The sequence below is a fragment of the Arthrobacter sp. NPDC055138 genome, assembly GCF_053607305.1.
This window is the reverse complement of record NZ_JBSGTH010000001.1, coordinates 877880-990430: the sequence shown is the minus strand read 5'-3', so window position 1 is coordinate 990430 and position 112551 is coordinate 877880. Positions and strand designations below refer to the sequence as shown.

Genomic DNA, 112551 nt, shown 5'->3' with positions numbered 1-112551 from the left:
CTGGTCCCGCGCGGCCACGTCGATGCCGCGCAGCGAGGCGAGCATCAGGCCGACGGCGAGCTCGGCGGTGGAGGCGGCGTGCACTCCGGCGGCGCTGGCAATCGCGACATCCGGACCGACGGCGGCGACGACGCCGTCGACGCCGGTGGTCTGGGTCTGCACCAGCTTCAGGTTTCTCAGCTTGGCCAGCTGCGGCAGGGCTCCGGCTGTGTCCGGATACGGCAGCACCACGGTGTCGATCTGATCCAACGGCGCCCCCTCGGGTTCGCTGTCGAAATCCCAGAGGACGGCCCTGATTCCGGCAGGCAGCGGGCCCAAGGCCGCCAGCAGATCCCGGTTCGGGACGGCAACGGTCCAGTCAGCCGCCATTGCGGCGGTCGGTTTGGTGCTCATGGAGCCATCCTGCCAGAGCCTGCGGGTCAGGCAGGAGTCGGACCGTCAGCCCTTGAAGACCGGCTTGCGCTTCTCCTGGAAAGCCTTGAAACCCTCGGCGTAGTCGTCGCTCTTGCAGAGCCGGCCCTGGGCGGCATTCTCCTCTTCGGTGGCCAGCCACAGCCCCAGCCGCTGGTCGCGGATGTTGGCCACCAGGTCCTTGGACGCACGGAACGCTCCGGTGGCACCTTGGGCGACCTTGCCGACAATGCCGCGGGTGGTCTCCAACAGTTCGTCCGCCGGCATGGCGCGGCTGAACAGTCCGGCCTTTACCGCCTCCTCGCCGCTCATCAGCTCGGCGGTGTAGATCAGGTCCAGGGTGCGGTGCGCGCCGAGCCTCTCGGTGAACAGCCAGTGCCCGCCCGAGTCCAAGGTGGCCCCGAGATTGGCGAACGGGGAACCGATCTTCGCCGAATCGGCAACGTACACGACGTCCGTGGCGATCAGCAGGCCAAGCCCGACGCCGAGCGCGGCGCCCTGCGCGGCGGCGAAGGTGGGGGCAGGGAATTCGGCCATCTTCCGCAGCACCGGGGTAACGACGCCGGAGAGGTAGCCGTAGGCATCGTCGGTGGAGGGATCCACCTGCGAGATGTCGCGGCCGGCGCAGAACCCGCGGCCCTCGCCGCGAAGCAGCAGCGCACGGACGCCGGCGGCAGCGGCGTCGTCGTACGCCTTGCCCAGATCCTTCACCGCCTGCTCATCCAGGGCGTTCATCTTGCCCGGCGCGTTCAGCACCACTTCGGCAACGTTGTCCTCGATGGAAAGTTCGATCATGCTCATGCGTGGTTCCTCTCGGGTCCGCTGGCGTGGTCTCCACGCGCTCGCTGGCGCTCGCTTGGTCGACCAACGGTATCGTCAGCTCGCTTGGTCGACCAACGGTATCGTCCGCTGGCGTGGTCTCCACGCGCTCGCTGGCGCTCGCTTGTTCGACCACCGGTTGCTAGGCGTCGTAGTCGACGGTGATTTCTTCGCTGGTCGGGTGGGTCTGGCAGGTGAGCACATAACCGCGCTCGATCTCGTCCGGCTCCAGCGCGTAGTTCTCCTCCATGGTGAACGTTCCGGAGACCACCTTGGCGCGGCAGGTGCCGCAGACGCCGCCGGCGCAGGCGAACGGGACGTCCTGGCGGACGCGCAGCGCGGCGTTGAGCACCGACTCGCGGGCGTGCTTGGGCGAAGCGACCTTGCCGGTGAGTCCGTCGAGGGTGAAGGTGATGTCGTAGTTGTCCGCGCTGGGATCCACCTGCACCGGGCGGCCGATGTTGCCCTGCGGCTTGGTCGGCTCGCCTGTGGAGAACAGCTCGTAGCGGATTTTGTCGGCCGGCACGCCGCGTTCGGCCAAGGTGTCGCGGCACAGCTGCACCAGCTCGTACGGGCCGCAGAGGAACCATTCGTCCACGTCGTCGGTCCGCAGCACGTTGTCGAACAGGCTGGTGAGCTTTTCGGCGTCGATCCGGCCGGAGAGCAGCGGCGAGATGCGCTGTTCGCGGGACAGCACATGGTGCAGCGCGAACCGGGTGGGGTACTTGTCCTTCAGATCCGCTAGTTCCTCCACGAACATCACGTCCATGGCGGCCTTGTTCGCGTACACCAGGTCGAACCGGACGTTGGTGTTGGCGGCCAGCACGGTCCGCGCAATCGAGATCACCGGGGTGATTCCGGAGCCGGCCGCGAACGCCACGAAGGTGGCCTCGACGTCGGTGTTGATCTGTTCCGGGTGGTTGATTTCCGTCATCTGGTGCTTGGAAATGAACGCGCCCGCGGGGCTCATCACGTCCAGCACGTCTCCGGCCGCGAGGTTGTCGTTGGCCCAGTTGGAGAACAGGCCGCCGATGTCCCGCTTGATCGCCACGCGGATCTCGCCCGGCTTCGGTTCGGCACAGATGGAGTAGCTGCGGCGGATTTCCTGCTCCTCCAGCGTGGTCCGCAGCGCCACGTACTGCCCGGGCACGTAGTCGAACTGCCCCTGCAGCTCCTCCGGCACGGCGAACGTGACCTCCACGGCCTCGTCCGTGAGCTTGCGGACCTCGGCGACGGACAGCGGGTGGAACGTGCCGCGGCGCTTGGCTGCCGGGGCCTCCGTGGTGGAAGTAGTCATCTAGAGCACCTTGAAGTAGTCGAAGGGTTCGTGGCAGTCATTGCACTGGTACAGCGCTTTGCAGGACGTGGAGCCGTAGCGGGAGAGCTCGCGGGTGTTCAGCGAATCACAGAGCGGGCACTTCACGCTCAGTCCCAGCTTGACCGGTCCGGTGCGGATCGGCGCGGAGCCCGACGGCGGCGCGATGCCGTATTCGTTCAGCTTCGCCTTGCCCTCGGCCGTCATCCAGTCCGTGGTCCAGGCCGGGGCCAGCACCAGCTTCACGCGGACGTCGGCGTAGCCGTGGGTTGCCAGTGCGCTGGCGACGTCTTCGCTGATGGCATCCATCGCGGGGCAGCCGGAATAGGTCGGGGTGATGGTCACCTCGACAGCCGGCCGGCCGCCGTCGTCGGTTTCATCCAGCACTGACACGGACCGGAGGATTCCGAGGTCCTCGATGGTCAGCACCGGGATCTCTGGATCGCAGACGGTTGCCGCGACATCCCAGGCGCGGGCTGCCTCGGTTTCGGCGGGCCGCTGCGCGGTGTTAGTGGACATGAATTGCTCCGTTGTTCCGAAAAGGACTGTTCCGAAAGGACCGGCCGCTGTTACCAGCTGGCGCCGGGATGTTCGCGGGCCAGCACCTGCATCTCGGCCAGCAGGTAGCCCAGATGCTCGCTGTGCTTGACGCGGGTCTTGTCCGTCATCGCGGGCTGGACGTCTGGAACCTCCAGTGTGGCCTCCGCCAAGACAGCGGCGATGTAGGCATCGAAGCTTGCACGTAGTTCCGAGGGCCGCACGGCGATCCCGCTCAGGCGGTCGAACAGGTCGTCGTCCTCGAACAGTTGCTGCACGTACGGCCAGACGGACATGAACCCGGCGGCGATCCGGCGGTGCGACTCTTCGGTGCCGTCGCCCAGGCGCACGGTCCACTGCTCGGCGTGGTCGCGGTGGTAGTCCACTTCCTTGACAGCCTTCGCCGCGATGGCCGCCAGGGTTTCGTCCTGCGAATCGACCAGCCGTGAGTAGAGTTCGTGCTGGTAGGCGGCGATGACCAACTGGCGGGCGATGGTCCTGCCGAAGTCGCCGTTGGGCTGTTCCACCAGGTAGCTGGAGCGGAACTCGCTCTCGCCGCGCCAGTAGGCCAGGTCGTCTTCGGACTTGCCCCAGGCGGAGCCGGCGTAGGTCAGGAAGGACCGGGCATGGCCGATCTGGTCCAGGGCAATGTTGCCCAGTGCCACATCCTCTTCCAGCTCCGGCGCGCGGGAAATCCACCAGCCCAGGCGCTGGGCCAGGATCAGGGCGTCATCGCCCAGGCGCAGGGCGTATTCGGCGATGTCCTCGCTGGCCTTGCTGCCTTCGGTGACCTGCTGCGCGATGTCTTCGGGCCGCAGGGCATTGCCCGGCGTAATCCGGGTAGCGCTCTCGCCGCTCACAGGTGCTTCACCCCTTCACTCTTGGTGTAGTACGTGGCGTGGCGGTAGTCCTTGCCCTTGGGCGACTCGAAGAACTCGCCCTTGGCGTCCGGATCGCTGGCCACAATGGCCGACGCCGGCACCACCCAAAGCGAGACGCCTTCGTTGCGCCGGGTGTACAGGTCCCGGGCGTTGCGGACGGCCATCTCGGCGTCCGGCGCGTGCAGCGAACCTGCGTGCACGTGGGAGAGCCCGCGCGAGGAGCGGACGAAAACTTCCCACAGCGGCCAAGGCTGCTTGTCCGACAATTCCGAGGTCTCCTCGGGCGCCGGCTTGACGGGCCGGGCCATTGCGGTCTGGTCTCCTGTTGCCACTTAGGCCACCTGTGCTTTCTGTGCCTTCTTGGCCGCGTAGGCCGCTGCTGCTTCGCGCACCCAGGCGCCGTTCTCATGTGCCTCGCGGCGCCGTTCCATCCGCTGCGCGTTGCAGGGGCCGCGGCCGGCGAGGACTTCGTAGAATTCGTCCCAGTTGAGTTCGCCGTGCTCCCACAGGCCGGTTTCCTCGTTGTAGCGGATCTGGTCATCCGGCAGGGTCAGGCCCAGGACCTTGACCTGCTCCTGGATCATGCCAACAAACCGCGAGCGCAGCTCGTCGTTGGAGAATCGCTTGATGTTCCAGGCCATCGACTGCTGCGAGTTCGGCGAATCGGTATCGGTGGGGCCGAACATCATCAGCGCCGGGGCGTAGAAGCGGTTGACCGCGTCCTGGGCCATCTGCTTCTGCGCCGGGGTGCCGTTGGCCAGTTCCAGCAGAATCTCGAAACCCTGGCGCTGGTGGAAGGACTCTTCCTTGCAGATGCGGACCATCGCGCGGCCGTACGGGCCGTAGGAAGCGCGGCAGAGCGGCACCTGGTTGGCGATAGCGGCGCCGTCGACCAGCCAGCCGATGGCGCCCATGTCCGCCCAGCTGTTCGCCGGGTAGTTGAAGATGGAGGAGTACTTGGCCTTGCCCGACATCAGCTGCTCGTTGAGCACGTGGCGCGGGGTGCCCAGCGTCTCGGTCGCCGAGTAGAGGTAGAGCCCGTGTCCGGCCTCGTCCTGCACCTTGGCCATCAGGATGGCCTTGCGCTTCAGGCTGGGAGCGCGTGTGATCCAGTTGGCCTCCGGCTGCATGCCGATGATCTCGGAGTGCGCGTGCTGCGACATCTGCCGGGTCAGCGTCTTGCGGTACTTCTCCGGCATCCAGTCGGCCGGCTCGATGCGGGAATCCTCGGCAATGATTTTGTCAAAGTAGGCCTGTCCGGCCTCGTCCTCAGCGGACGGCACGGCGTGCAACTTCTGGTCGCCGGCGTCGGTCTGCGTTGCCACGATGGTCACCTCACTGTACGTAGTCCGGCCGCGAAATAATTACCGACCGTTCGTTCAGAATATATGGGCCTCCCGGGAGCGTCAAGGCTGAGGACAGATCAGGCCGTCACACGCACAGGCCGTAGTTACAGCCCGCTCAGAGGAGAATCCTTGCCGCAACACGATGAAGCCTCTACCGTCCAGCGGTAGAGGCTTCATCGTCAAAGACTTAAAGAGAGACGGGCTTAGATGGCCGAAGCGATCCATATGATCAAGGCAATCGCTGCCAAGACGCCCACAATTGTCCAAATGAGGTTGCTTCCACGCATTTGTTTACTCCCTTCTGTCCAGTTATCCCCAATACACACGAGAAATGAACACGGGGCAAGAGGGACAACCGCCTGATGGCTCCCTGTGCCGCCCTCTCCGACCGGCCCCGACAGGTGCAATCGCGCGGAAAACGAAGCTCGCAGCCTCACGAATTCGTCCGTCAAAATTGGTCGCCGATTTCCGGGGCTTCGTTGTCCACTGTGAGCCAAACCGGAGCCGCTGCCGGTCAGCCCGTCTATATATTGGTGCCATGACGCACACCCCTGCCGAAACCGTCCACGCTTCCTCCACGGCACCTTCTCCGGCAAACCGCCCCGAACCGCCGGTGACCCGCAAGGCTGCCATCGAGCGCTCCCACCACGGCGACACCTTCGTAGACCACTACGAATGGCTGCGGGACAAGGAGAACCCGGACGTCGTGGCCCACCTGCAGGCGGAAAACGCCTACACGGAAGCTGTGACGGGACACCAGCAGCCGCTGCGTGAAGCGATCTTCCAGGAGATCAAGAACCGCACCCAGGAAACGGACCTGTCCGTGCCGGTACGTAAGGACGGCTGGTGGTACTACGGCCGCATGGAAGAGGGCAAGCAGTACGGCATCCAGTGCCGTGTCCAGGCCTCGGACACCGGCGATCCGGCCGCCGATTGGACTCCCCCGCAGGTTGAAGCCGGCCGGCCGGTACCCGGCGAGCAGATCCTGCTCGACGGCAACGCGGAGGCTGAGGGCAAGCCGTTCTTCTCCCTGGGCGGCTCGGCCGTCACCAAGGACGGCAGGCTGTACGCCTACGCCGCGGACTACGCCGGCGACGAGCGGTTCACCCTGCGGATCAAGGATCTGGACACCGGCCAACTGCTGGACGACGTGGTGGAGAACGTCTTCTACTCCCTCGCCTTCGACCCCGACGGCAGCCGCGTGTTCTACACGGTGGTGGACGAGTCCTGGCGCCCGTACCAGATCAAGGCGCACGCCATCGGCACATCGGTGGACTCCGACGTCGTGATTTATCAGGAAGACGATCCGGCCATGTGGATGGGCTTCGACCTCTCCGCCGACCGCCGCCACCTGGTCATCGGCATCGGCTGCTCCGAATACTCCGAGACGCGGCTGCTGGACTTCGCCCATCCGGACGCCGGGCTGCAGACGCTGATTCCGCGCACCGAGCGGGTGCTCTACGACGCCGAGCCCTTCCTGCTGGACGGTGCGCGGAAGGTGCTGCTCACGCACAACAGGGACGCCGTCAACTCGATGGTCTCGCTGGCGGACGTCTCGGAGTTCTCCCGGCCGCTGGAAGCTCAGCACTGGGACACCGTTGTGGCGCACGACGACGAGGTACGGGTCAACGGCGCGGGCGTCACCTCCACGCATGTGGTGCTGTCCATCCGCAAGGACACCATCGAACGAGTGCAGGTGCTGCCGCTGGCCGGTCTGGGAACCACAGCGCAGGCAGCCCCGGTGGAGCCGGGCTTCGACGAGGAGCTGTTCACCGCAGGCGTGGGCGGTTCCGACTACGAGGCGCCGGTGATCCGCCTGGCCTACACCTCGTTCCTGACCCCACCCCGGATCTACGACTACGAGCTGGCCACCGGCACGCTGCACCTGCGCAAGGAAACGCCGGTGCTCGGCGGCTACGCCCCGGCCGACTACGTGGCCGAACGGGAATGGGCCACGGCGGCCGACGGCACCAGAATCCCGCTCTCGGTGGTCCGCAAGGCCACGGTGCAGCGCGACGGCGGCAACCCCGCGCTGGTTTACGCGTACGGCAGCTACGAAGTGAGCATGGACCCGGCCTTCAGTACCGCGCGGCTGTCACTGCTGGACCGCGGAGTGGTCTACGTGGTGGCCCATGTGCGCGGCGGCGGCGAGATGGGCCGGCACTGGTACGACGACGGCAAGAAACTGCACAAGAAGAACACCTTCACCGACTTCGTGGACGCCACCGACTGGCTGGCGGCCTCCGGCTGGGCGGACCCGGCGCGGATCGCAGCGATGGGCGGCTCGGCGGGCGGCCTCCTGATGGGCGCCATCGCCAACCTGGCACCGGAGAGGTACGCCGCGATCGTGGCGCAGGTGCCGTTCGTGGACCCCCTGACCTCCATCCTTGATCCGGACCTGCCGCTCTCGGCACTGGAGTGGGAGGAATGGGGCAACCCGATTACCGACCCCGAAGTCTATGCCTACATGAAGTCCTACTCCCCGTACGAGAATGTGCGGCCGGCGGCCTACCCGAAGATCGCTGCGGTGACCAGCTTCAACGACACGCGGGTGCTCTACGTCGAGCCGGCCAAATGGGTGGCGGCCCTGCGGGAGATCGGAACTGGCTCTGATCCGATCGTGCTCAAGACCGAAATGGACGCCGGCCACGGCGGCGCGTCCGGCCGGTACGAGGCTTGGAAGGACCGGGCCTGGGATTACGCTTTCGCCCTCGATGCGATCGGCGCCGCCGAGCCGGCTTAACGACGGCGCGACGGCACCGTCCGCACCCCGAGGGCACCGGTCTAAGCCACCGGTCCGCGCTGCCGGCCCCCGCGGGCCCGTCTTGACTTGGATCACAATTCAGGATTACCTAATGAACATTCGGTATTAAAAGCAAGGGGCCTCCATGACGGACATCGACGTCGACACTTCCCGCGACAACCCGGCGGACAGCAACGACCTGCAGCCGGGAGAGCGACCCATGCATCCCGCCTTTATCGATGACCAAGCCGCCCGATGGATGGGCGTGGAAGTCCTGAAGGCGGAGTTCGGCGACGTCGTCATACAAATGCGGCTGCGCGAGGAAATGCTCAATGGCTTCGGCATGGCGCAGGGCGGCATGGTGTTCGCCTTTGCCGACGTGGCCTTCGCGCTGGCGTGCAACGACCCGGACGGCGACGGCAGCACCATCACGGTGGCCTCCGGCGTCGACGTGAATTTCCTCAACCCCGGATTCGCCGGCCGGCTGCTGACCGCCAACGCCCGGCTGGTCAACCAGACCGGCCGCAGCGGGCTGTACGACATCACCGTCACACAGGAGAATCCGAAAGGCGCCGCCGACGTGCTCCTCGAGTTCCGGGGCCGTTCCCGCACCGTGCCCAACCCTGCCCGCAAGCCCTCCGCCCACTGACCCAGCCGCCCCCAGCCACCCGCCGAGCAGCACAGCCCGACCCGCATCGAAGGACCGTTCCATGACCGCCATCATCGGCACCAAAGCCCGCAAGACCACTCCCGCCGCCGAGGATACCCTCGACCCCGAGGAGTTGATGAGCCGGGACGAACTGGAAGCCCTGCAACTGCAGCGCCTGCAGCACACCGTCGCCTACGCCTACGAGCGGGTGGCGATGTACAAGAAGAAGTTCGACGACGCCGGTGTGCGGCCCGAGGACCTCAAGGAACTGTCCGATCTGGCCAAGTTCCCGTACACGGACAAGGAAGACCTGCGCCAGGCCTACCCGTTCGGCATGTTCGCGGTGCCGCAGCAGGAAGTGGCGCGCATCCACGCCTCCTCCGGCACCACCGGCCGCGCCACCGTGGTCGGCTACACCCGCAAGGACATCCAGAACTGGGAGACGCTGTTCGCCCGCTCCATCCGGGCTTCCGGCGTGAAGAAAGGCTGGAAGGTCCACAACGCCTACGGCTACGGCCTGTTCACCGGCGGACTCGGCGCGCACTACGGTGCGGAGAAGCTCGGCTGCACGGTGATCCCGATGTCCGGCGGCCAGACCGAGAAGCAGATCCAACTGATCCAGGACTTCGAACCGGACGCCATCCTCTGCACCCCCACGTACCTGCTGACCATCGTGGACGCGATGGAGCGTGCCGGGCTCGACCCGACCAAGACGTCCCTGAAGGTCGCCGTGCTCGGCGCCGAACCGTGGACCGACGAGATGCGCCACGAACTGGAGAACAAGCTGGACATCGACGCCTGCGACATCTACGGGCTCTCCGAGGTCATGGGCCCCGGCGTAGCCGGTGAATGCGTGGATTTCAAGGACGGCTCCACCATCTGGGAGGACCACTTCCGCCCGGAGATCATCGACCCGCTGACCGACGCGGTGCTGGACGACGGCCAGGCCGGTGAGCTGGTGTTCACCTCGCTGACCAAAGAAGCAATGCCGGTGATCCGCTACCGCACGCACGACCTCACCCGGCTGCTGCCCGGCACCGGCCGCCCGAACATGCGCCGCATCGGCCGGATCACCGGCCGCTCCGACGACATGATCATCCTGCGCGGCGTGAACCTCTTCCCCACCCAGATCGAGGAGATCGCCCTCCGGATCCCCGGCCTGAGCCCGCACTTCCAGCTGGAGATCACGCGGCCGCACCGGATGGACGAACTGACGGTCAAGATCGAGCGCCGCGATGACTGCACCGCTGCGATGGCAGTCGAAGCGTCCCGCGAGCTGCAACGGCAAATCAAGATCCACGTTGGTTCCAGCTGCAAGATCGTGATCGCCGACCCCGGCACCCTGGCCCGCTCCAGCGGGAAGCTGCGCCGGGTCTATGACCTGCGCGACAACGGCTGACGGACCCAAGCAACATCCACGAACGACGGCGGGTGCCCGGCTTGGCCAGGCACCCGCCGGCCGCATTACCGACCTAACGGTCGTGGGAGAATAGAACAATGGTGAAGACAAAGGACCAGGAGACAGTCCGCCGCGGTCGCCCCGGTTATGACCAGCAGTCGGTGCTGAACGTCGCCGTCGGCGTCTTCAACAAGCACGGCTACGAGGCCACGTCGATGGGCATCCTCGCCGAGAACCTGGGGATCTCCAAGAGCGCCATCTACCACCACGTTCCGTCCAAGGGCGACCTGCTGCGGTTGGCCCTCGAAGAAGCTCTGGGCAGCTTGGAGGCCGTCCTGGAAAACCCGTCCGCTTCGATTGGCCGGGCCGATGCACGGTTGGAGTTCGTGCTGCGTGGAACGGTCCAGGTCCTGTGCGACAAACTCCCGTATGTCACCCTGCTGCTGCGGCTGCGGGGCAACACCGAGATCGAGCGTGACGCGCTGGAGCGCCGCCGCACGTTCGACCATACGGTCGCCGAGTTGGTCGACGCCGCCCGCGCGGAAGGGTCCCTCCGCGGAGACATCGACCCGCGGACCACGGCGCGGCTGCTCTTCGGCACCATCAACTCCATCGTCGAGTGGTACAAACCGGGCGGTCCGCTGACGCCGCAGAAGCTTGCCGACGACCTGATCGCCATGATGTTCGACGGCCTCCACCTGCCCGCCGCCGCCCGGGTCATCGCCTGAGAAGAGCCGCCCTGCTCCCTCGCGGCAGCTGGCCCGGCGGGTCCGCTGCGGGCACTTCCACTGGGCCCTAAGTTCCTGCTGAATTCCCGGTCCCAGCCTGCTAGGCTGGCGTCAACCAGTCGGCGTTATGGGGACGTGATCGATGTGGATGGGGTGTCCTGGTGGGTGTCGGCGCTTTATATGGCGCTCACCATTGCGGCCATTGTTTTGTTCGCCTACCGCGCGCCCTGGGCCTGGCTGCTGCCGGTGACCGCCACGGCCGTCCTGCTGGCCACCGGTGTCCCGAACGGGCGCTTGAACACCAGCACGGTCTTCGTGCTGGCGGCCGCGCTCTACGGCCTGTGGAAGTGGACCCGGTACCGGCGCGAAGGCATCCACGTACCGCTCCGCTCGGCGCACGGCCGTGAGTGGGGAATCGGTGCCGGCCTGCTGCTGCTGTTGTACCTGCTCAACGCATTCGCCGGTGTGACGCCGGTAGCGGAGATCGGGCCGCTGTATCTGTTCAACGCGCTGTTGGCCGCGCTTCCGGCGGTGATGTACTTGGGCTTCGCGCACGGGATCACGCAGTCTTGGTGGCTGGGCGTGGCGCTCTCGCTGGCCACTATGTTCCTCTCCACCATCCAGAACGCACCGGTGTGGTTCTCCCTGTATGGCGCGATCGCGGCAGGACTTCAGGTTTTCGGTTACCTGACGTGGCAGCACGCGATGCGGCGGCCGGTGCGGAGCAAACATCGGCTGGCTCCAGCGCATCCCGGCCGTCCCGCCACGCCCGGCACCGGCGCATCGGGCCGGACCGTGTAGACCGCGGCGCGGAGGTCGGCAGCATGGACTGGATCATGGCGTTGAAGGTCCCGGACGGTTCTGCCGGCGCGCTGGTTTCCGTGGGTCATCTGCAGGCACTGATCGGGCTGCTCGCGGTCTTCCTGTTCGGGCTCCGCACACGCTGGGCCTGGCCCGTGCTGCTGGTCCAGCAGGCGATGGTCTTCCTGCTGCTGGTCATCCCGACTTTCGACGGCGGAGCAGCCTTCTTCGTCAACGCCTCCATAGCCGTGGCGCTCCTGCTGCCCTGCTACGGCGCCTGGCGCTGGCGCGCCGCGGCCCTCCCCGTCGCCCCGGACGACCCCGGCGCCGCACTGGCCGCGGTGCAGGTCCGCCGAGCAAGCGGCCGGCACTGGGGTGTGGCCCTGCTGGTGCTGGCGGTCGGAACTTTGTTGTTCATGGCCAGCGACGTCCAAGCAGGCTTTCCCCTGGAAGGCGGCCTGGTGACCGTCCTGGTGCTGCAGGCGTTCTACGCGGCCGTGGTCGTGGTGGTGTATCTGGGCCTGGCCCACCGCATCTACGAGGCGTGGTGGCTGTGGCTGGCTTTCGCCGTGGTGCAACTGGCCACCTCGCTGGTGTTTCCCAGTCCGCCGACCTCGCAACTGCTGAACGGCGCCACGGTGCTGCTGGTGCTGTTCGCGTTCTGGCGCTGGCACACAGTGGTCTACTACCCGCCCGTCCCCGGGGCCGAAGCCGCCGGGGACGCGGCAGATGGAGCTCCCGCTACTTCTCCACCAGCGTGAGCACGTCGTAGGTCGCCACGATCTCATCGTTCTGGTTGGTCAGCACGGCGTCCCAGGCGACCTCTCCGTACTCGTCCGTCTCCCGCGGCGTGATGCGCTTGGCGGTGAGCGTGACACGGATCGAGTCTCCAGCGGCCACCGGCGTGATGAAGCGCAGGTTCTCCAGGCCATAGTTCGCCAGCACCGGTCCCGGCGCGGGTTCCACGAACAGCCCGGCGCCCCAGGCGAGCAGCAAGTAGCCATGCGCCACGATGCCGGGGAAGAACGGGTTGGCGGCCGCGGCTTCTTGGTTGGTATGTGCGTAGAAGGTGTCGCCGGTTTCGTTGGCGAATGCCGTGATGTCCTCCAGCGTGACCTGGCGCAGTTCGGAGCGCAGCGCATCGCCGATCTTCAGTTCGGCCAGGTTCTTGCGGAACGGGTGGACGTCGTCGAAATGCTGGTCGGCGCCGGTATGCCACACACCGGTCACTGCGGTGAGCATGTTCGGGGAGCCCTGGAGTGCGGTGCGCTGCATGTGGTGCAGCACGGAGCGGATGCCGCCCAATTCCTCGCCGCCGCCGGCGCGGCCCGGGCCGCCGTGCACCAGATGCGGCACCGGCGAACCGTGTCCGGTGGACGTCTTGGCGTCCTCGCGGTTGAGGACCAGCACGCGGCCGTGGTGGGCGGCGATTCCGGTCACCAGCACGCGCGCGGCTTCCGGGTCGTTCGTTGCCACGGTCGCTACCAGCGAGCCCGCGCCCATGGCGGCCAACCGCACGGCGTCGTCCAGATCCTCGTAGCCGATCACGGAGGAGACCGGTCCGAAGGCTTCGAGCGAATGCACGGCCTCGGCTTCCGCGTCCGCCCAGGTCAGCAGCACCGGAGACATGAACGCCCCTTCGGAGTCGCCCACGGTCCCGTCGGCGCGGGTGACCTGCGGGGCGTCGAGCGTGCCGTAGGCGAGTTCGCCGCCGGCGTCGACCATGGCCTGGACCGCGGCGCGGACGTCGTTGAGCTGCTCCAGCGAGGCGAGCGCGCCCATGGTGACGCCCTCGGCCCGCGGATCTCCAACCACGATGCGCTGGTCAATCCGGGCGCGGACTGCATCGGCTACATCCTGGATGCGGTCCTTGGGGACGATGGCACGGCGGATGGAGGTGCACTTCTGGCCGGCCTTGGCGGTCATTTCGGTGACCAGCGACTTGATGTACGCGTCGAACTCCGGGGTGCCGGGCACCGCATCGGGGCCGAGGATCGCCGCGTTGAGCGAATCCGCCTCGGCGGTGAAGCGGATGCCACCCTGGGCCACGTTCCGATGGGACTTCAGCAGGTTCGCGGTGGAGGCGGACCCGGTGAAAGCCACGGCGTCGCGGTAGTCCAGATGGTCCAGCAGGTCACGGGCAGAGCCGGAGATCAGCTGGAGCGAACCGGCCGGCAGGATGTTGGACTCGATGATGATTTTCACCGCGGCGGCGGCAACGTAGCCGGTGGGAGTGGCCGGCTTGACGATGGTCGGCACACCGGCGATGAAGGCCGGGGCAAACTTTTCCAGCATGCCCCACACCGGGAAGTTGAAGGCGTTGATCTGCACTGCCACGCCCGGAATCCGGGTGTAGATGTGCTGCCCCATGAACGAGCCGTCCCTGGCCAGCACCTCGGCCGGGCCGTCCACCACGATCTGGGAATTCGGCAGTTCACGCCGGCCCTTGGAACCGAAAGTGAACAGGACGCCGATGCCGCCATCGATGTCGATCATGTTGTCGATCTTGGTGGCGCCCGTGCGGTGCGAGACTTCATACAGCGCGTCGCGCCGCGCGTTCAGGTACTGCGCCAGCTCCTTGAGCTTGAGCGCGCGCTGGTGGAACGTGAGCTTGCCCAGCGAGGCCTGGCCGACCGTGCGGCCGTGCTCGACGGCGGCGGCCAGGTCCAGCCCGTCGGTGCTGACCCGGGCCAGCAGATCGCCGGTGCTGGCATCGCGGACCTCGGTGCCGGAAACATCACCGGCGGGTGTCCACCAGGCATCCTGGATGTAGCTGGGAACAATCTCGACATCAACGGCGGTAGAGGTCATCGTTGACAGCCCTTTCTCTTCCCGGGCCGGACGCTGAGGAGCGGATGCCGGCGGGAACTTAAAATACTGAACGGTCGGTCGGTAACGTACCTAGCCTACATGACCGTGCTGCCGCGCACAGCCCCCGGGCCGGCGGAGCCTCAGGCCAAGGCAGCCCCTGCAAAGCAGCCGGACACGGACCAACGGCGGACCCCGCCCGGCTGGATGTTCTGCCGGGCGGGGTCCAATGGCCGCCGGATGCCGAGTGCTCGTCAGCAGCGGGCGGCCGTCACTTTAATGACTCGTGCGGGTTGTTATTCGTGCGGGTTCCCGATCTGTTCGCCCCGCTCCCGGAGGTTTTCGACCGGCTCCAGGCTGGCGGTCTCCCACGAACCATCGGCAACAGCCCCCAGCACCGCCTTGCCGGCCACCTCAGCGGTTTTGGCAATGTATCCATTGGACTTGGCATCGATCCCGCCGCGCATTTCAAACAGCACGGAGGCCGAGCCTAGCAATCCGTAGGCGTTGCGGGCGATGCCCGGCGTGCTGGTGCTCGGATAACGAGTGATGTTGGCGTAGCCGTACTGGTCCAGTTCGCCGAGCATCACCGACACGGCCCGCTGCGACCGCTCGATGGTCGCGGCGAACTCGTCGGCGATGCCGAGCGCCTCGGCCTCCTCAACCGCATTCGGCCACATCGTCGATCCGGTGATCATCCGGCCGTCGTCATCCACGTACGTACCCTGGTGGTGGAAGTCCAGTACCAGATCCGGCCGGCGTTCCTCCCAGAGCAGGCGCATGGCGATTGCCTCGGGAACCGGGTTCAGGTTGTCATCGCCTGCCAGGTAGGGATGGTCGTAGGCATTCTCGCTGTAGGAGTGATAGCGGTTCATGTCATAGCCGCGGCCCACCGCGTAGAACGGATCGCACGGCGCCGCGGTGCAGCTCGGGTCGTAGTTCTGCCGCCACGGGGTGGTGTTTCCGGCCAGGTCCGTGACATCGGCGTCGAACCCGTCCACATTGACGCGGGGCACGATCGTCACGGTCAGCGCCTGACGAATGGCGCGGGCGTCGGGGTTGTTGCCGGAGATGCTCCGGACGAGGTTGATCATCGCCTCGGAGACCACGTATTCGTCGCCATGCTGGTTGGCGATATACATAACATCCGTCGGCCCGTCGCCAATGGTGACCACCGGGATTTCCCGGCCGGTGTTGCTTGTCAGCGGCGCCGCCGAGAGGTCGAACGCCCCCTTGGCCCGGCCCTCAATGGTCTCCAGCGTGGACCACAGTTCTTCGTAACTGTGAATGGCGGCCAGACTGGAAGGGTTTTCGCCCGGCCAAGGACCGTTAGGTTTGCTCTGCGGTTCAGCCACCGCACTCGCTGCGAACCCCAGGGGCAGCACCGCGCCCAGTGCAACCGCAGTTATTACACGTTTTAGCCTCACATCAACCTCCGGATAACCGTTTAAGACTTGCTTGGCTCCATGAGTGTCGGACAGCGGGTTCGGCAAGGCAAGAGGTCAATGCTCCCGGCGGGAGCGGACCGGCAAATCAGCAGTCAGCAGTCCATCCTGACGCGCAGCGCCTCGACATCGGTTCGGGCCAGGCCGTGGCGCAGCAGGAACGGCGCCACCTCCAGTTGGGACAACACCTGCAACAGCGATCCGCGCATGTCCGCCACCCGCGCTTCCAGTTCGTGGCCGCTGATGTAGCTCTCCACCGGATGCCGGTAGGGGCTGATCCGATGCCAGTCGTTGATCCCGCGGATGCCCAGCTCATGGGCGTCCGCGATTTGCTCGGCGGGAACTCCGGCCAGCTGCAACAGCATCATGGAGACCATACCGGTGCGGTCCCGGCCTGCGGAGCAATGGACGACGACGGCGCCCTCCGCGTGCGCCAGCGTGCGGAATACCTCGGCGATCAGGTGCGGGAAGATCTGAACGTTGTCCAGGTAGAAGCGCGGGTGGTTCATGTACGGCGCATCGGCCGCGAGTTGCGGGTGGCCGGGCTCTTCGGTGGGCCGGTTCAGCACCGTGAATCGCTCCAGCGCCGCCGGCGGAACCACCGGATCCGTCGGACGGCGCGAACGTTCACCCGGGTTGCGAAGATCCACAATGGTGCGCACCCCGTCGTCGTACGCCTGCTGCCAGCCGGCGGCCGTCAGCCATTCCGCGCGACCCATTCGGAAAATATCCCCCGCCACGCGGCGGGCGTTGACCGCACCTTCCCAGGCGACGGCGCCGGAACCGGGCGTGCCCCACGTCGGTGTGGGTGCGGCGTCGCCTGCCTGCGGCGGGCCGGAGCCGGCGGGGTTGGCGTCCATGGCCCGGCCGCTCACGGCGTCCGCTCCTTGTCCACCCGTCTCAGCAGCCGGGCCTTGACGTCCGGCCACTCGGAGTCCAGGACGGAGTAGACCACGGTGTCGCGGATCCGCCCGTCAGGCATCTTGGTATGTCGGCGCAGCATGCCGTCCTGCCGGGCGCCCAGCCGTTCGATGGCGTCACGGGACTGGCTGTTCAGCCGGTCCGTGCGGAACTCCACCGCACAGCAGCCGAGAGTTTCGAAGGCGTGGTCCATCAGCTGCAGCTTGCTGTCCGGGTTGGTGCCCGTCCCCTGCGTGCTGGAGCGGTTCCAGGTGTAGCCGATCTCCACCCGCGGCGCGGCCTCGTCGATATGGCAGAAGCTGGTCATGCCCAGCACCTTGTCATCGGAGAGCCGGCGAACGGTGAAGGGGAGCATCTGGCCTTGGTCCTGGAGTTCCAGCCGCCGCCGGATCTCCAGTTCCATGGTGTGTGGTGACGGGATCCGGGTATACCAGAGCTTCCACAGTTCACCGTCGCGCACCGCATCCTGAAGCTCAGGCAAGTGCCGCACGCGCAGGGGCTGCAGCTTCACCAGGCTGCCGGTCAGCGTCAGCGGTTCGAAGAGGGCCATTCCAGCAGCCTACAACCGAGCCCCGCTGAGGTGCTGCCCGGGTTAAACGGGTGCAGCCCGGCCGGTGGCCGGGCTGCACCCGATGATCCCGGTGATCCCGGTGTGGGCTCCGGTTACTTTTCCCAGTCGAAGAATCCCTTGCCGGACTTGCGGCCGAGTTCCCCGCGGGCCACCTTGTCCCGCAGGATCTGCGGCGGAGCAAACCGGTCGCCGAGGGTCGAGTGCAGGTACTCGGCGATGCCCAGGCGGACGTCCAGCCCCACGATGTCGGTGGTCTTGAGCGGGCCCACCGGGTGCTTGTAGCCCAGCACCATGGCGGCGTCGATGTCCTCCGCCGATGCCACGCCTTCTTCCACCATCCGCATGGCTTCCAGCGCAATGGCCACGCCCAGCCGCGAGGAGGCGAAGCCCGGCGCGTCATTCACGACGACGGCGGTTTTCTTCAGCGCCTCGACCCAGCTTCGGGAGGCGGCGGCGAGCTCGTCCGAAGTCTTCGGAGCCAGCACTACTTCCACCAGCTGCGACGCCGGCACCGGATTGAAGAAGTGCAGGCCGCAGAAGTTGGCCGGCCGCTGCAGTTGGTCGGCGAGCTTGGTGATGGACAGCGAGGACGTGTTCGTCGCCAGCCACGCCGTCGGGGAAAGCTGGGCTTCCACGGCCTTCAGCGCGGTGGACTTGAGGTCGAAGTCCTCCGGCACGGCCTCCACTACCAGGCCGCAGGTGGCGAACGATCCGTAGTCGACGGACACGGACAGCCGTGACGTCAGTGCTTCCAGCGACTCGTCGGTGGTGCCGCGCTCCACGCTCTTGGCCAGCGCGCCGGCCACCCGCTCGTGGGCAGCCTGGGCCGCAGCGTCGTCGCGCTCCACCACCACGACGTCGGCTCCGGCGGTCAGGAACGCGTGGGCAATGCCGGCGCCCATGCGGCCGCCGCCGAGGACACCTACGTTGTTGGGAATACTCTGCACAGGGTTCATCTCGCTCACTTGGATTCGTTCTGCTTGGCTGCACTGCGGGCGGCGCTCTTGGCAGCGCTTTTGTCGAGAAAGGACTGCATACGGTCGAATTTGGCCTGGGATTCGAACAGAATGCCCTGGGCGACAGTGTCGATCACCGGGTGCGCTTCGCGCGGGGTGTGGAACACGGTCTTGGTGAGACGGACGGCCAGCGGGTCCTGCTTGCCGATCCGGTCCGCCAGCGCATGCGCGGCGGCGATCAGTTCGGCTGGCTCGTGGACTTCGGTGACCAGCCGCGCGGCCAGCGCTTCGTCGGCGTCCAGGATGCGGCCAGCCAGCAAGATCTCCTTGGCCAGCGGCTCCCCCACCAGTTCCTTCAGCCGCCAGGTGGCTCCGGCCGCGGCCATGATGCCCAGGCCTGTTTCCGGCTGGCCGATCTTCACCGACGGCGTGGCGATGCGGAAATCGGCGGCGTACGCCAGTTCCGCTCCCCCGCCGAGGGCGAAACCGTCCAGGGCGGCGATAACCGGCAGCGGCAGTCGGGCAATGCGGTGGAAAACGGTGGAGTTGATGCCCGCCAGCGCGTCGTCGCGGCGCCGTTCACGCAGCTGGGAGATATCCGCGCCGGAGGCGAAGATCCCCTTGCCGTTGACCTCGGTGCCGGACAGAATCAGGATCCGCGGCTCGCGCTCCAGCACGGCGCACACGGAGTGCAGTTCGTCCACCATGGCCTGGTCGATGGCGTTGCGGACTTCCGGCCTGTTCAATGTCACGTGGACGCGGTCATCCCGCTCATCCACGCGCAGCGTACTGAAGGAGTAGTCGGCGAAGAGCATCAGACCCGCTCGACGATCATCGACGTGCCCTGGCCGACGCCCACGCACATGGTGGCCAGGCCGCGCTGTGCGCCCTCGCGCTCCATCCGGCCCAGCAGGGTCACCACCAGACGGGAGCCGCTGGAACCGAGCGGGTGCCCCAAAGCGATGGCACCGCCGTCGTTGTTCACAATGCCCTGGTCCAGCTTCAGGTCACGCAGCACCGCGAGCGACTGGGTGGCGAACGCTTCGTTGAGCTCCACCGCGCCCAGGTCATCGATGCTCCAGCCCGCGCGGTCCAGCACCTTGCGCGTGGCGGGCACCGGGCCGATGCCCATGATTTCCGGCGCGACGCCGGCCGATGCGCCGTCCACAATGCGGGCACGGGGCGTGAGGCCTAACTTGTTGACGGCGGCCTCGGACGCAATCACGATCGCCGAGGCACCGTCATTGAGCGAACTGGAGTTACCCGCGGTGACCACGCCGTCCGGCTTGATGATGGGCCGGAGTCCGGCCAGGACCTCGAGCGTGGTTCCGGGGCGCGGGCCCTCATCGGTGTCGACGACGGTGTCGCCCTTCCTGCCCTTGACCGTCACCGGGACGATTTCCTCCTTGAGCCGGCCCGCCTCGATGGCTGCGATGGCACGCTCGTGCGACTGGACGGCGAACGCGTCCGCGTCCTCGCGGGAAATGCCGTACACCTCGGCCACTTCCTCCGCGGTCTGCGGCATGGAGTAGGTCATCTTGCCGCCGCGGCTGAGGTCGCCCTTGGCGAAACGCTGGTTGACGAAGCGCCAGCCGATGGAGGTATCGAAGATTTCGCCCGGCTTGGCGAACGCCTTGGCCGGCTTCTCCTGGACCCACGGGGCCCGGCTCATCGATTCCACGCCGCCGGCGATGACGATGTCCGCCGCGCCGGCCTTGATCATGTGCGAGGCCTGGATGATGGCGCTGAGGCCGGAGGCGCACAGGCGGTTGACCGTGATGCCGGGGACGTGGTCGGCGTAGCCGGCCAGCAGCCAGGCCATGCGGGCCACGTTGCGGTTTTCCTCGCCCGCGCCGTTGGCGTTGCCGAGGATGACTTCTTCGACCGCATCCGGATCGATGCCGGCCCGGGTGACGGCTTCCTTGACGACCAGCGCCGCCAGATCGTCGGGACGGACTGCGGACAGTGCGCCTCCGTAGCGGCCAACCGGGGTCCGTGCCCCGCCAATCAGGAATGCCTCAGCCATAGAAATAATCCCTCGCTTGATCGATCAACGATGACAGTGAGCGGTCGCTCCGGCTGCCTGACAGCAGGGAAATTACCGACCGACCGTTCTATAAAGAATCCCACGCCGCTCTGGGCCGGTCAACTGGTGTGACGGCCAGGGGCGGAGTTGCAGCAGCTCGCCGGCAGACCCCGGGCTACCCCAGCCGACCATACTCTTCCACCAGTTCTTCGGTGGACCGGCCGGGCGCCAGACCGGCGGGCTTACCGTCCAGCAACGATCCCAACTGCTCAAGGCACTGGTGCCAGCCGGCTGCCACCCTCGCCGCCCACGCAGGATCCTGCAGCGAATTCGCCAGGGACAGCGTGCTGTGGCCCGGTTCCGCCGGCTCCACCGTCCACCGCAGGACCTCCTGGTCCCAGCTAAACGCCAGGGTCCGCCCCGGTGTCACCTCCAGCACCTGGCCGGCGTCCGGGTCTTCGCCGGGGAACAGGAACTGGATGGTTCCGCCGACGCTGAGGTCCAGCCTGACACCGCAGGGGAACCAGGCCGAGAGCTCGTCGTCGTCAGTGAGCGCGCGCCACAGCCGGCCGGCGTCGTGGCCGAATTGTTGGCGGATCAGCAGTACCGGCTGCCCGGGTCCGCCGTGGTCCACGCTGACCTGAGGGTCAATGCCTGCGGTCATGGTCTCCTCCCGATCCGGCATCACGCGGCGGCTTGGTCCCGGCCCTCGGCCTTGGCCGCGATCTCCTCCAGGTCCCTGGCCATCTGCTTGCGCGTGATGCCCATTGCGAGCTTCCCGAAAACCGCCAGCATCACTTTCGCAAGAGCCCCGGGGCTCTCCATCTCGGCGCCGAAGAACATGGTGAGCCGGGTGCCGCCGTCTGCGGGCGCGAGCGTGAACCGGGTGGTGTAGTCGGCGCCGTTCGACTTCGCCTTGACCGTGGTGGAGGTCGGCGCATCCACCTCCGCCACCCACATCTCCTCGGTGGCTTCCTTGCCCATCATCTTCCGGGTCTCACGCCACCGGTAGCCCTCGGCGTAGTCGCCGGGCGTCATGATCTCTATGCGGGATATGGAGCTCAGGGTCCGGGCGGAACCTGGGATGTCGGTGAGGACGCGCCAGACGGCTTCGGCCGGCGCGTTGACGTGCTGGACTAGTTCAAGGTGGTGGCCCACAGTGGCTCTTTCGGCAGGAGTCGTTGGTCTGCCAACAGCCTAATGGAGAGCCTGTGGGTCTTCGAGGACCTAACGCCCGCTCGAGGGCAGTCGCCTGCCCAGTCAGCCCGTCAACCCTGATCCCGCTCGTTGCGGCGTAGAGAACGGTAAACCTGCCAGGCGGACAGCAAGTCCCGGCGATTGCCGCCAGCGTGATCGCGGTGCCAGCGGCGAGTAAACCGGTTGAACTCGAACTGGCCGGAGATCTCCCGCGGTGCGTCGTCCCGTGACGAATGCCAGCGAGCCAACGCGTCAGCCAACGTGGTTGTGACGTCCGCGGCGGTGAAGAATTCCCGCATCGGTTCATCGAACCGGAATCCGGGACCAAGCTCTCTGCGGAGGCGCCGGCTCACCGCCAAGGACGGCGGCTATACGCGCAGTGATGCTCTCTTTATCCCCGGTGGCGCTGATGCCGAGAGCGCGGGCGAACTGCTGCAACTCCGTTTTCAGCCAGTACCACCGCAGGAACTCCTGCGCGCTCAGGGAAGCGGTTGGCTCTGGCCGTGAAAACGTGGCGTGGTCAGTCATGGTGCTTTCGAGTTAACCACTCCGCCGGGGAGATCCTTCCGCTATCGGGGACAGATACCGTCCGCGTCCCTCTACCGCAGGCGGGCCGGAGCCCCTACGCTCTACGCCATGACGTACAACATCCAGATGGCGGTTGACTGCAAGGACGCGCATGCCCAAGCCGATTGGTGGGCCGAAACGCTGGGCTGGGCGGTGGAACCCACCAATCAGGACTTCATCACCAGCATGATCGAGCAAGGCTACGCCACCGACGCCGACACGATCGTCCACAACAACGTTCGAGTATGGAAGGACGGGGCGGCGATCTGCCCGCCTGATCAGGTGGAGAGCAAAGCCCGGCAGCGGATCCTGTTCCAGCCTGTCCCGGAGTCCAAGTCGGTCAAGAACCGGGTCCATTGGGACGTCCGCCTGGCTGGGGAAGACAAGGACGAGGTCCGGGCACGCTTGGAAGCCCGGGGTGCCACCTTCCTGTACTCGGAAACACAGGGTCCGCAGGGCTGGCACACCATGGCCGACCCGGAAGGCAACGAGTTCTGCATTGCCTAGGGTTCTGCCTTTCCCAGGACCGCGGGCCTGCGGGAGGCCCCGGGATAAATTCCCCGGGGCCTTCCGCAGAGACCAACACCTAGCGATCAGTGGCGATTGCGGCCCCTGACATCATCATCGGCCTCAACTTCTTCCTTGCGCACGTCCGTGGAAACGGTCTCCTGGTCGGTGACCGTATCTTTATCGAGCCGGACCCGTTCAACCGGGACGGTTTCCTTGTCCACCACCGGCTTTTCCGCGTGCAGAGTCACTTCGTGCTCAGCCTCGCTGATCTCTGGGCCGGCGAGCGCCTCGCCACGGTTGGCGTCAGTAATCGGTTCACGCTCGAGGCGCACCTCTTCATGCTGAACGGGGACCGTGCGGGTGACGTTCTCGGTGACCACGTACTTGCGCAGCCTGGCCTTCCCGACTTCCTGGGACTCGGTACCCACCCGCACCCGCTCTTCCGAACGGGTCATAGCGTCGTCGGCCCCTGCGCGGGAGGTGTCATAGTCCGTTCCGCGCCGGCCGGCGGTTTCGTCAACTCCGTGTGTGCCGGCGGTTTCGCGGGAGGTGTCCCTGTCCCTCAGGCCGGTTGTCCCGGCTGTGCCAGTGGTCCCGGCGGTTCCGGTGCGGGCCTGGCCGGCGTTTCCGCCGTAGGCTGCGTTGCCTGCGTTGCCTGTATGTCCAGCGTTGCCTGCGGACAGGCCGTAGTGGCTGTAGAGACGGTCCTCTTCGGCCACGTCCAGATGTCCCTCGGGATCCACCCGCGGGGCGTCCTTGATTTGGTCCTTGGTATAGGGCACGCGGAGGTCGCCGCCCTCGGTGGTGGCGTTGTCCAGCGGGACGAAGCTCTCGGACAGGCCGAACAGGCCGGTCTTGACCGTGGCCCAACTCGGCTCATTCGTCCGGTCGTCGAGGTAGAGTTCCCCGAGCGATCCGATCTTGCTACCTTCGGAATCGATCACATTGGCGTTGCTGCCGACCAGACGGTCGACTTTATCCTTGGCGATCATTTCATCTCCTTATTTGTTTCCACCTGCCACGGTTTGACCGCGGCGAGTACGCTCCGGAGGCACGGCACCGGGCATGATGATGGCTTTGATGGTTCTGCCGCACCGCGAGGCGGTCGGGCCAGCGAGGCTGCCGGCCGTGGTTCCCAATCCTCAGCGGGCTGCGGCCCCAATCTGATGGGAGGCCGTGAAGGGTTCACCGTGGTTCTGGTGACCTCTTCGGGAAGGTTGCTTACGTTGTAAGCAAAGCATGCTTAGCATTCACCTGCAACCCCCACGGCCGAAAAATTTTGGTGCAGCCTGCTCGCGCCGGCGGCCTCCGCGGGCAATCCGGTCACGCCGCGCGGGATGCCGCGGCGAGCAGCCTTTGAGGTGGCGCGGGGCCGGCATGGCCGGAGTGGACCGGAGCCGGCGTCCCGGCCGGAGTCGCAGCCGGGGTCCCGGCCGGATCCCGGGCAGAAGACCCGGGCAGAAAGTCCGGCAGAAGACTCGACAAAAGGTCTCCGCAACCGCAACGATAAACTCGAGGGGTGACTTCCGAGACCCCCACCCCAGCCCGCACCACCTCCGCCAGCAGCACCGGCCAGGCGCAGCCTGACCTGCCGGAGAAGGTTTCCGACCTCTTCGACCCGCAGCGCTGGCGGGTAGTGGAAGGCTTCGACTTCCAGGACATGACCTACCACCGCCAGGTGGAGCGCGACGCCGACGGCGCCGTGGTCCGCGATCTGCCCGCCGTGCGCATCGCGTTCAACCGTCCAGAGGTGCGCAACGCCTTCCGCCCCGGCACAGTGGACGAGCTCTACCGGGCGATGGATCATGCTCGGATGACGCCGGACGTCGCCACGGTACTGCTGACCGGCAACGGCCCCTCCGCCAAGGACGGCGGCCACTCCTTCTGCTCCGGCGGCGACCAGCGCATCCGCGGCCGCGACGGCTACCGGTATGCCGATGGCGAGACGAAGGAGACCATCGACCCGGCCCGCGCCGGCCGGCTGCACATTCTGGAAGTCCAGCGGCTGATGCGCACCATGCCCAAGGTGGTCATCGCCGTCGTCAACGGCTGGGCAGCCGGCGGCGGGCACTCGCTGCACGTGGTCTCCGACCTGACCATCGCCTCCAGGCAGCACGGCAAGTTCAAGCAGACCGATGCCACCGTGGGCAGTTTCGACGCGGGCTACGGCTCGGCCCTGCTGGCCCGGCAGATCGGCCAGAAGGCGGCGCGGGAGATTTTCTTCCTGGCCCGCGAATACTCCGCCGAGGACATGGTCCGCATGGGCGCGGTGAACGAGGCGGTCGACCACGAGCGTCTCGAAGAGGTGGCGCTGGAGTACGCCGCGGACATCGCGCGGCAATCGCCGCAGGCCATCCGGATGCTCAAGTTCGCCTTCAACCTGGCCGACGACGGGTTGGCCGGCCAGCAGGTCTTCGCCGGTGAAGCCACTCGGCTGGCGTATATGACGGACGAAGCCGTCGAAGGCAAGGAAGCGTTCCTGGCCAAACGCGACCCGGACTGGTCTTCGTTCCCCTACTACTTCTAAGGCTGCCGGAATGGACATCGAGCCGGCCCTGTCCGCGCTGACGGCGGCGCTGGGCGGCGAGGGCCCCGCCGTCGAAATCGCAGCCGACGGGACGCCGCTGCCGGTGGCTTCGCCCGGGCTGGCTCCGGAAACCGCCGCGATTGTCCGGACCTCGGGTTCCACTGGCACACCCAAGGCCACCATGCTGGGGATCGACGCGCTGGCTGCGTCGTCGATGGGCACTGCGCTGCGGCTGGGCGGCGAGGGTCAGTGGCTGCTGACGCTGGCACCGAACTACGTCGCCGGCCTGCAGGTGCTGGTCCGCTCGCTCTACGCCGGCACCCGGCCGTGGGCCATGGACCTGTCCAATGGCTTTACCGCGCAGGCGTTCACCGACGCCGCCGCCGCACTGACCGACCGGTTCCGCATCACCTCGCTGGTACCGACCCAACTGCACCGGTTGCTCACTTCCTCGGCGCCGGAAACGGTGAAGGCGCTGCGCCGCTTCGACGCGATCCTGCTGGGCGGGGCCCGGATGCCGGCGGCGCTGCGGACGGAGGCGGCCAAACATTCACTGAAGATCGTGCGCACCTACGGCATGAGTGAGACCTGCGGCGGCTGCGTGTACGACGGCGTGCCGCTTCAGGGCGTTACGCTGCAGCTCCAAGAGGGCCGGGTGCTGATCGGCGGCGACGTGGTGGCCGGCGGCTACCTGGAGAATCCGGAGCTGACCGCGGCGCACTTCAGCGAGTCAGGCGGCACCCGGTGGTTCCGCACCGAAGACCTGGGCGAGGTCGACGACGACGGTGCGCTCACCGTGACCGGGCGCGCTGACGACGTGCTGATCACCGGCGGCGTCAAGGTATCAGCGGCTGCCGTCGCCGAGGCCATCGAAGGGCTCCCGGAGGTGCGGGCGGCCCTGGTGGCCGGAATCGCGGATCCGGAGTGGGGCACCAAGGTGTGCGCCGCCGTCGTTGGTTCCGCCACCGTGGATCAGATCCGCGCGCGCGTCCGCGCTGCCTTGGGAAGTCCGGCCGTCCCGCGCCACATTGTGCACTTGGATGCCCTGCCGCTGCTGTCCAATGGCAAACCGGACCGTCTGGCCGTGGCGGACGTCCTGCGCCGGTCGGCGGCGGAGTCCGCGCCGCACGGCAACGGGCAGCCCGGCGCGGAACCGCCGCAACCGTGACATCCGGCACTCCTGCTCCGCCAACTGCACGGCCCACCGGCCCCCATGGGCGAGAATAGAACCTTGCTGCGGATGCCCGCAGCCCATGATGTACCAGTCCCCCACAGGTAAGGATCTTCCACAGTGGCTACAGCCGGGCAATGGCTCGAAGGGGCACGGCCCCGCACGCTTCCGATGTCGATCGCGCCGGTGATCATCGGCAGCGCGGCCGCCTACCAACTGGGTTCCTTCCGGCCGCTGCTTGCCGTGCTGGCCGCGCTGGTCGCGATCCTGTTCCAGGTGGGGGTGAACTACGCGAACGACTATTCGGACGGCGTCCGCGGCACCGACGACGTGCGCGTCGGCCCGCTGCGGCTGACCGGCTCCGGGCTGGCCACGCCGCAAGCGGTCAAGGCCGCGGCGTTCGGCAGCTTCGGGCTGGCCATGGTCGCCGGGCTTGCACTGATCATCCTGTCCCAGACCTGGCCGCTGCTGTTGGTGGGCGTCGGCTGCGTGATCGCGGCCTGGGGATATACCGGCGGCAACAACCCGTACGGCTACCGCGGGCTGGGCGAGGTCTACGTGTTCCTGTTCTTCGGCATCGTCGCCACCATGGGAACCACCTACACCCAGGCCCTGCAGGTCAGCTGGCAGTCCTTCATCGGCGCGGTCGGTACCGGCTTGATCGCCACCGCCTTGCTGATGGCCAACAACGTGCGAGATATCCCCACTGACCGTGAGGTGGGGAAAATGACGCTGGCGGTCCGTCTGGGCGACGAGGTTGCGCGCATCAGCTACGTCATGATGCTGGCGGTGGCCATCCTGCTGCCGCTGCTGCTGGTCTACGACTACCCGTGGATCCTCTTGGTCCTGCTGCTGGTGCCGGCGTGCCTCACCCCGAGCTGGCTGATGCTCAAGGGCAAAAAGCGCGAGAGCCTGATTCCGGTGCTGAAGCAGACCGGGCTGATCAACCTGGGGTTCGCCGTGGCCTTCGGCCTGGGCCTGGTGCTCAGCGAGATCATGTAGGCAGCTGCCGCGGCAACCGGGCCGGTTGCCGGAACGGGTCAGCGCTGCTGGTCCTCGGACCGCGGTTCGTTAGGTTGCTGCGGTGCCGGCTGCTGCTGGGCAGGCTTGGGCTTGCGGTCCGAATCCACCCGAAGTTCGCCGTGCTGCTCGACGGCGGAGTCCTCGGCCAACGCATCGGAGATCTCCGTGGAGGTCCGCGGCGCCGCCACTCCCTTGTTGAAACGGCTGGCTAGCGCCCTGCCGGCTTCGTCCCTCATCTTGCGGAAGAACAGGTAGGTAATGCACCAGCCCATGACCGCGGCCGCTAAGGCAGAGTAGACGATGCCCAGCCTCAGGAACAGGCAAATAACAAAGATGGCGGCCATGATGCCGAGCCGCAGGGCACTGAATTTCCAAAAAGCCACGCCTCAAGTTTACGCTGCCCGCGAGATCACCCGGACAGTCCAAGGTTTCCGCAGTCCCCAGGGCAGCGCTCACCTACAATTAAGTCATGGTCCGTCTCTATATCCTGCTCGCGGTACTGGCTCTATCGGTGGTGATCTATGCCCTGATCGAGTGCATCCGGTCCGGGTCCCACGAGGTGCGCAGTATCTCCAAACCGGGATGGATCGTCACCATCATCTTTGTCCCGCTGATCGGGGCCCTCATGTGGTTCATGTGGGGCCGCCCCCGCGCCGCCGGCCGGCAACCCCAGCAGGCACCCCGCCCGGCGGCTCCCGACGATGACATCGCCTTCCTGCGCACGCTCGATGCAAAGCGCCGCGCCAAACAGCGCGAAGAGGAATTGCACCGGCGTGAGCAAGAGCTGAAGAAGACCGAAGACCCGCAGCACGGGAACAAAGACAAACCCGCCACCCATGACGGCCGGCAGTTGAGCGAAGACGACCCGGACAACGGCCCGCACTAATTCAAGCCAGCCGAGACCCTCTTTCGAAGAAGGCCCGCAGCCCTGAGTGATGCCAGAGCTGCGGGCCTTCTCTCGTGACGGAGGCGGGGAACGATGCCTGTCGGCGAGCCCCCGCCCTTTGAGTCCTAGACTCCGGCGTAGCTGTGCAGGCCGGCGAAGAAGACGTTGACGATCGTGAAGTTGAAGACCACGCAAAGGTAGCCCACGATCGACAGCCAGGCGGCGCGGGTGCCGGTCCAGCCACGGGTGGCGCGGGCGTGCAGGTAGCCGGCGTAGACCACCCAGATCACGAAGGTCCAGACTTCCTTGGTGTCCCAGCCCCAGTAGCGGCCCCAGGCCTCCTCGGCCCAGATGGCGCCGAGCACCAGGGTGAAGGTCCACAAGACAAACGAGACCGCATTGATCCGGTAAGCGGCGTTCTCCAGCGACAGTGCGGAGGGGACCAACCGCATGAAGCCCAGCTTGTCCGCCTTGCCGGCCCGGCCGCGGGCTTCGCGGTTTCCCTGGATCAGCTGCAGCACGGACATGGCGAAGGTCAGCGTGAACAGTGCGGACGCCAGCACCGCCACCGAGACGTGGATGATTATCCAGTAGCTCTGCAGGGCGGGAATCAGGTGGGCCACCGGCGTCGGGAATCCAATGGTGGCAGCGATCAGCATGATCACCACGAGCCCAATGACGAACGAGCCGAGGAACCGCAGGTCCTTTCGGGTCAGGGCAATCAGGTAGACCACCGCTACCATCAGCGCACCGGTGGTGCAGAATTCGTACATGTTGCCCCACGGCACACGGTGTGCGGCCATCCCCCGGGTCACCACACCAGCGGCCAGGATGACTGTTGCCAGCACGGTGAGGGCCACGCCGATGCGCGCGGCCGCGCGGCGTTCCTTGCCGTAGTTCATCGAGTCCGAGGCCATTTCGACCGCGTGCGCCTGGTTTCCGTTGCCCCCGGCGTTGCTGACGGCTGCGGAGCCGGAGGTGGCTCCGGCCGCGCCGACCAGCACCGCCGCGTCCGCAGGGGCGTGCTCGGCGGCCAGCCGGTCTTCGACCGCCTTGATGGTCTTGCTGGATTTCGCCAAATCCCAGCAGAAGGCGATGAAGGCGACGGTGAACGCCATCGCGCCGAGCAAGATAAACAGCTCGCTGTACTGGGCCAGTGTTTGGTCAATCGTGGGCATGGGAAGAGGTGTCCTTAGGAGTTGTCAACGCCGGCGGCGCTCTTGCTATTGTGCGCCTGTGGGCCGGCATCCGTCAGCCATTGGTCGCGGAGAAGTTTACTGATGGTCGCTGCTTCCGGGGCCAGCCGGTGGTCTTCGCCGCGGGCCAGCAAGCCCCACTCCACCATCGTGCGTCCGTCGTCGTGCATGCCGGCGCGCACCCACACGCGGCGTCGACCAATGAACAACGAGGCGCCCAAGCCGGCCATCGCCAGCGAGGAGAAGACGAGCGCCCCGAGCTTGCCCGGATCGTGGTGGATGTCCAGCGCGGCATAACGCACCAACCCATCGAAGGTGATGCTGCCCATTCCGTTGGGCAGTTCCTTCGTCTCGTACGCGGCGAGCTCGATGCCGCCGCTGTCCTGGTTGCGGTCGTTGAGCACGTTGAGGTTGCTGGTGTCCAGGACAAAGACGTTCTTCGGATCGCCGTTGTCCAGGCCCAAATCGCCGTAGTAGGAGTTCAAGTACAGCCGCGGATTCATCGGGTCCGGGTCGCTGCCGTAAGCCACGCCGTCCTCGCCTTCCATCGCCGTCGGCAGGAAGAAGCCCACGAAGCCCAACTGCTCCGGCTTGGCGTCCGGCACCTTGATCACCATTGTGGAGGTGTAGGCGCCGTCGTTGGGAATGGCGACGACGGGGCCTTGGTGGGCAATGTTGCCGTCGCCGTCCCGGATGGTCACCACGGGCGCGTAGCCGTTGCCCATCAGGTAGACGTTGCTGCCGCCGATGGTCAGCGGGTGGTTGACCTTCAGGACCTGCTGCTCGGCGGGCGCCCCCGGCTCATCCCGCACGGACATGGTGGCGGTGAAGTCCAGCGGCTGCCCGTAGTGGGTGGTCGATTCGCGGTCGAACACCACCTCGAACTTGTCCAGGGTCAGGGAGAACGGGTCCAGCCGGTCCTCGGTGAAGCCGGTCCCCGGGTTGAAACTGTCGTAGCCGATCAGCGAATTCACGAATGTTTCGCCCTCGACCAGGACCCGCTGGCCGGTGTAGCCGAACTGGCCGCCGACCGCCACGGAGACCAGCACGCCGATCAGCGAGGTGTGGAAGATCAGGTTTCCGATTTCCTTGGCGAAGCCGCGTTCGGCGCCGACCGAGGGCCGGTCGGTGTCCGCGTCGCGCACGTTGACCCGGTAGCCCCGGCGCTTCAACAGCCGGGCGGCCTCTTCGACAGCGGAGCGTGCGGAGACGCCGGCTTCGGCCGGGACCGCCATGGAACCGTACTCGGGCAGCCGGGACAGCCGGCGCGGCGTCCGCGGCGGCTGCGACCGCATGGCCTTGTAGTGCTGGATGGCGCGCGGGATAACGCAGCCAATCAGCGACAGGAACAGCAGCAGGTAGATGGCGGAGAACCACACCGAGGAATACACGTCGAAGAGCTGGAAGCGGTCCAGCCACGGCCCGACCTCCGGATTGTCCGTGAGGTACTGGGTCACCACCGCCGGGTTGGCCGGGCGCTGCGGGAACAGCGAGCCGGGGACCGCGGCCACCGCCAACAGCAGCAGCAGGAACAGCGCGGTCCGCATGCTGGTCAGCTGGGTCCACGCCCAGCGCAGCATGCCCAGGAAGCCCAGTGCGGGAACGGCGACGTCGTCCCGCTTGCGGTTGTGCTTGCGGTCGGTGCCGGCACGGCCCTTGCCGCCACCGGTGCCCGGTCCGCCCGGTGCGGGTGCACCGGCGTCGTCATGGCGCTGTGCGCCGTCGGGGGTCTGACTCATCAGATCGGGAGCCTCACTTCATTTGCAAACCAATCCTGCAATTGCGTCACCCAGTCCCCCCAAAGCCCGGTGGCCATCAGCAGGCCCAAAACTACCAACATGGCTCCGCCCGACCGCTGCAGGAACAGCCGGTGCTTGCGGAAGAACGCCATGGCGCCCATCCCCCGCCGGACACCGAGCGCGATCAGCAGGAACGGGATGCCCAGGCCCAAGCAGTACACGAAAGCCAGGAAGGCGCCTTTGGCCGCGTCCGCACCGCCGGAGTACGCCAGCGCCTGGACCGCGGAGAAGGTGGGGCCGATGCACGGCGCCCAGCCCAGCCCGAACGTCATACCGAGCACCGGGGCACCCCACAGCCCCGCGGGCGGGCGGGAGTGGATTTTGCGGTCCCGCTGGAAGAAGGACAGCCCGCCCATGAAAATGATGCCCATGACCACGACGACGACGCCGAGCAGCTGGGTGATCCAGTCCGCGTCGCTGCCCTTCAGCCAGGCGCCCAGCTGGCCGAAGACCGCCCCGATGAACACGAAGACGATGGAAAAACCGAGCACGAACAGGCCGATGCCGGCGAACATCCGGCCGCGGCGCTGGCGTTCCAGGTCCACGCCGGTCAGGCCGGTGACATAGCCCATGTAGCCGGGCACCAGCGGCAGCACACACGGGGACAGGAAGGAGACCAGCCCGGCCAGCATTGCCACGGGGATGGCCAGCAGCACGGAGCCGTTCAGCACCGTGTCGCCGAAGGCGCCCCCCAAGGTCATCGGCAGCGAGGCCGTCGCCCATCCCACGGCTACGCGGCCACTGCGTCTTTGATCAAGGCCTTGAGTGTGCCCTTGTCCGCCACGCCCAGAATCCGGGCGGCCACTCGGCCTTCCTTGTCCAGTACCAGCGTGGTGGGGACAGCCTGCGGCGGCACGTAGGACGTCATGGCCAGCAGGATGCCACCGTCCTTGTCCATGAAGCTGGGGTAGGTGATGCCGAAGTTGCGCTCGAAGGCCTCGGCGGTGGGCCGCTCGTCCCGAATGTTGACGCCGTAGAACTGGGCGCTGTCAGCGAACTCCTCGCTGAGGGCCTGCAGGTCCGGGGCTTCCAGCCGGCAGGGCGCACAGGAGGCGTACCAGAAATTCAGCACCGTGACCGTACCGGCCCAGTCGGCGGCATCGACGGACGTGCCGTCGAGGAGCTTGCCGGTCAGCTGCACCGGTTCGCCGCGGGACCCGGGCGCATACTCGGTCACCGAGCCGTCTCCGGCGATGTAGTTCTTGTTGTCTCCGGCGTTGGCCTGCTGGGCCAGCGGATCCTCGACGGAACAGGCCGCCAGCGACAGGGCACCAAACAGCCCCGCACCGACTTTGAACACGGTACGGCGGTTGAACGAACGGGGATTATCGGCAGTCACAGTCACACTCTTCTTCGTGGGGTTGCGGGCATCCCACTTCTACAACGCGTAGTAATTCTATTATGCTCCCGGCAAGTTCGCCGCACCGGGCAGCAAGTCGGCGCAGGGCTCGGCATAACGCACCGCGCTCAGGCGCCCGCCGTCGAACTCAAGGGAGGTCACCGACGCCAGCGTGCACTGCCGGCGGCGGGGGTCGTGCCAGAGCGGTTTGCCCTCGCTGGCCAACCTGGTGACCCAGATGGGCAGCTGGTGGCTGACCAGAATCGCCTCGGCCCCCGGGCCGCCACGTTCGACCGCCTGACGCTGGGCGTCAACGATGGCTTCACGCATCCGGGCGACCTGCGCCGTGTACGGCTCCCCCCAGGACGGCCGGAACGGATTGTAGAGGCGCCGCCAGTAGCGCGGCTCGCGCAGGTGCGAGCGGATGTCGCTGAGGCCCTCGAAGTGGTTCTCGGCTTCGATAATCCGCTCGTCGGTGACAATCTCGAGGCCCAGCGCCTCCGCAGTCGGTCCGGCGGTCTCCTGGGCCCGGGTCAACGGCGAAGCGACCAGATAACTGATCGTTGCGCCGTCCTTCCCGCGCTCGGAAAAGTAGTCGGCGGCACGCCGGGCCATTTCCTGCCCCAGCTCAGACAGTCGGAAGCTCGGCAGCCTGCCATAAAGCACACGGTCGGGGTTGTGGACCTCGCCGTGGCGGAGCAGATGGACAGTGGCTTCGGGCATGGGTACAAGTGTCTCAAACTGGGCGTGTTTGCCCAAAAGCCCCATCGGCCGCCGGACCGGCCGGTTCGGTTGCCGGCGGGCCGAAAATCATCCTTCCGGGCGACCGACACGGCGCTGACCTGCATTGTAGTGTGGCAGTAACAGCTGCCAAGAGCCTCCGCGGCCGGCAGATCCGGCCCGAGTGGATGAGATGAAAAGGACCCGGCCATGAGCACCCCCCAGAACGAACCGAACACACCCGGTGACGGGGAAGGCCGGCCCAACGGCCAGCAACAGCCTCAGTACGGACAGAACCTGCCGCAGTACGGGCAGAATGCTCCGCAGCAGCCCGGCTCCGGTGAGCCGCAGTACGGGCAGAACGCCCCGCAGTACGGGCAGGGCCAGCCGCAGTACGGCCAAAACGCACCGCAGTACGGCCAGCAGCCCTACGGCCAGGGTCAGCAGGGCCCCCCGTATGGCCAGCAGTATGGGCAGCAGCCGTACGGCTACCAGAACGCCGTGCCCGGTCAGTACGGTTACCCAAGCGGCCAGCCGCAGACCGGAGCCAAGCCCACCCGGCCGCGCGAAGTGGTCATCGCCTTCTGGCTGATCATCGCGGCGGCGGCGCTGACCGCCCTCGAAATGCTGACTGAGCTCACCAACCTCGATGGCACCATGGCCGCGGTACTCCAGGACCCGTCGGTCCGTGAGGCCCTCGGTGAGCAGGGCGGTCAGTTCTCCGACGCAGAGCTCTCACAGATGATGAGCGGCACGGCGGGAGTGATCATCGTCATCACCGCGGTGATCGCCGTCGGGCTGTACCTGCTGGTGGCCTTCGGCGTGAAGGCAGGCAAGAACTGGGCCCGGATCACAGGCACCGTGTTTGCCGCGCTGTCGCTGTTTGGCCTGTTCAACATCTGGTTCGGCACCTTGTCCGTGCTGCTGGGCATCGCGGCGATCGTGCTGCTGTTCCTGCCGGCATCGAACCAGTTCTTCCAGGCCACCAAGGCCCACAAGTACGGCATTTACGGCCGCTAAGCGGCTACGCAGCCGGCACCACGCCGGCTAGGAACGGGCGCTGGACTCGGAGTTGTTCTCCGTCTCCTGCGCCCGTTGTGCGTGGTAGGCCAGGATCTGCAGTTCGGTGGCCATGTCCACCTTGCGCAGCTGCACGGACGGCGGGACCTGGAGCACCACCGGCGCGAAGCTGAGGATGCTCATCACTCCGGCCGCGACCAGCCGGTCGCAGAGTCCCTGGGCCACGCCGGCCGGCACGGCCATCACCGCCATATTGGCTCCGGTCTGCCGCAGCACGGCTTCCAACTCGGCGATGGGGCTGACCCGCAGCCCTGCCACCTCCGACCCGACCACGAGCGGGTCCGCGTCAAAAAGCGCCACGACGCCGAATCCCTTGGTACTGAAACCGGAGTAGCCGGCCAGCGCCCTGCCCAGGTTGCCGACGCCGACGATGGCCACCTTCCACTCATGCATCAGGCCCAAGGCAGCCGAAATCTCCTGGCTGACCAGGCGGACGTCGTAGCCCACGCCGCGGGTGCCGAAAGACCCCAGGTGGGACAGGTCCTTGCGCAAGGTGGGCGGGCTGACCCCGGCGGATTCGGCCAACTGCTCGGAAGAGATGCGTTCCGTGCCGGCTGCCATCAGCGAATTCAGCGCCCGGAGGTAGATGGTCAGGCGTGCGAGCGCTGCCGGCGGGATCTCCTGGCCGGAAGGCTTGGCCGCCTCTGTCTCCGGGAGGTGGGTCACTGTTCTCGCTCCGATGCCTGCTGGGGGCTCCGGCTCAGGCTGTCTCCAGCCGTTCCGGATCATGACTGCCCCGGTGGTTGTCCGACCGATGGCTGGTGTTCCCCTAGATTAAGCTCCGCCGCGCCGGTCTCCAACTCTGATGACGCCGGGGGGGGTAGCGCTATTGCGTGAGCAGGCGGCGTAAACGCTCCGCATCGATGTGCCAGAAATCCCGCTGCACGCCGTCGATCATGACCACCGGGATCTCTTCGGCAAACCGGCGCTCCAGCTCCGGGTCTTCGAGGATGTTCTTTTCCTCCCAGGGCACACCGAGGTCCCCCGCAACGCGCTCTACCGTCTCCCGCGCGGCCTGGCACAGATGGCAGCCGGGTTTGGTCAGCAGCACCAATTCGTGGCTGCGGTCCTCGGATCCGTTCATGCCTCCCACGGTAGCCCTCGGCGGCGGTGAACAGGGAATCCCCGGCGCCTCGTTAGACTCGAAGTATGTCCAAGTCCGCCGCCGGCCATGCACAGCGAGCCTCGGTCTCCGCCGACCCGGAGACGGAGGCTGCATTCTTCGACGTCGACAACACGCTGATGCGCGGTGCCAGCTTGTTCCACGTGGCCCGAAAGATGTACCAGCGGGGCGCCTTCCGGATGCGCGACGCCGCCAGCTTCGGTTTCAAGCAGGCACGGTTCCTGATGCGCGGGGAAAGCCTGAAGGACATCCAGTCCATCCGGGAGACGGCCTTGGCACTGGCCACCGGCCTGTTGAGCGACGACTTCAAGCAGGTGGGCGACGAGGTCTACGACGAAGTGATCGCCTCCAAGATCTGGCCCGGCACCCGGGCGCTGGCGGACCAGCACCTGCGTGTGGGCCGGAAGGTCTGGCTGGTCACGGCCACCCCGGTGGAGGTGGCCGCCGTGATCGCGGACCGGCTGGGCCTGACGGGCGCTTTGGGCACGGTCGGCGAAATCGAGAACGGGGCCTACACCGGACGGCTGATCGGGGACATCCTGCACGGTCCGGCCAAGGCCGTTGCGGTGGAAGAGTTGGCTGCACGGCAAGGCCTCGACCTGGCGCGCTGCTGGGCCTACAGCGACTCGTACAACGATGTCCCGCTGCTGACTCTGGTGGGCAATCCAGTGGCCATCAATCCGGATGCCAGGCTGCGCCGGCACGCCCGCGAGAACCACTGGCCGGTCTACGACTTCCGCAGCGGACGCCGTGCGGCCACGCTCGGGCTCAAGGCCGCCACCGGCGCGGGCGCGGTCTATGGGCTCTGGCGCGGCGTGAGCAAATTCCGCCGGCCGGCAGCTTAAGCACCGGCCCTCCCCCAGCCAGGAATGGCGTTAAATGCACACGGCCCGCCAGTTTCCTGACGGACCGTGGAAGTAAAGGGAACCGGCTAGCGGGTCCTACTTCTTGTTGCGGCGCTGGTGGCGGGTCTTGCGAAGCAGTTTACGGTGCTTCTTCTTGGCCATACGCTTGCGGCGCTTCTTGATAACTGAACCCACGAGTCCCTCATTCACTGATAGTTTCCGTGCTGCCGGCGCCCGGCGGGGCACACACCAACTTACGGTTTTTCGACGATGACGTAAAACGTTCCTTAACAGGGTACAGCTTCCGCGCACCCGTCTTTGACCGCCGGACGCCGCGGAGACGGTGCCGGGGGTCAGGCGGTGCCGGTTTCCCGGTCGATCACCGCGCCGCGCAGGTACTCCTCCACGGCAGACTCGGGTACCCGGTAGGAACGTCCGAAGCGCACAGCGGGCATCTCGCCCGAATGCACCAAACGGTAAACGGTCATCTTGGACACGCGCATGACTGCGGCCACTTCCGACACCGTCAAGAAGCGCACATTCGAGAAGTTGTTCTCGTCAGCCATTTCGCACTGTTCCTTTACTGTAAGCAACGACGACGGCGTGCCGCCTTGCCCTGCCCCAAACCTTCTTCCTAGATACTTTAGAGGCTGTTGTGGCGAAAGTGAAAGCGGCCACTGTAGCTTAAGGGTTTTATTGCTGCACGGTCTTTGTCCGCGGGGCATCGGTTGCGCCGCGATGTCCTGCGGCCGCCGCCAGTTGCGCCAGCACTTCGGCCGTCACGTCCCACTCCATGCAGGCATCGGTCACGCTTTGACCGTAGACCAGCCCGGCCCCGACCGCGTTTTCAACCACGTCCATTTTCTGCGCTCCGCCCACCAGGAAGCTCTCCAACATGATGCCGGCGATGGCGCTGCCGCCGGCTTCCAGCTGCGCCGCGATCTCCAGTGCAACCTCGGCCTGGCGGTGGTGGCTCTTGCCGCTGTTGGCGTGGCTGGCGTCCACGATCAGCCGCGGATTCACTCCTGCATTCGCCAGCGCTTCGGACGCCGCGGCAACATGGTCGGCGCCGTAGTTCGGGCCGCTCTTGCCGCCGCGCAGGATCAGGTGGGTGTCCGGGTTGCCGTTGGTGGCCACCAGCGCCGCACGCCCGTCGCCGTCGATGCCCAGGAACGCCTGCGCGGCCGACGCCGCCTGGCAGGCGTCGAGTGCCACCTGCAGGCCGCCGTCGGTTCCGTTCTTGAAACCCACCGGCATGGACAGACCGGACACCAGCTGGCGGTGGATCTGGCTCTCCGTGGTCCGTGCACCGATCGCGCCCCAGCTGACCAGGTCCGCCAGGTACTGCGGGCTGATCGGTTCCAGGAACTCCGTGGCCACCGGCAGGCCCAGCTCCGCCACCTCCAGCAGGAAGGTCCGGGCCAGTCGCAGCCCGGCGGCGATGTCGTGGGAGCCGTCCAGCCGGGGGTCGTTGACCAGCCCCTTCCAGCCCACCGTGGTGCGCGGCTTCTCGAAGTAGGTGCGCATCACAATCAGCAGCTCTTCGCGGTGTTCCCTCGCCACCTGCGCCAGCCGGCGCGCGTAGTCCAGGCCGGCTCCCGTGTCGTGGATGGAGCAGGGACCAACGATCACCAGCAGCCTGTTGTCCACGCCGTCCATGACCGCACGGATTTCCTCTCGGCCCCGGGCCACGACTGCGGCGGCCTCGGCGGTCAGCGGCTGCTCAGCCATGAGCTCCACCGGCGTCGGCAACGGACTGAAGCTGCTCACCCGCAGGTTGTTGGTGCCGCGCGGCGTGATGTGTCCGCCGGACGCGTCGCCCGCGCCCAGCTCCGTCGCGTTGGACTGGGCGGCCGCTTCCAAGAGGTGGCTGGCAGGTGCGTTCATGGTGGGGATCCCGTCTGTTGGTGGCGGGACCTGGAGATTCAGAACCCGCCGGAGAAATGGCGAAGGGCAGAGAATCATCTCTGCCCCGTTGGCTCTGAAGGTTGATATGCGTACGCGCTAAGCGGTTACGTCAGGCCCCTCCAGAGCCAACGCAAAATACGCATACCAACGAGTCGTCATACCGGCACTGTACGCCGAACCTGTCGGAGCCTAAAAACCGGCCGCCGCGACATGACCGATTATGACGACGGCGGCTCGGCCACCGCGGGGCGCTGGCCGCGGCACCCGGGAACACCCTGCAACGTCGCGGCAACGGGTCGGGAAGTTGTGCCTAGGCCAGCCCCGCCAGGACGTCAATGCCGAAGACCGGCTCCCGGTCCAGCGGTTGGATGTCAGTGATGCCGTGCGGCTCCAGCGCCGCGGCTACCGACCGCTGGAAGCTCCGGACGTTGACGCCGAGGCCGCCGCCCAGGACCACCGGACCGGTTAGGCCGAGCCGATCCGCGACCAGGCGGATCTGGCCGGCAAGATCGGCCGCGGCCCGGTCAACGATTGCTCTTGCCGGCGGCTCGCCGTCCTCGGCGGCGTCCACCACCACCCGGGATTTGCCCGCCCAGAACCGCCGGTCCGTGTGCGGCGAGTGGAACAGCGCTATCAGGTCCACCGGTTTCTGCAGTCCGCAGCCTGCCAGCAGCAGCGCAGACAGCCTGTCCGGCGGCAGGCCGGCGTCCAGCCGGGAGAGGGCATGCCGGACGGCTTCGCGTCCCAGCCAGTAGCCGCTGCCTTCGTCCCCCAGCAGGTGCCCCCAGCCGCCGGCGCGGGCTTCCTCGCCGGCGGCGTTGATGCCCCACACGGACGATCCGGTGCCGGCGACCACACCGATCCCCACTCTCCGGTGTCCGGCGGCCAGCACCAGTCGGGTGTCGTGGACAACGTGGACGTCCGCCCCGGGAGCCAGCGGGGCGACCAGCGCCCGCAGCGCCTCGGCGTCGCCGTCCGTGTCGATTCCACCGGCTCCGGCGTAGACCGCAGCGACGCGTGCTGCGCCGAGCCGGGTGAACACTTCGGACAGGGCGGTTGAGGCCTGGGCGGGACTGGTGTTCTGCACGTTGGCACTGCCGGCTGTCGCTTCGGCGGCTACCCGGCCGTCGTCCAGCCGGATACCGTGCGTCTTGCTGCCGCCAATATCCAGCCCGATCAGTGTCTGAACCATGGACCGAGCTTACAGTTCTGGCCCGAAACCAAGACGACGGTGCCCGCCTGACTGGCGGGCACCGTCGTCGTGATCAGGACGTTGCTGGGTCAGCGGGCTTAGATGAGCCCCTGGGCCAGCATGGCGTCGGCAACCTTCTTGAAGCCGGAGATGTTGGCGCCGGCCACATAGTTGCCGGGCATGCCGTACTTGTCGGCGGTCTCCGCACAGCGGTCGTGGATACCCACCATAATGTCGGTCAGCCGCTGCTCCGTGTACTCGAAACTCCATGCGTCGCGGCTGGCGTTCTGCTGCATTTCCAAGGCGGAGGTGGCCACGCCGCCGGCGTTGGCCGCCTTGCCCGGGCCGAACAGCACGTTCGCCTCTTGGAAGATGGAGGCAGCCTCGCTGGTGCAGGGCATGTTGGCGCCTTCGGCCACGGCGATCAGGCCGGATTCCACCAAGCGGCGGGCGGACTTGTCGTCCAGTTCGTTCTGCGTCGCGCTGGGCAGGGCAACGGTGCAGTCGACGTCCCAGACGTTGCCCTCGGGCACATAATGAACGGAGGCGCCACGGCGGTCGGCGTAGTCGGAGATGCGGCCGCGCTCAACTTCCTTGATCTGGCGCAGCAGTTCGACGTCGATGCCGGCCTCGTCCACCACGTAGCCGCCGGAATCGGAGGCGGTGACCACCTTGGCACCCAGTGCCTGGGCCTTTTCGATGGCGTTGATGGCCACGTTGCCGGAACCGGAAATCACCACACGCTGGCCGTCGAAGCTCTGGCCCCGGGTCTTGAGCATCTCCTGGGTGAACAGCACGGCGCCGTAGCCGGTGGCCTCGGGCCGGACCAGGGATCCGCCCCAGCCGGTGCCCTTGCCGGTGAGCACGCCGGACTCGTAGCGATTGGTGATGCGCTTGTACTGGCCGAACAGGTAGCCGATCTCGCGGGTTCCCACGCCCATGTCGCCGGCTGGAACGTCGGTGTATTCGCCGATGTGGCGGTACAGCTCGGTCATGAAGGACTGGCAGAAGCGCATCACTTCGTTGTCGGAACGGCCGCGCGGGTCAAAGTCGGAGCCGCCCTTGCCGCCGCCGATGGGCATACCGGTCAACGCGTTCTTGAAGATCTGCTCGAAGCCCAGGAATTTGACGATGCCCAGGTAGACCGACGGGTGGAAACGCAGGCCGCCCTTGTACGGGCCCAGAGCGGAGTTGAACTCGACGCGGAAGCCGCGGTTGATCTGAACGTTGCCGGCGTCGTCCATCCACGGGACCCGGAAGATGATCTGGCGCTCGGGCTCGCAGATGCGCTGCAAAATGGCGGCGTCGGTGTATTCGGGGTGCCGGGCGGAGAGCGGCTCCAGAGTGTCAAAGACTTCGTTGACGGCCTGGTGGAATTCCGTTTCGCCTGGATTGCGGCGGAAGACTTCGTCGCGGACTTCAAGCAGATGGGCATCCATGGGTGCGTCCCTTCCCTAGCTGACGTATTGGGGCACTCAACTTGCTTCAGGCCCTCACAAAGAAAACCACACGGAGGCGGGAACCAAGAAACACATCTGACATATCGTCGAAGCGCCTCGTAACGCGCCGACCTGCGGTGTTGCCGGCAGTCTGTACCTTCTGAAGCGGAGGATTCCGAGGCTGGCCGGCGTTCCGTGGCGCGGATTGTGCGGGCAGTCACGCCCGTCCGGGGCAGCCTGCGGGGCTCGGAATGTGCGGGTCATCACCACCCTGGGACCGATGCCGGCCGTTGCCGGGGCGGACTTCAGCTGCGGCGTCGGCGCGGCAGTTTGGGCAGATGCGCAAAAAGGTCCGCTGCCTTGGTTGTTGCCTTGTTGGCGGCCTGGCCCAGCGACCGGCTGAGGTTGGCCGGAACCGGAACCTCCAGGCTCCGCCCCGAGACGGCATGGCCCGGCTCCTGCGGAGCAACGACGGCGGCCGCCACCGCCGGTGCCACCGGTTCGGCCGCGGGCATCACATCCACTCCGAAAGCGACGATCCATTCGGCCACATCCTGCAGCGGTCGGGTTTGCAGCGAGTAGTAGCGCTTCTGCCCCTGGGCGCGCATGGACACCAGGCCGGCCTCGCGCAGCACCTTCAAATGCTTGGAGACCGTCGGCTGGCTGACTTCGAGTTCGTCGACCAGCTCGCCGACCGCTTTGTCTCCGCCTCGCAGCGAGCCGAGTATGTCCCGGCGCGTACCTTCGGCAATTACTGCAAAGACGTCATCGATGGCCATTCCATTACCCTAATCGCATATATGCCCTGCAGGCACCCCCGGCGGCGGTCCGCCACGCGCCGAAGGGCGAAATCGTTACACCAAGCCGAACAGGACGGCGCCAGGGGCCGTGCGGGGACCGTTCAGTCGAACCACGGATCGAGGCCGTGGTAGGGAAAAATTTCCTTGCGAGTCGCCATCACCGTGCGGTCCACGCTGTCGTTCGGGTCGTAGCCGACTTCCCACGAACGCCACCACAGGTCGGCGTCATCGCCCATGTACAGCGGAGCCTGCTGGCCGTACCGGACCTCCACATATTCGTGCCAGGACTGCGGCACCTCGCTGTGCAACGGGATGGGACGGCCGGCAACAATGGCGAGCATGTGGGTCCAGGACCGCGGCACCACGTTGAAGACGTCGTAGCCGCCGCCCCCGGTGGCGATCCACCGGTCGCCGGCGACCTCGCGGGCGAGATCGGCCACGTCCAGCATCATCTGCCGCTGCGCGTCAACGCTCAGCTTCAGGCTGCTCAGCATGTCGCGGGCGTGGTTGTCGCAGCCATGCTGGCTGACGATCACTTCCGGCGCGAAGGCCCTGACCAGCTGCGGGACCACCGCATGGAAGGCGCGCAGGAAGGCGGCGTCGCCGGTGCGGGGCGGCAGGGCCACATTCACCGAGCTGCCCAGCGCGTCCGGGCCACCGCTTTCGTTGGCAAAACCGGTTCCCGGAAACAGGTGGGTGCCGGTCTCGTGCAGCGAGATGGTCAACACCCGCGGGTCGTTGTAGAAGATGGACTGCACGCCGTCGCCGTGGTGGGCGTCAACGTCTACGTAGGCAACCCGCTGCACACCGCGGTCCAGCAGATGCTGGATGGCCAGCGCGCAGTCGTTGTAAATGCAAAATCCGCTCGCCTTGCCGCGCGCTGCGTGGTGCATGCCGCCGGCAAAGTTCACCGCATGCAGCGCCGACTCGTCCAGAATGGCGGCCGCGGACTGCAGCGAGGCTCCCGCTATCCGGGCGCTGGCCGCATGCATGCCTGGGAACACCGGGTCGTCTTCGGTGCCGAGCCCCCGTGCTTCATCCACCGCCGCCGGGTTGTCGCTGACAGCCTTCACCGCGGCTACATAGGCCGGATCGTGGACAGTTTCCAGCTGGGCGTCCCCTGCCGTCTCGGCTGCGGCGAGGGTGACGTTCGGCCGGTGGAAGATGGCGTATTCGTCCGCCAGCCGCGCGGTCAGTTCCAGCCGGATCGGGGACATGGGATGGTGCGCGCCGAAATTGTACGCCAGGAGGGAATCGCTCCACACCGCCAGAGTGGGAACCGCGGGAACTGGGGTAGCTGACATCACAGACAGGCTACGCGAATCCGCTGCCCCGCACGCATTCGTCCCGCCCCTGCACGGATAAATGATGATTTACTACTGCAAGGAACACATCAGCGATTTCGGAGCCGGACAGAAGCGATCGGAATGACCAGACAGCAGCCGTCGTGGCTGGCCGAGCGGGAGCACGGACGATTCTGGCTCCTGCGTACGCTCCGCGACTTTGTGGACAGCGTCGCCAACAGCTCACCGGCGCGGCTGGCCCTGATCGTCTACGTGGCGGTAATCCTGGTCTTCACCGGACTGCTGTCCTTGCCCGCGGCTTCCCGGGACGGGCAAATCACCCCGCTGTACGACGCCTTCTTCACCGCCGTCTCGGCCGTCTGCGTCACGGGACTGACCGTGGTTTCCACCGCCATACATTGGACCTTCCTGGGCCAGGCCGTGATCCTGCTGGCCATTTTCATCGGCGGTTTGGGCACGTTGACGCTGGCCTCGCTGCTGGCCCTCATGGTGAGCAAGCGACTGGGCGTACGCGGCAAGCTGATCGCACAGTCCGCCATGAGCAACGCCGGGCGCCTCGGCGAGGTCGGCACGCTGCTGCGCATCGTGATCACCACCTCGGTCATCATCGAGGTGATCCTTGCGCTCATACTGTTTCCCCGCTTCCTGATGCTTGGCGAATCCTTTCCCCAGGCCGCCTGGCACGGCATCTTCTACTCCATTTCGTCCTTCAACAATGCCGGTTTCACCCCGCACACCGACGGGTTGGTCCCCTACGAAACCGACGAGTGGATCCTCATCCCACTGATGGTTGGAGGGTTTCTGGGCAGCCTCGGTTTCCCCGTGGTCATGGTGCTGCTGGAGCGCGGCTGGCGCTTCAACAAATGGAACCTGCACACGAAGATCACCGTCGAGGTGTCGCTGATCCTACTGGTAGTCGGCGCCTTGGTGTGGGGAGCCATGGAGTGGAGCAATCCGGCGACGATCGGCGGCATGAGCGTGTGGGACAAAACCCTCCACGCCGCGTTCGCCTCCGTCATGACCCGATCGCTCGGCTTCAACCTGGTGGACATGAACAACCTGGAACCCACCACCATGCTGTTCACCGACGCCCTGATGTTCGCCGGCGGCGGTTCCGCGTCAACTGCGGGCGGCATCAAGGTCACCACCATTGCCATTGTGTTCCTGGCCATCGTCGCCGAGGCCCGCGGCGACCGGGACGTGAAGATCCACGGCCGGACCATTCCGGAAGGCGCCATGCGGGTGGCCATCTCGGTGATCGTCATGGGCGCCACGTTTGTGGCCGTCGCGTCCGGCATCCTGCTGGCCCTCACCGGCGCAAGCCTGGACCGGGTGCTGTTTGAAGTCATCTCCGCGTTCGCCACCTGCGGCCTGAGCACCGGCCTGAGCGCCGAGCTGCCGCCTGAGGGCAAATACGTGCTCTGCGCGCTGATGTTCGCCGGCCGCGTCGGCACCATCACACTGGCCGCCGCGCTGGCGCTGCGTGAACGGCGCCAGTTGTTCCACTACCCAGAAGAGAGGCCCATCATTGGCTGACAAGTCCGCTTCGAGCAAACGCCCCGCCCACAACGCGCCCGTGCTGGTGGTCGGACTGGGCCGGTTCGGCGCCTCCACCGCCGAGCAGCTGGTCAGGCAGGGCCGCGAGGTGTTGGCGATCGAACGCGATCCGGCGCTGGTGCAAAAGTGGTCGGGCCAGCTGACCCACGTGGTGGAGGCGGACGCCACGAACATCGACGCGCTGCGCCAGCTGGGCGCCCAGGAGTTCAGCGCTGCCGTTGTCGGCGTGGGCACGTCGATCGAATCCTCGGTGCTGATCACCGTGAACCTGGTGGACCTGGGCATCGAACATCTCTGGGTCAAGGCCATCACGCCCTCGCACGGCAAGATCCTCTCCCGCATCGGCGCCAACCATGTGATCTATCCGGAGGCCGACGCCGGCCGCCGCGCCGCCCACCTGGTGGGCGGCCGGATGCTGGACTTCATCGAGTTCGACGACGGTTTCGCCATCGTGAAGATGTACCCTCCGAAGGAAACGCAGGGCTTCACGCTGGGTGAGTCACAGGTGCGCTCCAAGTACGGCGTCACCGTGGTGGGCGTGAAATCTCCGGGCGAGGACTTCACCTATGCGCGTCCGGAAACCAAGGTGTCCAGCCGGGACATGCTGATTGTCTCCGGCCATGTGGACCTGCTGGAGCGCTTCGCCGCCCGCCCCTGACCCGCTCCCGTCGCAGTGCAAACGGCTGTGCGGGCCCGCTGCCCGAGCAGGACAGGCCGAGCTCGCCGGCTCAGGCAAGCTCGCGGGACAGTTCGGCCGCCCGTTCCGCGGCGGCCGCTGCCCCGCGCGCGATGATCTTGGACAGCCCGGCCTCGTCGAAGGCGGCGATCGCCCGCTCCGTGGTGCCGTTGGGGCTGGTGACATTGCGGCGCAGGACCGCAGGGTCGGCGTCCCGCTCTGTCAGCATGATGCCTGCGCCCGCAACCGTTTCCCGCGCCAGCGTCATGGACAGCTCCGGGTCCAAGCCCAGCTCCACCCCGGCGGCAGCCATGGCCTCGGCCAGGTAGAACGCATAGGCGGGACCGGAACCGCTGACCGCGGACACCGCGTCCAGCTGGTCCTCCGGAACAACGACGACGGTGCCGGCTCCGGCGAACACCTCACGGGCGGCGTCCAGCTGGGGATCGGTCACCTGGCTGCCGGCCGAGATGCCGACGGCCCCGCGGCCGACCTTGAGCGGCGTATTGGGCATGCTGCGCACCAGCGGCTGGCCTTCGGGCAGCGCCGCCTCCATAGTGGCAATGGTGACTGCCGCCGCCACGGAGACCACCACCGTCGTCGGAGCCAAAGCGGGCCCGATGCTGCGGCACATCTCGGCTATCCCCACCGGCTTGACCCCCAGCACCGCAACGTCAGCGCCTTGCACAGCGGTGGCGTTGGCGCCGGCGTCGTCATGTTCGGCCAGCACCGTCAGGCCCGGATAGCGGCCGCGCAGCTCTTCGGCGCGCTCGCTGCGGCGTACGGTTGCCGTCACGTTCTCAGCGGGTGTCCCGGCGGACAGCAGGCCCACGAGGATGGCTTCACTCATGGAGCCACAGCCCAGGAAGACGGTGCGGCGGGTGGATGGGGTCCCAGTGGCTTCAGCAGTCATGTCTGCCATTGAATCACGCGGGATCGGCCGGCCCGCGCCGCGGCCGTTCCCCTTCCGCCGGTCAGCCGAAACAACTCACAGGTGCTTTTCAGGTTCTTAAGGGGGTTATCTCAACTTCGCCCCCTAATGTCTATAAGACCTCATCAAGGTGCGAGTGATGATGGACCGGATCTGCTGGTCCGGTCCGGGCGCCGGCGAACAGCGGTTGACTCCCCCAACCGACCGCAACGTTCGCCGGCGCCGCCATTTAAGCCCCGAACTCCGTTCACCCCGTGGTCCGCCCGCGGCCAGGGCCTATTGGCTTCCCACCGACTCGACGGCGGGGGCCGGCTCCACAGCCTTCTGCACCAGCATGGTGCCAACCGGGCTGACCGGCGCATCGCTGTCGTAGAGCAGGTGGTCGAACCGTTTGAGGATCAGGCCTTCGCGCAGCGCCCACGGGCAGATCTGCAAGGTCTCGATCCGGAACATTTCCATCGCCGCTTCGGCGACCATCGCGCCCGCTAACAACTGTGGCGCCCGCACGGCCGAGACCCCGGGCAGATTCACGCGGTCGCTGACCGGCATGGCGGCCAGCCTCCTGGCCCACAGGGACAAGTCGGTTCGGTGCAGTTCACGCCGCACGTACGGGCCGGCCGCAGAGGGAGCTGCTCCGGCGATCCTGGCCAGCGAGCGGAAGGTCTTCGACGTTCCCACCACCATGTCCGGGCGGCCCAAGGCGGCGAACTCGGCCACCGCGGGTGCCATGGTCTCGCGGATGTAGCCGTGCAGTTCCTTGAGGCTCTTCACGCTGGGCGGGTCCTCGGGCAGCCACTGTCTGGTCAGCCTTCCTGCTCCCAGCGGCACCGATACGGCCAGATCGGGCTGTTCGTCATGCCCCATTGCCATTTCAAAGGAGCCGCCGCCAATGTCCAGGTCCAGCACGGTGCCCGATCCCCAGCCGTACCAGCGACGGACCGCTACCAGGGTCATGCCGGCCTCTTCCGGGCCGGTCAGCTCCTGCAGCGTGACGTTGGCTTCGGCCTTGACCCGGTCCAGCACGGCCCGGCCGTTGCCGGCCTCGCGGATGGCGGAGGTGCAAAAGGCCAGCATGTCTTCGGCACGGTGCAGCCCGGCGAACCGCCAGGCCTCCTGCACGAAACCGATGAGTTCCTGCTGGCCTTCCTCGGTGATATTGCCGTCGGCGTCCAGATAAGCCACCAGCGACAAGGGCCGCTTGTGCGACGCGAACGGCACCGGACGGGCGCCGGGGTGGGCATCCACCAACAGCAAGTGCACAGTGTTGGAACCGATGTCGAGGACGCCCAGACGCATTCTCATATTATGCAGCGCCGTTGCCCCGGCACTGCAACCTGACCCGGGCTTCGGCAGCAGCTGTCCGTGCTCCCGAAGCCCGCGGTCGGCTACTTCTTGGCGGCTGCCTTGCGCCGGGCAGGTTTCTTGGCGGGCCCCTTCGCCGGTCCCTTGGCCCGCTTTTCCGCCAGCAGTTCAACCGCCTGTTCGCGCGTCAGTTCCTCCAGGCTGGTGGAACGCGGCACCGTAATGTTCGTGACGCCGTCGGTAATGTACGGGCCGAACCGGCCGTCCTTGACCACGATGTTCTTCTCCGACACCGGATCCACACCGAACTCGGCCAGCGGTGCGGCCGCGGTGCGGCCGCCGCGGGTCTTCGGCTGCGAGTAGATCTCCAGCGCCTGCTCCAGCGTGATGGTGAAGATTTCCTCTTCCGAACCGATCGACCGCGAGTCCGTCCCCTTCTTCAGGTACGGGCCGAAGCGGCCGTTCTGCACGGTGATTTCGGCGCCCTCCGCATCGGTGCCGAGCACGCGCGGCAGGCTCAGCAGCTTCAGCGCGTCCTCGAGGGTCACCGTGTCCACGCTCATCGACTTGAACAGGGACCCGGTGCGCGGCTTGACCTTGACCGGTTTCTTCGGCGGCTTGGGCTTGCCGTTCTTGTAGTACTCCACCGGCTGTGCGGCCAGTTCCTCGGCCGTCGGCTCCTGGATGACTTCGGTGACGTAGGCGCCGTACCGGCCTTCCTTGGCCACAATGGTCCGGCCCGTCTCCGGATCCGTGCCGAGCTCGCGCTCGCCCGGGCCCTGCGTTTCCATCAGCTCCACGGCCTTCTCCGCCGTTAGTTCGTCCGGGGCCAGATCGTCGGGAACGTTGGCACGCTGCGGCTCGTCCCCTTCCGCGTTGCCGTTGCGCTCCAGGTAGGGCCCGAATTTGCCCACCCGGAGGGTGATGCCCTCGGCAATATCGATGGAGTTGATCTGGCGGGGATCGATCTCGCCCAGGTCGTTGACCACGGTGTTCAGGCCGGTTTCCTTGCGGTCGCCGTAATAGAAGCCGGAGAGCCATTCGGTCCGGCTGGCCTCGCCGCGGGCAATCCGGTCCAGGTCCTCTTCCAGCTCGGCCGTGAAGTCATAGTCCACGTAGTCGCTGAAATGTTCCTCCAGCAGCCGGACCACGGAGAACGCGATCCAGCTCGGCACCAGCGCGGAGCCGCGGGTACGGACATAGCCGCGGTCCATGATGGTGGAGATGGTGGCGGCGTAGGTGGACGGGCGCCCGATACCGCGGTCTTCCAACGTCTTGATCAGCGATGCTTCGGTGTAGCGCGGCGGTGCGGAGGTCTCGTGTCCGACAGCGTCGACCGCCTGGGCTTCCAAGGCGTCGCCCTGGGCGAGGTTCGGCAGCCGGCCGCCGCTGGCGTCGTCGTCCTCATCCCGTCCGGCGTCTTTGCCCTCCTCATAGGCGGCCAGGAACCCGGGGAAGGTGATCACGGTACCGGATGCCGTGAATTCGGCGTCCCGGCCGTCACCGGCAATGGCACCCAGGCGCACCGTGGAGGTTGAGCCCTTGGCATCGGTCATCTGCGAAGCCACGGTGCGCTTCCAGACCAGCTCGTAGAGCCGGTACTCGTCGTTGGACAACTGGCTGCGGACTTGGCCGGGCGTGCGGAACGAATCGCCGGCGGGCCGGATGGCTTCGTGGGCTTCCTGCGCGTTCTTGTCCTTGCCCTTGTAGACCCGGCGGGAATCCGGGACGTACTCGGGTCCGTACAGCTCCGAGGCCTGCCGGCGGGCGGCGTTGACGGCCTGGTCACTCAGCGCCGGCGAGTCGGTACGCATATAGGTGATGTAGCCGTTTTCATACAGCTTCTGCGCCACCGACATGGTGGAGCGGGCGGAGAACCGGAGCTTACGGGCCGCCTCCTGCTGCAGGGTGGAGGTGGTGAACGGGGCGGCCGGGCGGCGGGTGTAGGGCTTGTTCTCCACGGCGCGGACGGAGAACTCGGCGCTGCGCAGCGAGTCCGCCAAGCCGGTGGCGGCGGCCTCGTCCAGGTGGACGGCCGAGCGGGCCTTCAGCCGGCCCAGATCGTCGAAGTCCTTGCCGACGGCAACCCGGCCACCGTCGACGCTCACCAGCTTGGCCTTGAATGCCGTCCCCTTGGAGGTATCCTCGGGCTGCACCGTGGCCAGCAGGTCCCAGTAGGAGGCCGCGCGGAAAGCCATCCGCTCACGTTCACGCTCCACCACCAGCCGCGTGGCCACCGACTGCACGCGTCCCGCGGACAGGCCGGCCTTGACCTTACGCCAGAGCACCGGCGAGAGCTCGTAGCCGAACAACCGGTCCACGATCCGGCGCGTTTCCTGCGCGTCCACCAGGTCGGTGTCAACCTCGCGGACCTCGGTCAGGGCACGCTGCAGGGCTTCGCGGGTGATCTCGCTGAAGGTCATGCGGTGCACCGGCACCTTGGGCTGGAGCACCTGGAGCAAGTGCCACGCGATGGCTTCGCCTTCGCGATCACCGTCAGTTGCCAGATAAAGTTCGTCGGCGTCCTTGAGCATCGACTTGAGCTCGGACACCTTCTTCTTCTTGTCCGGCGACACCACGTAGTAGGGCTCGAAATCGTGCTCGATGTCCACCGCAAACTTGCCGACCGACGTCTTTTTCAGCTCAGCAGGCAGGTCGGAGGGCTGGGGCAGGTCACGGATATGACCCATGGAGGCCGTGACCTCGTAGCCCTCGCCGAGGTACCCGGCGATGGTCTTGCCCTTGGCTGGAGACTCGACGATGACGAGTTTCTTGCCGGTTTTTTCGCGGGCCTTGGCTGGCACTGTGCTCCTACGTAAAGAAAGAAAGGTATTTTGATGCGCTTGTAAGTACGTCCCCCAACCCGGCGGGGCGGAGGACCGTCAGCACTAGGTTAGCCGCAACAGTACCGCGAACCAGAACACGCGATCTGGAGAAGCGGCTGGCTCCGGGCTGCGCGGGAGGCCGGCAGTGGCCCCGCCGGAGCCCTAGTCGTTGTCGATGTCGCCGGGCAGGAAGGAGAAGACATAGTAGAGTTTCTCCGCCCCTTCACCCCTGTTCTCCGGGTTGGTGGTCGGGCTGAATTCCAGCAGGATCTCGCCGATCCGGCGGCCGAGGTCCTTGCGCTGTTCCTCGGTCAAATAGAACCGCCCCGTGCTCAGCGCAGCCAGGTGTCCTTCCTGCCGCCAGGTGTCCGGATCCGGCGCCTGCTTGTCCCGTTTGACATATTTGGACAGACGTTCGCGAAGATCGTTCAGTTCCACGTCCACCACACCCAAGGTGGCGGCGCGGCTGTCCGCCACGCTGGTCACGTCCAACCGTCCGGCGGCCGCCTGCCAGTGCCGCTCCCGCCCGTCGCCCTGGTTGGCGCACCGTTTGACGAAGCCCCACTTCTCCAGGGCGCGCAGGTGGTAGCTCATCGCACTGGGGGTCAGCCCGTGCCGCTGGGCCAATTCGGTGGCGGTGGCCGGTTGCTGCGTATCGAAGAGTTCCTCGATGACTTTCAACCGCACATTGTGGGCCAGCGCCCGGATGGCCCGGGCATCGGAGATATTGACCCGGTCCCCGGCGGCAGGCTCCCGCTGGGGCTCCGCTGCAACAGCAGCAGCCCGGCCGGTCGTCGTGGTTGAACCCTTAGTCATGATCAGTAAGTGTAATGCCGCTCACGGCCCATGGCGGCGGTGATCCCGATTCCCACAGGCTGCAATCAGGAAACCATCAGACCTACTGGCCGGTAGGTACCAGGAAGCCGTCGGCGACCAGGTTCCGTACCTCCTCGGAAAGCTGCCGGGCGAAGTCGGCTTCCGGGCGGTCCAGCAGCGCTGCCAGGGCGCCGATGAGCTGGTCCACGCCGAGTTCCCCGTCGCTGGCGGAAACGAAGCCCGCCAGTTCGGTGCTCATCAGGTTGGTCCGGCGCAGTCCCGCGCCCTGGCGCAGCAAGATGACGCCGGGATGTTCTGCTCCGGGCCGCTGGTGCCGCTCCTCCGTCACGTCCTCGGCCACCTGGAGATGCTGGCGGCCGAAGTCCGCGGCGTGGGCGGCCAGCCAGTCCGAGCGCTCGAGGGCTGCTGCCAGATACGGCCCGATGGGTTGCTCGATTGGATAGGTGATCTCCTCGAACCGGCGCAACCTACCGTTGGCCGTCGCCCCGGGGTTTGCCGCGGAACGACGCAGCCAGACCATGCCGAAGCCGATGGCCTCCACCGCGCGGGACTCGAAGTCGTCCAGGTAGGCGGCGTAGGCCGAGGCGAAGGCGGCCGGGTCGCGGTTCTCCGAAGCGTCACGCAGCCACGTTTCCGCATACTGCGCCGGGCTGAGTTGTTCGCGCTGGATCACCCAGGCGTCGGTATCCGGTGCCAGCCACTGCTCGAGCCTGGCATGCCAGCTGACCGCGCCGTCGGGGATTTCCCAGTTGCCCAACAGCTGCGCAGCCCCGCCGTCCGCCAGCACAGACGGGAGCGTGCGGAAGAGGGAACCCACGATGTCGTCGCCGGGCAGCCCGCCGTCGCGATAGGTGAATTGCTCCTCGGCGCGTTCAGAAGGCTGCCTCGGCGTGATCACGAACGGCGGGTTGGACACCACCAGGTCAAACCGCTCCCCTGCCACCGGCTCCAACAGACTGCCCAGTCGCAGGCTGACCCGCGCCGCCAGGTGGTCCGGGTCCAGCCCCAGCGCACCGGCGTTCAGCACCAGGTTGAACCGGGTGAAGGCGAGCGCCCGCTCCGAGATGTCGGTGGCCGTGACGTGCCGGCAATGGCCCAGCAGGTGGAACAGCTGGATCCCGCAGCCGGTGCCCAGGTCCAGCGCCCGCCCCACTTCTGTCCGGATGGTCAGCTGGGCCAAGGTCAGCGAGGCCTGGCCGATGCCCAGCACATGGTCGCGCCGGAGGACGCCGGGCCGCTGGTGCGCGCCCAGGTCGCTGGCCACCCACAGCTCGGTGCCGCCAAAGGCGTACGGTCGGAGGTCGACGGCGGCACGCAACGCGCCGCCGTCGTGCTCCACCAACCCCAGCGCGGCGAGTCCGTCCAGACCCGTCCGTGGGAACGCCGGTGCCAGCCGCTCCGGCTCCACCGTGCGGCCCAAGAGCCAGCAACGCACGACGGCGGCTAGGCGCCGGTGTGCCGGATCCTCCAGCAAGCGGGCGGTAGCCAGCACCGCCGGGACCAGTTGGTCGCGGTCAAAGGCCGCCCAGGCCTCCTCGCCCAGCAGCGCCGCCACCCCATCCACGCTGTAGTCCAGTTCGGCCAGGTCGGCGGCCAGGTTGGCCAGCAGCCGCGGGTCGTTGCTGGCCGGGGCGGCGGGCACATTGGAAAAGTCTGCAAAGTCCACCCGCCAAGTCTAGTGAGCCGGCCGGTTTCCCGGCCGTTCATCTGGACGCCGCACGCGTGTGGTACTGACTGGGGCATGGATTCACGTACCAACGCGGCGGCGCTGCCACCCGCGGACCGGCCGCAACGGGTCGGCGATTTGGGCAGCAAGGTCCCGGTGGTCCCCGCCGACGCCCTGATCATGGAGATCAACGGCTGGTTCCAAGCCGACCGCTCGCTGCCGGCCGTTGCGGTGGAGGCCGACGGGTCGCACTGGCTGCTCCTGCGGGAGCGGCTGGAGTCGGAGCTCAGTGGGCGGCTGGGCTATGGGCGCGCACTGCACAGCCGCACGCGGGTGGGCCAACTGCGGCCGGACCGCTCGTTTGAGGTGGCCCCGGAGCTGTCCATGACACAGGCCGCGCGGCGGATCCTGGCCCGGCCGCCCGGCGCCAGGTACGAGGACTTTCTGGTGGTCGGCCCCGACGGTCCGGGAGTGGTGGCAGTCTCGCGCATCTTCGAAGAGGTTTCGGCGCTGTTCCAGCACGACGCCATGCACGACCCGCTGACCGGGCTGCCCAACCGGCGGCTGCTCGACGAGCGCGGCGCGGAACTGGTCGGCGACTGCGATCCCGACCGCGTGGCGATCCTGTGTATCGACCTGGACCGGTTCAAGCACGTGAACGACACCTTTGGCCATCGGGCCGGCGATAGCATTCTGACCGGGTTCACGAGCCGGCTGCAGCGCACCGTGCGCGGCCGCGACATCGTGTCCCGGCTGGGCGGCGACGAGTTCGCGGTGCTGCTGGTCGACGTCGGCCCCGACCAAGCCCGCAGCATCGCGGACCGCATCCTGGCCGAAGCGGTGAAACCTTTCCCCTTCGACGACCACGAGCTCCACATCTCGGCGTCCATCGGCCTGGCTATGGCATCCGACGTGGTCGAGGAAGAGCAACTGAGCCAGTTGGACGTGCTGCTGCGGCAGGCGGACGGCGCCATGCTGGCGGCCAAACGGGCCGGCAAGGGCCGCGTGGTCTGGCTCAGCGCCCGCGGCGAAACCGCACCCGTTGCCAGGCAGGCCCAGCTGCGGCGCCGCCTCCAGCTGGCGGTGGCGGCGGGCGGCTTCCGGCTGCACTACCAGCCACTGCTGGACCTTGCCACCGACGGCAGCCGGGCAGTGGAAGCACTGCTGCGCTGGCACGACGAGGTCCTGGGGCCGGTGCCGCCCTCGGAGTTCATCCCCGTGGCCGAAAGCGTGAACCTCATCCAGCAGATCGGCCAGTGGGTTTTCAATGAGGCCTGCGGCCAGGCCGCAGCTTGGCTGGAGGAAGGCAGCCCACGGATGGTCTCCATCAATGTCTCACCGATCCAGCTGGCCGCGAACAAGGTGGTCGGCGAACTGCTGGCCGCCATGGCCGCGCACCGTGTTCCGGCGGAATTGATCCGAGTGGAGATCACCGAGAGTTCCGCAATTGCGGACTTCCCCCGCGCGATCAAACAGCTGGCCCAGCTCCGTGAGGCCGGCATCGGCGTCGATCTGGACGACTTCGGCACCGGGTACTCCTCCGTGGGGATGCTGCGGGACCTGCCGCTGAACACCGTCAAGATCGATAAGTCCTTCATCGACAACATCGACACTTCCGAGCGCGAAGCCGCCTTCGTGGGCGGGCTGATCGACATTGCCCACGCCTGGGGGCTGAAGGTGACCGCCGAGGGCGTTGAACGGCCGGAGCAACTGGAGGTGCTGCGGGAGCTTGGCTGCGACACCGCGCAGGGCTACTACATTTCCCGCCCCGCCAGTGCCTCCGATTTGCCGGGCGCCCAGGCCCTGGCCGCGCTCCGGCGGCCGGAGCCGGCGGCCGTGCTGTGAGCCCGGCACCGCGACCCGGTGGTTAAATGACTGCATGCTCGTCACTACCACCCACCTTGAACAAACTGATCCCGCCCAGCTGGTTCCCGGGTCGCGCCCGCTGCCGGACGACGCCGCCGTTGTGCACGTGCGGCGGATCAGCCCGGAGTTCAGCAAGTTCCTGTACCGCAGCGTAGGCAGCAACTGGAACTGGGGCGACCGGCTGGCGCTCACCCGCAGCGAGTGGGAACAAGTGGTCGGCACACCCGGCTCGGAAACCTGGGTGCTCTACACCGGCGGCGCGCCGGCCGGCTACGTGGAACTGCTGGGCCGCCCGGCCGAGGCGGGCACCGACGTCGAAATTATGTACTTCGGGCTGTTCCCAGAGGCGATCGGCCGCGGTCTGGGCGGAGCACTGCTGGCCGAAGGCATCCGGCAGGCATGGCAACTGGACCGGCGTTGGGACGGGTTCCCGCCGGTGCGGCGGGTCTGGGTCCACACCTGTTCCTTGGATGGGCCGGCGGCCGTTGCCAATTACCAGGCGCGCGGCATGAGCGTGTTCAAGACCGAAGTCGAGGAAACCGAGCCGCAGGATGCCACCGGCGGGCTGTGGCCGGAGACCGCGGCCGCGTAATCCGCCGCGGCTATGCCGGGCAGCCGTCCGGGCAGCGCAGGGTCTGCGGGTCCGCTGCACACGCGGAGCAGTAGAGCGTCAACTGGCGGCATTCGGCATTGGAGCAGTTCTCGAACTTGCTGGTGGGCGTCTGGCAGCGGACACATTCTCCGATGGTTTTGGCATCCGGCGTGAACTCGAGGTGCATGCGCTGGTCAAAGACGTAGAGCGAGCCCTCCCACAGCCCGGCGTCGCCGAAGGTCTCGCCGTAGCGGACAATCCCGCCGTCGAGTTGGTAGACCTCTTGGAAACCCCGGTTGACCATCAGGGAGGAGAGGACTTCGCAGCGGATCCCGCCGGTGCAGTAGGTGACCACCGGCTTGTCCTTGAGGTCGTCGTACTTGCCCGAGTCCAGTTCCTTGATGAAATCGTGGGTGGTGGACACGTCCGGAACGATGGCGTCTTTGAACTTGCCGATCTGCGCCTCGAACGCGTTGCGGCCGTCGAAGAAGACCACGTCGTCGCCGGAGGCCTTCTTGGCATCGATCAACTGATGCAGTTCCTCCGGGCGCAGGTGCGTGCCGCCGCCGACCACGCCGTCCTGGTTCACTTTGAGCTCGCCCGGGGCGCCGAACGAGACGATCTCGTCGCGCACCTTGATACTCAGGCGCGGGAAGTCCTCCGCCCCGCCTTCGGACCATTTCACGTCGAGATTGCGGAACGCCGGGTGCTCGCGGGTGGTTTTCACGTATTGTTTCACCGCGTTCAGCTCGCCGCCGACGGTGCCGTTGATGCCGTCCTTGGAGATCAGGATCCGGCCGCGCAGACCAAGTTTCTCGCCCAGCGCGCGCTGCCACAGCCGGATGGCATCCGGGTCCGGCAGCGGGGTGAAAGCGTAATAAAGCACAATTCGGTTCAAAGCCACCCATCAAGATTACGCGGTGGTGTGGAATCCAAAATTAGCCATAGGCGTGGAATTTGGGATTGTGACCGGGTTGTCATCGCTTTCAGGTGCCGCCCGCGGCCGCTGTTAGGTACAGTCCTGCTATGGGCAACGATTACACGACTGACGTTCCGGACGACGTCCTTTCCGTCTGGGTTGCCGGCTGGTCTGCCTGCCGGGGTTACTCCTCCGAAGAGGTTGCCGGCCATCCCGCAGTGCTGCTGGCCGACAAGACCGGAGACTGGGAGTACTTTGCGTTTGAGCCGGGCGACGAGGAATTCGCTGCGGTGGCCGGCGACACCACCAAGTCCCCTGGACGTATCTTCACGGTACTGACCCGCGACGCGCAGCGGATCCACCGGCTGGCCCCCCAGCATGGTCTCCGCGTGCACCACAATGCCCAGTCGCTGATGGTCACGGACATGTCCGGGCAGGACGCCGAGGATCCGTGGTACCGCGACGCCGATTTCAAAACCGAACTGGAAAAAACGGGCAACGTCCACCGGGTCCGCGTGGTGCATGAAGGCAACGAGGCCGCACACGGGGTGGTCGCCGTCGTCGACAATTTCGCTGTCTTCGACCACATCGAAACCGACCTCAACTACCGCCGTCGCGGTCTGGCCACACATGTAATGCGCGCGCTGATCGCCTCCACCTTCGAGCACGTGGTGGATACCGGCCTGCTGATCGCCTCGCACGACGGACAGATGCTCTACAACCACCTGGGCTGGGACACCGTCTGCGATGTGATGATCCTCAAGCCCGCGGCGGAGGGCTGACCACTTCCGGTTGACCCCGCGGGCGTCCGCACCGACGCACCGCTGCGCCTGGTCTGGGTCTTGATCTTATTGGCCTTGGCCTCGGCCATCCCGGCGGTCCGGGTCGGCCTGCCGCGTTGCATCCCCGGGTGATGACACAATATTCGGGTGGCGATGCACGACTCCTTGATTCCGCTGCTCGGTTCCGGTGCGGAGCCCGAGCAGCTGGTGCACGTCCGCAAGCTCCCGGCGAGGGAGGCAGTAATCGAGCCTTGGCCGGACTGGGTCCACGACGATGTCCGCGCCGCCTACGCCATGCTCGGCGTGCACCAGCCGTGGCGCCACCAGGTTCGGGCGGCGGAGAGCGCCCACGACGGGCGGCACACCATCATTGCCACCGGCACCGCCTCCGGAAAATCGCTGGCCTACCAGCTACCGGCACTGGACGCTATCCACCGCACGGGGCTGGCGGACGCCGTGAGCCTGGAGCCCAGCGGAGCCGTCGCCTTGTATCTGGCCCCCACCAAGGCGCTGGCAGCCGACCAGCTGGCCGCAATCAAATCGCTGAAGCTGCCCACCGTCAGGGCGGAAACCTACGACGGCGACACCGACCCGGGTGCCCGCCGCTGGATCCGGGACCATGCGAACTTCGTCCTGGCGAATCCGGACATGCTGCATTTCGGCATCCTTCCCAATCATGCTTGGTGGGCGCGGTTCTTCCGCCGGCTGCGCTACGTGATCATCGACGAAGCGCACAGCTACCGCGGCGTCTTCGGCTCGAATGTGGCCAACCTGATGCGCCGGTTGCGCCGGATCTGCGCCAGCTATGGGGCCGACCCGGTGTTCATCGGAGCCTCGGCCACCTCCGCGGACCCCGGGACCTCATTCGGACGGCTGATCGGCGCCGACGCCGAGGCAGTGACCGAAGACTGTTCGCCGCACGGATCCACTACGGTGGCGTTCTGGGAGCCCCAGCTCACGGAGCTCAAAGGCGAGAACGGGGCCAAAGAACGGCGCACCGTGGTCGCCGAGACATCCGATTTGATGGCCAATCTGGTCTCCGCACAGGTGCGCACCATCGCTTTCATCAAGTCGCGCCGCGGCGCCGAGACGATTTCCTCGATCACCAAGCGGCTGCTGGACGACGTCCATCCCTCGTTGCCGGGCCGGGTCGCGGCGTACCGCTCCGGCTACCTGCCGGAGGAGCGGCGCGAGCTGGAAGCCAAGCTTCGCTCCGGGCAGTTGCTGGGCGTCTCCAGCACTTCGGCGCTGGAACTTGGCATCGATATTTCCGGGCTGGATGCCGTCTTGGTCGCGGGCTGGCCCGGAACCCGCGCGTCGCTGTTCCAGCAGATCGGCCGGGCCGGCAGATCCGGCCAGGATGCGCTCGCCGCGTTCGTGGCCAGCGACGATCCGCTGGATACCTATCTGGTGCACCACCCCGAAGCGGTCTTCGACGTCTCGGTGGAAGCCACCGTGTTCGACCCCTCGAATCCCTACGTCTTGGGCCCCCACCTGTGCGCGGCCGCCCAGGAGCTTCCGTTGACCCCTGCAGACATCGGGTTGTTCGGTCCGGCTGCCCCGGGCTTGCTCGACCGGCTGACGGCCGAGGGCTACCTCCGCCGCCGGCCCGCCGGCTGGTATTGGACCCATCCGGAAAGCGCCGCCGCCATGGTTAATCTGCGAGCCGACGGCGGCGGACCGATCAGCATCGTCGAGTCGGAGTCCGGCACACTGCTGGGGACCATGGACTCGCCGCAGTCGCACTATCAGGCCCACAGCGGCGCGGTGTACGTCCACCAGGGCACTACCTACGTGGTGGATGAACTCAACGAGCAGGACCACTGCGCGATGGTGACCCGGGCCAATCCGGACTATTACACGCAGGCCCGCGACATCACGCAGATTGAAGTGCTCGGGGCCGAACGGACCGAGGACTGGGGCGAGGTCCAGGCATGCTTCGGCGAGGTCAAGGTCACCACGAAGGTCATCTCCTTCCAGCGCAAAGCGTTCATCTCCAACGAGATTCTGGGCGAGGAACCGCTGGAACTCGGCGCCCGGGAGTTGTTTACCAAGGCCGTGTGGTTCACCATCGGCGAGCAGCAGTTGGCCTCCGCCGGTTTGGTTGCGGCCCGCGTTCCCGGCGCCCTGCACGCCGCCGAACATGCGGGCATCGGGCTGCTGCCGCTGGTGGCCTCCAGCGACCGGTGGGACATCGGCGGAGTCTCGACCGCCCTGCACGCCGACACCGGCAAGCCGACGATCTTCGTCTACGACGGTCATCCCGGCGGCGCGGGATTTGCCGAACGCGGCTTCGAGGCGGCGCGGACGTGGCTGGCCGCCACCAGGGACGCCATCCGTTCCTGCGAATGCGAAACCGGCTGCCCGTCCTGCGTGCAGTCGCCGAAATGCGGCAACAAGAACAATCCGCTGGACAAGTCCGGTGCGGTCACGCTGATCGAGGCGCTGCTCTCCCACGCCGGCCCTGCCCCGGCACAACGGCACCAGGCAACGGCGGTATAGCAGGACAGCGACGCTGCTGCGTACAGGACTGCAACTGCTGCCGGACTGCCGCCGATCGTCTATGTCTCCGGCGGCGGTCCCGCCCGTGCCCGGCCTTCGGCATGCGTCCACTCCCCGTTGATCCATCCGAAGACGTCGGGCAGCGCGGTCCGGGAACGCACGTCGATCACAACACCGCCGGGTCCCGAACGGCTGCACGCGGACAGCTCGGCATCCTGCTTGCCTGCTACTTCCGCGGCAAGAGTGCAGGGGTCGCCAGCCAACAGCCCGCGGGCTGCATCGGCGCCGGCCAAGGCAGCCAGGTCCGCCGCCTTGCCGGCCCGCGCCGATGCAATTCCCGCTTGCAGCACCGAGGCAACCACGGCGAGCATCAGGCACAGCAGCAGCACTAGTCCGACTGCGAGAACCGTTCCGGCCCCGCGGTCCTCCTGATGCAGGCAGGGTGGGCCGGCGGCCGGACGGCGTAACACCGCCCGGGCAGCTGGACGCTCGCTAGCCGTCACCGCTGCCTGCTCCCGCCGGATCCGCAGCGCCGCCGCCCAGCTCGGCCGGACCGGTGGCTTCGGCGGCCAGCGTCCAGCCGCCGAGCTCCGGCCAGGGGCCGGGCACCGACGCGGTGACCCGGACGGTCACCCAACCGCCGCTGCTGTCCGCCGCCACCGCAGCACCCTCGCCTGCAATCGAGAGGACGGTGCGGGCGGCTGCCGCCTCCGTCTCGCCGCGACCCAGTTGGCGGACCGCCGCCTGCGCCGCCTTCTCCAGATTCAGCTGGGCTGCCCCGGCTGCCGCCCCCGCTAGCAGGAAGGCCAGTACAACGATGACCGCCGGCAAGGCGACGGCGAATTCAGCCGTGACGCTGCCGCGTTCACCGGCGCACCGGCCGTTGGCGGTCGCACCGTACCTGGAGCGAAAGACTGGTCCGCAGCGGCTCGGCATCTGTCAGACCGCCGTGAGCGCCAGTTCCACCAGGCCCGTGAGCATGCCGCGGACTTCGCCGCTACGCAGGATCAGGACCAAGAGACCGGCGAATGCTACGGCAGCCAGCGTTGCGATGGCGTACTCGGCGGTAGCCATACCTGCTTCGGATCCGCTCAGCTGGCGCCAACTCCTCCGGTCCCGGGCGCCCTGTCCCCCGCCGGGAAACGCAATCACCTCCGCCAGATTCTCGGGTTCATCATGGTCTGCTTCGGGTCCTTCAGTCGGCGCCGGGCTCAGCGGCAGGCGGTTCGGGGTGGTCCGGTCCCGCCAATTAGCCAGTGACAATGACATGTTTTCCTCCTGGATGTGACCGCCGGATTGCGGTTATTCGAGCTTCTCGGACATGGCCTTGAACCCGGCAGGGCCGATCTGCTGCTGGTGCACAACATGCGGCCTCGGCTGCACTGTGGAGGAATGCTTAGACTCGGGGCACGAGGGCGACCAGCACCGGCACAACTCCCAGCGCGATGAAAGAGGGCAGGGCACACAGGCCCAGCGGGAGGACGAGTTTTGTGCCAAGCGCAGCCGCGCGCTGCTGTTCTTCCTGCCGACGGCGCCGGCGCAGCTGGTCAGCTTGGGCAAAGAGCACCGCTGCAGACGGAGCGCCCGTGGCCGCACCGAAGCGTAGTGAGTCGCGGAGCAGGTCCAGCCCGCTTCCCCGTCCCCCGAGCGCCCAGGCCTCCTGCCAGTCCACGCCCAGCAACAGCGCCGAGGCGACCCGTTGCAAAGCTGTTTGCTGCGGTCCGCGAGCGATGGCAGCAAGGGCAGCCACGGCATGCGGCAGGGACAAACCCGCGGCCAGCATGGCTCCCAGCAGGTCCAGCTGCAGCGCCGGATCTTCGGGTGCTTCGTTCTCACCCTCACCCCCACGGCCTGTTTTCGTGTGCCGTCTGGCAGTTGGACCCGCTCCGGACAGTGCCGGCCACAGCAACAAGGCGGCGCCGAAGAGCAGTGCGCCCGTCAGGACCGGGATCACAGGGCATCCGGTCCTGCGGCCCGGCGGACAAGGTCGCGCGACCAGAGGCGTGCACCAATCATCAGCATTGCCCCGCTGACGAGGACCGGCCACCCCGACGCCGACAGCAGCAGCGTGCCGACGGGGTCGGCTCCCATGGCGGTTCCGAGGCCGAGCCCCAGCAGCGGCAGCCAGCCGAGCAGGGTGGCCGTCGCCTTCGGTCCCGCTAGCGCGGTCCGGCGCCCTGCCCTGCCATCTAGCCGGTCCTGCAGGTGCCGTGCATAGTTCTCCAACAGCAGCGCCAGCGGCGCCCCGGTCCTTTCGGACACCTCCCAGCAGGAGGCCAGATCCCGCCACATGCGTTCCGCTGCTGCGGCGGCGGCAGCGTCCACCCGCCCGCCGCGGGCCGGCTGCGGCCGGCGCAGGACCGGCCCGATACCCAGTCCCAGTTCCGCGGCTTGGGCCGCCGCCTGAAGACTGGGCAGCAACAGCGCCTCCCCTTCCGCCGGCGCACCGGGCGCTGGTCCCGTCAGGTCCGGTTTTCGGCTGCCCGGCGGATCCCCAGTAAGGGGTCCCGGTACGGCGTAGACCGCGAGCATGTCCGGCCACAGCTGGGCCGGAGCACGTCCCGAACGCAGCAGCGCAGCCAGCTGCCGCACGAACAGCGGCAGCTGGTCCACTTGCGCCGCTGCGATCTGTTGCCTCCTGCCGTTGCTGAATGCCCGCCCCCGGGTGCCCCCGGGGCCTTCGCCCTTGTCCGGTGGGCCGGTCTGCCTCCACGGCACCAACAGCAGGCAGGCGGTCGCCGTCAGCAGGAAAATGAAAAGCCCGGTCATGGGAACAACCGTCCGCGGAGCTCGTCCCAGCCATGGCCATGCCTCACGCCGGCTCCGGCTCCGGCTCCGGCTCCGGCTGCAGTCAAAGCCATGATGGTGTGCAAACGTCCGGCATCAGTGGTCTGCAGCAGGCAGACCTCCTGCACGCAACGTCCTGCCTCCGTCCGCTGCATCGAGATCACCAGGTCCAGTGCGCTGGCGGCCTGCAGCGCAATCGCGTCGGCGTTCATCCCTGCGAGCGCCCCCATGGCAGCCAGCCGGGCCGGCACGGCTGCCGCCGAATTCGCGTGGATCGTGCCCCCGGCACCGGCGTGGCCGGTGTTCATCGCCGCCAGAAATTCCCGGACTTCCGCGCCTCGGCACTCTCCGACCACCAGCCGGTCCGGGCGCATGCGCAGGGCCTGCCGGACCAGCTCCGCCATGCCGACCGACCCGGTGCCCTCGACATTGCTGGTCCGGCTCTGCAGGCCCACCACATGCGGGTGCCCCGGATTCAGTTCGGCAGCGTCCTCGACCAAGACCATCCGTTCCTGCGGGGAAACGCTGCCCAGCATGGCCGCCAGCATCGTGGTCTTGCCGGATCCGGTTGCTCCACAGATCAGGAAATTCAGGCGCTGGATCACGATGGCTTCAAGGTAAGGCTGCCACTGCGGGGCGGACACGAGCAGTTCCGAAAGCGTGAAGCGGCGCGGCCGGTGGAGACGGATCGACAGCAGTGTGCCGCCGGTGGAAACCGGCGGCAGCACGGCATGGACCCGGTAGCCCGCGAGGTGTACATCCGCGCACGGATTTCCGTCGTCGAGCCTGCGACCGCCGGCCGCAACCAAACGTACGGCCAGTGCCCGCACGTCCGCATCGCTGCCGAAAGCGACTTCGGCCCGACGCAGGCCTCCGTCGCCGTCGGTCCAGACGTCGTGCGGGCCGTTCACCAGAATGTCCGTCACCTGGGCATCGGCCAGCTGCTGCAGGGGCCCGAGCCCGCGCAACTCCGCGGTCAGGGAATCGACCGCCTGCAGCGTGCCGGCAGTTCCCAACAGCCGTCCGCTCGACTGGACCGCCGCCGCCAGTCGTACCCCCGTCACCGGCGACGGGTCCGACAACACTGCGCTGCGGAAGGGTTCCAGGCTGATCCCGGGGGTCCCGACCGGTGCTGCCCGGCGCCCCCGACCAACGCCGTTCAAGGCCGCCGCCCCGATGTGTGTCCGATTTCCAGCCGCTCCAGCAAGCTGGCGCACAACGACCGGATCCGCCGGTTGGAGGCGAACTCCGGCAGCCGTCCGTCGCGCTGGCCCGCCGGCACAGCCCGAAGATGCGGCAGATACCCGGCCAGCGGCGCACCCAGCCCATCGGCAATGAGTTGTTCGTCGGTCCCCGCCGGCAACGGCCCCCTGACCACCACATGGACAGTGGCGCCGGTGCCTGCTGCGGCCCTGACCGCAGACGCGGCGGCCCGGCGGGAGCGGCAGTCTGCTCTGGTCAGCACAACGATGTCGTCTGCCGGCGGCCCAACCTCACGCCCGGTCCGCAGCCGTCCGGCGTCGATCACCACCAAAGCAAAAGCGCCCGAGGCGGCTGCCATGACCGCCGCGGCAGTTTCGACCGCCGGTATCTCCGGCAGGTTTGCTTCCCCGGTCCCCGGCCAGGACAGCAGCGAGAAGCCGGCGATCGCGGGCAGCGACGCCGCCAGTTGCACCGGGTTCACCGTCCCCTGCACCTCCGCCAAATCCGGCCAGACCAGTCCAGGAACATCGGCGGCACCCAGCGCCGAGGAGAGTCCGCCGCCCAGCGGGTCCCCGTCCACCAGCACCGTGGCCGTTCCGGACTGTGCCGCCGTGGCGGCCAACCATCCGGCCAGCGCCGACGTCCCCACTCCGCCGCTGGCCCCGTGCACGGCAACCAGCTTCCCTGCGGTTTCCCGCCGCCAGGTCCGGCTCAAGTATTCGGCCAGCCACGCCGCGCCGTCGGGCAGCACTGCGACCCGGCCCGCACCGGTTGAGGCCGCCAGGTCCCAGAGTGCGGGCGCCTCATCGATGAAGCCGACCACGATGACTTCCGCAGTGGTCCGCGGTACCCGGGCATAGCCGGTTCCCAGCAGCACCGGGGTGGCTCCGGCAGCGGTCACCGGCGCGTCCCTCGAGGGCTCGGCGCGAAGTGCCAGCCCCGCCGCCGCAGCAATGCGGGCGATTTCATCACGCAACCGGTCTGTCCCGCCCAGGAGCACGACGTCGGTCGCTTCCGCCGGTCTCCAGGGCATCCGTTCGTTGACCGTGTGGTGTCTTGGCATGCTCCGATCCTTCCGTGAGCCGGCAGGTGCCGGACCGGAGCGCCGGCCGATGTGTACGGCGGCGGCCTGCCGTGCCTATGTGGAGGACAGGTCAGGGGAGAATTGAGGCGTGTACATCGTCCTGGCCTCCGCAGCTCGGAACATTCCCGTGCCCGCAGGGACGGAACCCGAAGCCTATCTGCAGCGCACCGACGCGCAGGGCACACCCGCCGGGCCACCCGCCGTCGTGCCCGCCGGAAAACTGGCAGAGACGGTCCGCGGCTTGGATGCAGAGGCACCTCGCTGGGTGTTCGAATCCACCCGCGACGCTTATCTGCCGCTGCTCGCCGCCGGGTCGGGCGTGGACCGGAGCCACGATCTAACGTTGGTCCGCAGCATCCTGGCGCTGTCCGTCTACGCCCCGGATACCGAATACATCCGCGCGCTCCGGGAGGAGCCGGTGGCGCACCAGGATGATGAACTCCCCCGCCACCTGCCGCCGCTGCAGCAGTCCCCGGATCAGTTCACTCTCTTCGACGAGCCACGAGCCACCGGGACGGCGTTGGAAGACATAGTGGCCGAATTGCAGGACCAGCTGGCCGCTGTCGCTGCCTCGCCGCAGCGCGCTCGGCTGCAGCTGCTGCTGGCGGCCGAATCAGCCGGCGCTTTGATCGCTACCGAAATGGAGCACTCCGGCGTGCCGTGGAACGAGGACATCCACCTCGGCATCCTGTCTACCCACTTGGGTGAGCGGCCGAGGGAAGGCCAGCGGCCGGAAAAGCTGGAGGATCTCGCCGCCAAACTCGGCCAGGGAGTTGGCCAATCCCAGCTTCAGCCCGGACTCCCCGCAGCAGCTCATCCGTGCCCTGCACCGGGCCGGCATCGAGGTCAAGACCACCAGTTCCTGGGAACTGAAGGAGCATTCCCATCCCGCAATCGAACCGCTGCTGCAGTACCGCAAGCTCTCCCGGCTGTTCACGACGAACGGCTGGGCGTGGCTCGATGCCTGGGTCCGGGACGGCCGATTCAGGACCGAGTACGTCGTGGGCGGCGTGGTCACCGGGCGTTGGGCGTCGCGCGGCGGCGGTGCCCTGCAGATACCCGGCCAGATCAGGGATGCCGTCCGTCCCGATCCCGGCCGCAAGCTCCTGGTCGCCGACGCAGCTCAATTGGAACCCCGGGTGTTGGCCGCACTGGCACGAGACTCCGCGTTGGCCGCGGCGGGGCGGGGTAAAGACCTCTACCAGGGCATTGCCGACGCGGGCTTCGCCGGTGAGCGGGCCAAGGCCAAGATCGCTATGCTGGGTGCCATGTACGGGGCGACCACCGGTGAATCCGGCCGGCTGATGCCCCAGCTCACACGCACTTATCCGCAGGCCATCGCGGTGGTCGAACGTGCGGCCCGGGCCGGCGAAGCTGGCCAGGTGGTCAGCAGTTACCTTGGCCGCAGCTGCCCTCCGCCGTCCGACCGGTGGCTGGCCTCGCAACGAACCACCACAGCGGAAGAGCAACGACGGGCCGATGGATTGGCCCGCAGCCGCGGCCGCTTCACCCGCAACTTCGTGGTGCAGTCCACCGCTGCGGAGTGGGCACTGTGCTGGCTGGCTGAATTACGACGCCGGTTGCGCGCCTGCGCTGCCGAGGGCACCTTTGTGGGGGACATGGTCTTCTTCCTGCACGACGAAGTCATGCTGCATGTCTACGAAGACCGGGCGGACATCGCCCGCCGGCTGGTCGAAGAATCGGCCGCGGCGGCCACCCGCCTGGTCTTCGGCCGGATCCCCGTGGAGTTCCCGGTCAGCGTTGCCGTCGTGGATTCCTACGCCGACGCCAAGTAAATCCTCCGGACCGCTCGGGGTGGAAGGTTATCCACAACGCGGACCTTTGCCATGGCCGGTCTCCTCCTCACACCGTAGCGTTGTGCCCCTCGGCGGCGCGGCTGCCGGTCGGCGGCGCTGGAGGAGGGATGCCGATGGGAGTGCTCGCCATTGATACAGCCGCCTTGGAGCAGTCCGCAGCGGCAGCGGGAACGGCGGCCACGGGCTACGAGGACGTGCGGGAATCGGCAAACGGGCGGTTGGGCGCGGGCGCCGGAATGTCGGGATGGGAGGCCGATGCTTCATTGTGGGGACAGGCCTACGACCGGGACGCAGCGCTCCTGCTGCGCGGGGTTGAAGGACTTGCCGGCGCCTACGGCCGGCTCCGCTGCTCCACGCAGTGCGCCGCGGCGCTCTACCGGTTCGCGGAACAAGCAGCCACGGGATCCCCGGCAGCCTTCGAACAACCGGCTCCCCCGCACGGCCAGCGCTGTCTTCCCCTGCCGGCGTCAGCCGTTGGTGGCACGTTTCCGCTGCTTCCGGAACTAGGCCAGCTGATCGCCGACGCCGCCGGGGTGCAGTGGCCGTCCGGCGACGCCGCCGCGGTGCGAGGCATTGCCGGCGTCTGGCAGGAGATCGGCCGGGAGACCAGGACACATGCGGCCGCCGCAGAAGGAGCGGCGACGCGCGCGCTGTCGGGCCTTCGCGGGACGGATGTGCTGCTGCTCCTCGAGGCACACGGCGAACTCATGAGCTGCGCGTCCATGGTGGCGGACGGTTGTGACGCCCTCGCCGAGGGATGCAATGACTATGCCGGGGCGGTGGAACTGGCGCATCGCCAACTGGTTGAGGAGGCCACCGCGTTCACCCGCGACGTCGCCCTGACGCTGGGCGTGAGTCTGGCGCTGGCGCCGGTCAGCGCGGGCCTCTCGGTCTTTATTTCCGGTGCCGCCGGTGCTGCGCGGCTAGCTGCAGCGGCCTCCATTTTCCGTTCGGTGGTCGGCGCGCTGGGGGCTGCGTGCGCGAGGGCCGCGGGAACCAGTGCCGCGGCGATGGCACGGATCGCCGCCGCGTCACACCGTCTGCGCGGGATCGCGGCTTCCTCCACCGCTATCGCAGCCCGCGGGGTTGTCATGGCCTCCACCCGCGCAAAGCTGGCCTTGGCCTCCCCGAACATGGCGGCGGCCCGGGCGCTGGCGCGCCGCCACGGAGACTCCGTCCTCGGCGTGTTGGCCGCCGGACCGGAAAGCCTGGTCCTGCAGCTTGCTGGCCAGACCGCCCAACGTCGGCTCACGGCGCACCTGGCGCCGCGGCTCTTCTCCCCGCTGCCCGCTGTGAACCCTGTGACTTCCGTCCTCAGGCCGGGCAGGTTGGTGCCGTTCGTTTTCTCCGTTTTCACGGCCTATAACTGGGCACAGCGGGCAGACAGCGCGTGGACGCTGTCGTCGAAGGATTCCTGGTTGAATCAAGTCCTGGGCGGCGGCCGTGCCGTGCCGCCGGCACGGGACAATCACTCGCCAGCGCCGCGGCCCGGACCCGCGCCAACCTCACCGCGTCCGGAACCCGCGTCAACTCCGGCACCACACCCCGGACCCGCGCCAGCCCGGGCACCTCGCCCGGGGACCCTACCCTCACCTGTGCCGCAGCCCAGACGCACGCCGCTGCCTCGTACAGAGGCCACTGCCGGACCAGCGGATCCCTTCCGGTCGTCCGCCGGCCCTACTCCGCGGCCAGTCGCGCCACCCGCGACGACTCCCCCGCCCCGCCCGGAACCGCCCACGCTAGGTGTCCGGGATATCGTCAGTCGTCTTCCGGGAGCGGAGCGACCGGGGCCGGGATCTCTTGGGAGGTGTCCCATGCCAAAGTCCAGCCCAGATCATCAAAAAGATGGCTCAGCAGGATCGCGGTAAAGCCCCAAACCACCACTCCGTGGACCAGGAATGCCGGACTGCGGAAGATCTGGCCGCGGCGCCGGAGCACCGACATGCGCCGGTTGGCAGGATCCAGCAGGTCCGCGACCGGAACCCGGAAGACCTGTGCGGACTCGGCGAAATCCACCACTGCCACCGGCGAGGGAGAAGCCCACCAGGCAAGGACCGGAGTGACCAGAAAGTTGCTGACCGACAGCGGGATGTCCGGCAGGACTCCCAGAACCTCGACCCCGGCGGCGTCCAGCCCGGTTTCCTCCACCGCTTCCCGCACCGCAGCGGCGACGGGGCCGTCGTCCTCGGGATCAATGGAACCACCGGGAAAGGCCACCTGGCCGGGATGCGAAGAAAGATTGGCGGCCCGCTCCACGAAGAGCACGTCAAGGTCATCCGGGACGGCGGACTCGTGAAAGTGGCCCGGCGCATCGTCAAGGGCACCGAAGAGCAGGAGCACCGCTGCCGGTCTGACCGCTTCCGCGTCCAAGGCGACGTCGTACCACCGCTCGCGTTCACGGACGGAGAGCCGCTGTTCCATCGGCAGCTCCATCAGCCGCTGCAGATCCTTTTTGGCGCTCACGGTCAGGCTCCCAGCGGATAGCCTGCGGCGCGGAGGTCCCGGCGGGTCTCACCGGCCATCATCCGGGCCAGGAGTTCTTCACGTCCTGGGGCCAGCTCGTACTTCAGCAGTTTGCGTGCCTTCTCCGGATCAACTTCCCCTTCGCCATAGGCCGGACACCATTGCGCCACCGGGCAGGCGCCGCAGGCCGGTTTGCGGGCGTGGCACACGCGGCGGCCGTGAAAGACCACGTGGTGCGAAAGCATGGTCCAGTCCTTGGGGTCGAACAGCTCCGCCACATCGAATTCCACCTTGACGGCATCGGTAGAATCGGTCCAGCCGAAACGGCGCGACAACCTGAGGAAGTGCGTGTCCACGGTGATGCCCGGGATGCCAAAGGCATTGCCCAGCACCACGTTGGCGGTCTTGCGTCCTACGCCGGCGAGCTTGACCAGGTCATCCAGCTTGCCCGGGACCTCGCCGTCAAACTCATCGACGATCTGGCCGGCCATCTTGAGCAAGCTCTGGCTCTTGGCACGGAAGAACCCGGTGGGCTTGATCAGTTCCTGCAGTTCCGTCTCGTCTGCCTCGGCGAGCGCGCGGGCGTCAGGATAGCGAGCGAAGAGCACCGGTGTGGTCATGTTGACCCGGACATCGGTGGTCTGCGCGGACAAGATGGTGGCCACCAGCAGCTCGAAGGGAGTGCTGAAATCGAGCTCGGCCACCGCATAGGGGTAGTGTTCGGCGAGTTCCTTGTTGATCCGCCGGGCCCGGCGCTTGCGTGCCAACAGCGATTCTTCAGTCTTGCGCCGGCGGGTTGCCGGCGCCTTGTCAGGCGCGCTCAATGTTCGTCAGGTCCCTGAGGACCCCCACCCTGCCGTCCGTGTGCTGGACCAGGAACTCGTCCCCGCGGTCCTGCAGCGCCAGGATCCATGACCCCGGCTCGACAGTGAACATGACCTGCCCGGTGTTCTCGTCCAGGACCGGTCGGGTGCGTCCGACGGCAAACCAGAAGGCTTCGTACTCTTCCTCGGCTTCCTCGTAGGGTTCACGCGTGGCGCTGATCGGAGACGACGCGGAGGCAGCCTCAGCCGCGGTGCGGCCGGCGGAGTTCGATGCGACGGACGGCATGGCCGCGGTCGCCGCTTCCGGGACGGCGTCGGCACGAGTCGCGCCGGTCCGGGCCGCGGCCGGCTCGGCGGCGGTAGCCCCGCCGGCACCGGCCGGCCCGGCAGCAGCCCCGCCGGCACCGGCCGGCTCGGCAGCGGCCCCGCCAACCGCTCCGCCGAGCGGGACGGCCGTTTCCGCCTGCGGGTCGCCGCCGCGGGACTGGGCCCCGTCGTTGTCCCGCGCCTGGGCCTCGGCGCCGCCCGCTCCGGTCGGCTCCGGGATCCGCTGGCCGTCGGAGGACGGGGTAGGGCTGCCCACCACCGTTTTGGCGGAGTACCCCACATCGCGGGCAACGCCGCCCGCCGCGAGGGCACCGGCCCGTGTGGTCGACGAACCGCTCGAGTCCTCGGTTACCGGGATGCCTACGGCCTCCCCGTCTGCGGCGCCCGGCGCAACGGAATCGTCGGTTTCAAGTTCTGTGGCCTGCTGCACGGAGGCCGGGCTGGCAGCGGTTTCCCGCCCCGTGGTGTGCGTCGAGGCGTCTATATCTGATGTCGACGCTTGTGTTGCGTGGGCAGCTGCGGCAGCACCGGCCACACCGGCGGCTCCGTTGCCGGACGGCGCGGCAAACTGGCCGGTGGACGGCTGTTGCGCGCCGCTTTGGTCCCAGCCCGCTGCTGCCTGGGCTGCGGAGCCATAGACACCGGTTGCGCCGGCCGAAACAGTTTGATGCTGGCCGGCAGAGTCCGACCCGTACTCGGCTGCCGCGACGCCCGGGCGCTGCGCGGCAGGCTGCGGCGCCTTCGGCCTGGGTGCGGCCGGAACGGCATCGCGCGCCACGGGGTGGGCCGGCGTCTCGGGGCGCCCCACAAAATCTGCGGCCAATTGCGGGATCCATCGTGCACAGACGGTCCCGGCGAAGAGCACCAGCGCGCCGATGAACCCAATGATTCCGCTGACGCTGTAGACCGTGACAATGGTCAGGAAGTAGAAGGCCAACGCCAGAGATGCCACCACGGAGGCAAACTGGTCAACGGACAAGGATCCGATCCGCAGCGGCGTCTGCGGCGCCAAACGGCGCACCACAAAGAGCACCAGCACCACGGCAGGCAGCAGGATGCCAAGCGCCAGCTGGAACAGTCCCGCCGAGTTCCACAGGTTCACACCGATGCCGCGGAGCACTTCCAGCGGCAGCACTGAGGAGAGAAACAGCAGGATGACGCCGATGCCCACCACCAGGTCTCGCGCGGTGAAGGGCCCGGCCACCGCAGTTCCTGCAGTGCCGTGGGTCTGGGAGCTCTGTGACATCGTCGATCCTCCGGGTCGTTGCGGTTGCAGAGCGGGCCCAGCCCACCGTGCAACGTTCTGGCGCTGGTCTCAGCGTAGTCAAGGAACCCACCCTTCACTAGCCGGATCACCGCCGTCGAACGCACTTGCTGGTGCCGCTCGGCGCAGATTTGAGACCTTTTGCATCGAGCATTGTGACGGTCGACACTGCGGAAGGCGCACAAAGGATTAGGCTGAAAAGCAGCAGATGCGCCCGGCAGACCAAAGCCGGTGCACGCCAACGACCACAGCAAAACGAAGGGGCCTTCATATGTCTGAAGCCAACGGAACGCATACTTCCACCGCCGCCGGCGATGCTTTGGAGAATCTGCTCCAAGAGAACCGTAAGTTTGCGCCCAGCGCTGAATTCGCCGAGGCAGCGGTGGCCAAGCCGGGTGTCTATGCGGAGGCCGAGGCTGACCGGCCGGCTTTCTGGGCCAAGCAGGCCCGCGACGTACTGTCTTGGGACACCGACTTCACTCAGGCCTTGGACTGGTCCGAGGCGCCCTTCGCCAAGTGGTTTGTCGGCGGCGAGTTGAACGCGGCCTACAACGCATTGGACCGGCACGTGGAGAACGGACTGGGTGACCGGGTAGCCATCCATTTCGAGGGTGAACCCGGCGACACCCGAACCTACACCTACGCGCAGTTGACCGAGGAAGTGAAGAAGGCCGCGAACGCGTTCGAGTCCCTCGGCGTGTCCAAGGGCGACCGTGTCGCCGTCTACCTGCCGATGATCCCCGAAGCGGTGATCACCATGCTCGCCTGCGCCAGGATCGGCGCCGTGCATTCAGTGGTCTTCGGCGGCTTCTCCGCCGATGCGCTGCGTTCCCGGATCGACGACGCCGAGGCGAAGCTGGTGGTGACCGCAGACGGCACCTGGCGCCGCGGCAAACCCTCCGCGCTGAAGCCGGCCGTGGACGAGGCACTCTCCGCCCCCGGCCACACCGTCTCGAACGTGGTGGTGGTCAAGCGCAACGGCGAACCGGTGGACTGGCACGAAGGCCGCGACCAGTGGTGGGAAGACACCGTGCAGACCGCATCCGCGGAACACACCCCCGTGCCGCACGACGCAGAGCACCCGCTGTTCATCCTCTACACCTCCGGCACCACCGGCAAGCCCAAGGGCATCCTGCACACCACCGGTGGCTACCTCACCCAGGCTGCCTACACGCACAAGGTTGTCTTCGACCTGAAACCGGAAACCGACGTCTTCTGGTGCACTGCGGACATCGGCTGGGTCACCGGCCACTCCTACGTCACCTATGCCCCGCTGATCAACGGCGGCACCCAGGTCATGTACGAGGGCACCCCCGATTCCCCGCACCAGGGCCGCTGGTGGGAGATCGTGGAGAAGTACAAGGTCTCCATCCTCTACACCGCGCCGACCGCAATCCGCACCATGATGAAGTGGGGCGACCACATCCCCGCCAAGTACGACCTGTCCTCCATCCGCGTGCTCGGATCCGTGGGCGAGCCCATCAACCCCGAAGCCTGGATGTGGTACCGGCGCGTCATCGGCGGCGACAAGGCCCCCATCGTGGACACCTGGTGGCAGACCGAGACCGGCGCACACATGATCGCCCCGCTGCCCGGCGTCACCGCCACCAAGCCCGGCTCCGCCCAGGTCGCCGTGCCCGGCATCGCCGTGGACGTGGTGGACGAACTCGGCGCCTCCGTCCCGGACGGCCACGGCGGTTACCTGGTGATCCGTGAGCCGTGGCCGGCCATGTTGCGCGGCATCTGGGGCGACCCGGAACGATTCAAGGAAACCTACTGGTCCCGGTTCGAGAACATGTACTTCGCCGGCGACGGCGCCAAGAAGGACGACGACGGCGACATCTGGCTGCTCGGCCGGGTGGACGACGTCATGAATGTCTCCGGCCACCGGCTCTCCACCACCGAGATCGAATCAGCCCTCGTTTCCCACCCTGCGGTTGCCGAAGCCGCCGTCGTCGGAGCGAAGGACGAAACCACCGGCGAAGCCGTCGTGGCCTTCGTCATCCTGCGCGGCGATGCGGCGGAAGACCCGGACGTCGTCGCCACGCTGCGCAACCACGTGGGCAAGGAGATCGGTCCGATCGCGAAGCCGCGCACCATCCTGGTGGTGCCGGAACTGCCCAAGACCCGCTCCGGCAAGATCATGCGCAGGCTGCTCAAGGACGTGGCCGAAGGACGCGAAGTCGGCGACGCCACCACCCTGGCCGACAACACCGTCATGCAGCAGATCGCCGCGTCGCTGAAAGGCTGACGCCAGCCCCCGGCAACGCGCCGGGGGCTGCCCGCTGACTGTCCCGGCGGGAAGCCCCCGGCGTGCCTGCGCTCGGCCCGGCCACGCGTAACAGGAGACCTCGCCTGCGGCGGGATTGAGGCATAGTAAGGGCATGACTGCAGACACTCCCGGATCCCGCCGCCTTCTGGTCCTGAACGGACCGAACCTGAACCTGCTCGGCACGCGCGAGCCACAGGTGTACGGCACCGCAACACTGGCGGACGTGGAGAAACTCGCCACCGAGGCCGCAACGGCGCATGGCTGGAGCACCGAGTGCGTGCAGTCCAATCACGAAGGTGCGCTGATCGATGCGGTCCACGCTGCCCGGGACACAGCCGATGCGATCATCATCAACCCGGGCGGGTACAGCCATACCTCCGTGGCCCTCCGCGACGCGCTCTCCGGTGTGGCACTGCCGGTGGTGGAAGTTCACATCACCAACATCCACAAGCGCGAACAGTTCCGCCACCACTCCTACATTTCCGGCGTGGCCGACGCCGTGATAGCGGGCGCCGGAATTGCCGGTTACCGGCTGGCGGTCGAATACCTCGCCGAGGTCCTCTAGCGGATAGGCCCTAGCGGGTCACGCACTGGCCGGCGGAGATGGTCTCCTGGTAGCCAGGTGCCGCGTCCACAACCGGCTGGACCTCTTCCAGCGTCAGCGCATAACCCACCGGCACGTTCTGGGTGGACTTCGCGAACACCACACCGGCAACATTGCCGTCGGCGTCCAGCAGCGGGCCGCCCGAGTTGCCTTGCTTCACGTCCGCGGCCAGCGTGTACACCTGAAGCGAGGACGGGTCCGCACCGTAGATGTTCTGGACCAGCACCTGGGACCGGCCTTGGACGGTGGCGGGGTTGCTCTGGAAAGGGCCACCGGCAGGATAGCCCTGGAAGGCAGCGAAGTCGCCTTCGGACAGTTCGCCGCCCAATGGCAGCGGCCGAACGTTCAAGTCGTCCACGGCCAGCACCGCCAGGTCGCGCACCGCGTCGAAGAACACCACTCGGCCGGGCAGCACCCGTCCGTCCGGGATCTCCACTACTGGTTCATTGACGCCGGCCACTACGTGCGCGTTGGTCATCACCCGGTTCGGCGCCACCGCAAAGCCCGAACCCGTCTGGTTCTGTCCGCATTGGAAGGCGGTTCCGGCGATCCGGAGCACCGAGGCCGATGCCTGGTTCAGCGCCGCGGTGTCCGTACTGGTGTCGGGGACCTGCGCCGGTTCCCGCGGTGCCTGCGGATCGAGCACCAGCGGGATGCCGTCGGCCACCACGGCGGAACGCACCTGGGCAGCCCAGGCTTTCACAGGATTCGGGGTGAGGTGCTCGATGGTCGCGATCACCTTGGACCCAGCGATCTGCTGGGAAATGAAGGGCACGCCCATGGTGCCCAGGCTGAACGCCAGCATGGACATCACCAGCGCGGTCACGCCCAGGTTCATGGCACCGCCCAGCAAACGGTCCACCGGCCGCAGCGGCGGGAAGTCCATCCGCCGTCGGATGCCGGCGCCGATTCCGGATCCGAGGGCATGTCCCAAGACCACCAACAACACCGCCACGGCGATGGTTGCAGCCAGCCGCCATCCGCTGTCAGGCACCCACTGGCTGACCAGCGGGATCGCGAAGAAGGCAGCCACGGCGCCGGCGACGATGCCGATGATGCCGCCGAGCGTGACCACGAACCCCTTGCGCAGGCCTGAAATCAGGTAGGACAGGAGGATCAGAAGCAGGACGATGTCCAGAATGGTCAGGCCGAAAATCACACATTCTCCGTAGCGGTCGGATGTGCACTAGTCTAAGCCGTTCACCTGTGGGAATTATTCAGCCGGTCTGGCCGTTGAGCACTCCGGTAGATCCTGCGCGGCCCACGATGCCGCCGGTTTTCCCGTCCTCTGGGAGCGAAAAGCCTTGTGGAAGATGTCACAAACGCTTTACATACGGCAAAATGGAAGCCAGTGCCCCCACGGGAGAGCAGCCTGACAGACGCCGAACAGTACTAAATTGGAGAATTCATGGACGTAGAGATCCTTCGCCGCGCACCTCTTTTTGCCACCCTTGACGACGACGTGTTTGCAGCGCTGACCGACGAGTTGACCGAGGTCGACCTGTCCCGCGGCGCTTCGGTGTTCCGCGAAGGTGACCAAGGCGACCAGCTCTATTTCATCGTCTCCGGCAAGATCAAGCTGGGCCGCACTGCCAACGACGGCCGCGAAAACCTGGTGGCCATCCTGGGCCCGGGCGAACTCTTTGGCGAAATGGCCCTGTTCGACCCGAGCCCGCGCAGCACTTCGGCAACGGCTGTCTCCGAAACCCGTCTGGCCGGCCTGAAGAACGAGAACCTGCGCGGCTTGCTGGAGACCCGTCCGGAAGTCTCGGCGCAGCTGCTGCAGGCCTTGGCCCGCCGCCTCCGCCGCACCAATGACTCGTTGGCCGATCTTGTCTTCTCCGACGTTCCGGGCCGTGTGGCCAAGGCTCTGCTGGACCTGGCCGACCGCTTCGGCCGCCCGGCCACGGACGGCATCCTGGTGGCGCACGAGCTGACCCAGGAAGAGCTGGCCCAGCTGGTGGGAGCCTCCCGCGAAACCGTGAACAAGGCCCTGGCCGAGTTCGTCCAGCGCGGCTGGCTGCGCCTGGAAGCACGCGCCGTGGTCATCCTGGACATCCAGCGTCTGCGCCAGCGTTCCCGCTGATTTTCCAATAAAAAAAGTACGACGGCGGGGGCTCACCATGAGGTGGGCCCCCGCCGTCGTACTTCCTGCGTGGTGTTGGACAGTTCGCTCAGCGACCCCGCTGAACGGCCCCGCCCTCGGCAGCAGCGCTGGCCACAACCTGCAGCATGGGCACGCCATCCACCAGCACCAGCTCCGGGTGGTAGACCCGCTGCGGACGCTTGTGCGAGAGGTAGGCAATGCAGCCGCGGGCCGACGCGATCTTCTCGACGATGATCTCTACCGCCGGCGAGGTCGCCTCGCTGAAGGTCAGTCCCCGGGTGTCCGGCTGGTCCACCAGATCGCCCAACGCCGTGGTGTCCCGCCCCGCCATCAGCTCCTGCGCCGACAGCCAGGCGGCCCACACACCCTTGCTTTCCAGCAGCGACGGCCGTTGGTTGGCGGGCTGGGCGGCAGCGAAATAGCGCGTATCGAAGCGGCGGTGGGCGAAATCCGGGCTCAGCCAGTTGGACAGCGGCTTGAGCAAATCAGTGCGCACGCCCAGCCCACGCCGGGAAAGTGCCTCGGCGAATGTCTTTTCCTGTCCGGCCACGGCCTCGCGGGTACGCATCCAGTCGGCGCCGGAGGTCGATTCCGGCAGGCTGGACTCGTCCGGGCCGGCCAGCAGCACGCCGGTTTCCTCGAACAGCTCGCGGATGGCGGCCACCACATGGCCCTGGGCAACCCGATGGTCGTCGAGCCCCATCGACTCGGCCCACTTGGCCGGCGACGGCCCGAACCAGGTAACCGGCTCACCGTCGGCATCTTCCACGCTTCCGCCGGGAAACGCCACAGTGCCCAACGGAGAGGATCCGGAGCGGTAACCGAGGTAGGTTTCCGTGCCGGCTGCCCCATCCCGGACCAGGACCACGGAGGACGCCAAGCGCGGCTTCCGCGGTGAGCGTTCCCCGTGCTCGAACCAACTGTGGGCCGCCCCCAGCTGGTCCGGAGCCACTGGGAACAGCCGCTGCTCCTCGCGAAGCGGACTAGCTGAATTCGGCAATCAGTTCTACCTCAACCGGCGAATCCAACGGCAGCACTGCCACGCCGACGGCGGAGCGCGCGTGGGCGCCGGCGTCGCCGAGGACTTGTCCAAGCAGCTCGGATGCCCCGTTGATCACGCCGGGCTGGCCGGTGAAAGCGGGATCGGACGCGACGAAACCCACAACCTTCACGATCCGCGTGATCCGGTCCAAGTCTCCGATGACGCTCTTGACCGCTGCCAGCGCATTCACCGCGGCGGTCGCAGCCAGTTTCTTGGCCTCCTCGGCGCTGACTAGGCCGGCGCCATCGCCCACCTTGCCCGCAGCCGGCAGTTCTCCCTTGATAAACGGCAGCTGCCCGGAGGTGTAGACGTAGTTTCCGGTGACTACCGCCGGCACGTAGGCGGCCACCGGGGCTGCGACCTCCGGTACGGAAAGGCCCAGGCCGGCGAGCCGCTCTTCGACGGCGGACATCCGGGCTTCGGTCGTTCCGCTCATGGCTACTGCTTCTCCCTCTTCAAATAGGCCACCGGGTTGGTCCCGTTCGGGCCCGGGAACACCTGGACGAGCTCCCAGCCGTCGTCGCCCCACTGGTCAAGAATCTGCTTGGTCGCGTGGATAATGAGCGGAATTGTCGCGTATTCCCATTTGGTCATGAATGAAAGCCTAGCGCTTGCTTGTAAAGTGGACCCCATGGCCGCTCGCAAATCCCCTTTCTTCGACACTGCGACCACCCTCGGCAAGATCGTTGGCTTCCTGGGTATCAGTGCGCTCTGTGGCGTGCTCGCCGCGGGACTGCTGGTCCCGGCCGCTGCCGTAGCCGGTGTCGGAGCAACCTCCTCGATCGAGTACTTCGACCAGTTGCCGGACGAACTGCAGACGCAGCCGCTGTCCCAGCCGTCGCGGATCCTGTCCTCCGACGGCAAACTGATCGCTACGTTCTACGCCGAAAACCGCGTCCCGGTCAGTCTGGACAAGGTTTCCCCGCATATGCAGAACGCCATCACCTCGATCGAGGACGTGCGCTTCTTCGAGCACAACGGCGTGGACCCGCAGGGCATCATGCGCGCAGCTGTGACCAACTTGGCGGGCGGCGATCTGCAGGGAGCGTCCACCCTGACCATGCAGTACGTGAACAACGTGCTCATCGACGCCGGCGCGTCCGAGGGCAAGGGCGCCGACGAGCTGACCATCAGCGGCACCAAGGACATTGGCGACAAGCTCCGCGAGGCCAAGCTGGCCATCGCCGTCGAAAAGGAATTCAGCAAGGAAGAGATCCTGCAGGGCTACCTGAACATTGTGCTGTTCAGCGGCCAGGTGTACGGGATCGAAGCCGCTGCCAAAACCTTCTTCGGCGTCTCCGCCGCGAAGCTGACCATTCCGCAGTCGGCCATGCTGGCCGGCATGGTGCAGTCGCCGAACTACTTCAACCCGGTGAACAACCCGGAGGCCACGCTGGAGCGGCGCAACACCGTGCTGGCGGCCATGCTCAGCGCCGGCAAGATCACGAAGGCGGAATACGACGAAGCCGTTGCCACCGACTTGGACCTCAATCTCAAGCCCGTCCGTTCCGGCTGTGTGGCGGCCAACTTCGCCGATTACTTCTGCAGCTACGTCCAGCACGCGATCATGCAGTCGGACGCCTTCGGGAAGGACTCCACCGAACGCGCCAAGCTGCTGGCCCGCGGCGGCCTGACCATCAAGACCACGCTCGACTCCCGCCTCCAGAAGGAAGCCCAGAAGCAGATCGAGCAGGAAGTCCCGAAGGGCGATAAGTCCGGTGTTGGTTCTTCCATGGTGTCGGTCGAGCCGGGCACCGGCAAGATCCTGATGATGGCGCAGAACACCAAATACAGCCCCGAAGACGGGGCGGCAAACACGGAGCTGAATTACAACGTTGACGCTGACATGGGCGGCGGCAACGGCTGGCAGCCCGGCTCCACGATGAAGCCCTACACCACCGTCGCCTGGCTGGAAGCGGGCAAGGCGCTCAATGCATCGGTCGATGCGCGCCGCACCATGTACCCGGCCCAGTACAACTGGCAGGCCAGCTGCCTGCCGCCGGACGCGTGGTTCAGCGAGTGGGACTTCCAGAACGCCCTGCCCGGCTACGAGCGCAGCATGACCGCCAGCCAGGGCCTGACCTGGTCGATCAACTCCGCCACCGCCGCGATGGCCGCGCAGTTGGACCTGTGCGACATTCAGGACGCGGCGACCCGCCTCGGGGTACGCACGGCGACGGACAAAGAGCCGATCAGCATCGAGCACCCGTCCTTCATCATCGGCACCACCAACGTTTCGCCGATGACGATGGCCGCCTCGTTCGCGGCCTTCGCCAATGAAGGTGTGTACTGCAAGCCGATCGCGCTGGCCTCCGTCAAGGACGCCGCGGGCAACAAGTACAAGGTCCCGAAGAAGTCCTGTGACCGGGCGATCTCCAAAGACGTCGCCGCTGCCATCAGCGTCCCGCTGGAAAACCTGGTCAACCTGCGGCTCGGAGGCATCCACCCGATCGGTGTTCCCTCCGCAGCCAAGACCGGCACCACGGACAAGTCCGAGTACACCTGGACCGTGGGCTACACCAAGGGCATCTCCACCGCTTCCTGGGTGGGCAACCCGCACGCTTATAAGTCGATCAACAACATCCCGATTAACGGCGTGACCCGCAGCTATGTTGACGGCGCGACCATCGCCGGCGGCCAGTGGACCGACTACATGGAGAAGGTCGCGGGCTTGTACAAGACCGGTGGCTTCGGCTCCGCACCCAGCAGCATGCTCTATCCGCCGCAGCCCAAGAAGGTCGAGACCGACAACAAGCGGGACTCGGATTCCGGCGATAACGACGGCGGCGGTGACTCCGACAACGACTCCGGCGGCTCGGACAACGGCAACGGCGGCGGCTCCGACAACGGTGGCGGGAATGGAAACCGTAACGGGAACGACGACTGACCGTGGACGCTAACGCGCTGCGAGCACGGCTCCGCACCGCAGGCAAGCTGGCCCTTGGGGCTGCTGCCGCGGGCGGGGCCGCGCTCGTTTACGGCTCAGTCATTGAGCGCAACCTCTTCGGGCTCCGTGAAGAAACCCTGCCCATCCTGCCGGCCGGGCAGCGGCCGTTGAAGATCCTGCACCTGGCTGACATCCATATGTCTCCCGGGCAGTCGCTCAAACAGAAGTGGCTGCGGCGACTGGTTGCCCTGGAACCTGACCTGGTGGTCAACACCGGCGACAACCTCAGCCACCGCCAAGCCGTGAAGCCCCTGCTGGACTCGTTGGCTCCGCTGATGGACGTGCCGGGGGTATTCGTTCCCGGTTCCAACGACTACTACGCCCCGGTGATGAAAAACCCGCTCTCCTACCTCACCGGGCCGTCGAAACAGCCCGAGGACTACGGTTCCCGGGAGCTGCCGTGGCGCGAAATGCACGCCGCTTTCGGCACCGCCGGTTGGATCGATTTGACCAACCGGAACCAGTCGTTGGTGGTGGGCCGAGTCCGCTTGGACTTCACCGGCGTGGACGATCCGCACTTACAGCGGGACCGGTACGTGGGCTTTCCCAACGGGTCCAGCTCCGCAGACAGTGCAGCCCATCTGCGCATCGCCGTGACCCACGCACCGTACCAGCGTGTGCTGGACCAGTTCACCGCCGGGAACGCCGATTTGATCTTGGCTGGACATACCCACGGAGGCCAAGTCTGCCTGCCCGGTTACGGGGCCTTGATCAGCAACTGCGATCTGCCGACCTGGCGCGCCCGCGGCCTGACCTACTGGGATCATCAAGGGCGCAGCGTCCCGTTGAACGTCTCCGCAGGTTTGGGAACGTCCCGGCTGGCTCCGATCCGGTTCGCATGCCGCCCGGAAGCAGTGCTGCTGACGCTGACACCTTCTCCATCCGCCACCGCCAGTGAAGCCCCCGCCGGAGGGCTCAGGCTCGGCTAAAGGTGCAGCCTGCAGCAGAATAGAGCAATAGCTGCCGGTTCGAGAATGCACGGCCTGACCGGTACAAGAACGCACAGCCTTTCAGATTGGCGCCGCCCGGATTCACCTCACCGTGCGGCTTGCTCCCGTGGCCGTCCCGTTCGTGGCCCGTGGCGGAGCGGCCGGAATCTGGGTTTGCCAGTAGGCGTTTCGCAGTGGTTTGCGGCGCGGATCGATGTAGTTCGGTGGAGTGAACCAGGGGATGCCTTCGAGGACGTTGATTACCCAGTTGCCTTGCTCGATCAGGTCGTGGTGCAGGCCGCAGAGGCAGACTCCGTTGTTGACGTCGGTCCGGCCGCCGGCCCACCAGGGCACAATGTGGTGTGCCTCGGTCCACAGAGCCGGCATGCTGCAGCCGGGGAAGGCACAGCCTTTGTCCCGCGCTATCAGCGCCTTGCGGATCGCCCGGCTGAAAAAGCGTTGGGCTCTGCCCAGATCCAAAACCTCACCCTTGGAACCGAGGACCGCGGGAATGATTTCGGCGTCACAGGCCATCCGGCGCACCGTTTTAGCCGAGAGCGACCCGTTGTAGACGGCGCTGCCGCCGCCCGCGACCAGCCCGGCGAGTTGTTCATAACCGCTGGTAACGATCATCTGCGTGCGCAGCCCGCCGGCGTCGGGAAGCTTGTCAACGTTCAGGGCAATACGGCAGGCACCGATCAGGCCGGCCAGAAGCTTCTGCGCCCGGGTGAACTGATCAAGACCCGTTAGGACCACGGGATCCGCCTCCTCGGGAGCCATCCCTTCGGAGTCAGCGCCTTCTGGGACCTCGCCCTCGGGCCCCCTGCCTTCGGAATCGTGGCCCTCATCGCCGGCTCCTTCTGCGAGGGTGCCGGCGCCTCCGGATGCGGTACCGCGAGTGCCTTCAACCTTGGAGGCGCCCGATAGCTCATCTTCTGGTGCAGCGGCGGCAGCTGGTTCTTCACATTCTGTGGCTGTGTGTGCGGCTGAGCCTGCGTCCCCGTTGTCTGTTCTAGTGGCGCCGGTTTCATCGATAGCTGCCTGACCCGGGTTGATTGCTGCCGCTTCGATGGCTTCCGGGCGGATGCGGGGGTTCGCGGCGCTGTTCATCACCGTGGCCAGGAGTTCGTACTGGTCGTCAGTGGTGTTGATGACGAACTGGTGCAAGCCCCGCCGTCGTCCGCGGTAGAACATGCCCTGCCGTGCCCGCAGCTCCTCTTCGGACGGTTCGGCGCCGTCCTGGTCCACGGCCGTTTCCCAAGTTTTGGCGACCATCCCCAGCGTGTCAGCGTCGCTTTCAATGGCCTGGGTGACCAGCGAGGCTTCCATTGCCTCCAACGTGCCGCGATCAGCGGCGTGACTGGCCCGGCCGAGGGAATCGGCAATGACGGCCGCGGCTTGGCCGCTGACGTCCCCACGGGCCATGGCTTCTGCCAGTACGGGCAGATCTGGTGCACCGGCCTCGCCGCCCAGCGTGACCCGGGCGCTCACGGCCTTGCCTACTCGCAGCCGCCGGCGTGCTTCGACGATGCCGATCCCCAGCCGCGAGCGCAGGTACTCGGCATTATTCCGGAATTCGGTCTTGCGGCGACGCTGCGGCTTCTCCGGCCCAGGGACGTCAGAGCCGCCGGCGCCAGCAGGGCTCCCGGAGGGCTCTCCTCCGCCCGCGGTGATGGCTGCAGCCGGATTGGCCCACTCCCCCGCGCTCCCCGGGGCGCAATCATCGGCGAAGGCTGCCGCGTGTGCGGTGGATTCCCCGTCGGCGGCGAGGTCAGCGCACTCCACGGCATGCGCACCCGCCGCCTGCAGGTATTCCAAGGTCTTCGAAACGTCCTCGACCGCCGCTACTCTGTTGGCCAGATCCCGGTTGGACAGCATCGGCGCTTCCGCCACAAAGCGGTCAGCAATGTCTTGCAGCACGGCGCGCACCTCGGCCAGAGACGTGTCCGTCTCCTCGGTCGGGTCCATCACTGCAAGCGCCATACCACGATTTTATTCGCACGTGTCTTCGACCCCTAGCGATACTCCGCAATGTGTAGGAGTAGTCGGCGCCGGCATTACCCTCGTGCGCAGAGGCGCGCCACCGGCCGCTCACCAAAGCAGTTCCAGAAAGCTGACGAGGGGCCGCGGGTCGGGCGGCGGCCGGCTATTTTCTTGAGTGGCCGACCGTCAGAACCCGGATGTCGCCCCCCACTGGTCTGCGTCGACGGCGGCCAGATTGCGGATCAGGACGATCAGCCATGCGAAGACCAGAGAGGACGCAATAAGCTCCACCGCGGTGAGGTTGTAGTAGGCAAAGGGGAAGTACATCAATACGGCGAAGCCGATAACCGCCAGGAAAAGCCATCCCAGCGAGGTGAAAGCCGCTGGGATCGCGGGGACGAGGGACCGGATGCGGACGACGAGGGTCCCAAACACGACCATCATGCCCGAGGCGGCGATGGTGTGAAGGACGAAGAGCTCATCGACGGGCAGCAGTCCCACGCAGGCGAGGAGCACGCCGATCAGGACGATGCCTCCTTCCAGCAGGCGCACCCGGCGGCGGGCGGGCGCGGTGTCCGCCGTCGTCTTGAGGGTCTTCGTCGCGTATCCGGCGAGAGTGGTGACCACGACGCCTGCGACGATCAGCGTGACGTTGAACGCCGCCCCGGAGACATCGGAGCTCGCGCCGAGGGCGCTGAGGTGTTCCTGCCACCACTGGGGGTCTTCTGCGGTGAGCATGCTCGTGAGTACACCGGTGACGAGGAAGACGGCAAGGAGCCCGGCGAGCCGGTATGCGTTCATGGTGATTGCCGAGAGGTAGGCGATGTACACACTGATGGCTCCAGTGGTTCCGACAATGATTGCACCGGCCAGCGGGTACAGGACGGCCCCCACGAACGCCCGCTGGAAAAGGGAGAACAGTGCCAGCCAGCTGAGCAGGAAGATGCTGGCATGGGCCAGCGCGAGCGCGGCGATGTCAATGATCCTGCGCGTCCGTCCCTCCGCGGGAGCCGGCGGGAGGTCAGGCTCCGGACGTTGCAGGGAACCGGCCACCACAGCGGCAAAGCCGAGGAATGCTGTCCCCAGCGCAGCGATGTCGCCCACGGAGCCCCGCCCTGACAGGGGCACGGGTTCCCGGCCGATGAGCAGGACTGCGACCCCGCCGAGGATCAGGAATCCCGCGCTGCCGACGAGGAGGGCTCGCGACTCGGCCGTGGCAGCAGCGTGCTTTTTCAGGGCGGACATCGCTCACTTCGCTTCGCCTGGGCGTGGTCCTTCCGGGTACCTTCAACGCTAGAACTATCCCCCCGCCTGGTGCCGTCACCCGGAAGGGATGAAACAGCCGTGCCCGCGCCTCCCCTCAGGCTCGAGATCCCTCTCCCCTTAGCTGCCTGCAGGGTGTTGAATGGACGCATTTCTTGCTTTTTTTGCTGCTGTCCGTTGGATCATGAGTGCCCGCTCCCCGGCTCAACCGTCCTGCGGACGGCCGCGCAGCGGGTGCCTTGCGCTCGGCGCTTCGCTTATTTCCTCGCGCAACCCAGGGGGTCCCGCAGCAGGTCGAGCGCTTCGAGTAGGTGGTCGTAGGATGCTACTTCGTCCTGGGCCTGAGACAACCCATGGGCGTGAGGTCAAGCGCTGCCAACGGCAGCAGGCGAAGCCCAGGGCCCCGAGGGTGACCGGCACCTCACTCGGCTCGTTAGGATAGTTGCTGCGGTGCACAAGGCACCAGTGACGAACCCACGCGATGAATCGATGAAATGACCGAGCTTTCCCTCTGGCGGACCATTGCCAGGCTCAAGGACTATGTACGGCCCATCCTGCCCAGGCTGATCATGGGATTCTTCAGCGCCCTCGGTGCCAGCCTCGTGGCCTTGGCCATTCCGCAGGTGCTCCGCGGGCTCGTCGACACCATCCACACCGGAGGCGCCCCCTCCGAAGTCTGGGGTCCCGCCGTCGTCATTGCCGTGCTTGGCCTGGCCGAAGCGGGCCTGGTGTACCTGCGGCGCGTATTCGCGATCGCGCCGGCCACGGATGTGGAGATGGGCATGCGCACCCGCTTCTACAAGCATGTGCAGCACTTGCCGGCCGCCTTCCACGACCGGTGGGGGTCGGGCCAGCTGCTTTCCCGGACGATGGCCGACCTGGGCCTGATCCGCCGCTGGCTGGCGTTCGGATCGCTGATGCTGGTGGTCTCCTTCGTGACGGTGGTCGTGGGCCTAGTGCTCATGTTCGCGCTGAACCAACTGCTGGGACTGGTCTTCCTGGTCGCTGCCGTGCCGCTGGTCTGGCAGGGGTTCCGCTTCCGCACGGCGTTCGGCGCCTCCTCCCGGCTCAGCCAGGACCAGGCCGGGGACCTGGCCACCACGGTGGAGGAATCGGTGCACGGCATCCGCGTGCTCAAGGCCTTCGGCCGGGGCCCGTACGCACTGGACAACTTCCACGGGCAGGCGGAAGAACTGCGCCAGACCGAGCTGGCCAAGGCCCGCACGCTGTCCAAGTTCCTGGCCACCGTCGTTTCGCTGCCGGACCTGGTGCTGGGCGCCGCCCTGGTCATCGGCATCATCCAAGTTGCCGGCGGGCACATGACCGTGGGCGAGCTGGTCGCCTTCTTCGCCACCGCCGCGGTGGTGGCCGGGCCGGTGGAAGCGATCGGGTCTCTGATGGGCATGACGCTGACGGCCAAGACGGCTCTGGACCGGCACTTCGATGTGTTGGACACCGAAAACACCATCACGGATCCGGAAGAACCGCAGCCGGCGGGCTCCGTCCGCGGGGACCTGCGCCTGGCCGGCGTGGTCTTTCGCTATCCGGATGCCGGGCCGGGCACGGCACCGGTCCTCGACGGCGTGGACCTGCACGTGCGCGCCGGCGAAACTATGGCGCTGGTGGGCGTGACCGGCTCGGGCAAGAGCACGCTGCTGCAACTTGTCCCCCGCCTCTATGACGTTTCCGCCGGCACCGTGCTTCTGGACGGTACGGACATCCGCCGCTTACCACTCACCGAGCTGCGCGGCCACGTATCGGTGGCCTTCGAAGACTCCACGCTGTTCTCCACCTCCGTTCGGGAGAATGTGCTGCTGGGCGCCCGGCCAGGCGGCGAAAATCCGGACGAGCTGCTGGCCCGTGCGCTTGAGGTGGCACAGGCCCAGTTCGCCTACGATCTGCCGCACGGGGTGGACACGAAGATCGGTGAGGAAGGACTGAGCCTTTCCGGCGGGCAGCGGCAGCGGATCGCGCTCGCCCGGGCCATTGCGGCCCGCCCGGCCGTACTGGTGCTGGATGACCCGCTCTCGGCCTTGGACGTGCGGACCGAAGAAGCGGTGACGCACCGGCTGCGCCAGGAGCTGCAGGGTACGACGACCCTGATTGTGGCCCACCGGCCCTCGACCGTGGCACTGGCGGACCGGGTGGCTTTACTGCAGGCCGGGCGCATCGCCGCCGTCGGCACCCACTCCGAGCTGCTGCGGACCAACGAACACTACCGCTACGTGATCGCCTCGCTGGCGGCCGAGCCCTCCGTCGAAGACGTCCTGGACGCGAAGGAATCCCGATGAGTTCCATGACCGGGGTCGCGGGCGAAGACAACATCAACCTGGACAAGGCCGACCGCAAAGCCGTCCGCCGGCGGTCGCTGCACCTGCTGGGCGAGCTGGTCGCCCCGCACCGGCGGCTGTTCGCGCTGTCCGTGGTGCTGGTGCTGGTCAGCAATGCCGCCCGCGCGGCCGGCCCGGTGTTGGTGGCCTTCGGCATCAACAATGCCCTGCCGGCCTTGACCGGCGGCGACGCTGGCCCGCTGGTGCTGGTGGCCGCCGCTTACGCGGCCATCGCGATCGCCGGCGGCACACTGCTGGCTGCCTACACCTATGTCACCGCCCGGCTCAGCCAGGCCATGCTGCTGGCCCTGCGCGTGCGGGTTTTCCGGCACACCCAGCGGCTCAGTCTGGAGTTCCACGAAACCTACACGTCCGGCCGGATCATCTCCCGGCAGACCTCTGATCTGGAAGCGCTGCGGGAACTGCTGGACAACGGCGTCACCCAGCTGACCTCCGGGGTGATGTTCATGGTTTTCACCGCCATCAGCATCGTCGGCCTGGATTGGAAGAGCGGCGTGATCATCCTGGTCGCCGCCATTCCCATCGCCTTCGTCACCCGGTGGTACCAAAAGGGGTCGGAGCTGGCCAACCGCGCGTCCCGGGTGGTCTCGGCCCGGCTGATCGTGCACTTCGTGGAGACCATGACCGGCATCCGGGCGGTCAAGGCCTTCCGCCGCGAGCGGGACAACGCCGCCCGGTTCGACGAGCTGGCCGACGACTACCGCCGTGCCACGCTGCGTAACATCAAGTACTTCGGCGTGCTCCAGCCGGCATTGAACGGGATCGGCAACCTGACCGTGGCCGCGGTGCTGCTCATCGGCGGCTTCCGCGTGCTGGACGGTGACCTGGCCATTGGCACGCTGGTGGCGGTGCTGCTGGCCACCAAACAGGTCTTCCGCCCCACCGAACAGATCGCCATGTTCTACAGCTCGTTCCAAGCCGCCTCGTCGGCGCTGGAAAAGGTCTCCGGGTTGCTGGAGGAGGAACCCACAGTGGTTCCGCCGGCGACGCCGATCCCGCTCAAGAATGCCCGCGGCGCCATCCGGTTCCGCAACGCAACCTTCGGTTACGGCGACGGCCGGGTGGTGCTGCCGAAGCTGAACCTGGACATCCCCGCCGGCCAGACCATCGCCGTCGTTGGGCAGACCGGAGCCGGCAAGTCCACGGTCGCCAAACTGATCGCCCGCTTCTACGACCTGACCTCTGGCTCGCTCACACTGGATGGCGTAGAGCTGCGGCAACTGTCCAACGAGGACCTGCGCCGCGCCGTCGTCATGGTCACGCAGGAGGCGTTCCTGTTCAGCGGCAGCGTCGCGGAGAACATTGCCCTGGGCAACCCGCAGGCCAGCCGCGAGCAGATCGAAGCTGCCGCCCGCGCCGTCGGCGCCCACGAGTTCATCCTGTCCCTGCCGGAGGGCTACGACACCGACGTGAACAAGCGCGGCGGCCGCGTCTCCGCCGGCCAGCGGCAGCTGGTCTCCTTCGCCCGCGCTTTCCTGGCGGACCCTGCCGTGCTGATCCTGGATGAAGCCACCGCCTCGCTGGACGTCCCGAGCGAGCGCCAGGTCCAGGAAGGCTTGCAGACGTTGCTCGGCAACCGCACCGCGCTGATCATCGCGCACCGGCTGTCCACGGTGGAGATCGCCGACCGCGTGCTGGTGATCCATGACGGCCAGGTGGTGGAGGACGGGTCCCCCGCGGAGCTGATCGCCGGCAGCGGGCGCTTCGCGCAGCTGCACGCCGCGTGGAAGGATTCGCTGATCTGATCCGGACGGGCAGCCTGACGCCGATTTCTCGTTTCGGACCTGTCTCCGCTATCCTTGAACAGTTGCTTTCGCGGTCATCATAACGACGGCGGGGCACCGGTATCGGGGTGTGGCGCAGCTTGGTAGCGCGCGTCGTTCGGGACGACGAGGTCGCAGGTTCAAATCCTGTCACCCCGACCAGATAAGAACTCCCGCTGCTCTTCGGAGCGGCGGGAGTTCTTGCTTTTCCGCCTCCCGGCCCGATTTGTACCGCCGGGAAGTTGTGAACCCGCCCCTAAAGCGGGAAGTATGGACCCATGGCTTCTCAGCAGCGCTCGGCGCTCATCGTGGGGGCCGGAATCGCCGGACTCGCCACTGCGCGGGCCTTGCAGCGAACCGGCTGGAAAGTCCATGTGGTCGAACGCTCCGGAACGCTGCAGCCGATAGGTACCGGAATAACCATCTGGGCCAACGGGACGCGGGCCTTGGAGCGCCTCGGTTTGCTCGGCGCCTTCCAGGACGCGTCGCTGCCGGTCGGCGGCAGCTCCCACGACCAGTTCGGCAATGTGCTCGCCAGCTTCAGCAGCGATGACATGCGCCACCGCTACGGCCATCCCCTGCGGGCGATCCACCGCTCGGACCTCACCACGCTGCTGAACGACTCCTTATACGTCAATACTGTCCATCTGGGCCTGCAGGCAGTGAAGTTCCGCCGCGATCCGCACGGCGGGACCGTCATGCTGAACAACGGTGGCAGCATGCACGCCGACCTGGTGATCGGCGCCGACGGCCTGCGCTCGCTGGTCCGGCACGATCTGGTGGGCGACGGCGCCCCGCGTCCCTCCGGCATCACCGCGATGCGCGCCGTCTGCCCCATCGGCGACCTGGATCCGGACTGGCTTCCGTGGGGCGAGTCGTGGGGCAACGGAGAGGTCTTCGGCATGGTCCCGCTGCCCGGCGGCCTGGTCTACTGGTATGCCACCATGCCGAATGCGGCGTTGGCGCAGGACGGCGACGTCCTCTGGCGCACCCTGGCACTGCAGCGCTTCGAGCGTTGGCACCCGGCCATCCGCGGGGTCATCCTCGCCACCAAGAGCCAGGACATCATGGCCCACGAGCTCTTCGACCGGAAGCCGGTCCTGGCTTGGTCCGGCAGCCATGCCACGCTGGTCGGCGATGCCGCGCACCCCATGCTGCCGTTCCTCGGCCAGGGTGCGGGCCAGGCCCTCGAAGACGCAGTCGCGCTGGCCGATGCGCTGGCCGCCGATTGGAACATCACCACGGCCCTGCGCAGCTACGAACAGGCGCGGGCACCCCACGCGGCCAAGGTGGTGAAGGGCTCCCGCAAAATGGCAAGCATGGCCCGGGAGCAGAAGCCCTGGAAGCAAAAACTCCAACGCTCGGTGATCAGCATGTTGCCGCAGGCAGTGGTTCACCGGCAGTTGGACGACGTCGTCGGCCGGGTCAAGAGCTGATCCGGCACGCACCGGCTGATGACCATTGACTGAAGCCCGCGTCCGTACTGCAATAGAGGTAACTCCGTCCCGCAGGGGTGCAGATGTTCCTCGCACAGTTCGCGCAGCTGGCAGTAGCCACCGTGGTGCTGGCGGCTGTGGTTTTCCTGACCTCTTTCGCGGTGGAACGCGGCCTGCGCCGCTCCCCTGATGCCGATACGGCGTTCTGGTACTGCTTTTCCGGGCTCTGCTGCGCGCTGACCGTGGTGCTCGCCGCCGCTGCGCTTTTCCCGGCAGCCGTGCCGCTCTGGCTGCTGCTCGCCGCCGGCTGCGCCGCACCCGCCGTCTGGCGGATTGCCCGCCGGGCCTCCGCGGCCGTCCGCTATCAGGACACGCGCGACTGGCATGAAGCGGCCGCCCGCCACGATGCGGCCCGCACCCGCTGGCTGGCGTACGAATTGGATCCGGCCCTGGCCATCGACTACCCGGATATGTCCGACGTCTTGCGGCCGGAGACAGCGGCCATGCTCCGCGCCATGAAACGCGCCGATGCGCTGCGTTCCCTGGGTCCGGATAACGACGGCGGTGCCACCGCTTATCCAACGGCGGTCGCCGAAGCCGCGGCCCGCCTCACGGAGGCCGAGCGGGCAGCGGGCCGCCCGCCGGAAACCGGCCGAGCGGGCCGCCCGCCCGAAACCGGCCGAGAGGTCCTGCCGGTCAGGCGAACGTCCGGCCGGTGAGCCGCTCGTAGGCTTCCACGTAGCGGGCCCTGGTTTTCTGCACGATCTCCTCCGGCAGCGCCGGCGGCGGGGTGTCCGACTTCCGGTCCCATCCCGAGGCCGGCGAGGTCAGCCAGTCCCGCACGAACTGCTTGTCGAAGGATGGCTGCGCCTTGCCCGGTTCGTACGTGTCCGCATCCCAGAACCGCGAGGAGTCAGGGGTCAGCACCTCGTCGCCCAAGGTGATGTCCCCCGTCGTCGGATCAATGCCGAACTCCACCTTGGTGTCAGCCAGGATGATGCCGCGTCCGCGGGCAATCTCCTCGGCGCGGGTATAGATCGCCAGGGTCAGCTCGCGCAGCCGGCCGGCAGTCTCCGCCCCCACAGTCTGGACCACGGCGTCGTAGGTGATGTTCTCGTCGTGCTCGCCGACCTCGGCCTTGGCCGACGGGGTGAAGATGGCCGGCTCCAGCCGCGAGCCGTCCACCAGGCCCGCGGGCAGCGGAAGCTCGCAGACCGTCTGGGACTGTTGGTACTCCTCCAGCCCGGATCCGGTCAGATAACCGCGGGCGATGCATTCCACCGGGAACATGTCCAGCTTCTTGCAGACCATCGCCCGGCCGGCGACGGCTTCGGGCACATCCGTGGACACCACATGGTTGGCTATCGGGCTGTCTCCCGCGGCGAGTTGTTCGAACCACCAGAGGCTCAACTGCGTGAGGATGCGGCCCTTGTCCGGGATCTCGCTGGAAAGCACATGGTCGAAGGCGCTGATCCGGTCGCTCGCCACCACCAGGACTGTGTCGTTGCGCTGGTCCAGCAGGCCTTCGGCGGCGATGTCCTCGCTGGAGGTCTGCACCGGCTGGGCCGCGGCCGGCACATACAGGTCGCGGACCTTGCCGGAGTAGACATGCTTCCAGCCGGGCAGTTCCAACACGTCGGGGGCGAATGCCATGGTGTTCCTTAGTCTCTCTGTGCTTCGGCCTGGGGCAGCGCGTGCTTGGCCGGCTCGGGCACGGTCACTTCGCCCTGGGCTGCCAATAAAGCAATGTCGCTGCGGAACTGCGAGCCCTCAAGGCCGATAGTACCGATGCCTTCGTAGGCCCGTTCGCGGGCTTCCACCAGGTCTTCGCCCAGGGCGACGACGGCGAGTACCCGCCCGCCGGCGCTGGTCACCTTGCCGTTCTCGTCCAGCGCCGTTCCGGCGTGGATCACATGCACGTCGTCCAGGGCGTTGGCCTTCTTCAGGCCGCGAATCCGGTCGCCGGTGCGGGGCGTGTCCGGGTAATTCTCCGAGGCCAGCACCACGGCCACCGCGGACCGCTTGGACCACACCAACTGTTCGGCGTCGTCCAGCTCACCCTTGGCCGCGGCCAGCAGCAGTCCGCCCAGCGGGGTCCGCAGCCGGGCCAGCACGGCCTGGGTTTCCGGATCGCCGAAACGGGCGTTGAACTCGATGACGCGTACTCCGCGCCGGGTCACGGCCAGGCCACAGAACAGCACGCCGACGAACGGGGTACCGCGGTTGGCCATCTCGCGGATCGTAGGCAGGGCAACCCGGTCCATCACTTCGTCGACGAATCCGGCCGGCAGCCAAGGCAGGGGCGTGTAGGCACCCATGCCGCCGGTGTTCGGGCCTTCGTCGCCGTCGAAAATCCGTTTGAAGTCCTGCGCGGGGACCAGCGGGATGGCGCGTTCACCGTCGGAAATCACAAACAGGGAGACTTCCGGGCCGTCCAGGAATTCCTCGATCACCACGGAGCCGCCGGCGTCGAAGCAGGCCTGGGCATGGGCGAGCGCAGCATCGCGGTCCCCGGTCACCACCACACCCTTGCCGGCAGCCAGTCCGTCGTCCTTGACCACGTACGGAGCGCCGAACGCATCCAGTGCCTCGGCTGCTTCCTCTGCATTGGTGGCAACATGCGCCATGGCGGTGGGCACATTCGCCGCGGCCATCACCTGCTTGGCAAAGGCCTTGGAACCCTCCAACCGGGCGGCTTCCTTGCTGGGGCCGAACACCGGGATCCCGGCCGCACGCAACGGGTCCGCCACGCCTGCGGCCAGCGGCGCCTCCGGGCCCACCACCACCAGGTCGGATTCCAGCCGTTGCGCCAGCGCGGTGACGGCGGCCGGATCGCTGGCGTCCACCTTGTGGGTGGGCACGATCTGCGCGATGCCGGCGTTGCCCGGGGCCGCATGGACCTCGGTCACAAACGGATCGGCCAATAGGGAACGGATTATTGCGTGCTCGCGGCCACCGGGGCCGATCACAAGTACCTTCACAAAGAACTACCCTACTTGGCGCGGGGCGGAGCCTCGAAGTTGTTGCGCCGGACCTAAACTAAGTCCATGCCCGAGACATTCAAAGCCGCGGATGCCGTGGAACTGGCCGTCGTTGAACGCAACGGTTTCATCGAATCCCGCCATCTGGGCTCCGCCGTCGTGATGGCCGCGGACGGCACCGTGGTGACCGAACTCGGCGACATCACCGCCCCGATCTTCCCGCGCTCCACGCTCAAGCCCTTCCAGGCCCTGGCTGCGATGCAGTCCGGCGTTCCGCTGCGCGGGGACCAGGTGGCCCTGGCCTGTGCCAGCCACGTGGGATCACTGGAGCACATGGACGTGGTGGAGGGCATGCTCAAGGCCGCCGGCCTGACCGACGCCGATCTGCGCTGCCCGCCGGCCTGGCCGCAGGACGAACAGGCGCGCGGCTGGCTGGTCCGCACCGACCGGGGCCAGCAGCGGCTGGCCTTCAACTGCTCCGGCAAGCACGCCGCCTTCCTGTGGGCCTGCGTGGAGAACGGCTGGAACACCCGCAACTACCTGGAGCCGAACCACCCGCTCCAGCGCCGCGTGATGGAAGTCCTTGAGGAATACGCCGAAGAGAAGATCGAACACATCGCCGTCGACGGCTGCGGCGCCCCCGCGCCTGCGCTGTCCCTGACCGGCCTCGCCCGGGGCATCGGCAAGCTGGCCAAGGCCCCGGCGGACAAGAACGCCGATGCCCGCGCGGCCACCATCGCCACCGCCATGCTGGACTACCCGTGGGCGGTCCACGGGTACGGCCAGGAGAACACCGTGGTGATGCAGGAACTGGAGATCATCGCCAAGTCCGGCGCCGAAGGCGTGATCGTGATGGGCACGGAGTCGGGGGTCTCGGTAGCGGTGAAGATCCTTGACGGCAGCTCCCGTGCCGGCTCGCTGATCGCGCTGACCTTGCTGGCCGCCTGCGACGCCATCGACGTGGACAAGGTCGGCCCGGTGCTGGAGGACGTGGTCAAGCCGGTGCTCGGCGGCGGCCAGCCTGTTGGCCGGCTCCGGCTGGCACCGCCCATGGTCGCCCTGCTGGACTGAGCCGGGGCACCAGCAATGGGAGTACGACGCCGGATCGCGGCGGAAGAGGGCAACGCCGCCTTGGCTGCGTGGCGGGCGGGCGCAACCGACCGGAAGACCACCGCTACGGCGGTGCGGTACGCGCTGGAGGAACTTTCCGAGCGCGCTCCCGGCAACAGCGTGGAAGTACGGGTGCCGCCGTTCGGCGTCGCCCAGTGCATCGAAGGTCCGCGGCATACCCGCGGCACCCCCCCCAACGTGGTGGAAACGGACCCCGTCACATGGCTGGCCCTGGTGACGGGTGCGCTGGGGTGGGACAGCGCCGTCGCCGAGGGCAAGGTCGCCGCCTCCGGCCTGCGGGCCGGGCTGGCGGATAGGCTGCCGCTCTTCGCCCGGTAGGCTGGAACGTATGACCTCTGAGCAAGAACCGGCCCGCGACCACCGGCAGGCTGAGCCGGAAAGCCGGGACGTCACCGTCCGCCGGGCACCGAAATTCGTGCCCTTCGTCCTCATCTGGGCGCTGCTGGGCGTCATTGCCGCCGCCATCTCCGCCTACACTGGCCCGGAGAACCCCGACTTCACCCGCGGCACCATTTTCGCCTTCCTGGCCGTGCTGTTCGCGCTGGCCGGCGTGCTGATCGGATCGCTGCTGTTCCTGGTCATCGACCGGGTCAGCGTCAAGCGCGCCAAGCCGGCGACGGCCGTTGCCGAGCCGGGGCAGGACGCCTCCGCAGGCCCCGTGTCGGACGACGGCCACTCGGCCGCTCCGGGTCTCGGCCAGCCCGCCGCCCCCGCGGACCGCCATGAAGTGCCCGGCGAGCCCGCACAGCGGGACGGCGGCACCGCTGCCGGCGTCGAACCAGACGGCGAAGCCGAAGGCGAACGCCGGGCGTAACCTGCCGGCCAGCGGCCGTAATTCCCATCACCTCGGTGATGCTGCCCGCCGGGCACATGAGAGAATAAGCGGGTGGCACGCGGTGACGGAAAACTCTCCCATGATCTTCTCCCCGGCGAAAAGGGACCCCAGGACGCCTGTGGCGTATTTGGCGTCTGGGCCCCCGGTGAAGAAGTAGCAAAAATGACCTACTACGGCCTGTACGCTTTGCAGCACCGCGGACAGGAGTCCGCCGGCATTGCAACCAGCGACGGCAAACGCATCAACGTCTATAAGGACATGGGCCTGGTGTCCCAGGTCTTCGACGAAACCACGCTTAACACGCTGACCGGGCACATCGCCGTCGGCCATTGCCGCTATTCCACCACCGGCGGCTCCACCTGGGCGAATGCACAGCCCACCCTGGGCGCTACGGCCACCGGCACGGTGGCGCTGGCGCACAACGGCAACCTGACCAACTCCGCGGAGCTGTACGAGAAGGTGCTGGAGAAATTCGGCAAGCCCGACCGCGGCGAAATGGCCCAGGGCAACACCACCGACACCGCACTGGTCACCGCGCTGATGGCCGGCCAGGAAGGCCAGACGCTCGAAGAGCGCACGATGGAACTGCTGCCCAAGTTGCGCGGGGCGTTCTGCTTTACCTTCATGGATGAAGGCACCCTGTACGCTGCCCGCGACCCAGCCGGAGTCCGCCCGCTGGTACTCGGCCGGCTGGAGCGCGGCTGGGTGGTGGCCTCGGAGACCGCGGCACTGGACATCGTCGGCGCTTCCTACGTTCGGGAAGTTGAGCCGGGCGAATTTATCGCGATCGACGAAAACGGGCTGCGCTCCCAGCGTTTCGCCGAGAAAAAGGCTGCCGGCTGCGTCTTCGAGTACGTCTACTTGGCCCGCCCGGACACATCCATCAACGGCCGCAGCATCCACGCCGCCCGGGTGGAGATGGGCCGCAAGCTGGCGAAGGAACATCCTGTCGAAGCCGATCTGGTGATCCCCACGCCGGAGTCCGGAACACCGGCGGCCATCGGCTACGCCGAAGCCTCCGGCATTCCCTACGGCCAGGGGCTGGTCAAGAATGCCTACGTGGGCCGGACCTTCATCCAGCCCAGCCAGACCATCCGGCAGCTGGGCATCCGGCTGAAGCTGAACCCGCTCAAGTCCGTCGTGCAGGGCAAGCGGCTGGTGGTGATCGACGATTCGATCGTCCGTGGCAACACCCAGCGGGCCCTGGTCCGGATGCTGCGCGAGGCCGGCGCGGCCGAGGTGCACGTGCGGATCTCCTCGCCGCCCATCAAGTGGCCGTGCTTCTACGGCATTGACTTCGCCAGCCGGGCCGAACTGATCGCCAACGGAATCGGCGTCGAAGACGTCCGGGCATCGCTCGGAGCCGACAGCCTCGGCTACATCTCCGAAGAGGGCATGATCGAAGCCACCGAGCAGCCGCGCGAGCGGCTGTGCACCGCCTGCTTCACCGGCGAATATCCGATCGAGCTGCCGTCCGCGGACCGTTTGGGCAAGAATCTGCTTGAGCGCGGCGACGAACCGGAGCACGGCTCCTGCGACCCAGGCCCGGACTCGGACCTGGAGAACCTCCTGACCGCAGAAGACAAGAAAGAGCGAGTATGACCTCCCCCGAACAGGGCCAGATCACCTATGCCAGCGCCGGCGTCGACGTCGAAGCCGGCGACCGGGCGGTCGAGCTGATGAAGGGTGCCATCAAGGCCACTCACAACTCCAACGTGATCGGCGGGGTCGGCGGTTTCGCCGGACTGTACGATGTCTCGGCGCTGCTGAAGTACCGCAAGCCGCTGCTCGCCACCTCCACCGACGGCGTGGGCACCAAGGTGGCCATCGCCCAGGCCATGGACATCCACGACACCATCGGCTTCGACCTGGTCGGCATGGTGGTCGACGACATTGTGGTGGTGGGCGCGGAACCGCTGTTCATGACCGACTACATCGCCTGCGGCAAGGTGGTCCCCGAGCGCATCGCGGACATCGTGCGCGGCATCGCGGCCGCCTGCGAGGTGGCCGGCACCGCGCTGGTGGGCGGCGAAACGGCCGAACATCCCGGCTTGCTGGGCGAGCACGAATACGACGTTGCCGGTGCCGCCACCGGACTGGTGGAGGCCGACGCACTGCTCGGCCCGGACCGGGTCAAGGACGGCGACGTCGTGATCGGCATGGCGTCCTCGGGCATCCACTCCAACGGGTATTCCCTGGTCCGGCGAGTGATCAACCACGCCGGCTGGGCGCTGGACCGGCAGGTGACCGAATTCGGCCGGACACTGGGCGAGGAACTGCTGGAGCCCACCCGCGTCTACGCTGCAGACTGCCTGGACCTGGCCCGTTTCGAAGCGGCCGGAGTCCACGGCTTCAGCCACGTCACCGGCGGCGGCCTGGCCGCCAACCTCGCACGCGTGCTGCCCAAGGGAATGATGGCCACCGTGGACCGCTCCACCTGGGAGCTGCCGGCCATCTTCAAGCTCATCGCCGAACTGGGCAACGTGCCGCAGGCCGATCTGGAGCGCACGCTCAACCTCGGCGTCGGCATGGTCGCCATCGTGGACGCCGCCGGGGCGGATGCCGCCCTGCAGCGACTCAACGAGCGCGGCATGCCCGCTTGGGTGATGGGACAGGTTGCTCCCATCGACGCATCTCTGGGCGGCGTCGACTTTGTCCAGGGCGCCAAGGGCGTCGACGGCGGCGCCGTCCACCTGGTCAATTCCTACGCCTGACCCGTCCCGGACGCTGACGTTCCGACGCTGGACCGCCCCTGCACCGCATTCCGGTGCAGGGGCGGTTTTGCTTGCCGGACGGGTCCGCCCTCCACACCCGGTGGGACACTGGGCGTATGGGTGCCTACGTTGTCGTGGTGTTCGTCAGGCCGGTGCGGGCCGGACATATGTTCCCGCGGAGCGACTGGCCGCTGCACATCACGCTGGCGCGCTTCGACAGCAAGGAACCACCCGACGGTTTAGCCGAGCGGATCGGCGGCGAATTCGCCGGCCTGCCGGAGTTTGACGTACACACCGGAGCGGACGACTTCTTCGGCAGAAACCATTCCGTGCCGGTCTCGCTGGTGGAACCGCATCCGCAACTGCAACTGCTGCACGACCGTCTGCTCGACGCCCTCGGTACCGACGTCCACCTGCTCAGCCCGCACCACGCCCGGCAGAACTTCCGCCCGCACATCAGCCACCAGTCAGAAGGACGGCTGCAGCCAGGCGAAGTTGTCCGAGTGGAGCAGGCGGCGCTGGTTGACATGCGGCCGGACGGGGGTGCAAAGTACCGACGGGTCATCGAAGTATGGGAGTTGGCCGGCGGCGGGGCGTGACCGTCAACCAATACATCCGGCGGACGGCTCCGAATACTGTGCGTGAAGACAGAACATAGATTCCCGTCCGCTCCCGCCGCTGCCGTGCTCGCGGGCCTGGTCTCCGCCGGCGTCCTGTTGGGTGTCGCCCAGTTGCTGGGGGTCTGGTTCACCCCGACGGCCGCTCCGTTGGTGGCCTTGGGCGCCGCCTTCATTGATTTCACCCCGGCCTGGCTCAAGACCTTCGCCGTCGACACCTTCGGCACGGCGGACAAAATGGTCTTGTTCGTTGCCATGGGCGTGGTCATGGCGCTGCTGGCCGGGCTGGCCGGGCTGCTGGCCTATCGGCGCTGGCGGCTGGGGGCCGGCGCCGTCGTACTGCTGGGAATGGTGACTGCCGCAGCCGTCATCACCCGGGCGGGAACCGGTGTACTGGATCTGGTTCCGACCGCGGCCGGTACCCTCGCCGGGCTGGCCTGCCTGCGACTGCTGGTGCACTTGATTCCGCCATCCCGGGGCAAGCCGGAGCACTCCACGGTTGCGGCGACGGCCCCTTCGCGCCGCTCGTTCTTCGCCATGGCCGCTGTGCTCACCGCCGGCGCCGCCGTCATGGCAGCCGGCGGGGCGGCCCTGGCAGGCGTGCGCGGCAGCCTGCGGGAGGTCCGCCGTGCGCTGCGTCTGCCGGTACCGGCGGTCGCCGCGGCGGCGCTGCCGGCCGGGGTACAGGCCCCGGTGGAGGGCGTGGTTCCCTTTGTCACTCCGAATCCGGACTTCTACCGGATCGATACCGCGCTTGCCGTGCCACAGGTGGATCCTGGGACCTGGCAACTGCGTGTCCACGGGATGGTGGACAACGAATACAGCCTCAGCTTCGACGAACTGCTCGCGTCCGACCTCGTGGAGTCATACGTGACGTTGACCTGCGTCTCCAATGCCGTGGGCGGCGAACTGGCAGGCACCGCGAAGTGGCTGGGCTATCCGCTGGCCCGGATCCTGGCACGGGCCAACCCGCTCCCCGGCGCGGACATGGTGCTCTCCACGAGCGCCGACGGCTTCAGCGCCTCCACCCCGCTGGAGGTATTACGGGACGGACGAGACGCCCTGTTGGCCGTCGGGATGAACGAAGAGCCGCTTCCGCTCGAGCACGGTTTCCCCGTGCGGATGGTGGTTCCCGGCCTGTACGGCTTCGTGTCCGCCACCAAGTGGGTAGTGGACCTGGAGGTGACGAGGTTCCAGGACCAAACCGCCTACTGGACCGAGCGGGGCTGGTCGGAGCGGGCGCCGATCAAGACTGCATCGCGGATCGAGTCGCCGCGCCCGTTTGCCCGCGTGCCCGCCGGCAAAGTCTCGGTGGGGGGCTCCGCCTGGGCCCAGCGCCGCGGCATTGAAAAAGTGGAGGTCCAGGTGGATGACGGCCCCTGGCAGCAGGCGGTTCTGGCCGCCGAAGCGAGCGTGGACACGTGGCGGCAGTGGTCCTTTAGTTGGCAGGCAGAGCCGGGACCGCACTATCTGCGCGTGCGCGCCTACGACGCGGAAGACGGGCGGCAGACCGATGAACGGGCCGATCCCATCCCCAACGGCGCCTCCGGATGGCATTCGATCTCCGTCACGGTTGAGCCCTGACCTGCTGCCGGAAGTTTTTTCGTCAGTGATCCAATCCGCCGGACCCGGGCCTCCGAATACCTGATGACAGCCCGGAGGGTTCCACCGCCGGGAACAGGGCGGCAGCAGCCGCCAACCCCGTAAGGAGAATGCGATGTTGAAGAGTACTAACAGGACGTTTGCAGCACTGGGACTTGTAGCGGTGGCAACCATGGGACTGGCCGCCTGCGGTGGTTCCAATGAGTCGCCGGCCCCCGGCGCCGCAAACGAAGAAACCAGCGGCACCGATTCCATGGCTACCGAGTCGATGGCGCCGGAGGATACCGGCGACGCCATGGGTGACCCGATGGCCAACCTGGTTGGTGCCGGCTGTGCCGACTATGCTGCCTCCGTGCCGGACGGCGCCGGATCGGTCCAGGGTATGGCGGCCGACCCGGTGGCCGTTGCCGCATCCAACAACCCGATCCTCACCCAGCTCACTGCCGCAGTTTCCGGGAAGCTGAACCCGGATGTCGACTTGGTGGACACGCTGAACAGCGGAAAATTCACAGTCTTCGCACCGGTTGATGCGGCCTTTGAGGAGATCCCCGCGGACACGCTGGAGAAGCTCAAGACCGATGCGGATGCGCTCACCAACATCCTGACGTACCACGTGGTGGAAGGCACAATGACTCCGGACGAGGTCATGGGCGAACACACCACCGTCCAGGGCGATTCGGTGGAGGTCACCGGCAGCGGCGACAAGCTGATGGTCAATGACGCGATGGTGGTCTGCGGTGGAGTCCAAACCGCCAACGCCACGGTCTACATGACCGACTCGGTGCTGATGCCGCCGGCCAAGTAACCGGCCTCCTTCGGGAGCCACCTCCCGATAACAGCAGGACGACGACGGCGGCTCACCGGCCGCCGTCGTGCCTGCCGGAAAATGCTTCCCCACGATTTTCCCCCCTTCGCCGAAACGTCAGCAGGAGCCAGGAGGTGTGCGGTGTCCGACGGACATGAGAACCTTGATTCCATGCGATTGCCATGGCTGCGGTCCGTGGGCCCGGCCGCCCCGGCAACGCAGGAGGAACTCATCCGCCGTGTGGCGCTGGGCGATGAGTCGGCTTTCGAAGAGCTCTACGACGCGGTGGCACCGACAATCTTCGGACTCGTCCGCAGGGTGGTCCGCGATCCGGCCCAGAGCGAGGAAGTCACGCAGGAGATTTTCGTGGAAATTTGGCAGAATGCCGGGCGCTACGATGCCGACCGAGGCAAGGCCTTGTCTTGGATCCTGGTGATAGCCCACCGACGGGCAGTGGACCGGGTGCGCGCCAGCCAAGCCAGCGTCAACCGCGACCTCCGCCAGGGAGCCAAGGAATACCAGGCAAGCTACGACGACGTGGCCGATACGGTGGAACTGCGGCTGGAAGCCGAGCGCGTTACCACGGCGCTCCACTCGTTGACGGACAGCCAGCGCGAGGCCATCACGCTGGCCTACTATGGCGGCCACACCCACCGGGAGGTCGCTACATTGCTTCACGTTCCGGTGGGAACGGTTAAAACACGGATCCGCGATGGCATGATCCGGCTACGGGACAAGTTGGGAGTGGCGTGATGGACGAGCAGCTGCATCTGTTGACCGGCGCGTACGCCCTCAACGCCTTGAATCCCGACGAACGCACCGACATGGAGCGGCATGCGCTGGCCAACGAGGACAGCCGGGAGGAAGTCCGCGGACTCAGTGAGACCGCGGCCCTGCTGGCTTATGGAACCCCGGCCGTTGCGCCGCCACCGGAGCTCAAGGACTCGGTCATGGCCGCCATCCGCAATACGCGGCAGCTGCCGGCGGACGCGGTGGTGGTGGATCTGGGCCCGTCCCGGGCCAATTCCGCGTCCCGCCGCATCTCCGCCGAGGAACGCCAGGGCACTGCCGGGAAGCAGAGCAGTGCGGGCAACAGGAGGGCGGTTCGCTGGCTCAGCGCCGCCGCCGGCATCCTGGTGGTCGCCACCGCTGCCCTCGGCGGCTGGGCGTTGGGGCTCGCCCAGGACCAGGACCGGACCGCGCAGCAACTGCAGGCTCAGGCGCGCCAGCAGGCGGAGGTGATGTCTGTGCTGACGGCACCGGATTCGAAGGTGATCCCGGGCCAATTGCCCGACGGCGCCGTGGTCACCATCGCCGTGTCTGCCCAAGCCGACAAGGCTGCAGTGATAGCGCAGGGATTGCCGGAGCTGGACGAGGACCGGACCTACGAACTATGGCTGATCTCCGACGATGGCGCAGCTCCGGCAGGCCTGATGTCCGCGGGAGCACCCGGACAGACAAGCATGCATCTGCTCGACGGCATCTCGGGTGCCACCCACGTGGGGATCACGGTGGAGCCTGCCGGCGGGTCGCCGCAGCCAACAACTGACCCCATCATGGTCCAGAAGTTGTGAAGCGGGGAGTAAAGAATCCCAACCGGGACGTAGCGACCGAGGTCGGCTAACCGACGTTGCGGCTGCCTTCGTCCTCGTCGTCGTCGTACTGATCCGCGTACTTATCCTCATAACCCGAATAATCCGGCTCAGGCGGAATATCGGAGAATGCGTCGGAGGTGTGGCGTTTCGCAGCGCCGAGTTCGCGCTGGAGAGCAGTGAGGTCAGTGGCCGGGCTGAAATACTTCATGTCCCGGGCCTGCCTTGTTGCTTTTGCCTTCTGACGGCCGCGCCCCATGGCGTGACCCCCTTTGTACGTCGATCCGGAGGTGGTCGCACGCTAAGGCGCACGAGGCTCCGGAATAATTGATCAATTCTGTCGTACCTCTAGGGTACATGGTTTTCCACGCTGCTCGTGGCAGGGCGGCCGCCGTCGCGAAGCGACTCCCCCGCGTCCGGAATCGACAAAATCGTGCCGCACAACGGGATTGTTGGCTAAAGTCGTCGTGGACCAGTTCTCCTTTCTCCCGGAGGACACAACGCACGGAAGGCAAGTTTCCCCATGAGCGAACAGGACAAGCGGCCTGACGACCGCGGGAGGCCTCCGCAGGAAGGCCCGGAGAGCCTCGACGCGGCGAACCTCGACGTGCCTGAACCCAATCTCCATGTCAGTGCCGACGACGTCGAACTGGCCGAACCGACCCTGCACGAGGCGCGGATCAGCGAGGAAACCGCGGCCGAGACGGACCTGGCGATCGCTGCCGCCGAAGCACAGGCGGTGGAGGAGGAAGCCGAGGCAGCCGGCCGGTTGGTCGGTGGCGCTCGCGAAGACGAGGACATCAAGGTCAGCGGCACCGCGCCGGCCGGAGCGGCGGCCGGCGATCAGGACCAGGTGGAAAGCCAGTTGGAAGGCACTGAGGCGTCATCCGCGCTCCCGCCGTCGGATTGGGATTCCGCGCCGGCCAGCGCCGACGGTTCCGCACCGGAAAAGAAATGGTATTCAACTCCCGCCGGAGCCACGCCCCCGGACAGTGCGGGCGACGACGCCGCCACCGAGGACTCCGCCGCCGGCTCGGGGCGGAACATCGACTGGAAGCCGCTGGTCATCATCGGCGCGGTGGTCGTTGTAGCCATCGTGATCATCGCCGTCATCGTTTCCAGCCTGACCGGCAGCTCGCCGGCCGGCGGGGCGGCCAGTCCCTCGTCGTCGCAGAGCGAGGCGGAGACGGCGGACGCCGACGGAGTGATCGCCGAGGACGTCTCGCCGTTCGACTTCAAGCAGGGCCAGTGCTTCACTAAGTTCGAAGCCGTGATGCGCGACGCCACCGTGGTCACCTGCGACACCCCGCACACGGCCCAACTGGTCGGAACGTTCTCCTATGGCGAGGACGAAGAGTTCCCCGGTGCCGACGAACTGAACCTCAAGGCTCAGGCGGTCTGCACCGCCGTCGTCCTCAATGACACCGCGGCAGAGGCGCCCGAGCTCAAGGACTCCTACGGGATGCCATCCAAGGAAACCTGGGCCCAGGGGGACCGCAGGATCGATTGCTTCAAGATCGCCGAAGAAGGCGAACAGATCACCGGTACCCTGATCAGTCAGTAACGCAGCCGACACCGAAAAGTCCGGCGACCACCGCTGCTGCGGCGTCGCCGGACTTTCCTGTTTCGGGAGCGGCCCCGCCTTAGCCGTTCCGGGTCGCTCCCACCTTTGCCTGCACGGTGAGGCCGCCGGCCCCGCCCTCCGCGCCGATCTCCGGCGCGTCCACCAGCACGGTGTCTCCGTCGCTGATCTCGCCGGCCAGCAGTCCGCGGGCCAGCTTGTCGCCGATCTCGCGCTGCACCAGCCGGCGCAGCGGCCGGGCGCCGAAGGCCGGATCGAAGCCGGTCAGCGCCAGCCATTCCCGGGCCGCGTCCGTGACCTCCAGGGCCAGCCGGCGGTCCGCCAGCCGGGCCCCCAGCGAAGCCACCTGCAGGTCCACAATCCGGGACAGCTCGTCGATGCTCAGCGGGTCGAAGATGATCACGTCGTCCAGCCGGTTGAGGAACTCGGGCTTGAAGCTCGCATGCACCACACCCAGGACGGCCTCGCGCTTCTTCTCCTGGTCCAGCGACTGGTCCACCAGGAACTGCGAGCCCAGGTTGGAGGTCAGCACCAGGATCACGTTGCGGAAGTCCACGGTGCGGCCCTGCCCGTCGGTGAGGCGTCCGTCGTCGAGCACCTGCAGCAGGATGTCGAAGGCCTCGGGATGGGCCTTCTCCACCTCGTCCAGCAGCACCACGGAGTACGGGCGCCGACGGACTGCCTCGGTGAGCTGGCCGCCCTCTTCGTAGCCCACGTACCCGGGCGGGGCGCCGACCAGGCGGGAGACGGAGTGCTTCTCCGAATACTCGCTCATGTCGATCCGGACCATCGCGCGTTCGTCGTCGAACAGGAAGTCGGCCAGCGCCTTGGCCAGCTCCGTCTTGCCCACGCCGGTGGGGCCCAGGAAGAGGAACGAGCCGGTGGGCCGGTCGGGGTCGCTGATCCCGGCCCGGGCGCGCCGGACGGCGTCGGACACGGAAGCCACGGCCCGGCTCTGGCCGATCAGCCGGGAGCCGATGAACTCCTCCATGTGCAGCAGCTTCTGGCTTTCGCCCTGCAGCATGCGCCCGGCCGGGATGCCGGTCCAAACGGAGATGACCTCGGCGATGTCGTCCGCGGTGACTTCCTCGGAAACCATCAGGTCGCGGCCGGCGCCGCCCTGCTCTTCGGCGGCCTGCGCGTTGGCCAGCTCCTTCTCCAGCGTCGGGATCTCGCCGTACAGGATCCGGGAGGCCTCGGCCAGGTCGCCCTCGCGCTGGGACTTGTCCGCCTGCGAGCGCAGCTCGTCCAGCTTGGCCTTCAGGTCGCCCACCCGGTTCAGCCCGGCCTTCTCCGCTTCCCAGCGGGAGTTGAGCCCGGCCAGCTGCTCCTTCTTGTCCGCCATGTCGGCGCGCAGTGCTTCCAGCCGCTCCCGCGAGGCCGCATCCGTTTCATTGGCCAGCGCCAGCTCTTCCATGGTGAGGCGGTCGACCGCGCGGCGCAGTTGGTCGATTTCCTCCGGCGCCGAATCGATCTCCATCCGCAGCCGCGAGGCGGCCTCGTCCACCAAGTCGATGGCCTTGTCCGGCAATTGCCGGCCTGAGATGTAGCGGTTGGATAGCGTCGCGGCGGCCACCAGCGCCGAGTCGCCGATCGAGACCTTGTGGTGCGCCTCGTAGCGTTCCTTGAGCCCGCGCAGGATGCCGATGGTGTCCTCCACGCTCGGCTCGCCCACATAGACCTGCTGGAAGCGGCGCTCCAGCGCCGGATCCTTCTCGATGTTCTCGCGGTATTCGTCCAGCGTGGTGGCGCCGATCAGCCTCAGCTCACCGCGGGCAAGCATCGGCTTGAGCATGTTGCCGGCGTCCATCGATCCCTCGGACGCCCCCGCACCGACCACGGTGTGGATCTCGTCGATGAAAGTGACGATCTGCCCGTCGGAGTTCTTGATTTCCTCCAGCACGGCCTTCAGCCGCTCCTCGAACTCGCCGCGGTACTTGGCGCCGGCCACCATGGCGGCAAGGTCCAGCGACATCAGCGTCTTGCCGCGCAGCGATTCGGGCACGTCGCCGGCCACCATCCGCTGCGCCAGCCCCTCCACCACGGCGGTCTTGCCCACGCCGGGCTCGCCAATCAGCACCGGGTTGTTCTTGGTCCGGCGCGAGAGCACCTGGACCACGCGGCGGATTTCCGCGTCCCGGCCGATCACCGGATCCAGCTTGCCGGAACGCGCGATGGCGGTCAGGTCGGTGCCGAATTTCTCCAGCGCCTGGAACGTATTCTCGGGATCCGCACTGTTGACCTTGCGGTCCCCGCGCACGCCCGGCAGGGCGGCGAGCAGCGCCTCATGGGAAGCTCCGGCGTCGCGCAGGATCTTCCCGACGGCGGCGCTGTCGGTCGAGAGCCCCAGCAGCAGGTGTTCGGTGGAGACATAGGAGTCCCCCAGCTTCTCCGCCTCCTGCTGCGCCGTCTGGACTGCCTGGAGCAACCCCCGGGAGTACTGGGCCTGGGCCACGGAAGACCCCGACGACGACGGCAGCGCCTTGATCGCGGTGCTCGCCTGCACGCTCACCGAATCCGGATCCGCCCCGGCGGACTTCAGCACGGCGACGGCCACTCCGTCGCGCTGGTCCATCAAGGCCTTGAGCAGGTGCGCCGGCTCGATCTGCGGATTGCCCGCTGTCGACGCATTCATGGCGGCAGCCGACAGCGCTTCTTGGCTTTTGGTGGTGAATTTAGCGTCCAACGCTCATCTCCCTTTCCCTCCGTGATGGATCCGGCCAGCCGCAGCAGTGCTGGTCAAATTGGCTAACTTGAGTCTATTCAACTCAACTTTGAAAGTAAAGTTATCCACAGGCTGAGGCACCCGTTGACACCTACCATCCTGTCCCTCCCCCGGGCTGCCCGGAAGTGCCCCGGACGCCTAGGCTGTAGGCGGGACGTGCTCAAATATTCTGAACCGAGGTGGGCGGTCAATGGAAACGATGCTGGAAACGGCCCGGTTGCTGCTGAACCAGCCGGCCCCCGGAGACATCGACACCATGTTCCGCATCCTCTCCGACCGGCGCACCACGCGCTTCAACCCTTCGGACGCCCTGCAATGGAATGAGGAAGCCGACGGCCTCTTCCAGCACTGGGAAGCCCAGTGGGAGACCCACGGAGTGGGCTACTTCGCCGTCCGCCTGCCCGGCCGCGAAGAGCCGATCGGTTTCGCCGGGGTTAAGCACGTGTCGTTGTCCGGCCGGCCGGTGCTTAACCTCTATTTCCGCTTTGACCCCGCCATGTGGCACCGAGGTTACGGACGCGAGGCGGTGGCCGCCGTCGTCGTTCATATCAATGAATTCCTGGAACTGCCGCCCGTCCTGGCACTGGTCCATCCGGACAACACCGCCTCCATCCGCATCGTCACGTCGCTGGGCTTCAAACGCAACGCAGCGTCGACCATCAGCGGCCCCGACGGATACCAGGATGCATATGTGCTGAACTGGGACCGGCAGCTTTAGCATCCGGACAAGGAGTCCCATGGAAATCATCCCTGCAGCGTCGCTGAAGGAACAGCGGTGGCGGAACGGCGGCGGGGTGACCCGGGAGGTGGCGGCCGGCGCAGTTGGCGCTGACGGGCTGGCAGCCTGGCGGCTGAGCCTGGCGGACATAGGCGCTGACGGCAGCTTCTCCGAGTTTCCCGGCATGGACCGGATCTTCACCGTGGTGGACGGCGACGTTGCCTTCCTGACCGTGGACGGAACACAGCACCAGATGGAGCGCTTCCGGCCCTTCCGGTTCGACGGCGGCAGCAGCGCCGAATGCAGCCTGCCCACCGGACCGTGCCGTGCGCTGAATGTGATGGCCCGCCGCGGCATCTGGGGCGCGGGACTGTTGATCGTGGAACTCTCCAAAAAGCAGCCGCTGGCCGTTGCCGACGGGCAGTTCCTGGTGCTGCTGCAGGGCCAGGCGCAGGTGACGGCGGACGGCGCGGCCCAACCGCTGAACACCTACGACACCGTGGCCGGCTCGGCGGTTCCCGCGGAGGTCAGCGGGCGCGGCTTCGCGGCGCTGGTCTCGGTATACCCTGCCGGGGACTGAGCAGGATTCCTTGGCTTACTGCCCGGCGGCGGGCTCTACCTTGACGGCTGAGACCTCGAATTCCAACATCACGCGGTCCGAAACCAGCATGCCGCCCGAGTCCAGGGCCGTGTTCCACTTGACCCCGAACTCCTGCCGGTCGATGCGCCGGGAACCCTCGAACCCTGCACGCAGCTGGCCGCCCGGGTCCCGTTCCACGCCGATGAAGTCGATCGGCACGGCCACCTGCTTGGTGACGCCGCGGATGGTGAGGTCGCCGTTCACAATGAAGTTTCCGGCCTCCACCTGGTCGATCCGGGTGCTGACGAACGTGATCTCCGGGTAGTTGGGCGCGTCGAAGAAGTCGTTGGTCCGCAGGTGCTCGTCGCGCTGCGGGCTGCGGGTATCGATGCTGGCAACCTTGATGGTGAGCCTGACCGAGGAATTGGCAGGGTTGTCCACGTCTGCGTGGATGACGCCCTCTATGTCGTTGAACGCTCCCCGGACTTTGGTCACCATAGCGTGGCGGGTGGAAAAACCGATGCGTGTATGCGCCGGATCAAACCGCCACTCGCCGGACAGATCCGAAGTCAGTTCGGACATGGCAGTGCCTCCTCCTCATGGGCACAGGCGCTGCTCCCCCAGTGACTGATCGATTGCGTCTGGCCGTCCCCTTCAGCCGCGTGCGGCTCGTGTGGTAATTCCAACACATAATGGGGAGCAATGCACCACATTGGCGCTGAAATTCCCTGCACGTTCCCGCTGCTGGGCGCCTACCGACGGTGGCGCCCCGGGCCCTGTCCCGGGCAGCCGGGGACCAATACACTGATGCCATGACCACCGCGAACGAAATGCCGTCATCAACCACCCAGTTGCCGGCGGACGATTGCTGGAAATTGTTCCGCAGCGCCGACTTCGGCCGGCTCGGAGTCATTGTCGAGTCCCACCCGGAGATCTTCCCTGTCAATTACGTAGTGGACCACGGAAGCATTGTGTTCCGATCCGCCCCGGGAACCAAGCTCGACGCCGCCCTGGCGAACGAGGTGGTGATGGAAGTGGACGGTTTCAACCCGGACACCAGCGTCGCCTGGAGCGTGGTGGCGCGGGGCAGCGCCCAGCGGATGACCAGCATCGACGACGTGCTGGAATCGGCCCTGCTGCCGCTGTTCCCGTGGCAGTCCGGCGAGAAGAACAATTTCGTCCGCATCGTCCCCTCCGTGGTGACCGGACGGCGGTTTGTGGTGCCGGCATCGGCCCGCCGCGGCCCGGGGCTCAGCGACAGCCACCGGCTCCGAATCGAGTAGGGCGCCGCCGGGCAGGCCGGGGGTTACTTGAGCGCGGGCCGGCCGCGGCGCTCAGCGCCAGTTGGCGGTGCCCGGCTGATAGCCGGCAATGAAACCGCGGAATGTCCGGTCGGTGGAGACAATCTCCTTGCCCAGCGGCGTAAGGGACACCGGAATCATTTTCAGGTTCGCAATCGCCAGCGGTATGCCGATGATGGTGATGGCCTGCGCAATGGCGGTCAACACGTGCCCGATCGCTATCCAGATGCCGGCAACCAGGATCCAGATGATGTTTCCCAGCGTGGACAGGAAGTAGGTGCGTCCGCCTCGGTCCACCACCATGCGCCCGAACGGCCACAACGCGTAGCCCGCAATCCGGAACGACGCGATGCCGAACGGGATGGTCACGATCAGCAGGCAGCAGACGATGCCGGCGAGGAAGTATCCCAAGGCCAGCCAGATGCCGCCGAAGAGCAGCCAGATAATGTTCAGAAGGGCCTTCATCCCACCATTCTGACCGCTGGCGCAGCCGGCCGCCATGCGGGACGCCCCTGAGCTGCCCCTGAACCTTGGTTCCGGCGGCCAAGCCCGTGCCCCCGGCCCGCGCCGGAGCACGACGAAGGCCGCGGAGCGGCCCGTCCAGCTGGAAGGTCGGCCCTGCGGCCTTCGTCAGTGCAGATGGGTCCGGAGCCGGGCCCCGGCTTGGCTAGCTGGTGCGGCGCTTCTCCTGCGACGCCGGAGCCGTTGCGCGGCGCGGTCCACGCCGCGCCGGACGCTCGGCGGCCGGTGTTTCGGAGCGGTACACCGCACGGGTGCCGCCGGCAGCACGCTGCGAACCGCCGGCGGAGCGCTGGGCGCCGCCGGTGCGGCCAGCGCCGGAGCGTGCGCCCGAGCCGGCGCGGCTGCCTCCTGCGGCTGCGGCCTGGCCCTGGCGTCCGCCGGAAGCCGAGTTGCCGGCGGCGCTGCGGTGGCTGCCATGGCTGGGGGCGGCAACGTCCTGCGAGCGGCCGCCGCGATTCTCGCCGCGTGAGGACTGGCGCTGGCCGCCCTCGGACCGACCGCCACGGGCGGCACCGGCCTGCTGGCGGGCTTCGCCGCTGCGGGCTCCGCCACCACTGCGGGAGCCTCCGCCGCTGCGGCCGCTGCCGGTTCGCAGCGCCCGCTTGCGCTGGGCGTTGGCGCCGGTAGAGGTACCGCCGCCGCGCTGGGGCTGCTTCGATGCCTGCTGCTGGGCCCGCAGCTGCGGATCCACCGGTGCCGCGACCTCGCCCACCAGGTTCGCCAACAGCTCCGAGGAGGCGGTGACGCTTTCAAAGGCCACGTCCACTCCGGCGGCCTTCATCAGCTTGCCGACTTCGAGACGCTGTTCCGGCAGCGCCAAGGTCACCACGGTGCCGTCGGAACCGGCGCGGGCGGTACGGCCGGAGCGGTGCAGGTACGCCTTGTGCTCGGTGGGCGGGTCCACGTGGATCACCAGTTCCACCTCGTCCACGTGCACGCCTCGGGCCGCCACATCGGTGGCCACCAGAACGCGCACGTCGCCGCTGGAGAACTCGGCCAGGTTGCGGTCACGGGCGTTCTGCGACAGGTTGCCGTGCAGGTCCACTGCCGGAATGCCGGCAGCCGTGAGGGCCTTGGCCAGCTTGCGGGCGTGGTGCTTGGTGCGGGTGAACAGCACGCGGCGGCCGGTGCCGGCGGCGAGCTTGTTGAGCACCTGCTTTTTTTCCGAAGCGTCGCGGGTCACCAGCACGTGGTGTTCCATCGTGGTGACCGCGGCCTGCGGGTCGTCCACGGAGTGGGTCAGCGGGCTGGACAGGTATCGCTGCACCAGCTTGTCCACGCCGTTGTCCAGCGTGGCGGAGAACAGCATACGCTGGCCGCCGGTGGGCGTGGTGTCCAGCAGCTTCTTCACTACCGGCAGGAAGCCCAGGTCGGCCATATGGTCGGCCTCGTCCAGGACGGTGATTTCCACCGACTCCAGCGTGATGATCTTCTGCTTCATCAAATCTTCAAGCCGGCCGGGGCAGGCAATCACAATGTCGACGCCGGCGCGCAGCGCCTTTTCCTGGCGCTGCTGCGAAACACCGCCGTAGATCACGGTGGTGTTCAGGCCCAGCTCGGTGGCCAGCGGCTCGATGGTGTTGTTCAGCTGCGTGGCCAGCTCGCGGGTCGGCGCCAGCACCAGGCCCAGCGGGCGTCCCGGCTTGCGGAAATGGGCGGCTTCGCGCTCGGCCAACCGGGCCACCAGCGGCAGCGCGAAGGCCAGGGTCTTGCCGGAACCGGTGCGGCCGCGGCCCAGCACGTCGCGACCGGCCAGCGTATCGGGCAGCGTCTCGGTCTGGATCGGGAAGGGGGCTTCAATGCCATCGGCGGCGAGCTTCGAAGCGAGGGGCTTGGGCACGCCAAGGGCAGCAAAAGTAGTCATAATAAAGTGCGAATATCTTCCGGTCAGTGTCCCCGCGGCAGGTCAGCCCAGGGTCGCCGAAGAAAAATCAGACAGTGCCAACCGCCCCGGATCAGCCCGGTCACGTCATCAGACGGAAAAGCGGCGGTGCAAATGAAAGCGTTCATCGACGCAGGAAAACGCGTCAATTGCGTTTTCGAGTACCCCCAGTCTAACAGCACGGCCGGGCCGCACCCGCACTGGCGATACGCTGGTAGGGATGACCAGCAACTCCCCCACCCCTGATTCTTCCGCGTACGACGACGGTGCGCGCCTCGCGCCGCCCGTCCACCTGGCCCAGCCGGTCAGCTTTGTGCGCCGCGGCTCGCGGCTGCAGGGCCGCCGCCAGCAGGCCTGGGACGACTACGCCCCGAGGTTCGCCGTCGACCTCCCCCGGGACGGCGGCGACACCACCGTGGACCCGGACTACGTCTTCGATGCGGCGGCTGCCTTCGGGCGCACCGCCCCGCTGGTGGTGGAGATCGGTTCCGGCCTGGGCGAGGCCGTTTGCCACGCCGCCGAGCAGTCTCCGGAACGGGACTTCCTGGCCCTGGAGGTCTACCGTCCCGGACTGGCGCAGACCCTGCTGCGGATCGGCCAGCGGGACCTGGCCAACGTCCGCGTCGCCCAGGTCAACGCACCGGATGCCCTGGCCACCATGCTGCCGGAGTCTTCGCTGTCTGAACTCTGGGTCTTTTTCCCCGACCCGTGGCACAAGACCCGCCACCACAAGCGCCGGCTGGTGCAGGAAAGCTTCGTGGAGCTCGCGGCGCGCGTGCTGCAGCCCGGCGGGGTCTGGCGGCTGGCCACTGACTGGTCCGACTACGCCATGCAGATGCGCCGGGTCGTGGATGCCTCGCCGGACTTCAGCAATCTGCACGCCGGCGAGCGCACCGGCGCCGACAGCCCGTTGACCCAGGTCTGGGAGAGCGGTGTCGAAGGGGTCGTCGGCGGCGCGCCGGTCCGCGAGGGCAAGGTCCCGGTCAGCACCGGCAACGCCAGCACCGGTGAAGGAATGGACGAGCTGGGCGGCTGGGCACCCCGCTTCGACGGCCGGACCA

Annotated in this window: 106 protein-coding genes, 1 tRNA gene and 1 pseudogene (2 of these 108 only partly in view); 45 read left to right on the top strand and 63 right to left on the bottom strand. The window is 67.2% G+C overall.

Annotation, left to right across the window (positions count from 1 at the left end):
• From ACWF5H_RS04770 to paaA, 7 genes are all read right to left on the bottom strand, one after another.
• Positions 1 to 393: the beginning of a 2-hydroxyacid dehydrogenase gene (locus tag ACWF5H_RS04770; protein WP_452035160.1), read on the bottom strand. The gene continues 609 nt to the left of window position 1, outside the view; the window shows 393 of its 1002 coding nt (coding positions 1-393); its start codon is at positions 391 to 393; the stop codon falls past the left edge of the window.
• Between the two features lie 45 nt (positions 394 to 438).
• Positions 439 to 1206 carry an enoyl-CoA hydratase/isomerase family protein gene (locus tag ACWF5H_RS04765; protein ID WP_364644799.1) on the bottom strand — a complete coding sequence of 256 codons (768 nt, stop codon included), beginning with the start codon at positions 1204 to 1206 and terminating at the stop codon, positions 439 to 441.
• A gap of 166 nt (positions 1207 to 1372) precedes the next feature.
• The gene (gene paaE / locus ACWF5H_RS04760; protein WP_452035158.1) at positions 1373 to 2527 is read right to left on the bottom strand and encodes a 1,2-phenylacetyl-CoA epoxidase subunit PaaE; all 1155 of its coding nucleotides are present in this window, start codon (positions 2525 to 2527) and stop codon (positions 1373 to 1375) included.
• Positions 2528 to 3064, bottom strand: a complete 537-nt coding sequence (gene paaD, locus ACWF5H_RS04755; RefSeq protein ID WP_452035156.1) for a 1,2-phenylacetyl-CoA epoxidase subunit PaaD — start codon at positions 3062 to 3064, stop codon at positions 2528 to 2530.
• 50 nt (positions 3065 to 3114) lie between these two features.
• Positions 3115 to 3942, bottom strand: coding sequence for a 1,2-phenylacetyl-CoA epoxidase subunit PaaC (paaC, locus tag ACWF5H_RS04750; RefSeq protein ID WP_452035155.1), 828 nt, complete (start codon positions 3940 to 3942; stop codon positions 3115 to 3117).
• Positions 3939 to 4271 carry a 1,2-phenylacetyl-CoA epoxidase subunit PaaB gene (gene paaB, locus ACWF5H_RS04745; RefSeq protein WP_364644797.1) on the bottom strand — a complete coding sequence of 111 codons (333 nt, stop codon included), beginning with the start codon at positions 4269 to 4271 and terminating at the stop codon, positions 3939 to 3941. The genes paaC and paaB overlap by 4 nt, the downstream gene beginning before the upstream one ends.
• Before the next feature lie 24 nt (positions 4272 to 4295).
• Entirely contained in the window at positions 4296 to 5288 is a 993-nt protein-coding gene (gene paaA, locus ACWF5H_RS04740; protein ID WP_127512863.1) for a 1,2-phenylacetyl-CoA epoxidase subunit PaaA, read from the bottom strand.
• A 559-nt stretch (positions 5289 to 5847) separates the two neighbouring features.
• Between paaA and ACWF5H_RS04735 the strand changes: the two genes are divergently transcribed.
• The 6 genes from ACWF5H_RS04735 (at position 5848) to ACWF5H_RS04710 (ending at position 12390) form a co-directional block, all read left to right on the top strand.
• Positions 5848 to 8052 (top strand): S9 family peptidase, encoded by a 2205-nt coding sequence (locus tag ACWF5H_RS04735; protein WP_452035154.1) that lies wholly within the window; start codon positions 5848 to 5850, stop codon positions 8050 to 8052.
• A gap of 145 nt (positions 8053 to 8197) precedes the next feature.
• Positions 8198 to 8701 carry a hotdog fold thioesterase gene (locus ACWF5H_RS04730; protein WP_452035153.1) on the top strand — a complete coding sequence of 168 codons (504 nt, stop codon included), beginning with the start codon at positions 8198 to 8200 and terminating at the stop codon, positions 8699 to 8701.
• 61 nt (positions 8702 to 8762) lie between these two features.
• Positions 8763 to 10100 (top strand): phenylacetate--CoA ligase PaaK, encoded by a 1338-nt coding sequence (paaK, locus tag ACWF5H_RS04725; protein ID WP_452035152.1) that lies wholly within the window; start codon positions 8763 to 8765, stop codon positions 10098 to 10100.
• 98 nt (positions 10101 to 10198) lie between these two features.
• Positions 10199 to 10828 (top strand): TetR/AcrR family transcriptional regulator, encoded by a 630-nt coding sequence (locus ACWF5H_RS04720; RefSeq protein WP_452035151.1) that lies wholly within the window; start codon positions 10199 to 10201, stop codon positions 10826 to 10828.
• Between the two features lie 135 nt (positions 10829 to 10963).
• Positions 10964 to 11629 carry a nicotinamide mononucleotide transporter gene (locus ACWF5H_RS04715; RefSeq protein ID WP_452035149.1) on the top strand — a complete coding sequence of 222 codons (666 nt, stop codon included), beginning with the start codon at positions 10964 to 10966 and terminating at the stop codon, positions 11627 to 11629.
• Positions 11630 to 11652: 23 nt separating this feature from the next.
• Complete coding sequence (locus ACWF5H_RS04710) at positions 11653 to 12390, top strand: nicotinamide mononucleotide transporter (RefSeq protein ID WP_452035148.1); 738 nt, start codon at positions 11653 to 11655, stop codon at positions 12388 to 12390.
• Here the strand turns inward: ACWF5H_RS04710 and paaZ are convergent.
• From paaZ to ACWF5H_RS04655, 11 genes are all read right to left on the bottom strand, one after another.
• Positions 12371 to 14440, bottom strand: coding sequence for a phenylacetic acid degradation bifunctional protein PaaZ (paaZ, locus tag ACWF5H_RS04705; protein WP_452035146.1), 2070 nt, complete (start codon positions 14438 to 14440; stop codon positions 12371 to 12373). The genes ACWF5H_RS04710 and paaZ overlap by 20 nt on opposite strands.
• Positions 14441 to 14733: 293 nt before the next feature.
• Positions 14734 to 15792, bottom strand: coding sequence for a M14 family zinc carboxypeptidase (locus ACWF5H_RS04700; RefSeq protein ID WP_452035145.1), 1059 nt, complete (start codon positions 15790 to 15792; stop codon positions 14734 to 14736).
• Between the two features lie 185 nt (positions 15793 to 15977).
• Positions 15978 to 16757, bottom strand: coding sequence for a tyrosine-protein phosphatase (locus ACWF5H_RS04695; protein ID WP_452035144.1), 780 nt, complete (start codon positions 16755 to 16757; stop codon positions 15978 to 15980).
• Complete coding sequence (locus ACWF5H_RS04690; protein WP_452035142.1) at positions 16754 to 17353, bottom strand: GNAT family N-acetyltransferase; 600 nt, start codon at positions 17351 to 17353, stop codon at positions 16754 to 16756. Before ACWF5H_RS04690 ends, ACWF5H_RS04695 begins: the two co-directional genes overlap by 4 nt.
• A 113-nt stretch (positions 17354 to 17466) precedes the next feature.
• Positions 17467 to 18330, bottom strand: a complete 864-nt coding sequence (locus tag ACWF5H_RS04685) for a 3-hydroxyacyl-CoA dehydrogenase family protein (RefSeq protein WP_364644791.1) — start codon at positions 18328 to 18330, stop codon at positions 17467 to 17469.
• 5 nt (positions 18331 to 18335) lie between these two features.
• Positions 18336 to 19145, bottom strand: a complete 810-nt coding sequence (locus tag ACWF5H_RS04680) for an enoyl-CoA hydratase/isomerase family protein (RefSeq protein ID WP_364643840.1) — start codon at positions 19143 to 19145, stop codon at positions 18336 to 18338.
• Positions 19145 to 20356 (bottom strand): thiolase family protein, encoded by a 1212-nt coding sequence (locus ACWF5H_RS04675; protein WP_452035140.1) that lies wholly within the window; start codon positions 20354 to 20356, stop codon positions 19145 to 19147. Before ACWF5H_RS04675 ends, ACWF5H_RS04680 begins: the two co-directional genes overlap by 1 nt.
• Positions 20357 to 20531: 175 nt before the next feature.
• Positions 20532 to 21020, bottom strand: a complete 489-nt coding sequence (locus tag ACWF5H_RS04670) for an SRPBCC domain-containing protein (RefSeq protein WP_452035138.1) — start codon at positions 21018 to 21020, stop codon at positions 20532 to 20534.
• Positions 21021 to 21040: 20 nt separating this feature from the next.
• Positions 21041 to 21514, bottom strand: a complete 474-nt coding sequence (locus ACWF5H_RS04665; protein ID WP_452035136.1) for an SRPBCC family protein — start codon at positions 21512 to 21514, stop codon at positions 21041 to 21043.
• 110 nt (positions 21515 to 21624) lie between these two features.
• A complete protein-coding gene (locus ACWF5H_RS04660; protein ID WP_452035135.1) occupies positions 21625 to 21852 on the bottom strand; it encodes a hypothetical protein in 228 nt (75 codons plus the stop codon).
• Between the two features lie 4 nt (positions 21853 to 21856).
• Positions 21857 to 22081: an SAP domain-containing protein gene (locus ACWF5H_RS04655; RefSeq protein ID WP_452035134.1), complete on the bottom strand. Its 225-nt coding sequence runs from the start codon at positions 22079 to 22081 to the stop codon at positions 21857 to 21859.
• A gap of 108 nt (positions 22082 to 22189) precedes the next feature.
• Between ACWF5H_RS04655 and ACWF5H_RS04650 the strand changes: the two genes are divergently transcribed.
• Positions 22190 to 22627: a VOC family protein gene (locus tag ACWF5H_RS04650; protein ID WP_452035132.1), complete on the top strand. Its 438-nt coding sequence runs from the start codon at positions 22190 to 22192 to the stop codon at positions 22625 to 22627.
• An 86-nt stretch (positions 22628 to 22713) separates the two neighbouring features.
• Here the strand turns inward: ACWF5H_RS04650 and ACWF5H_RS04645 are convergent, their stop codons facing one another.
• Complete coding sequence (locus tag ACWF5H_RS04645; protein ID WP_452035130.1) at positions 22714 to 23622, bottom strand: DUF2382 domain-containing protein; 909 nt, start codon at positions 23620 to 23622, stop codon at positions 22714 to 22716.
• A 596-nt stretch (positions 23623 to 24218) separates the two neighbouring features.
• Between ACWF5H_RS04645 and ACWF5H_RS04640 the strand changes: the two genes are divergently transcribed.
• From ACWF5H_RS04640 to ACWF5H_RS04630, 3 genes are all read left to right on the top strand, one after another.
• Positions 24219 to 25157, top strand: a complete 939-nt coding sequence (locus ACWF5H_RS04640) for a 1,4-dihydroxy-2-naphthoyl-CoA synthase (protein ID WP_452035359.1) — start codon at positions 24219 to 24221, stop codon at positions 25155 to 25157.
• Between the two features lie 10 nt (positions 25158 to 25167).
• Complete coding sequence (locus ACWF5H_RS04635; RefSeq protein WP_452035129.1) at positions 25168 to 26325, top strand: AMP-binding protein; 1158 nt, start codon at positions 25168 to 25170, stop codon at positions 26323 to 26325.
• A gap of 123 nt (positions 26326 to 26448) precedes the next feature.
• Complete coding sequence (locus ACWF5H_RS04630; RefSeq protein WP_452035128.1) at positions 26449 to 27330, top strand: 1,4-dihydroxy-2-naphthoate polyprenyltransferase; 882 nt, start codon at positions 26449 to 26451, stop codon at positions 27328 to 27330.
• A 38-nt stretch (positions 27331 to 27368) separates the two neighbouring features.
• Here the strand turns inward: ACWF5H_RS04630 and ACWF5H_RS04625 are convergent, their stop codons facing one another.
• Positions 27369 to 27734 carry a DUF4229 domain-containing protein gene (locus ACWF5H_RS04625; RefSeq protein ID WP_452035127.1) on the bottom strand — a complete coding sequence of 122 codons (366 nt, stop codon included), beginning with the start codon at positions 27732 to 27734 and terminating at the stop codon, positions 27369 to 27371.
• An 86-nt stretch (positions 27735 to 27820) separates the two neighbouring features.
• On the opposite strand from ACWF5H_RS04625, the gene ACWF5H_RS04620 reads away from it, so the two are divergent.
• The gene (locus tag ACWF5H_RS04620) at positions 27821 to 28237 is read left to right on the top strand and encodes a PLDc N-terminal domain-containing protein (protein ID WP_452035125.1); all 417 of its coding nucleotides are present in this window, start codon (positions 27821 to 27823) and stop codon (positions 28235 to 28237) included.
• Between the two features lie 125 nt (positions 28238 to 28362).
• On the opposite strand, the gene ccsB is transcribed toward ACWF5H_RS04620, so the two are convergent.
• Genes ccsB through ACWF5H_RS04595 form a run of 5 tightly spaced genes read right to left on the bottom strand, consistent with a single transcriptional unit; the run spans position 28363 to position 33294 of the window.
• Complete coding sequence (gene ccsB / locus ACWF5H_RS04615) at positions 28363 to 29415, bottom strand: c-type cytochrome biogenesis protein CcsB (RefSeq protein ID WP_364643810.1); 1053 nt, start codon at positions 29413 to 29415, stop codon at positions 28363 to 28365.
• Between the two features lie 14 nt (positions 29416 to 29429).
• Positions 29430 to 31172, bottom strand: a complete 1743-nt coding sequence (gene resB, locus ACWF5H_RS04610; protein WP_452035124.1) for a cytochrome c biogenesis protein ResB — start codon at positions 31170 to 31172, stop codon at positions 29430 to 29432.
• Complete coding sequence (locus ACWF5H_RS04605; RefSeq protein WP_364644782.1) at positions 31172 to 31933, bottom strand: cytochrome c biogenesis CcdA family protein; 762 nt, start codon at positions 31931 to 31933, stop codon at positions 31172 to 31174. The genes resB and ACWF5H_RS04605 overlap by 1 nt, the downstream gene beginning before the upstream one ends.
• Positions 31934 to 31962: 29 nt before the next feature.
• Positions 31963 to 32577 carry a TlpA family protein disulfide reductase gene (locus tag ACWF5H_RS04600; protein WP_452035123.1) on the bottom strand — a complete coding sequence of 205 codons (615 nt, stop codon included), beginning with the start codon at positions 32575 to 32577 and terminating at the stop codon, positions 31963 to 31965.
• A gap of 54 nt (positions 32578 to 32631) precedes the next feature.
• Entirely contained in the window at positions 32632 to 33294 is a 663-nt protein-coding gene (locus tag ACWF5H_RS04595) for a histidine phosphatase family protein (RefSeq protein WP_452035121.1), read from the bottom strand.
• Positions 33295 to 33501: 207 nt separating this feature from the next.
• On the opposite strand from ACWF5H_RS04595, the gene ACWF5H_RS04590 reads away from it, so the two are divergent.
• Positions 33502 to 34311 (top strand): hypothetical protein, encoded by an 810-nt coding sequence (locus tag ACWF5H_RS04590; protein ID WP_452035119.1) that lies wholly within the window; start codon positions 33502 to 33504, stop codon positions 34309 to 34311.
• Between the two features lie 27 nt (positions 34312 to 34338).
• Here the strand turns inward: ACWF5H_RS04590 and ACWF5H_RS04585 are convergent, their stop codons facing one another.
• The gene (locus ACWF5H_RS04585; RefSeq protein ID WP_452035118.1) at positions 34339 to 35100 is read right to left on the bottom strand and encodes a redox-sensing transcriptional repressor Rex; all 762 of its coding nucleotides are present in this window, start codon (positions 35098 to 35100) and stop codon (positions 34339 to 34341) included.
• A 97-nt stretch (positions 35101 to 35197) separates the two neighbouring features.
• On the bottom strand, positions 35198 to 35455 hold the full coding sequence (locus tag ACWF5H_RS04580) for a glutaredoxin family protein (protein ID WP_452035117.1): 258 nt from the start codon (positions 35453 to 35455) through the stop codon (positions 35198 to 35200).
• Positions 35456 to 35520: 65 nt separating this feature from the next.
• Here ACWF5H_RS04580 and ACWF5H_RS04575 point away from each other — a divergent pair, with 65 nt between their 5' ends.
• A complete protein-coding gene (locus ACWF5H_RS04575; protein WP_452035116.1) occupies positions 35521 to 36339 on the top strand; it encodes an HAD family hydrolase in 819 nt (272 codons plus the stop codon).
• A 96-nt stretch (positions 36340 to 36435) separates the two neighbouring features.
• Here the strand turns inward: ACWF5H_RS04575 and ACWF5H_RS04570 are convergent, their stop codons facing one another.
• The 7 genes from ACWF5H_RS04570 to ACWF5H_RS04540 all read right to left on the bottom strand — a co-directional run bounded on the left by ACWF5H_RS04570 (position 36436) and on the right by ACWF5H_RS04540 (position 42982).
• The gene (locus ACWF5H_RS04570) at positions 36436 to 36534 is read right to left on the bottom strand and encodes a 30S ribosomal protein bS22 (protein ID WP_003792170.1); all 99 of its coding nucleotides are present in this window, start codon (positions 36532 to 36534) and stop codon (positions 36436 to 36438) included.
• A 158-nt stretch (positions 36535 to 36692) separates the two neighbouring features.
• On the bottom strand, positions 36693 to 36905 hold the full coding sequence (locus tag ACWF5H_RS04565) for a helix-turn-helix domain-containing protein (RefSeq protein ID WP_127512893.1): 213 nt from the start codon (positions 36903 to 36905) through the stop codon (positions 36693 to 36695).
• Between the two features lie 127 nt (positions 36906 to 37032).
• Complete coding sequence (locus tag ACWF5H_RS04560; protein WP_452035114.1) at positions 37033 to 38226, bottom strand: 3-deoxy-7-phosphoheptulonate synthase; 1194 nt, start codon at positions 38224 to 38226, stop codon at positions 37033 to 37035.
• Between the two features lie 331 nt (positions 38227 to 38557).
• The gene (locus tag ACWF5H_RS04555) at positions 38558 to 39439 is read right to left on the bottom strand and encodes an N-acetylglucosamine kinase (RefSeq protein ID WP_452035112.1); all 882 of its coding nucleotides are present in this window, start codon (positions 39437 to 39439) and stop codon (positions 38558 to 38560) included.
• 98 nt (positions 39440 to 39537) lie between these two features.
• Complete coding sequence (gdhA, locus tag ACWF5H_RS04550; RefSeq protein ID WP_364643783.1) at positions 39538 to 40878, bottom strand: NADP-specific glutamate dehydrogenase; 1341 nt, start codon at positions 40876 to 40878, stop codon at positions 39538 to 39540.
• 305 nt (positions 40879 to 41183) lie between these two features.
• The gene (locus tag ACWF5H_RS04545) at positions 41184 to 41657 is read right to left on the bottom strand and encodes an ArsR/SmtB family transcription factor (RefSeq protein WP_364643780.1); all 474 of its coding nucleotides are present in this window, start codon (positions 41655 to 41657) and stop codon (positions 41184 to 41186) included.
• 122 nt (positions 41658 to 41779) lie between these two features.
• Positions 41780 to 42982, bottom strand: coding sequence for an acetoin utilization protein AcuC (locus ACWF5H_RS04540; RefSeq protein ID WP_364643777.1), 1203 nt, complete (start codon positions 42980 to 42982; stop codon positions 41780 to 41782).
• A gap of 123 nt (positions 42983 to 43105) precedes the next feature.
• Between ACWF5H_RS04540 and ACWF5H_RS04535 the strand changes: the two genes are divergently transcribed.
• Together ACWF5H_RS04535 and ACWF5H_RS04530 are read left to right on the top strand one after the other, a co-directional pair.
• Entirely contained in the window at positions 43106 to 44518 is a 1413-nt protein-coding gene (locus ACWF5H_RS04535; RefSeq protein WP_452035109.1) for a TrkH family potassium uptake protein, read from the top strand.
• A 40-nt stretch (positions 44519 to 44558) separates the two neighbouring features.
• A complete protein-coding gene (locus ACWF5H_RS04530) occupies positions 44559 to 45197 on the top strand; it encodes a potassium channel family protein (protein ID WP_127512900.1) in 639 nt (212 codons plus the stop codon).
• A 70-nt stretch (positions 45198 to 45267) separates the two neighbouring features.
• On the opposite strand, the gene proC is transcribed toward ACWF5H_RS04530, so the two are convergent.
• The 5 genes from proC to ACWF5H_RS04505 all read right to left on the bottom strand — a co-directional run bounded on the left by proC (position 45268) and on the right by ACWF5H_RS04505 (position 52776).
• On the bottom strand, positions 45268 to 46128 hold the full coding sequence (gene proC, locus ACWF5H_RS04525) for a pyrroline-5-carboxylate reductase (RefSeq protein WP_452035107.1): 861 nt from the start codon (positions 46126 to 46128) through the stop codon (positions 45268 to 45270).
• 294 nt (positions 46129 to 46422) lie between these two features.
• On the bottom strand, positions 46423 to 47442 hold the full coding sequence (locus ACWF5H_RS04520) for a Ppx/GppA phosphatase family protein (RefSeq protein ID WP_452035105.1): 1020 nt from the start codon (positions 47440 to 47442) through the stop codon (positions 46423 to 46425).
• Between the two features lie 89 nt (positions 47443 to 47531).
• Positions 47532 to 50252, bottom strand: coding sequence for a type I DNA topoisomerase (topA, locus tag ACWF5H_RS04515; RefSeq protein ID WP_452035104.1), 2721 nt, complete (start codon positions 50250 to 50252; stop codon positions 47532 to 47534).
• A 183-nt stretch (positions 50253 to 50435) separates the two neighbouring features.
• Positions 50436 to 51089 (bottom strand): ArsR/SmtB family transcription factor, encoded by a 654-nt coding sequence (locus ACWF5H_RS04510; RefSeq protein ID WP_364643762.1) that lies wholly within the window; start codon positions 51087 to 51089, stop codon positions 50436 to 50438.
• An 82-nt stretch (positions 51090 to 51171) separates the two neighbouring features.
• On the bottom strand, positions 51172 to 52776 hold the full coding sequence (locus tag ACWF5H_RS04505; RefSeq protein WP_452035102.1) for a DUF7059 domain-containing protein: 1605 nt from the start codon (positions 52774 to 52776) through the stop codon (positions 51172 to 51174).
• 75 nt (positions 52777 to 52851) lie between these two features.
• Here ACWF5H_RS04505 and ACWF5H_RS04500 point away from each other — a divergent pair, with 75 nt between their 5' ends.
• Together ACWF5H_RS04500 and ACWF5H_RS04495 are read left to right on the top strand one after the other, a co-directional pair.
• Entirely contained in the window at positions 52852 to 54621 is a 1770-nt protein-coding gene (locus tag ACWF5H_RS04500; protein WP_452035101.1) for a putative bifunctional diguanylate cyclase/phosphodiesterase, read from the top strand.
• Positions 54622 to 54655: 34 nt separating this feature from the next.
• Positions 54656 to 55234: a GNAT family N-acetyltransferase gene (locus ACWF5H_RS04495; protein ID WP_452035100.1), complete on the top strand. Its 579-nt coding sequence runs from the start codon at positions 54656 to 54658 to the stop codon at positions 55232 to 55234.
• Positions 55235 to 55244: 10 nt separating this feature from the next.
• On the opposite strand, the gene trhO is transcribed toward ACWF5H_RS04495, so the two are convergent.
• A complete protein-coding gene (gene trhO / locus ACWF5H_RS04490; RefSeq protein WP_452035099.1) occupies positions 55245 to 56138 on the bottom strand; it encodes an oxygen-dependent tRNA uridine(34) hydroxylase TrhO in 894 nt (297 codons plus the stop codon).
• A 122-nt stretch (positions 56139 to 56260) separates the two neighbouring features.
• Here trhO and ACWF5H_RS04485 point away from each other — a divergent pair, with 122 nt between their 5' ends.
• The gene (locus ACWF5H_RS04485; RefSeq protein ID WP_364643747.1) at positions 56261 to 56935 is read left to right on the top strand and encodes a GNAT family N-acetyltransferase; all 675 of its coding nucleotides are present in this window, start codon (positions 56261 to 56263) and stop codon (positions 56933 to 56935) included.
• A gap of 147 nt (positions 56936 to 57082) precedes the next feature.
• Positions 57083 to 59437, top strand: a complete 2355-nt coding sequence (locus ACWF5H_RS04480; RefSeq protein WP_452035097.1) for a DEAD/DEAH box helicase — start codon at positions 57083 to 57085, stop codon at positions 59435 to 59437.
• A gap of 59 nt (positions 59438 to 59496) precedes the next feature.
• On the opposite strand, the gene ACWF5H_RS04475 is transcribed toward ACWF5H_RS04480, so the two are convergent.
• From ACWF5H_RS04475 to ssd, 7 genes are all read right to left on the bottom strand, one after another.
• Complete coding sequence (locus ACWF5H_RS04475) at positions 59497 to 59940, bottom strand: Rv3654c family TadE-like protein (RefSeq protein ID WP_452035096.1); 444 nt, start codon at positions 59938 to 59940, stop codon at positions 59497 to 59499.
• Positions 59930 to 60373 (bottom strand): TadE family type IV pilus minor pilin, encoded by a 444-nt coding sequence (locus tag ACWF5H_RS04470; protein ID WP_452035095.1) that lies wholly within the window; start codon positions 60371 to 60373, stop codon positions 59930 to 59932. The genes ACWF5H_RS04475 and ACWF5H_RS04470 overlap by 11 nt, the downstream gene beginning before the upstream one ends.
• Positions 60374 to 60376: 3 nt before the next feature.
• Positions 60377 to 60706, bottom strand: a complete 330-nt coding sequence (locus tag ACWF5H_RS04465) for a DUF4244 domain-containing protein (RefSeq protein WP_452035093.1) — start codon at positions 60704 to 60706, stop codon at positions 60377 to 60379.
• A gap of 127 nt (positions 60707 to 60833) precedes the next feature.
• Positions 60834 to 61391, bottom strand: a complete 558-nt coding sequence (locus ACWF5H_RS04460) for a type II secretion system F family protein (RefSeq protein ID WP_452035092.1) — start codon at positions 61389 to 61391, stop codon at positions 60834 to 60836.
• Complete coding sequence (locus ACWF5H_RS04455) at positions 61388 to 62206, bottom strand: type II secretion system F family protein (RefSeq protein ID WP_452035091.1); 819 nt, start codon at positions 62204 to 62206, stop codon at positions 61388 to 61390. Before ACWF5H_RS04455 ends, ACWF5H_RS04460 begins: the two co-directional genes overlap by 4 nt.
• On the bottom strand, positions 62203 to 63441 hold the full coding sequence (locus ACWF5H_RS04450) for a TadA family conjugal transfer-associated ATPase (RefSeq protein WP_452035090.1): 1239 nt from the start codon (positions 63439 to 63441) through the stop codon (positions 62203 to 62205). The genes ACWF5H_RS04455 and ACWF5H_RS04450 overlap by 4 nt, the downstream gene beginning before the upstream one ends.
• Positions 63384 to 64490 carry a septum site-determining protein Ssd gene (ssd, locus tag ACWF5H_RS04445; RefSeq protein ID WP_452035089.1) on the bottom strand — a complete coding sequence of 369 codons (1107 nt, stop codon included), beginning with the start codon at positions 64488 to 64490 and terminating at the stop codon, positions 63384 to 63386. Before ssd ends, ACWF5H_RS04450 begins: the two co-directional genes overlap by 58 nt.
• Positions 64491 to 64632: 142 nt before the next feature.
• Between ssd and ACWF5H_RS04440 the strand changes: the two are divergent.
• Positions 64633 to 66307: pseudogene (locus tag ACWF5H_RS04440) on the top strand (bifunctional 3'-5' exonuclease/DNA polymerase).
• Between the two features lie 1779 nt (positions 66308 to 68086).
• Here ACWF5H_RS04440 and ACWF5H_RS04435 read toward each other — a convergent pair.
• Genes ACWF5H_RS04435 through ACWF5H_RS04425 form a run of 3 tightly spaced genes read right to left on the bottom strand, consistent with a single transcriptional unit; the run spans position 68087 to position 71188 of the window.
• On the bottom strand, positions 68087 to 68791 hold the full coding sequence (locus ACWF5H_RS04435; RefSeq protein ID WP_452035088.1) for an NUDIX hydrolase: 705 nt from the start codon (positions 68789 to 68791) through the stop codon (positions 68087 to 68089).
• 2 nt (positions 68792 to 68793) lie between these two features.
• A complete protein-coding gene (gene nth, locus ACWF5H_RS04430; RefSeq protein ID WP_452035087.1) occupies positions 68794 to 69615 on the bottom strand; it encodes an endonuclease III in 822 nt (273 codons plus the stop codon).
• Positions 69602 to 71188 carry a hypothetical protein gene (locus tag ACWF5H_RS04425; protein ID WP_452035086.1) on the bottom strand — a complete coding sequence of 529 codons (1587 nt, stop codon included), beginning with the start codon at positions 71186 to 71188 and terminating at the stop codon, positions 69602 to 69604. Before ACWF5H_RS04425 ends, nth begins: the two co-directional genes overlap by 14 nt.
• 289 nt (positions 71189 to 71477) lie before the next feature.
• Between ACWF5H_RS04425 and acs the strand changes: the two genes are divergently transcribed.
• Positions 71478 to 73457 carry an acetate--CoA ligase gene (acs, locus tag ACWF5H_RS04420; protein ID WP_452035085.1) on the top strand — a complete coding sequence of 660 codons (1980 nt, stop codon included), beginning with the start codon at positions 71478 to 71480 and terminating at the stop codon, positions 73455 to 73457.
• Between the two features lie 133 nt (positions 73458 to 73590).
• Entirely contained in the window at positions 73591 to 74043 is a 453-nt protein-coding gene (gene aroQ / locus ACWF5H_RS04415) for a type II 3-dehydroquinate dehydratase (RefSeq protein ID WP_364643711.1), read from the top strand.
• A gap of 10 nt (positions 74044 to 74053) precedes the next feature.
• On the opposite strand, the gene ACWF5H_RS04410 is transcribed toward aroQ, so the two are convergent.
• Positions 74054 to 75238 carry a MarP family serine protease gene (locus ACWF5H_RS04410; RefSeq protein ID WP_452035356.1) on the bottom strand — a complete coding sequence of 395 codons (1185 nt, stop codon included), beginning with the start codon at positions 75236 to 75238 and terminating at the stop codon, positions 74054 to 74056.
• A 252-nt stretch (positions 75239 to 75490) separates the two neighbouring features.
• Between ACWF5H_RS04410 and ACWF5H_RS04405 the strand changes: the two genes are divergently transcribed.
• Entirely contained in the window at positions 75491 to 76168 is a 678-nt protein-coding gene (locus ACWF5H_RS04405) for a Crp/Fnr family transcriptional regulator (protein ID WP_127512919.1), read from the top strand.
• An 88-nt stretch (positions 76169 to 76256) separates the two neighbouring features.
• Here the strand turns inward: ACWF5H_RS04405 and ACWF5H_RS04400 are convergent, their stop codons facing one another.
• From ACWF5H_RS04400 to ACWF5H_RS04390, 3 genes are read right to left on the bottom strand one after another with little or no spacing between them, the layout of a single operon-like run.
• Complete coding sequence (locus tag ACWF5H_RS04400; RefSeq protein ID WP_452035083.1) at positions 76257 to 77189, bottom strand: NUDIX hydrolase; 933 nt, start codon at positions 77187 to 77189, stop codon at positions 76257 to 76259.
• Positions 77173 to 77667 (bottom strand): RidA family protein, encoded by a 495-nt coding sequence (locus ACWF5H_RS04395; protein WP_364643705.1) that lies wholly within the window; start codon positions 77665 to 77667, stop codon positions 77173 to 77175. Before ACWF5H_RS04395 ends, ACWF5H_RS04400 begins: the two co-directional genes overlap by 17 nt.
• A 2-nt stretch (positions 77668 to 77669) precedes the next feature.
• Positions 77670 to 77825: a DUF4177 domain-containing protein gene (locus ACWF5H_RS04390; protein ID WP_127512922.1), complete on the bottom strand. Its 156-nt coding sequence runs from the start codon at positions 77823 to 77825 to the stop codon at positions 77670 to 77672.
• Positions 77826 to 77862: 37 nt separating this feature from the next.
• On the opposite strand from ACWF5H_RS04390, the gene ACWF5H_RS04385 reads away from it, so the two are divergent.
• Together ACWF5H_RS04385 and ACWF5H_RS04380 are read left to right on the top strand one after the other, a co-directional pair.
• Positions 77863 to 80118, top strand: a complete 2256-nt coding sequence (locus ACWF5H_RS04385; RefSeq protein ID WP_452035081.1) for a transglycosylase domain-containing protein — start codon at positions 77863 to 77865, stop codon at positions 80116 to 80118.
• Positions 80119 to 80120: 2 nt separating this feature from the next.
• Positions 80121 to 81107, top strand: coding sequence for a metallophosphoesterase (locus ACWF5H_RS04380; protein WP_452035080.1), 987 nt, complete (start codon positions 80121 to 80123; stop codon positions 81105 to 81107).
• Between the two features lie 102 nt (positions 81108 to 81209).
• Here ACWF5H_RS04380 and ACWF5H_RS04375 read toward each other — a convergent pair whose 3' ends face one another.
• Positions 81210 to 83090, bottom strand: a complete 1881-nt coding sequence (locus tag ACWF5H_RS04375) for a DUF222 domain-containing protein (protein WP_452035079.1) — start codon at positions 83088 to 83090, stop codon at positions 81210 to 81212.
• A gap of 186 nt (positions 83091 to 83276) precedes the next feature.
• A complete protein-coding gene (locus tag ACWF5H_RS04370) occupies positions 83277 to 84335 on the bottom strand; it encodes a hypothetical protein (protein WP_452035078.1) in 1059 nt (352 codons plus the stop codon).
• A gap of 512 nt (positions 84336 to 84847) precedes the next feature.
• On the opposite strand from ACWF5H_RS04370, the gene ACWF5H_RS04365 reads away from it, so the two are divergent.
• From ACWF5H_RS04365 to ACWF5H_RS04345, 5 genes are all read left to right on the top strand, one after another.
• Positions 84848 to 86644, top strand: a complete 1797-nt coding sequence (locus ACWF5H_RS04365) for an ABC transporter ATP-binding protein (RefSeq protein ID WP_452035076.1) — start codon at positions 84848 to 84850, stop codon at positions 86642 to 86644.
• On the top strand, positions 86641 to 88449 hold the full coding sequence (locus ACWF5H_RS04360) for an ABC transporter ATP-binding protein (protein WP_452035074.1): 1809 nt from the start codon (positions 86641 to 86643) through the stop codon (positions 88447 to 88449). Before ACWF5H_RS04365 ends, ACWF5H_RS04360 begins: the two co-directional genes overlap by 4 nt.
• A gap of 103 nt (positions 88450 to 88552) precedes the next feature.
• Positions 88553 to 88629, top strand: a tRNA-Pro gene (locus ACWF5H_RS04355).
• Positions 88630 to 88745: 116 nt separating this feature from the next.
• Positions 88746 to 89903, top strand: a complete 1158-nt coding sequence (locus tag ACWF5H_RS04350) for an FAD-dependent oxidoreductase (protein WP_364643689.1) — start codon at positions 88746 to 88748, stop codon at positions 89901 to 89903.
• 83 nt (positions 89904 to 89986) lie between these two features.
• On the top strand, positions 89987 to 90622 hold the full coding sequence (locus ACWF5H_RS04345; RefSeq protein ID WP_452035072.1) for a hypothetical protein: 636 nt from the start codon (positions 89987 to 89989) through the stop codon (positions 90620 to 90622).
• On the opposite strand, the gene ACWF5H_RS04340 is transcribed toward ACWF5H_RS04345, so the two are convergent.
• A complete protein-coding gene (locus ACWF5H_RS04340) occupies positions 90600 to 91556 on the bottom strand; it encodes a phosphoribosylaminoimidazolesuccinocarboxamide synthase (RefSeq protein WP_452035070.1) in 957 nt (318 codons plus the stop codon). The genes ACWF5H_RS04345 and ACWF5H_RS04340 overlap by 23 nt on opposite strands.
• Positions 91557 to 91564: 8 nt before the next feature.
• Complete coding sequence (gene purD, locus ACWF5H_RS04335) at positions 91565 to 92884, bottom strand: phosphoribosylamine--glycine ligase (protein ID WP_452035069.1); 1320 nt, start codon at positions 92882 to 92884, stop codon at positions 91565 to 91567.
• A gap of 66 nt (positions 92885 to 92950) precedes the next feature.
• On the opposite strand from purD, the gene ACWF5H_RS04330 reads away from it, so the two are divergent.
• The 10 genes from ACWF5H_RS04330 to ACWF5H_RS04285 all read left to right on the top strand — a co-directional run bounded on the left by ACWF5H_RS04330 (position 92951) and on the right by ACWF5H_RS04285 (position 102162).
• Positions 92951 to 93955: an asparaginase gene (locus ACWF5H_RS04330; protein ID WP_452035067.1), complete on the top strand. Its 1005-nt coding sequence runs from the start codon at positions 92951 to 92953 to the stop codon at positions 93953 to 93955.
• Between the two features lie 15 nt (positions 93956 to 93970).
• Positions 93971 to 94333, top strand: coding sequence for a sterol carrier family protein (locus ACWF5H_RS04325; RefSeq protein ID WP_364643676.1), 363 nt, complete (start codon positions 93971 to 93973; stop codon positions 94331 to 94333).
• A gap of 10 nt (positions 94334 to 94343) precedes the next feature.
• The gene (locus ACWF5H_RS04320) at positions 94344 to 94829 is read left to right on the top strand and encodes a hypothetical protein (protein WP_452035064.1); all 486 of its coding nucleotides are present in this window, start codon (positions 94344 to 94346) and stop codon (positions 94827 to 94829) included.
• Positions 94830 to 94901: 72 nt separating this feature from the next.
• Positions 94902 to 96452, top strand: coding sequence for an amidophosphoribosyltransferase (purF, locus tag ACWF5H_RS04315; RefSeq protein ID WP_364643670.1), 1551 nt, complete (start codon positions 94902 to 94904; stop codon positions 96450 to 96452).
• Positions 96449 to 97564 (top strand): phosphoribosylformylglycinamidine cyclo-ligase, encoded by a 1116-nt coding sequence (gene purM / locus ACWF5H_RS04310; protein ID WP_452035062.1) that lies wholly within the window; start codon positions 96449 to 96451, stop codon positions 97562 to 97564. Before purF ends, purM begins: the two co-directional genes overlap by 4 nt.
• A gap of 116 nt (positions 97565 to 97680) precedes the next feature.
• Positions 97681 to 98163, top strand: coding sequence for a 2'-5' RNA ligase family protein (locus ACWF5H_RS04305; protein WP_452035061.1), 483 nt, complete (start codon positions 97681 to 97683; stop codon positions 98161 to 98163).
• A 42-nt stretch (positions 98164 to 98205) separates the two neighbouring features.
• Complete coding sequence (locus ACWF5H_RS04300) at positions 98206 to 99765, top strand: molybdopterin-dependent oxidoreductase (protein ID WP_452035060.1); 1560 nt, start codon at positions 98206 to 98208, stop codon at positions 99763 to 99765.
• 133 nt (positions 99766 to 99898) lie between these two features.
• Positions 99899 to 100588 (top strand): fasciclin domain-containing protein, encoded by a 690-nt coding sequence (locus ACWF5H_RS04295; RefSeq protein ID WP_452035059.1) that lies wholly within the window; start codon positions 99899 to 99901, stop codon positions 100586 to 100588.
• A 171-nt stretch (positions 100589 to 100759) separates the two neighbouring features.
• Positions 100760 to 101341, top strand: a complete 582-nt coding sequence (gene sigK / locus ACWF5H_RS04290; RefSeq protein ID WP_452035354.1) for an ECF RNA polymerase sigma factor SigK — start codon at positions 100760 to 100762, stop codon at positions 101339 to 101341.
• Complete coding sequence (locus ACWF5H_RS04285; protein ID WP_452035058.1) at positions 101341 to 102162, top strand: anti-sigma factor; 822 nt, start codon at positions 101341 to 101343, stop codon at positions 102160 to 102162. The genes sigK and ACWF5H_RS04285 overlap by 1 nt, the downstream gene beginning before the upstream one ends.
• Before the next feature lie 46 nt (positions 102163 to 102208).
• Here ACWF5H_RS04285 and ACWF5H_RS04280 read toward each other — a convergent pair whose 3' ends face one another.
• A complete protein-coding gene (locus ACWF5H_RS04280; RefSeq protein ID WP_364643662.1) occupies positions 102209 to 102439 on the bottom strand; it encodes a DUF3073 domain-containing protein in 231 nt (76 codons plus the stop codon).
• Positions 102440 to 102703: 264 nt separating this feature from the next.
• Here ACWF5H_RS04280 and ACWF5H_RS04275 point away from each other — a divergent pair, with 264 nt between their 5' ends.
• Positions 102704 to 103744 (top strand): septum formation family protein, encoded by a 1041-nt coding sequence (locus ACWF5H_RS04275; protein ID WP_452035057.1) that lies wholly within the window; start codon positions 102704 to 102706, stop codon positions 103742 to 103744.
• Between the two features lie 79 nt (positions 103745 to 103823).
• On the opposite strand, the gene clpB is transcribed toward ACWF5H_RS04275, so the two are convergent.
• Positions 103824 to 106448, bottom strand: a complete 2625-nt coding sequence (clpB, locus tag ACWF5H_RS04270; RefSeq protein ID WP_452035056.1) for an ATP-dependent chaperone ClpB — start codon at positions 106446 to 106448, stop codon at positions 103824 to 103826.
• A gap of 229 nt (positions 106449 to 106677) precedes the next feature.
• Here clpB and ACWF5H_RS04265 point away from each other — a divergent pair, with 229 nt between their 5' ends.
• Positions 106678 to 107205, top strand: a complete 528-nt coding sequence (locus ACWF5H_RS04265; RefSeq protein WP_452035055.1) for a GNAT family N-acetyltransferase — start codon at positions 106678 to 106680, stop codon at positions 107203 to 107205.
• A gap of 19 nt (positions 107206 to 107224) precedes the next feature.
• Positions 107225 to 107785, top strand: a complete 561-nt coding sequence (locus ACWF5H_RS04260) for a HutD/Ves family protein (RefSeq protein WP_452035053.1) — start codon at positions 107225 to 107227, stop codon at positions 107783 to 107785.
• 15 nt (positions 107786 to 107800) lie between these two features.
• Here the strand turns inward: ACWF5H_RS04260 and ACWF5H_RS04255 are convergent, their stop codons facing one another.
• Complete coding sequence (locus tag ACWF5H_RS04255) at positions 107801 to 108367, bottom strand: YceI family protein (RefSeq protein WP_452035052.1); 567 nt, start codon at positions 108365 to 108367, stop codon at positions 107801 to 107803.
• Between the two features lie 230 nt (positions 108368 to 108597).
• Here ACWF5H_RS04255 and ACWF5H_RS04250 point away from each other — a divergent pair, with 230 nt between their 5' ends.
• Positions 108598 to 109068: a pyridoxamine 5'-phosphate oxidase family protein gene (locus ACWF5H_RS04250; protein ID WP_364643646.1), complete on the top strand. Its 471-nt coding sequence runs from the start codon at positions 108598 to 108600 to the stop codon at positions 109066 to 109068.
• Positions 109069 to 109119: 51 nt separating this feature from the next.
• On the opposite strand, the gene ACWF5H_RS04245 is transcribed toward ACWF5H_RS04250, so the two are convergent.
• Both ACWF5H_RS04245 and ACWF5H_RS04240 read right to left on the bottom strand, forming a co-directional pair.
• Positions 109120 to 109551, bottom strand: coding sequence for a YccF domain-containing protein (locus tag ACWF5H_RS04245; RefSeq protein ID WP_452035050.1), 432 nt, complete (start codon positions 109549 to 109551; stop codon positions 109120 to 109122).
• A 202-nt stretch (positions 109552 to 109753) separates the two neighbouring features.
• On the bottom strand, positions 109754 to 111472 hold the full coding sequence (locus tag ACWF5H_RS04240; protein WP_452035049.1) for a DEAD/DEAH box helicase: 1719 nt from the start codon (positions 111470 to 111472) through the stop codon (positions 109754 to 109756).
• 238 nt (positions 111473 to 111710) lie between these two features.
• Between ACWF5H_RS04240 and trmB the strand changes: the two genes are divergently transcribed.
• Positions 111711 to 112551, top strand: partial view of a tRNA (guanosine(46)-N7)-methyltransferase TrmB gene (gene trmB / locus ACWF5H_RS04235; RefSeq protein ID WP_452035048.1) — the 5' portion only. The gene runs 71 nt beyond the window's last position; only the first 841 of its 912 coding nucleotides appear in the window; it begins with the start codon at positions 111711 to 111713; its stop codon lies off the right edge, out of view.

Excerpts from the sequence above, each read along its gene's own strand:
- ACWF5H_RS04765 (WP_364644799.1), bottom strand. The coding sequence starts at position 1,206 with ATGATCGAACTTTCCATCGAGGACAACGTTGCCGAAGTGGTGCTGAAC.
- paaE (WP_452035158.1), bottom strand. The coding sequence starts at position 2,527 with ATGACTACTTCCACCACGGAGGCCCCGGCAGCCAAGCGCCGCGGCACG.
- paaD (WP_452035156.1), bottom strand. The coding sequence starts at position 3,064 with ATGTCCACTAACACCGCGCAGCGGCCCGCCGAAACCGAGGCAGCCCGC.
- paaB (WP_364644797.1), bottom strand. The coding sequence starts at position 4,271 with ATGGCCCGGCCCGTCAAGCCGGCGCCCGAGGAGACCTCGGAATTGTCG.
- ACWF5H_RS04735 (WP_452035154.1), top strand. The coding sequence starts at position 5,848 with ATGACGCACACCCCTGCCGAAACCGTCCACGCTTCCTCCACGGCACCT.
- ACWF5H_RS04730 (WP_452035153.1), top strand. The coding sequence starts at position 8,198 with ATGACGGACATCGACGTCGACACTTCCCGCGACAACCCGGCGGACAGC.
- paaK (WP_452035152.1), top strand. The coding sequence starts at position 8,763 with ATGACCGCCATCATCGGCACCAAAGCCCGCAAGACCACTCCCGCCGCC.
- ACWF5H_RS04720 (WP_452035151.1), top strand. The coding sequence starts at position 10,199 with ATGGTGAAGACAAAGGACCAGGAGACAGTCCGCCGCGGTCGCCCCGGT.
- ACWF5H_RS04710 (WP_452035148.1), top strand. The coding sequence starts at position 11,653 with ATGGACTGGATCATGGCGTTGAAGGTCCCGGACGGTTCTGCCGGCGCG.
- paaZ (WP_452035146.1), bottom strand. The coding sequence starts at position 14,440 with ATGACCTCTACCGCCGTTGATGTCGAGATTGTTCCCAGCTACATCCAG.
- ACWF5H_RS04690 (WP_452035142.1), bottom strand. The coding sequence starts at position 17,353 with ATGGCCCTCTTCGAACCGCTGACGCTGACCGGCAGCCTGGTGAAGCTG.
- ACWF5H_RS04685 (WP_364644791.1), bottom strand. The coding sequence starts at position 18,330 with ATGAACCCTGTGCAGAGTATTCCCAACAACGTAGGTGTCCTCGGCGGC.
- ACWF5H_RS04680 (WP_364643840.1), bottom strand. The coding sequence starts at position 19,145 with ATGCTCTTCGCCGACTACTCCTTCAGTACGCTGCGCGTGGATGAGCGG.
- ACWF5H_RS04675 (WP_452035140.1), bottom strand. The coding sequence starts at position 20,356 with ATGGCTGAGGCATTCCTGATTGGCGGGGCACGGACCCCGGTTGGCCGC.
- ACWF5H_RS04670 (WP_452035138.1), bottom strand. The coding sequence starts at position 21,020 with ATGACCGCAGGCATTGACCCTCAGGTCAGCGTGGACCACGGCGGACCC.
- ACWF5H_RS04660 (WP_452035135.1), bottom strand. The coding sequence starts at position 21,852 with ATGCGGGAATTCTTCACCGCCGCGGACGTCACAACCACGTTGGCTGAC.
- ACWF5H_RS04655 (WP_452035134.1), bottom strand. The coding sequence starts at position 22,081 with ATGACTGACCACGCCACGTTTTCACGGCCAGAGCCAACCGCTTCCCTG.
- ACWF5H_RS04650 (WP_452035132.1), top strand. The coding sequence starts at position 22,190 with ATGACGTACAACATCCAGATGGCGGTTGACTGCAAGGACGCGCATGCC.
- ACWF5H_RS04645 (WP_452035130.1), bottom strand. The coding sequence starts at position 23,622 with ATGATCGCCAAGGATAAAGTCGACCGTCTGGTCGGCAGCAACGCCAAT.
- ACWF5H_RS04635 (WP_452035129.1), top strand. The coding sequence starts at position 25,168 with ATGGACATCGAGCCGGCCCTGTCCGCGCTGACGGCGGCGCTGGGCGGC.
- ACWF5H_RS04620 (WP_452035125.1), top strand. The coding sequence starts at position 27,821 with ATGGTCCGTCTCTATATCCTGCTCGCGGTACTGGCTCTATCGGTGGTG.
- ccsB (WP_364643810.1), bottom strand. The coding sequence starts at position 29,415 with ATGCCCACGATTGACCAAACACTGGCCCAGTACAGCGAGCTGTTTATC.
- resB (WP_452035124.1), bottom strand. The coding sequence starts at position 31,172 with ATGAGTCAGACCCCCGACGGCGCACAGCGCCATGACGACGCCGGTGCA.
- ACWF5H_RS04605 (WP_364644782.1), bottom strand. The coding sequence starts at position 31,933 with ATGACCTTGGGGGGCGCCTTCGGCGACACGGTGCTGAACGGCTCCGTG.
- ACWF5H_RS04595 (WP_452035121.1), bottom strand. The coding sequence starts at position 33,294 with ATGCCCGAAGCCACTGTCCATCTGCTCCGCCACGGCGAGGTCCACAAC.
- ACWF5H_RS04590 (WP_452035119.1), top strand. The coding sequence starts at position 33,502 with ATGAGCACCCCCCAGAACGAACCGAACACACCCGGTGACGGGGAAGGC.
- ACWF5H_RS04585 (WP_452035118.1), bottom strand. The coding sequence starts at position 35,100 with ATGATCCGGAACGGCTGGAGACAGCCTGAGCCGGAGCCCCCAGCAGGC.
- ACWF5H_RS04580 (WP_452035117.1), bottom strand. The coding sequence starts at position 35,455 with ATGAACGGATCCGAGGACCGCAGCCACGAATTGGTGCTGCTGACCAAA.
- ACWF5H_RS04575 (WP_452035116.1), top strand. The coding sequence starts at position 35,521 with ATGTCCAAGTCCGCCGCCGGCCATGCACAGCGAGCCTCGGTCTCCGCC.
- ACWF5H_RS04565 (WP_127512893.1), bottom strand. The coding sequence starts at position 36,905 with ATGGCTGACGAGAACAACTTCTCGAATGTGCGCTTCTTGACGGTGTCG.
- ACWF5H_RS04560 (WP_452035114.1), bottom strand. The coding sequence starts at position 38,226 with ATGAACGCACCTGCCAGCCACCTCTTGGAAGCGGCCGCCCAGTCCAAC.
- ACWF5H_RS04555 (WP_452035112.1), bottom strand. The coding sequence starts at position 39,439 with ATGGTTCAGACACTGATCGGGCTGGATATTGGCGGCAGCAAGACGCAC.
- gdhA (WP_364643783.1), bottom strand. The coding sequence starts at position 40,878 with ATGGATGCCCATCTGCTTGAAGTCCGCGACGAAGTCTTCCGCCGCAAT.
- ACWF5H_RS04545 (WP_364643780.1), bottom strand. The coding sequence starts at position 41,657 with ATGGCCATCGATGACGTCTTTGCAGTAATTGCCGAAGGTACGCGCCGG.
- ACWF5H_RS04540 (WP_364643777.1), bottom strand. The coding sequence starts at position 42,982 with ATGTCAGCTACCCCAGTTCCCGCGGTTCCCACTCTGGCGGTGTGGAGC.
- ACWF5H_RS04535 (WP_452035109.1), top strand. The coding sequence starts at position 43,106 with ATGACCAGACAGCAGCCGTCGTGGCTGGCCGAGCGGGAGCACGGACGA.
- proC (WP_452035107.1), bottom strand. The coding sequence starts at position 46,128 with ATGACTGCTGAAGCCACTGGGACCCCATCCACCCGCCGCACCGTCTTC.
- ACWF5H_RS04520 (WP_452035105.1), bottom strand. The coding sequence starts at position 47,442 with ATGCGTCTGGGCGTCCTCGACATCGGTTCCAACACTGTGCACTTGCTG.
- ACWF5H_RS04510 (WP_364643762.1), bottom strand. The coding sequence starts at position 51,089 with ATGACTAAGGGTTCAACCACGACGACCGGCCGGGCTGCTGCTGTTGCA.
- ACWF5H_RS04500 (WP_452035101.1), top strand. The coding sequence starts at position 52,852 with ATGGATTCACGTACCAACGCGGCGGCGCTGCCACCCGCGGACCGGCCG.
- ACWF5H_RS04495 (WP_452035100.1), top strand. The coding sequence starts at position 54,656 with ATGCTCGTCACTACCACCCACCTTGAACAAACTGATCCCGCCCAGCTG.
- ACWF5H_RS04485 (WP_364643747.1), top strand. The coding sequence starts at position 56,261 with ATGGGCAACGATTACACGACTGACGTTCCGGACGACGTCCTTTCCGTC.
- ACWF5H_RS04470 (WP_452035095.1), bottom strand. The coding sequence starts at position 60,373 with ATGCCGAGCCGCTGCGGACCAGTCTTTCGCTCCAGGTACGGTGCGACC.
- ACWF5H_RS04465 (WP_452035093.1), bottom strand. The coding sequence starts at position 60,706 with ATGTCATTGTCACTGGCTAATTGGCGGGACCGGACCACCCCGAACCGC.
- ACWF5H_RS04455 (WP_452035091.1), bottom strand. The coding sequence starts at position 62,206 with ATGACCGGGCTTTTCATTTTCCTGCTGACGGCGACCGCCTGCCTGCTG.
- ssd (WP_452035089.1), bottom strand. The coding sequence starts at position 64,490 with ATGCCAAGACACCACACGGTCAACGAACGGATGCCCTGGAGACCGGCG.
- ACWF5H_RS04425 (WP_452035086.1), bottom strand. The coding sequence starts at position 71,188 with ATGTCACAGAGCTCCCAGACCCACGGCACTGCAGGAACTGCGGTGGCC.
- acs (WP_452035085.1), top strand. The coding sequence starts at position 71,478 with ATGTCTGAAGCCAACGGAACGCATACTTCCACCGCCGCCGGCGATGCT.
- aroQ (WP_364643711.1), top strand. The coding sequence starts at position 73,591 with ATGACTGCAGACACTCCCGGATCCCGCCGCCTTCTGGTCCTGAACGGA.
- ACWF5H_RS04405 (WP_127512919.1), top strand. The coding sequence starts at position 75,491 with ATGGACGTAGAGATCCTTCGCCGCGCACCTCTTTTTGCCACCCTTGAC.
- ACWF5H_RS04395 (WP_364643705.1), bottom strand. The coding sequence starts at position 77,667 with ATGAGCGGAACGACCGAAGCCCGGATGTCCGCCGTCGAAGAGCGGCTC.
- ACWF5H_RS04390 (WP_127512922.1), bottom strand. The coding sequence starts at position 77,825 with ATGACCAAATGGGAATACGCGACAATTCCGCTCATTATCCACGCGACC.
- ACWF5H_RS04385 (WP_452035081.1), top strand. The coding sequence starts at position 77,863 with ATGGCCGCTCGCAAATCCCCTTTCTTCGACACTGCGACCACCCTCGGC.
- ACWF5H_RS04375 (WP_452035079.1), bottom strand. The coding sequence starts at position 83,090 with ATGGCGCTTGCAGTGATGGACCCGACCGAGGAGACGGACACGTCTCTG.
- ACWF5H_RS04370 (WP_452035078.1), bottom strand. The coding sequence starts at position 84,335 with ATGTCCGCCCTGAAAAAGCACGCTGCTGCCACGGCCGAGTCGCGAGCC.
- ACWF5H_RS04365 (WP_452035076.1), top strand. The coding sequence starts at position 84,848 with ATGACCGAGCTTTCCCTCTGGCGGACCATTGCCAGGCTCAAGGACTAT.
- ACWF5H_RS04360 (WP_452035074.1), top strand. The coding sequence starts at position 86,641 with ATGAGTTCCATGACCGGGGTCGCGGGCGAAGACAACATCAACCTGGAC.
- ACWF5H_RS04350 (WP_364643689.1), top strand. The coding sequence starts at position 88,746 with ATGGCTTCTCAGCAGCGCTCGGCGCTCATCGTGGGGGCCGGAATCGCC.
- ACWF5H_RS04345 (WP_452035072.1), top strand. The coding sequence starts at position 89,987 with ATGTTCCTCGCACAGTTCGCGCAGCTGGCAGTAGCCACCGTGGTGCTG.
- ACWF5H_RS04340 (WP_452035070.1), bottom strand. The coding sequence starts at position 91,556 with ATGGCATTCGCCCCCGACGTGTTGGAACTGCCCGGCTGGAAGCATGTC.
- ACWF5H_RS04330 (WP_452035067.1), top strand. The coding sequence starts at position 92,951 with ATGCCCGAGACATTCAAAGCCGCGGATGCCGTGGAACTGGCCGTCGTT.
- ACWF5H_RS04325 (WP_364643676.1), top strand. The coding sequence starts at position 93,971 with ATGGGAGTACGACGCCGGATCGCGGCGGAAGAGGGCAACGCCGCCTTG.
- ACWF5H_RS04320 (WP_452035064.1), top strand. The coding sequence starts at position 94,344 with ATGACCTCTGAGCAAGAACCGGCCCGCGACCACCGGCAGGCTGAGCCG.
- purM (WP_452035062.1), top strand. The coding sequence starts at position 96,449 with ATGACCTCCCCCGAACAGGGCCAGATCACCTATGCCAGCGCCGGCGTC.
- ACWF5H_RS04305 (WP_452035061.1), top strand. The coding sequence starts at position 97,681 with ATGGGTGCCTACGTTGTCGTGGTGTTCGTCAGGCCGGTGCGGGCCGGA.
- ACWF5H_RS04295 (WP_452035059.1), top strand. The coding sequence starts at position 99,899 with ATGTTGAAGAGTACTAACAGGACGTTTGCAGCACTGGGACTTGTAGCG.
- sigK (WP_452035354.1), top strand. The coding sequence starts at position 100,760 with ATGCGATTGCCATGGCTGCGGTCCGTGGGCCCGGCCGCCCCGGCAACG.
- ACWF5H_RS04285 (WP_452035058.1), top strand. The coding sequence starts at position 101,341 with ATGGACGAGCAGCTGCATCTGTTGACCGGCGCGTACGCCCTCAACGCC.
- ACWF5H_RS04280 (WP_364643662.1), bottom strand. The coding sequence starts at position 102,439 with ATGGGGCGCGGCCGTCAGAAGGCAAAAGCAACAAGGCAGGCCCGGGAC.
- ACWF5H_RS04275 (WP_452035057.1), top strand. The coding sequence starts at position 102,704 with ATGAGCGAACAGGACAAGCGGCCTGACGACCGCGGGAGGCCTCCGCAG.
- ACWF5H_RS04265 (WP_452035055.1), top strand. The coding sequence starts at position 106,678 with ATGGAAACGATGCTGGAAACGGCCCGGTTGCTGCTGAACCAGCCGGCC.
- ACWF5H_RS04260 (WP_452035053.1), top strand. The coding sequence starts at position 107,225 with ATGGAAATCATCCCTGCAGCGTCGCTGAAGGAACAGCGGTGGCGGAAC.
- ACWF5H_RS04255 (WP_452035052.1), bottom strand. The coding sequence starts at position 108,367 with ATGTCCGAACTGACTTCGGATCTGTCCGGCGAGTGGCGGTTTGATCCG.
- ACWF5H_RS04250 (WP_364643646.1), top strand. The coding sequence starts at position 108,598 with ATGACCACCGCGAACGAAATGCCGTCATCAACCACCCAGTTGCCGGCG.
- ACWF5H_RS04245 (WP_452035050.1), bottom strand. The coding sequence starts at position 109,551 with ATGAAGGCCCTTCTGAACATTATCTGGCTGCTCTTCGGCGGCATCTGG.
- ACWF5H_RS04240 (WP_452035049.1), bottom strand. The coding sequence starts at position 111,472 with ATGACTACTTTTGCTGCCCTTGGCGTGCCCAAGCCCCTCGCTTCGAAG.